A 115,343-nucleotide genomic window follows, 5' to 3' on the forward strand; every position below is an offset into this window, starting at 1 on the left:
GGTGCTTTAAATTTTGCGAACGAAATTGGCTACCCGCTAATCGTGCGACCTGCGTTTACAATGGGTGGTACTGGTGGCGGAATTTGTCACGATGAAAAAGAACTAATAGAAGTTGTTCAAAATGGCTTGAAATACAGCCCAGTAACACAATGTTTATTAGAAAAATCCATCGCAGGTTACAAAGAAATAGAATACGAAGTGATGAGAGATAAAAATGATAATGCCATCGTAGTATGTAACATGGAGAACATCGATCCAGTAGGTATTCATACAGGTGACTCAATCGTAGTTGCACCAAGTCAAACATTATCAGACGTAGAATATCAAATGTTAAGAGATGTATCACTTAAAATTATTCGTGCATTAAAAATTGAAGGCGGATGTAACGTACAATTAGCACTTGATCCAAAATCACTAGATTACTACATAATAGAAGTTAATCCACGTGTATCAAGATCGTCAGCTTTAGCTTCCAAAGCAACGGGTTATCCAATTGCGAAGTTAGCTGCCAAAATAGCAATCGGTATGACTTTAGATGAAATGTTAAACCCTGTAACGGGCACATCTTATGCAGCATTTGAACCAGCACTAGACTATGTTGTTTCTAAAATACCGAGATTTCCTTTTGATAAATTCGAAAAAGGCGAACGTCACCTAGGAACACAAATGAAAGCAACTGGGGAAGTCATGGCAATTGGTAGAACATATGAAGAATCATTATTAAAAGCGATTCGTTCGTTAGAATATGGTGTGCATCATTTAGGATTACCAAATGGCGATGAATTTGAATTAGATTTCATTGAAGAGAGAATTAAAGCACAAGATGATGAAAGATTATTCTTTATTGGTGAAGCTATTAGACGTGGTACATCACTTGAGAGAATACATGAATTAACACAAATTGATTACTTCTTCTTAAATAAATTCAAACACATCATCGACATTGAGCACGATTTAAAAGAGAAAAAAGGCGATTTAGACGCATTATTATGGGCGAAACAATACGGCTTTAGTGATAAAGTCATTGCACATAGATGGGAACAATCAGAGCGAGACATATATGATTTAAGACAAGAGCATGGTATTAACCCAGTGTACAAAACAGTAGATACATGTGCTGCAGAATTCGAATCAGAAACACCATATTTCTACGGTACTTATGAAGAAGAAAATGAATCTATAGTCACTGAAAAAGAAAAAATCATCGTACTCGGATCAGGTCCAATTAGAATTGGACAAGGTGTGGAATTTGATTATGCTACTGTACATGCTGTATGGGCTATACAAGAAGCGGGTTATGAAGCAATTATTATTAACAACAACCCTGAAACAGTTTCAACAGACTTCTCAATATCTGACAAGTTATACTTTGAGCCACTGACTGAAGAAGATGTAATGAGTATCATTAATCACGAACAACCTAAAGGCGTAGTCGTTCAATTTGGTGGACAAACAGCCATCAATTTAGCAGATAAAATTTCACAAAAAGGCATTCAAATATTAGGTACGACGCTTGAAGATCTTAACAGAGCTGAAGATAGAAAAGAATTTGAAGCTTTATTACAAAAAATTGATGTACCACAACCATTAGGTAAAACAGCCACTTCAGTACAAGAAGCGATAGATAACGCAAATGAAATTGGTTATCCAGTAGTTGTGAGACCTTCATACGTACTTGGTGGTAGAGCGATGGAAATTGTATACGCTGAACCTGAATTGAGAAATTATATGGAACAAGCAGTTAAAGCAAGCCCAGAGCATCCAGTACTAATTGACCGTTATTTAACAGGTAAAGAAATTGAAGTAGACGCAATTTCAGATGGTGAAACGGTTGTCATTCCAGGTATTATGGAACACATTGAAAGAGCGGGTGTCCATTCAGGTGATTCAATTGCGGTTTATCCACCTCAAACTTTAACGGATGAAGAAATTAATTTATTAGTCGATTATACAACGAAATTGGCAAAAGGCTTAAACATAGTAGGACTTATCAATATTCAGTTTGTACTTTCTAAAGGAGAAGTATTTGTACTTGAAGTTAACCCAAGAGCAAGTCGTACTGTACCATTCTTAAGTAAAATTACTGAAATTCCAATGGCGAAGATTGCTACTAAAGCAATTGCAGGCATCACTTTGAAAGAACAAGGATATGAAAGTGGTTTAGCGCCATATAAAGAAGGTGTATATGTTAAAGCACCAGTATTCAGTTTTAATAAACTTAAAAATGTTGATATCACATTAGGACCTGAAATGAAATCGACAGGTGAAGTAATGGGTAAAGACAGTACGTTAGAAAAAGCATTATATAAAGGTTTAACAGCAAGTGGTTTAAAAGTACAAGATCAAGGTACAGCATTATTTACTGTAAGTGATAAAGATAAAGCTGAAGCACTAACAATCGCTAAGAGATTTCATGAGATTGGTTATAGAATTTTTGCAACAGAAGGTACTGCACAATACTTTAACGAACATGACATCCCAGTGTATACGGTTGGTAAAATAGGCGGCGAACATGACCTTCTATCTGTAATACAAAAAGGTGAAGTACAACTTGTGGTCAACACAATGACAAAAGGTAAAGTATATGAAAGAGATGGATTCCAAATTAGACGTGAATCTGTAGAAAATGGTATACCATGTTTAACATCACTTGATACGGCAAATGCTTTAGCAGATGTAGTGGAAAGTATGACATTTAGAACTGAACAAATGTAGTGGGGGGATTATAATGTCCGAGATAATGACAGTTGTATCAAATAATCAAATAGCAGACGCTATTTTTGAATTAAAAGTACGTGGAAATCTTACGAAAAATATGAAAAAACCTGGACAGTTTGTTCATATTAAAGCTGGTACAGGAACTGAACATATGTTGAGAAGACCAATTTCAATTTGTGAAGTAAACCGTGAAGAAGAAACATTTACAATGCTTTTTAGAAGAGAAGGTCACGGTACAGAATTGATTTCACAACTAAAACAAGGTGATCCAATAGATGTGATTGCACCTTTAGGGAACGGATTCCCAGTTGATGAAGCGCAAAATACTGCCTTACTAGTCGGAGGTGGTATTGGCGTGCCACCTATGTACGAATTGTCTAAGCAACTCAATGCTAGAGGCATCAAGACGATTCACGTATTAGGTTTTCAAAGTGCTAAAGATGCATTTTATATAGACGAATTTAGTGCGCTAGGTGATACGTATGTTGCAACTGCAGATGGAACACTTGGTACTAAAGGATTTGTTACAACTGTTATTGAAAATTTAGACACACCCTTCGATATTTTTTACAGCTGTGGACCAAAAGCAATGTTGAAAGCTTTAACACTTCAATTAAGTGATGTGAAAGGTTATATTTCACTTGAAGAACGTATGGGGTGTGGCATCGGTGCTTGCTATGCATGTGTATGCCATACGGATAATGAAGCGGGTTATGTCAAAGTTTGTACAGACGGTCCCGTATTTGAAAAAGGAGCTGTCATCATATGAGTCGATTAAATATTTCGCTACCAGGGTTAAATTTGAAAAATCCAATCATGCCAGCAAGTGGATGCTTTGCTTTCGGAAAAGAATTCAGTCAGTTTTATGATTTATCAGAACTAGGTGCAATCATGATTAAAGCAGCAACTCAATTTGCAAGATACGGTAATGAAGCGCCACGTGTCGCTGAAACGGCAAGCGGTATGATTAATGCGATTGGCCTTCAAAATCCAGGTGTTCACCATATTATGGAACATGAATTGAAATACCTAGAACAATATGATGTACCTATTATTGCTAATGTAGCAGGTTCTACTGAAGAAGAATATGTTTACGTCGCAAAACATATTTCACAAGCATCAAATGTTCATGCACTAGAATTGAATATTTCTTGTCCAAATGTTAAAGAAGGTGGGATTCAATTCGGTACTGTACCTGAAGTGGCTAAAGAACTGACGAGAAAAGTAAAAGCTGTTTCAGAAGTGCCAGTGTATGTAAAGTTATCACCTAATGTGACGAACATTGTAGAAATGGCGAAAGCTATTGCAGAATACGCAGACGGTATTACGATGATTAACACTTTAGTAGGATTAAGAATTGATGCGAAGACTGGAAAACCAATCATAAGCAATGTTATAGGTGGACTGAGCGGACCAGCAATCAAGCCAGTTGCATTAAGAATGGTATATGAAGTCAGTCAACATGTTGATATTCCAATTATCGCAATGGGTGGCGTGAGAACGGCTCAAGATGTCATTGATTTCATTTCAGTTGGTGCTGATGCAGTAGCAGTTGGAACAGCAAACTTTGAAAATCCAACAGTTTGTAAAGATATTATTGATGAATTACCTACATTACTCGATAAATTAGGTGTTGAACATATTACAGAACTTAAAGGTAGAACTTATAACCAACAAGGAGTTGTCAAATAACATGAAGAATACACCAATAATTGCATTAGACTTTGCAACTCTAGAGGAAGTTGATCAATTTTTAGATTTATTTAATGAACCCCTATTTGTAAAAGTAGGTATGGAACTTTATTTGCAAAATGGTCCTGAAACGATCAACCGAATTAAAGAAAGAGGTCATGATATCTTTTTAGATTTAAAGTTACATGACATTCCAAACACTGTTGAAGGTGCATTAAAAGGATTAGGTAAACTCAATATCGATTTAATCAATGTACATGCAGCCGGTGGTAAAAACATGATGGCTGCTGGACTTGAAGGCTTACGTGAGACAAATCCTAATGCTAAGTTAATAGCTGTAACTCAGTTAACTTCTACTACAGAACAACAAATGAAAGATGAACAAAATATTCAATCATCCATCAATGAATCAGTCGTGCACTATGCAAAAATGGCACATGAAGCAGGACTTGATGGTGTCGTTTGTTCACCATTAGAATCTAATTTAATTCAAGAACATATCGGCGAAACTTTCTTGAAAGTGACACCAGGTATACGTTTAGAATCTGATATGACACATGATCAACAACGTGTGACAACACCAGAAGACGCTAAAAAATTAGGCTCAACACATATAGTAGTGGGTCGTTCAATTACGCAACATGAAGATCCAGTAGCAAGATATCACGAAATATTACAAAGATGGGAAGGATAATTCATATGACTCAAAATATCGCACAATCATTATTAGAAATTAAAGCTGTAACACTTTCACCTGACGATCCATATACATGGAGTTCAGGCATTAAATCACCGATTTATTGTGATAATAGAGTGACATTAGCATATCCTGAAATTAGAGAAAATATTTATCAAGGTTTAATTGAATTGATCAAAGAACACGCTCAAGACGCTGAAATTATTTCTGGTACGGCAACAGCAGGTATTCCGCATGCAGCATTTGTTGCGGATCAACTAAAATTACCGATGAGCTATGTAAGATCTAAAAGCAAAGGTCATGGTAAAGGGAATCAAATCGAAGGTGCTTTAAGCAAAGGGAAAAAAGTAGTTGTAATTGAAGATTTAATATCAACAGGTGGTTCATCAATTAACGCTGTTGAAGCTTTAATTGAAGATGGCGCGGAAGTATTAGGGGTATTTGCAATCTTTACATATGGTATTAACAAAGCAGAAGAAGCTTTCAAAGCAATCGATGTTCCATTCTATACTTTATCTAACTATGATGAGCTAATTTCAGTAGCTGAAAAAGAAGGTTATATCGAAAATAAAGATATAAAAACTTTAAAAGCTTGGAAAGATACTTTATAATAAAGTCAAGATAAGGGGGGTCTTTATGGAAAGCCAACATAAATTATCTGCTGCAGAAGAACAAGAGCAGATAAAAAAATGGGGACATATTAATGATTTTCTTAAAAAAGATTCTAATGCGAAACCTGACTTTAATCACTATGAAGTAAGAGACGAAAATATGTACGAACGTACAGGTTATTCGAATAACACAAACGTGAATAGACAGAGAAGATATGATTTAGGCGACAAAAACATATTTAAAAGTATCAAAAAAGAATTAGAAGCAAAAGGATTCTTTGATGATTAATAAGACATTAAGAAAAAAACTACTAAAAAATTGGTATCAATTTTTTTAGTAGTTTTTATTTTTTTAAGCATGAATATTCAGAAAATTGTATGAATTAAGAATGACGTTTGTTAAAATGTAAACGTATACACTTTTAAAGGGGGCGAAATGTATGAATAAACGTGATAATAAGTTTACGAATCAACTTTGGAAAGAAAGTGGACGTACGAAAGAAATGTTAAAGTTCTTTTCAACGGATGCATTAAAAAATCAAAATAAACCAGATCCTGAATTGAAAGCTTACAATACCGCACAACTTATCGGATTAATATTAGGTCCATTACTATTTTTAGTTGTGTTATTATTTTTCAAAGCAGATGGACTGAGTCAAAATGGTGTCTACGTTATGGCTGCTACTTTATGGATTGCCGTATGGTGGATTACTGAAGCTATACCAATTCCAGCAACAAGTTTAATGCCTTTATTCCTTTTCCCGTTAGGCGGAATTATGGATAGCGCGACAGTTTCAAGTGCATATGGAGATGATATTGTATTCCTATTCTTAGGTGGTTTCATTATTGCAGTTGCAATGGAAAGATGGAATTTACATACAAGAATTGCACTCGTCATTATTAAAAGTATTGGTACGAGTACAGGTAGAATTTTATTAGGATTTATGATTGCAACGGGTGCTTTATCGATGTTTGTTTCAAACACAGCAGCCGTAATGATCATGATTCCAATCGGTATGGCAATTATTAAAGAAGCGAATGAATTAACAGCAGAAGGTGATGGGAACCACAATTTATCACAATTTGAAAAATCACTCGTACTTGGTATCGGTTATGCAGGTACAATTGGAGGATTGGGAACTTTAATAGGGACACCGCCTCTTATTATTTTGAAAGGTCAATACGAAAAGATTTTTGGAGAAGAAATTGGATTCGGTCAATGGATGGTTATGGGTGTGCCAACGGTCATTATCTTACTCGCAATAACTTGGGCATATTTAAATTTCGTAATATTTAAACATGACATGAAAGAATTACCAGGTGGAAAAGCAATCATTACGAGAGAATTAGATGCTTTAGGTAAGACGACTTATGAAGAAAAAGTTGTATTCACATTATTCTGTTTAGCTGCATTTTTATGGGTATCTAGAGAATTCTTATTAGCACAATTACCTTTTACAGAATTAGTTAAAGATGGCACAATTTCAATGTTCGTAGCAGTTATTCTATTCTTAATTCCAGCAAGACGCAAATTTGCTAGAATTCTTGATTGGTCAATTGCTAAAGATTTACCATGGGGCATTTTATTACTATTTGGTGGTGGTTTAGCAGTAGCTTCTGCCATTACAGAAAGTGGATTAGATAAATGGATGGGTAAACAAATTTCAGGATTAGATGGCGTCAATATCATCTTAATTATAGGAATTGTTACGCTGTTTGTATTATTCTTAACTGAAATTACATCTAATACTGCAACAGCTACAATGATCTTACCAATTTTAGCTACAATAGCAGTTGGTATTCATGTACATCCACTAGCATTAATGATTCCAGCAGCAATGGCTGCAAACTGTGCATTTATGTTACCAGTCGGAACACCACCAAATGCGATTGTATTTGGTACAGACAAAGTAACGATCCGAGAAATGGCGACAGCCGGATTTTGGTTAAACTTAATCAGCTGTGTAATTATCGTCGGATTTGTATGGTTCATGGTTCCATGGTTATTTGGTATAGATTTAGTAGCAAGTAAATAATTGAAATAAAATTAAAAAAGCAATGCTTGGATGTTGATCCAAGCATTGCTTTATGTTGTATTTTAATCCATAAATAGTTTAATAAATATATATCCGACAATGATAATGGCTAACATAATGACGATCGGTAACAATAATGAAAGTGACATAAAATCTCTCCTTTGTCTTTAACGCTTAATAAGATTATACTAAATTATATACGATTTAAAAAATGATTAAAATCTGTTGATGGAGTGTTTATTCAATGATACCAAAAATTACGACATTTTTAATGTTTAACGGTGAAGCTGAAGAAGCGATTAATTTTTATACGTCTATTTTTAAAGATAGTGAAATTTTAACAATGGTTAAGTATGGTGAAGAGGGACCTGGTGAACCTAGGACTGTTCAACATTCTATATTTAAAATAAATGGACAAATATTTATGGGAATCGATCAAACGAATGGTGTTGAAATTGAGATGAATCCTGCAATGTCATTATATGTAACGTGTGAATCAGCAATGGAAATGGAACATTTATATTCAAAACTTAAATCGGGTGGCGCGATTCTTATGCCGAAAACAGAATTACCACCAACATTTAGAGAGTTTGCATGGGTTCAAGATAAATTTGGCGTGAACTTCCAACTTGCTTTACCTGAACAACAGTCATAAATGCAATATATAAAAGAAAAACTTTCATAACTGAAAAGCCTTTGAAAATGATTTCTGGCCAATCGAGTTATGAAAGTTTTTGTTATTTTTTAAGTAATTTTTTAATATCGTCATAATCAGTTGTGACATAAAGTGTTGTTTGACTGTCGTAAGTGACAAATCCTGGTTTAGCACCACTCGGTTTGTGGACATTCTTTATAGCAGTGTAGTCAACTGGGATTTGACCTGATTGACTTGCTTTAGAATAATACCCAGCAATCATTGCCGCTTCTTCGATTGTTTTTTGCGTTGGTTCGTCTTCTTGTATGACAACATGTGAACCTGGAATATCTTTCGTATGGAACCATAATTGATTTTTTCTTGCGACACGATGTGTTAAGTAATCGTTTTGTTTATTATTTTTACCTAATAAAATCGTTTGACCATCTGTAGAAATAAATGTCGTTAACGTAATTTTGTTAGAATTTTTCTTTTTCTTATTTTTACGTTTCTTAACAAAACCTTGATCTTCTAATTCTTCTCTAATGTCATCAATATCATCAACAGAAATATGGGCAAGTTGTTGTTCTAATGATTCGAAATATAAGATATTAGATTGTGTCAATTTGATTTGTTTATCTAACTCTATTTCACGTGTCTTAAGTCTGTTATATTGTTTGTAATAATATTGAGCATTCATTGAAGGTGATTTTGTTGGATTTAAAGGTATTGTAACAGGCTCATTGTTATAATAATTAATAGTTTCTAACGATTTGTCACCTTGTTTAATTTGATACATATTCGCCGTTATTAATTCTCCAAATAATTGTTGCTCATCTTTGTTACGAGCCGCTTCTCGCTCATTAATTAATTTCTCTAGTTTATGGCGATTTTTTTGAAGATGTTGGTCAACAATTTTAACTAAATCTAATGCACGTTGCTTAACGCGTTCTCTTTCACCACGTGATTCATAAAATCTATCTAAACATTCATGTAAATTATCAAAGGACATATAGTCATTTCCGTAAGAATGTAACGGCATAAAATAGAAAATTTCTTTGCCAGTCGAATCATCACTATAAATAACAGGATTAGGTGATTGTTGAACTTCATCCATTACTTCATTAAAAGCTTCCACTAATGTTTCTTGATTCATAAATGGACGTCTAGATGTAATCTCTTTCGTTATAAGTGGACTAAAACCTTCAAATTGTTGAAGGAGCTGTCGGTCAATTTTACCCGAATTAAAATCAATATATTTATTAATATCATCCACTTCGAAAGGATTTAATTTCTTAACAGTAGGTGGATATTCATATTTGAAACCTGGCATAATTGTACGAGCAGTATTAGTATTAGGTGTATGATGTTTAAAGCCGTCGATAATTTTACGGTCGCCATCTATTAAAATGATATTACTATGTCTACCCATAATTTCTAATACGATTGTTCGTTTTCTTAAATCACCAATTTCATCTCTAGAATGAACATCGATCTCTACTAGTCGGTCATTACCAATTTGAGTAATACTTTGAATAATGCCGCCATCTAAATGTTTACGTAGCACTCTAAGAAACATTGGTGGGTCGAAAGGATTATCAAATTTTTCAGCAGTTAAGTGAAAACGACTGAAATTTGCATGTGTTGATAATAGTAATTGTTTATTTTTTCGTTCACTTCGAATTGTTAATATAATTGTGTCATTACTAGGTTCAGCAATTTTATGAATTCGCCCAGTTACGAGCGATTGTATATCTTCAACGATCTTTCTAGTAAATAAGCCATCAAAAGCCATTTGCATTCACACCTTTATCAAAAGTCAATTTATTGTAACATGTAAGGGATTAAATGAGTATAATTCTGTTTAATCTTTAAACGTCTCTAGCCATATAGAATTGAAATATGGTAAGATATAAAAAAACAAAATGATAATAAATCGTTAGTATTCATTAGGAAAGGTCGTTTGACATGAACATAGAAAAAGGGTTACTGATAGTGCTCTCTGGCCCATCTGGAGTTGGTAAAGGAACAGTACGTAAATCAATATTTGATGATCCGAGTACGGATTTTAAATATTCTATCTCTATGACTACTCGAAACATGCGTGAAGGAGAAACGGATGGCGTAGATTATTTCTTTAAATCAAGAGAAGAATTTGAAGCTTTAATTGCTGATGACCAATTTATAGAGTATGCTGAGTATGTTGGTAATTACTATGGTACGCCAGTACAATACGTAAGAGATACGATGGATAACGGTTATGATGTATTTTTAGAAATAGAAGTAGAAGGTGCTAAACAGGTTAGAAAGAAATTCCCTGAAGCATTATTTATTTTCTTAGCACCACCAAGTCTCGAACATTTGAAAGAAAGACTTGTCGGTCGCGGAACTGAATCAGATGAAATCATCCAGAACCGAATTCTTGAAGCACGTAAAGAAGTTGAAATGATGAACCTTTACGATTATGTTGTAGTAAACGATGAAGTTGAATTAGCGAAAGAGCGTATTCAAGCCATCGTAGAAGCTGAACACTTAAAAAGAGAACGTGTTGAAGCACGTTACAGAAAAATGATATTGGAGGCAAAAAAATAATGTTATACCCACCACAAAACGAATTAAAAGACAGCATCAATTCTAAATATTTAGTTGTTACAACTGCAGCTAAGAGAGCACGTGAATTACAAGAACACCCTGACAGTTTATTATTAGATGAATATCGTTCACTAAAAAATGTAGGTCAAGCACTAGAAGAAATAGCAGCTCATAAAGTATATGCTAAATTAGAAGACTAATCATTTGAATTAACGAAAGACCTTTTATGTTTGGACGACCAATCCATACATGAAAGGTCTTTTTATTGAATATGGATATTGTAATTTAGATTCATGACAGTCTTTTTTAAAGAATGTATAATAAATATAAAGTTTAAGAATCGAATTAATCGGAGGAGTACACAAATGAAGAATATACTTCTAGCTGTAACTGGGGGAATAGCTGCCTATAAAGCTATAGATTTAACGAGCAAATTAACACAAAGCGGCTATCAAGTGCGCGTCATGTTAACTGAACATGCGAAACAGTTTGTGACACCATTGGCATTTCAAGCTATAAGTCGCAATCACGTTTATACAGATACTTTTGACGAAAAAGATGTCAGTGAAATTCAACATATTACGTTAGCTGACTGGGCTGATGCAGTCATTGTTGCGCCTGCAACAGCTAATACAATTAGTAAATTAGCGAATGGCTTAGCAGATAACATGGTGACTTCAACATTACTCGCTACGACTGCTCCTGTTTTTATCGCACCAGCAATGAATGTTCATATGCTTGAACATCCTTCTACCGTTGAAAATATGTCTCGTTTAAGAAATTATGGTTATAAATTCATTGCGCCTGGTGAAGGTTATTTAGCTTGTGGTTATGTTGCAAGAGGTAGAATGGAAGAACCGATTACCATTTTGACAATTATTGATGATTATTTTAAAGAACAAGCTCAACCACAAACTTTTGCTTTAAAAGGTAAAAACGTACTTGTAACTGCTGGACCAACAGTTGAAAAAGTAGATGCTGTACGCTATTTTACAAATCGTTCAAGTGGAAAGATGGGTTATGCATTAGCTGAAGCTGCAAGAGATTTAGGGGCGAACGTTACATTAGTAAGTGGAGAGACAAATTTAACGCAACCTGTTGGCGTAGAATTTGTTCAAGTAACAAGTGCTGAAGATATGTTCCAAGCTGTTAAATCACGTATGAATGATATGGACATGATTATTAAAGCAGCAGCAGTCGCTGATTATACACCAGTTGAAACTTCTGAACATAAAATGAAAAAGAAAGATGGCGACTTACAGCTTACATTTAAAAGAACGACAGACATCCTTAAATATTTAGGGGAACATAAAGATAAGCAATATTTAGTTGGATTTGCTGCTGAAACAGATAATGTCGAAGAATATGCAATGGGTAAATTGAAAAAGAAAAATGCAGACGTCATTGTTGCCAATCACGTTGCGAATGAGACAATTGGTTTTAGATCTTCAGATAATGAAGTAGATATGTATTTTGCAAATGGTGATAAAGTACCAATTGCTAAAGCTTCTAAACAACAAGTGGCCATCAAAATTTTAAATGAAATTACTAGTAGGTGGGAAGATTGATTGCAAATGTAGTCGTAGATATTCCAGCTAAAAATGTCGACAAAATATTTGATTATTTAATTCCGCAAGATATTGAAGATATCGTCAAAGTCGGTGTTAGAGTTGAAGTGCCTTTTGGTCCACGTAAAATTCAAGGATTTGTCATTGGCATAAGTGAAGAATTAACGAGTGAAATTGATCAGTCAAAATTAAAATCAATCATTCGTGTTAAAGATTTTAAACCAGAGTTAACAGCGGAACTCATTGAACTGAGTGAATGGATGTCTAACTTTCATTTAGTTAAGCGTATTTCAGCTTTAGAAATTATGTTACCGAGTGCTGTCAAAGCTAAATATCAAAAAGTATATTGTGTTGCTGATCCAGAAGGGATTCCTGCACAATATTTAAATCATTTTAATAAAGAAGGTATTTTAACATTTGAACAAGCGCAACAACTTCAAATTGTTTCTATTTTAGAAGACTTTGTAGAAAATGAGGCAATTATAAAAGACACAATTGTAGGTCAACAACTCACAAGAAAATATGTAACTTGCGTAAGAATCGTCCCTACAGATCGATTAGATGAGATTTTAATGTCATTGAGTAAAAAAGAAAAACAACTCGATGTCATGAACTATTTAATTGAACATAGACGAGAAGATGTCATGCTCAGAACATTAAAAGAAGAAGGGTTCTCAGAATCGAGTATCAATACGCTTGTTAAAAATCAAATATTAGAAAAATACGATGGCATTATGAATAGAGATCCGTATGAGCATCGCATTTTTGAAAAAGAACATAATAAAGCATTGACTGAGGCGCAACATGAAGCTTTTACAAAGATTGATGAAGCGGTTCGTAATAATGAATCGAAGACATTTCTTTTACACGGTGTGACGGGTTCGGGAAAAACAGAAGTATATTTACAAACTATTGAGAATGTACTCAAAAAAGGCGAACAGGCGATTATGCTTGTGCCTGAAATTGCATTAACACCGCAAATGGTTAACCGATTTAAAGCGCGCTTTGGTGATGAAGTAGCTGTATTACATTCCGGTTTATCTAAAGGTGAAAAATACGATGAATGGCAAAAAATAAGAGATGGTAAAGCAAGTGTTTCAGTCGGTGCGAGATCAAGTGTGTTTGCACCATTTGAAAAATTAGGTCTTATTATCATTGACGAAGAGCATGAAGCAACTTATAAGCAAGAAGATTATCCGAGATATCATGCAAGAGAAATCGCGATATGGAGAAGTGAATATCACAAATGCCCAGTCGTATTAGGATCTGCTACACCAAGTCTAGAAACTTTTGCACGTGCAGAGAAAAATGTTTATCAATATTTAGGATTACCAGATCGTGTAAATCAACAGAAAATGCCTGAAATTGAACTTATTGATATGAGGGAAGAACTTCAAGAAGGTAATCGTTCGATGTTCTCTAATGACCTTACAAAAGCCATTCAAGATCGCATTGATAAAGGTGAACAAATTGTCTTATTCTTAAATAGAAGAGGACATTCATCATTTGTATTATGTAGAGATTGCGGGCATGTGCCACAATGTCCAAATTGTGATATTTCGCTTACATATCACAAAACACATGATGATTTAAAATGTCATTATTGTGGATATAGTGAACCTATGCCTCAAAGATGTCCAAGTTGTGAAAGTGAACATATACGACAAATGGGTGTTGGTACGCAGAAAGTCGAAGAAATTATATACGACACATTCGACCGCGCTAAAGTTATTAGAATGGATGTCGATACCACTTCGAAAAAAGGTGCCCACGAAAAATTATTAACAGCTTTCGGGAACCAAGAAGCTAATATTTTGTTAGGGACACAGATGATTGCTAAAGGACTGGACTTTGAAAATATCACATTAGTAGGCGTACTTAATGCAGATACGATGTTAAACTTGCCAGATTTCAGATCAAGTGAAAAGACATTCCAATTATTAACTCAAGTTGCAGGTAGAGCAGGTCGACATGAGAAACAAGGCGAAGTCATGATTCAAACATATAACCCGGATCATTACGCAATCTTAGATGTTACAAGCAATGACTATATGTCCTTTTATCAAAAAGAAATGAAATTTAGACAGATTGGTAAGTACCCACCTTATTATTATCTTGTGAATTTGACTATTAGTCATACCGATATTAAAAAAGTATTAAAAGCATCCAAGCATATACATGGTATATTGTTGCAACACGTTACAACACAATCCTTTGTATTAGGACCATCACCAAGCCCGTTGTCACGTATTAATAATAGACATCGATTCCAAATATTAATTAAATTTAAGAACGAACCAGATTTATTAACAGCCTTACAATATTTAGATGATTATTATCACGAGCAATACTTAAAAGATAAACTATCACTAGAAATAGATATTAACCCACAGATGATGATGTAAATAGAAGAAACCCGTGAAATTTGATGATTTCACGGGTTTTTCATATGATGAGGGCAAAATCTAGTTCTCTTTTCTAATTTTACTGATATGAATATCTCTTGAAATTGCAATCAACGGACGAATAAGCATTTGGAAACTCCCAATTACAAATAGAACAGTTCCTGCAAAAGTAGTCGACTCATTAAAAAATAGAAAACTACCCGTTATAAATATCATCGCAAGAATGATATCGTTAATTTGATATAGAAATTTATAAAAAGTAACAACCTTAATATCAATATTGAATATGGTGAATTCCAATTCATTTTTATTTTTAGTGTGCATAATCCTCACCACAAGTTGATAATATCAATAAATAGATTAAATTCAAGAGATTGATGTATGTGTGGGGAGAAGTACTGACCCCGTTATTAGCAGTTTTGGTCAAAGGTGCAAATACTGATGCCGTTATTAGCAGTTCTGGCCAAAGGTGCAAATACTGACCTCGTTATTAGCAGTTTTGGCCAAAGGTGCAAATACTGACCCCGTTATTAGCAGTTTTGGCCAAAGGTGCAAATACTGACCCCGTTATTAGCAGTTCTTGCTAAAGGTGCAAATACTGACCCCGTTATTAGCAGTTCTGGCCAAAGATGCAAATACTGACCCTGTTATTAGCAGTTTTGGCTAAAAGTGCAAATACTGACCCTGTTATTAGCAGTTCTGGCTAAAAGTGCAAATAACAAACGCCACACTAGTTTATTTAGGGAAAAATTTTCTATTTCTTTTCTTCTCTGATTTGAAATACTTGTTACAAACACGGCCAATTGTATATTGCTTCACCGGATAACACCACTGGATGGCTTCATCAAATGTGAAGCCGTCTCTTTTTAAATAATAGAGTTCTTTCAAATTGTACAGGACGATTTCTTCGGATTTGATCTTAGAGTAACAGTATGTGCAGTTATAGTAGATTTTACTTTCTACTATATTGATAGTGTGCATTTTTCTACAGCTCGGGCATTTTATACCTGCTAAACTGATGTCGAAGTAAGGTGTGATTTCTTTTTGATAATAAGTGGAGTGAATTTTCTTGTGTTGTAATAAAAAGTTTAAAAGTGCGGGGTTAAACTTTGATGTATGAGATTGTAAAATTTCTTTGATTTGATTTAACTGATTGAAGTAGATGATATTCTGATCATGTGGCCAGTTTCCAACTGGTATAAAATGAGGGTTCGTAAAAATGATATAAGGCTGAATATCTATATGTATACCATTTTGATACAGTAATTTTTCTAATTCAGATTTCATAAATTGAGTTTGTTTAATGGGGGATTTCGTAGTGATTCCGTAACTATTTTTTAAGTAATCTTGTTCGAAGTACCACTCGTCTCTATAATGTTTAATTTCAAATAAGAAAAGTGTATTGTCTGTTGCGACTAAAAAATCAATTTGGACATGATGTTGATGACCGAATTCGAAGTCATAAATATAGCTGATGTTTGGTACCGTATTTAAAAATGATTTGAAATAGCGTTCTCCTTCTTTACCGTTGTAATAAGTGAGAAGATTATTCCTCTCATCTTTCGATAAAATCTTCCGTGATTCAAGTGCGAGTAAATATTGATAGTAATCGGATGCGTTCATATAGGACTCCTTTCTGTTATTTATTGGTAATTCAATTTTACTTCGTTTACTCAAAAATTTCTATCAAATCAATATAAGCGATTGTAGATGAATTTTCTCTGTCGCTTTTTATATTGATTTACGTTATAATTATACGATGAGTTTTTAAAAAGGAGCGATAGATATGGCTGTAAAAGCACTTGTTACGGTACCAAATCCAATATTAAATAGAGAAGTTAAAGATGTTGTGACTTTTGATGAGTCTTTAAAAACATTAATTGCTGATTTAGAGGATACAATGTTTGAAAATGATGGGGTGGGTATAGCTGCACCTCAAATTGGCGTTGATCTTAAAGTTGCGATTGTTGATATGGAGCAAGAAGGTATTTTGCAGCTGATCAATCCAACGATTGTTTCTCAATCTGAAGAAACTGAAGCTGATGTAGAAGGTTGTCTCAGCGTACCTGGTGTCTTTGGGGAAGTGAACAGAAGTAAAATGATTGTTGTGAAAAGTAATGATTTAAATGGTAATGAAGTTGAACTAACTGCGTATGATGATATTGCGCGTATTATTTTACATGAAGTAGATCATTTATATGGTGAGTTATTCACGGATAAGATGACAAGAGAAATTAGCGAAGAAGAACTAGAGGAGATGTATAAGGATGAGTAAAATTGTATTTATGGGTACACCAGATTTTTCTACAGGCATTCTTGAAATGTTAATCGAAGAACATGAAGTGATTGCAGTTGTTACTCAACCGGATCGTCCAGTAGGTAGAAAAAAAGTACTGACACCACCTCCTGTTAAAAAAGTAGCAGTTGAACACAATATTCCAGTATATCAACCTGAAAAATTAAATCATTCACCAGAATTAGAAGAGATTATTAATTTACAACCTGATTTGATCGTAACTGCAGCATTTGGACAGCTATTACCAAAATCATTATTAGATGCGCCAAAATACAAAGCAGTCAATGTGCATGCTTCATTGCTGCCTAAATATCGCGGTGGTGCACCGATTCATTATGCAGTTATGAATGGTGAGAAGAAGACTGGCGTAACAATTATGTATATGGCAGAAAAATTAGATGCAGGTAATATTATTAGCCAAGATGAAATCGACATTAAAGAGAACGACACAGTAGGAGATGTTCATGATCAACTAGCAGTACTCGGTACAGCATTATTGAAACGAACTTTACCTACTATTTTTAATGGAACAAATGATAGCATTCCTCAAGATGAATCTCTAGTATGTTTCGCTTCTAATATTTCAAGAGAAGATGAAAGAATTGACTGGACACAAGATGCTGAATCAATTCATAACCATATTAGAGGGTTATCACCTTGGCCAGTTGCATATACAACGATGAATGATAAAAATATGAAATTGTGGCGCAGTGAAATAGTAAGAAATGTTAAAGGTAATCCAGGAGAAATTGTTGAAACAACTAAATCAGCTATTATAGTAGCAACAGGCAGTGAAGATGGTGTTGCTTTAACTGAAATACAATTAGCAGGTAAAAAACGTGTGCAAGCACGAGATTATTTAAGCGGATTACAATCAAAAATTGATGGGACTAAATTAATATGATGAAAAACAATGTAAGAAACGTTGCATTAACGATTCTAGATGATGTACTAACAGGTGAAGCATATAGTAATCTACAACTTAATGAAGCGATAAAAAACGAAGCCGTATCTAAAAAAGATGTTGGATTATTAACGGAACTTGTATATGGTACTTTACAAAGAAAAATCACTTTAGAATATTTAATTGAGCCTTTTATTAAGACGAAGTTAAAAGGTTGGATGAAACGTCTATTAATTATGAGTGCATATCAATATGTATATTTAGATAAAGTCCCAAATCATGCGATTATCAATGAAGCTGTCAATATTGCTAAAGTACGCGGTGATTTACACAATAGTAAAGCAATTAATGCAATTCTTAGAAATTTCATGTCTACACCATTAAGAAGATTAGATGAAATCAAACATGATGATAAGAAATTATCAATAGAAGGTAGTGTACCTTTATGGTTAACGAAACATTGGATTACGCATTTCGGATATGAAAAGACAAGAGAAATGTGTTTACTAAGTTTAACACCGCCAGATACAACAGTGAGAGTAAATACAACACGTATATCTGTTGAAGATGCAGTTGAAAGATTACAAAGTAATGGTTATACTGTCGAAATAGATAAAGACATAGAAAGATGTTTACATGTTAAAGGTGAAGCTATTGTAAATGATAGACTGTTTAAAGATGGTTTATTATCTGTACAAGATAAGAGTTCAATGTTTGTAGCAGAAATTTTGAATCCGAAACCGAATAGTACAGTATTAGATACATGTAGTGCACCAGGTGGTAAGACTTGTCATATCGCTGAAATCATGAATCAAACAGGTCATGTTGATGCGTTTGACATTCACCCACATAAAATAGATTTAATTGATTTTAATATCAAAAAATTAAGACTTAAAAATGTAACAGCAGCTGTACACGATGCAACTCAGCCTTTTGATCAAACATATGATTACATCCTTGTAGATGCACCGTGTAGTGGATTTGGTGTCATGAGAAGAAAGCCTGAAATTAAATATGATAAGACGTCAAAAGATGTTGAATCATTATGGCACTTGCAATTAGAAATCCTTGAAAATGCGAGTAAATCTCTCGCACCTAATGGAGAATTAGTGTACTCAACTTGTACAATTGAACAAATGGAAAATGAAAATGTTGTTTATTCATTCTTAAAAGCAAATCCAGAATTTGAATTCGCACCATTTATAGATCCGAGAACAAATCAAGAAACTAAAACATTACAGCTACTACCTCAAGATTATAATTCAGATGGTTTCTTTATTACTAAAATTAAGAGAAAGGAAAGTTAATATGCCAGCGATACAGAAAAAACGTAATAAATTTATGCCAAACTTCGAAAGACCTTCAATATATTCATTACAATTAGGAGAATTAGAAGATTGGTTGATCGATCAATCAGAACCAAAGTTTAGAGCTAAACAAATTTTTGATTGGTTATATGTTAAAAGAGTAGATGCTTTTAGCGAAATGACAAATCTTTCAAAAGAATTGAGAGAAAAGCTTGTACAATCATTTGAAATTACAACGTTAGAAGTAGCTGTTAAACAAGAAAGTAAAGATGGAACAATCAAGTTTCTTTTTGAATTACAAGATGGATACACGATTGAAACAGTATTAATGAGACATGAATATGGGAATTCAGTTTGTGTGACAACTCAAGTAGGTTGTCGTATAGGTTGTACGTTCTGTGCCTCATCAATCGGTGGTTTGAAACGTAACCTTGAAGCGGGTGAAATTGTTGCGCAAGTATTAACAGTTCAAAAAGCTTTAGATGCTACGGATGAGCGTGTCAGTCAAGTCGTTATTATGGGTATTGGTGAACCATTTGAGAACTATGATGAAATGATGGGATTCTTAAAAATCATTAATCATGATAAAGGATTAAACATCGGAGCACGTCATATTACAGTGTCTACATCAGGAATTGTCCCTAAAATTTATGATTTTGCTGATGAGTCACTACAAATAAACTTCGCATTAAGTTTACATGCTGCTGATAATGAAACACGTTCTAGATTGATGCCTATAAACAGAGCTTATGATTTAGATAAATTAATGGAAGCTATTGAATATTATGTCAATAAAACGAATAGAAGAATCACTTTTGAATATGGTTTATTCGGAGGCGTGAATGACCAAGTTCATCATGCAAAAGCATTGGCAAAATTAATTAAACATTTAAACTGTCACGTGAACTTAATTCCAGTTAACCACGTACCAGAACGTGATTATGTAAAAACATCAAAAGAAGATATCTTTAAATTCGAAAAAGAATTAAAAAGAAACGGGATAAATGCTACAATAAGACGTAATCAAGGTGCAGATATTGATGCTGCATGTGGACAACTAAGAGCAAAAGAGCGAAAAGAAGAAACGAGGTAACAAATCATGGAAGCACGGTTTTTTACAGATGTCGGTCAATTTCGAGAACAAAATGAAGATGCAGGTGGTATCTATACAAATCAAACAGGTCAAGTTTTATTAGTGATTTGTGATGGTATGGGTGGACATGCTGCAGGTGAAGTTGCAAGTCAATTTGTGAATGATTCACTTAAAGCTAGATTCGAAGATGAAAATTATATTGAATATGATCATGCTGAAGATTGGTTGCAATCTAACTTAGCTGATATAAACAGACAATTATATAACGAGTCTATGAACAATGAGATGTATAGAGGCATGGGTACAACTTGTGTTTGTGCTTTAGTCTATGAAAAAGACATCGTTGTAGCTAATATAGGTGATTCACGTGCTTATTTGATGAACAGTCGTGAAATGATGCAATTAACAAATGATCATACATTTGTTAATCATCTTGTTACGATTGGGGAAATTACGAAAGAAGAAGCTTTCACACATCCTCAAAGAAATATTATTACAAAAGTTATGGGAACAGATAAACGTGTTAACCCAGATATTTTTTACTACAATACAAAATTTTATGATTATTTACTTTTAAATTCAGATGGTTTAACAGATTACTTACATGAAGATGACGTTCAACAAATTGTGATGTCTCATAAAGGTACGGTTGAGGATATTGGTGAAACGCTTATCGAAGAAACAATCGAAGTCGAAGGTAAAGATAATATTTCGTTAATATTATATCCATTTGAAGGTGGAAAAATATGATAGGTCGCATAATCGCCGGTCGCTATGAATTTGTGAAGTATCTTGGTGGCGGTGGTATGAGTAACGTCTATTTAGCGAAAGATAAGATCTTGAACCGTGATGTAGCAGTGAAAGTAATCAACATACCGCCTTATGAAAAAGAAAAAGCAGTTGAACGTTTCGAACGAGAAGTTCAAAATACGACGATTTTAAGTCATAGTAACGTTGTGAATGTACTGGATGTAGAAGAAGATGATAATTGTTATTACCTTGTTATGGAATATATAGAAGGACCAACATTAAAGGAATATCTATGTAAAGAAGGTAAGTTATCTGCAGATGAAGCGGTTGAAATGACCCTTCAAATCTTAAAAGGTATCGCACATGCACACCATCATCGAATTATTCATCGAGATATTAAACCGCAAAACATTCTCATGACTAAAAATGGGACGTTAAAAATATTAGACTTTGGTATCGCAAGGGCATTAAGTGAAACAGCTCTAACTGAAACGAATCATGTTATGGGTTCTGTTCAATATTTATCGCCTGAACAAGCTAAAGGTCAATCAACAGATGAATCATCAGATATTTATTCTATTGGTATTGTATTGTATGAATTATTAACAGGACACCCGCCATTTAATGGGGAAACGCCTGTAAGTGTTGCCATTAAACATATTCAAGAAGAGTTGCCATCTATTAGAAAAGAACGACCATCTATACCTCAAAGTATAGAAAATGTCATTATGAAAGCAACGCGTAAAGAAAAGTCACTCAGGTACCGTGACACAAATGAAATGTATTATGACCTTTTAACAGCATTGGATGATGAACGTAAAGATGAATTACCTAGGTATGATTCTAATTCAGATACTAAAACAATGCCCGTTATAAAAGCAGATGAAGAAGAAAGTGATACAAAGACTGTTCCAATTGCAACGACTCAACAAGATGCTAATGCACAACAACAAAATACGGAAACAAATAAGCCTAAACGTAAACGAAATAAATGGTTAATCGTTTTTGTGCCTATTTTACTATTATGTATGTTAGTAGGTGCAATCGGTTTTGCCTTAACGGCTCCTAAATATGTAGATGTGCCTAATTTATTAGGAAAATCACGTGGTGAAGCCTTAGCTTTAATAGACGAAAAAGGTTTAAGTAAAGGCAAAATAACAGAAGCCTATAGTAATAGCTTTAAAGAAGGCGAAGTTATGAAAGTAACACCTAAAGTTGGTAGCAAAGTTAAAGAAATGACTAAAGTTGATTTAGTGATATCTCAAGGTGTTAAGACGTTTACCGTAGAAGATTATGTTGGGAAATCAGCAGACAAAACGAAAAAGCAATTAGAAAAACAAGGCTTTGAATCTGTCCGTATAAAAGAACAGTATGATAAAGCGGCGAATGGCACAGTGATTAATCAAAATATCGAACCAGGTTCTAAAGTCGTACCTAAAGATACGATGATTATTTTGACTAAATCAATCGGCGTGAAACAAGAATACGTTAAAGATTATACGGGTGAAGAAATCAGTAAAGCGACATCTGAACTTGAAGCGCTTGGATTTAAAGTAGAACAATCTGAAGTTGAAAGTGATGAACCAGCAGATACAATCGTCAAACAATCATTTAAAGATGGACAATTACCAGTCGAATCAACGATTTACTTTGATGTATCTAAAGGTGAAGATAAAGACTCTGACTCAGATAAATCAGATGACAAAGATAAAAAAGATGACAACAATGATAATGCAAGAGATAAAACATATACACAATCCGTTTATATACCATTTACAGGTTCTGATAGTAAAAAAGGTCAAAAAGTAGAAATCTTTGTTAAAGATAAATCAAATAATATTAAAAAAGTTGCAGATTCCTTTACGATTAAAAAAGATACAACAAGAAGCATTAATTTCACGATTCCAAAAGGCGAATCAGCTGAATATCGCGTTGAAGTAGATGGTAAAGAAATTGAAAGTAACACAATTGATTACGATGATTTCTAAATATATGAAAAGTATATAGCTATTTGTGAGACTGAAACATTAACCAGTGTTTCAGTCTCTATTTTTATACACTATTGATTTAATGCTTAGTTCTTAGTAAAATTTAGAAAATGAGTCTGGGGTGAAAAATATGCTTCCTTATGTGTCTTTATATGAATATGTATATCGTCAAACAGAACATGCTATTGTAGATGCTGATCAAAAGCACGCTATTTATGAAGAGTATAAAAATATTGTGACCTCATCTCATCTGTCTGATCAAGTCTTTATAGAAGTTATGAATAATTTCTTCTATGATATAGGTTTGTTGAGTACGTCTATTAAGGCATTGAAAGTTCCTGACAAGCAAGTGGGAATTAAGGTAAGAGCTACTAAAGATGCTTTAGTTGTTACGGAAGTGCTGGATGATATACGCTTTGTTGTTGGTGATGAAATTACACAGTTATCAGGAGATTCTATTGAATATTGTAGAATGAGATATCATCGTTTATTAAAAGATGAACCATACCATAGGGAAGAATGGGAACATATTTTAACTTTCCAAAATGAAGTAGAAGTAAAAAGAGCGAATCAAACTTATCGCTTTGAATTAAGACATTATCCGGTGAGTACAGAACATACGATTGATGTGACGGTTAAGGATGATGTGCCAATATTAGAGTTTAACGGTGATATTCGTTTTGAACAAGCTGTTGAAGCGTTATATAAATTATCCAAAATTCAAGAATCATCTAAAAAAGTCGTGTTTGATTTTAGGAACGCACAATTTAAAAATTTAAGTATCGCAGAGTTTCTTATACCTTATTTTTATGAGATTGGAAATCAAGAAACGATATTAACGAGAGACACACACGTAAAGGTTGAGCGAGAGCGTCATAAGACGTTATTTAAGCAAAAATTAGAACGTTTGTATAAAGCGTGCAGTGAAATGAATGAACAAGCTTTTTATCAAAATATTTTAGATCAACCTGTTGGTGATTGGAAACTCTTTGATGATGATAAAATTGATTTTATCGGATTAAGTCGATTTGAAGAAATTGTGGTATTAATTGATAAAGATACATCTTATGCAGCTGAATGGCTCGTTTATAAAATAGCAAAATCGGGAATAGTCAATCTTGTCGGAAGACCAACGAGTGGAAATCTAGCATTTTTTAATATTGTTGAGGAAATTATTGATCAACGATTTATACTCAGTTTTCCAGTTGAAAATCTAAGTCAATCGATTCAACATGATGTCGTTTATCCAGATACGCTAATTGAGTGGTCAAAAAGGCATGCATTAGTTGACAAAGATATAAAATTTTCAATTGATAATAGTAGTTGATTGATTATTTTCACAGAAAATGAAATAATATGTAAGTATATGAAATTTACAAAAATTCTAGGGGGCATTAACTTTATGGGTAAGCAAATACCAAAAGATAGAGGGCTAGACAGTACATTAAAAGTCTTAAAAGAAGGCTATAAATATGTACCAAATAGACTTGAGAAATTTGATACAAATATTTTTGAATTAAGAGCATTAGGTGGAAGAAGAACAGTTGTATTTAGCGGTAAAGAAGCTGCAGAGATTTTTTATAACAATGAATTAATCGAAAGACAAGGTACATTACCTAAACGTGTTGTTAATACTTTATTCGGTAAAGGCGCTATACATACTACTGGTGGTAAAAAACACATAGACCGTAAAGCTCTATTTATGTCATTAATGACTGAAGAAAACTTAGAATATTTGAGAGAACTTACACGTAGTACTTGGTTTATGAATACTGAACGTATGGAAAGAATGGACGAAGTTAACGTTTATAAAGAATCTATTATCCTATTAACTAAAGTTGGATTTAGATGGGCAGGCATTATCGCTTCTCCTGAAGAAATCGAAAGCTGTGCTAAAGATATGGATACTATGATCGATTCATTCAAAAATATCGGTACTGCATTCAAAGGATATAGAGAAGCTAAAAAAGCAAGAGATAGAGTAGAAACATTCCTAGAAAATCAAATTATTGCAGTACGTGAAGGTAAATTAACACCTCCACAAGGTACAGCATTACATGAATTTAGTCATTGGGAAGATTTTGAAGGTAATTTAATGGATTCTAGATTGTGTGCGATCGATTTAATGAACGTTGTGCGTCCTCTAGTCGCAATTAACCGTTTTGTTAGTTTCGGTGTGAAAGCATTACATGATTATCCAGGAGAAGCAGAAAAAGTCTTCAATAATGAAAATGACTATGCTTATAAATTTGTACAAGAAGTTAGAAGATTCTATCCTTTCGTACCATTTTTACCTGGTAAAGCAGCAGTAGATATCGAATTTGATGGCTATACTATTGAGAAAGATACTTTCTTAGTATTAGATATTTACGGAACATTGCATAGAGAAGGCTTATGGGAGAATCCAGAAAGATTCTATCCAAACCGCTTCAGCGATTGGGACGGAAGTCCATTTGATTTAATCCCTCAAGGTGGCGGCGATTATTATACAAACCACCGTTGTGCGGGTGAATGGATGACAATTATCATCATGGAAGAATCAATGAAATACTTCGCTAGAAACATTTCATATGATATGAAAAAAGACCAAGACCTATCTGTTAATTTAAATAAATTACCAGGTCGTGTCGTAAGTGGTACAATCATTGAAAATGTTAATGCATTAGTAAACCGTAACGTAGAATCAGTTTAATTATTAATTGATTTATTATAATAATATTATTCAGGCTGGGACATAATCTAATGTCTCAGTCTCTTTTAGTATCTTGGCAGTAGATGACTGAATTGAAATGCGCTTGTACCAAGCTTTTTCAACTCTAGTCATCCTTGCTGGGGCGGGACTACGAAATCTTTTTTACAAATTAGATTTCTGTCCCGCTCCCCCTTAAATAATGTATATATGAAAATTTTCAAAGATATTTGGTATCATAGGTAAAGAGGTGATGACATGGTAACTTGTTTAGTTGTAGATGATGATAAATTTATCTTAAATGATTTGAAGCGAGAAATTGAACGTGAACATATAAATGTTATAACAAGTCTCAGTGGTGAGGAAGCTTTAGAAGTTGTAGAGCATAAATATATTGATATTGCTGTTGTAGATATTATGATGCCAGGTATGGACGGCTTTGAATTGTGTCAAATACTTAAAGATAGTTTTGATATTCCAGTTATCATGTTAACGGCAAGAGATGAGTTGAGTGATAAAGAAAATGCATTTCTTGCTGGAACAGATGATTATGTAACGAAACCATTTGAAATTAAAGAGTTAATTTTTAGAATAAAAGCTGTACTACGCAGATTTAAAATTAATTCATCTAATGAACTTCAAATAGGTAACACACATATTAATAGTGTTGATATGGAAATAACGATTAATCAGAAAACAATGCTTTTACCTAAGAAAGAATTTGCATTATTAGATTATTTAATGCGTAACAAAGATAAAGTACTACAACGAGACAAAATCATTGAAGTTGTATGGGGCATTGATTTCGAAGGAGACGAGCGAACACTTGATGTACATATTAAACGTATTAGAAAGCGATTAGAAAAGTTAGAGAGCGATGTCTTGATTAAAACCGTGAGAGGCGTTGGTTACAAGGCGGTGCTTGCTCATGAGGTTTAAGTCTTTAGCGCAACGTATAACAATCTATACAATAGTTGTGATGCTCGTAAGTGCTATTTTAGGATTCATTCTGACAAACATTTATTATCATATAGATTTAAAAGAAAAAAATGACCACAAAGTATTTAATACTTTAAAAGATGTTCAAGATTATATTGATCATGACAATGAAATGTCGTTGGATAATTATTTAAATCACTTAAGCGAACTTCATTATCAGGCTGTATTATATAACGATAAGTTGAAACCGACTTATTATGGTGATAACTTCAGAAAATATAATTTAGATAATCAAGCAGTTGAAGATGTATTAGACGGTAAGACGTATCATGGTATTAAAAATAGACCGTTTAATATTTTTATTACAGGATTCTTTGATAATGAAACAAGAAACACTGTCGGTATCAAGATTCAACACCAAGGTAGTGAATATGCGTTATTCTTAAGACCTAGTGTCGGTTCTATGTTAGGCGAATTTAGAATATTTTTAGCGATATTACTTGTGTTGCTTGTCGTTATTTCATTAGTACTCGTACTATTTTCAAGTTATTCATTGGCAAACCCAATTAGACGACTTATGAAGACAACAGAATCATTACGTAAAGGTGATTTTGATGTCGATATCAAAGTCACACGTGACGATGAAATAGGTATATTACAACATCGATTTATTAAGATGAGAGATGAACTTAAACAACTAGAAATGATGAGACAATCCTTTGTTCAAAATGTCTCTCATGAAATTAAATCTCCGCTTCAATCTATTTTAAGTTTATTAAGAGAACTTGAACATGAACAAGATGAAAATAACAGAATACAAATTATAGAAGATATATATGCAAGAGCATACCGTTTGAGTAATTTAACGAAACAATTATTGTTGTTATCGGAATTAGATAATAGTGAACATTTGTCATTTAATGAAACAGTACATGTTCAAAAAGTCGTTAAAGAAGTCGTGCAAAACCTGAATTTCTTATTAGAAGACAATGAAATCTCAGTTCTATTTGATATGGACGATTTAACTATTAAAGGTAATCATAAGTTACTTTATCAAGCACTCTATAATATATTAAATAATGCTATTAAATATTCACCTAAGTATAGTATGATACAAATTGATCTTAAAGAACAAAATGAATTTGTAAAAGTTTCTATTATTGATGAAGGTTATGGCATGACTGAGAAACAATTGAAACATATTAAAGATCGATTTTATAAAGGTGATCAATCTCATAATATTCATGTTGATAGTAACGGTCTTGGTTTATCAATTGTTGATTCAATTATTGAACATCATGATGCTCAAATCTTCTTCGAAAGTGAAGTCGATAAAGGGACAGAAGTAACGATTTTGTTTAAGCAACATAAATAATTGATTATTTAAGCAGTATGATTTGGTATAATAAAAATAAAATGAGGTAGGTGTTATATTGAAAACGGGTCGTATTATTAAATCAATAAGTGGAGATTATTCAGTACAAGCTGACGATGGTATATATATTACGAGAGCTCGAGGGTTATTCAGAAAGAAGAAGACATCTCCTGTTGTCGGAGATATCGTTGATTTTCAAGTTGAAAATGAAACGGGTGGGTATATTCAACATATTCATGAACGTGAGAATATATTATTAAGACCACCAGTTTCAAATATTCATAAAGTTATCGTCGTGATGAGCGCATCAGAACCAGCGTTTAGTCAACAATTATTAGATAGATTTCTCGTAGTCGTTCATTCATACAATATTACACCGATAATATGTGTAACTAAAAAAGATCTCGCCACTGATGACGAAATTCAACAAATTCAAGATAAATTAGCGCAATATCAATCAATTGGATATGAAACGTTATTTATAGGCGAAGAAGATGATGTATCAAATGCGATTAAACCCTTAATTGACGGTATCATCGTGTTAAGTGGCCAATCAGGTGTTGGTAAATCCACGATTATGAATAGATTATTCGAGGATTTGAATTTAGAAACAAACAAAATCTCAAAAGCGCTTAATCGTGGTAAACATACGACAAGACATGTTGAGTTGTATGAGCTAGATGGTGGTTATTTAGCGGACACACCTGGATTTAGTGCATTAGACTTTTCTCACATTGAAAAGGAAGAACTTGCAGATTTATTCCCAGAATTTGAAGCGATTAAATCACAGTGTAAATTTAGAAATTGTACGCACATTAATGAACCTAAATGTGCAGTAAAAGAACGCATACGAGACAATCATTTTTATCAGTTAAGATATAAGCACTATTTGACATTATTCGAAGAAATTCAAAATAGAAAGGTAAGATATTAATGGTAAAAATAGCACCTTCACTTTTAGCTTGTGATTTTGCAGAATTAAAACAAGAAGTAACACGCGTTAAGGAATCTGGCGCAGACATTTTACATTTTGATGTAATGGATGGTCAGTTTGTACCGAATATATCAATTGGATTACCTATTTTAGAATCATTAAGAAAAGTAACAGATATGATGATTGATACACATTTAATGATCGAGAACCCAGAACAAATGATTGATGCATTTTGTGAAGCGGGTAGTGACATGGTTTCTGTTCACTTTGAGGCGACACCACACATTCATAGAGCGATACAACAAATCAAAGCGCATCATAAATTAGCAGGTGTTGTGATCAATCCTGGAACGCCTGTAGAATCATTGTCGCAAATTTTAGGTGACGTGGACTTTGTTTTAATTATGACTGTGAATCCTGGATTTGGTGGTCAAAGCTTTATAGAATCTACGTTAAGTAAAATTACTTGGTTAGACGAATATAGAAATGAACATGACTTAAACTTTGAAATTGAAGTTGATGGTGGTGTTAATGAAGAAACTGGTGCGTTATGTAAAGCACAAGGAGCAGACATATTAGTTGCAGGATCTTATTACTTCAAACATGAAGACTACAAAGAACCTGTACACAAATTAAAGGGTGATTAATCATGAAAGTAAATCTATTATGTAGTATGCGTCATATCAATGAACATATACTTCAAGCTGAAAAGCACATTGATTGGATAGGTGTAGATAGAGGCACAATTGAATTAATTAAACATGACATTAAGCCTGTTGCTGCTATAGGAGATTTTGATTCGGTATCAGATGAAGAGTATCAACAAATTATTAAACATATCGATATTGATCCAGTAAAAAAAGAAAAGGATGATACTGATCTTGCATTAGCAGTTAACTTAGCAGTTGAACTCGGATACGAAGAAATAAGAATATATGGTGCGACAGGTGGCAGATTAGATCATTTTATGGGTGCTGTTCAAATATTAACGAAACCAGAATTTCTGGAAGATAATATTCAAATTACGCTTGTAGATGAGCAAAATGAAATTACAGTATTAAAAGCAGGAAATCATCGAATTTCACAAGTAGAAGGCATGAAATATGTATCGTTTATTCCGCTAAGTACGAATATTAGAATAAAATTAGAAGAATTTAAATATGATTTGCCATTTACAACTTTGGCTCAAGGCTCAACGTTAACAATTAGTAATGAGTTTAAAGCGGGTCATGAACACCCATTAGTAACAGTTGAACTTGGTAATATATTGATGGTACAAAGTAAAGATAAATAAAAAAAGAGAACCTTCCACACAAAGGTTCTCTTTATTATATGTGACTTATATTCATTAAACGCGTGTAACTTTACCTGATTTAAGCGCACGAGCTGAAACCCATACACGTTTAGGTTTACCGTCAACTAAGATTCTAACTTTTTGTAAATTAGCGTTCCAACGACGTTTGTTAGCATTTAATGCGTGAGAACGGTGGTTACCAGTTCTAGCTTTACGACCTGTTACGAAACATTCTTTAGCCATAAATATCCTCCTTTAATGAAATATAAATACACATTTATTTACGTTTACACACCTTAATAATATAACACGCACTTGTCATTTATTCAACGCCTTTTTTGTAAATTAGCGAAAAAATAATAACAAATTTCGCAAAAAGTATTTTAAAGTTCAATTTATTTGTTATAATAATATCTTGTGAAAACGTTGTATAAAAAACGTGATTAAAATGATGAATTCTTGCGATGTGAATGTGATATTAAGTATAATTAAACAGAACATATATAAAGTAGTTTATAAAACGAAAAAATTTAAATGTGTAGGAGGGACGTAATCATGACTTTAGAAATTACAAATGAGTATGGAAGTATCGATATTTCAAATGACGTTATTGCAACGCTTGCTGGCGGTGCTGCCGTAGAATGTTATGGTATCGTTGGTATGGCAAGTAAACATCAAGTTAGAGATGGCATTGCAGAAATTCTTGGGCGTGATAATTATGCCAAAGGTGTTATTGTATCTCAAAACGAAGGTGTTCTTGATGTAGATATGTATATAATTGTGAGTTATGGTACGAAAATCTCAGAAATAGCAAACAATGTCCAATCTGCTGTTAAATATACTTTAGAACAATCATTAAATTTAAAAGTCAACGCAGTCAACATATATATCCAAGGTGTTAGAGTTATTAATGATGATGAGGAAGCATAGGGAGGCAAATACAGTATGAATAAGATTGACGGCAAATTGTTTGCTGATATGATCGTTCAAGGATCAGATAGTTTATCAAACAATGCAGATTTTGTAGATTCTTTAAATGTGTTTCCTGTACCAGATGGAGATACAGGAACAAATATGAATTTATCAATGTCATCAGGTGCAGCAGAGGTTAAAGCTCATAGTAATGTACATATCGGTGAGGTTGGTAAAATATTTTCTAAAGGATTGTTAATGGGCGCAAGAGGTAACTCAGGTGTTATCTTATCTCAATTATTTAGAGGATTCTCAAAATCGATTGAGAATGAACAAGAAATTGATGCTCAACAATTCGCTAAAGCATTCCAATCAGGTGTGAATACAGCATATAAAGCTGTAATGAAACCAGTTGAAGGAACGATTTTAACAGTTGCGAGAGTAGCTGGAGAAGCAGCTGTTACAGCAGCTGAATCAACAGAAGATGTTATAACAGTTATGGAAGCTGTCATTAAAGAAGGTCAAACAGCATTAGAAAACACACCAAACCAACTACCTGTACTTAAAGAAGTAGGTGTTGTGGATAGTGGTGGACAAGGTTTAATGTTTGTTTATGAAGGATTCTTAGCAACATTAAAAGGCGAAAAAATTCAACCAGCTAAAGAAAAAGTAGATACAGACGAATTTATTAATGATGACCATGATTTCGGTGGTGTCATGAATACTGAAGATATCGTCTACGGCTACTGTACTGAAATAATGGTTCGCTTTGGAAAAGATAAAAAAGCTTTCGATGAAGAACAATTCAGAGAAGATATGAGTCAATTCGGTGATTCATTACTTGTAATCTCTGATGATGAAATCGTAAAAGTACATGTTCATTCTGAAACACCAGGTGAAGTATTATCTTACGGTAGCCAATACGGTGAACTGATTAAAATTAAAATCGAAAATATGCGTGAACAACATAGAGAAGTACTTCGTAAAAGCGCAGATAAAAAGATCAAACAAGAACAACAACAAGAGCAAGAAGAGATTGAAACAGCAGTTATTACAATTTCAATGGGTGAAGGAATCACAACATTATTTAAATCACTTGGTGCAACACATGTCATCAGCGGTGGCCAAACTATGAATCCTTCAACAGAAGATATTGTAAAAGTTGTAAAACAATCAGGTTGTAAAAATGCTATCATCTTACCAAATAATAAAAATATTATTATGGCAGCTGAGCAAGTTGAACATTTAGTTGATATACCTGTAGCTGTTGTAGCATCAAAAACAGTATCTCAAGGTCTTTCAGCAATGTTAAATCTTAACTTAGAGCAATCAATCGAAGAGAATAAAGCGCATATGGAAGATGCAATGCGTTTTGTAAAATCAGGTTCTGTAACATATGCCGTTAGAGACACAAATATAGATGGTATTACAATTAAAAAAGGTGAGTTCATGGGTATCCATGAAAGCAGTATTAAAGTAAGTGATGCTGACCACCTAACAGCTAGTAAAAAGCTTATCGATGAAATGATTGATGAAGACAGTGAAATTTTAACAATTATTAAAGGTGAAGACGCTACTGATGAAGAAGTCGATCAATTAGTATCATATGTTGAAGAAAACTATGAAGAAGTTGAAGTAGAAGTACATCAAGGTGACCAACCAATTTACTCATTCTTATTCTCAGTAGAATAATCTCAAGATAAAAGACAACAATGTTAAACAAAAGCGTTGTTGTCTTTTGTGTTGTAAAACGCTTACAAAACGAGCGAAAGTTGTTATAATGGTATGGTGAAATTAAAAGAGAAACGAGTGATTATTGATGAAATATAGAAGTGTCTTTGACATTATTGGTCCAGTAATGGTTGGACCATCTTCATCACATACTGCTGGTGCAGTAAGAATTGGATTAATAGCTAGAGGGTTATTTGATGGTAAACCTGAACATATTGATATATATTTATATGGGTCTTTCATGGAAACTTATAAAGGACATGGTACTGACGTTGCGTTAGTCGGCGGTATTCTAGGCTATGATACAGACGATGACCGAATCAAAACAAGTCTTCAAGATGCTGAGCAACAACAGATTGATGTCAACTTTATCGAAATGTATGAAGAACGATCACATCCGAATACAGCAATTATCAACATGAGAAATAAAGAAATGGAAATCTCAGTAGAAGGTATTTCAATTGGTGGTGGTAAAGTTGAAATCGTTGCGATAAACGGATTCCAAATTGCCATTAGTGGGAATTATCCTGCTTTACTTGTTTTTCATAAGGATACATTTGGCACAATCGGGAAAGTGACCAATGTCTTTGGTGATTATCGTATTAATGTTGGTAGTATGCAAGTGGCCCGTAAAGAGAAAGGTGAACTTGCATTAATGACGTGTGAATTAGATGATGATATTCCACAAGAAGTCTTAAATAAAATTAAAGAAATTGATGGTGTACAGACAGTCACATTAATGGGGGAATCATAAAAGGAGGGTTATCATGTTTCAAAGTGTAAAAGAACTTATTGAAATTTGTGAAAGAGAAAATAAAAAAATTTATGAAGTCATGATTGAACAAGAAATGCGTGTGTCTAAACTCTCTAAAGAAGAAGTTTATCAAAATATGGAACGCAATTTAGATACAATGGAAAAAGCCATTGAACGTGGTATAAATGGTGTAACGTCAACAACAGGTTTAACTGGAATGGATGCTGTACTTTTACAAGATTATTTAGAAAGTGGACAATCACTTTCAGGTGATTTAATGATTGATGCAGTAAGTAAAGCTGTTGCGACGAACGAAGTAAATGCAGCAATGGGTAAAATATGTGCAACACCAACTGCCGGTTCTGCAGGGGTTGCGCCTGGTGTATTATTTGCACTGAAAAAAAGACTAAACCCTTCTAGAGAAGATATGTTACATTTCTTATTTACAACAGGTGCATTTGGATTTGTTGTTGCGAATAACGCATCTATATCAGGTGCGGCTGGTGGTTGCCAAGCTGAAGTTGGTTCAGCAGCTGCGATGAGTGCTGCTGCAACAGTAGAAATGGCTGGCGGTACACCTCAACAATCTGCAGAAGCATTTGCGATTAGCTTAAAAAATATGTTAGGACTTGTTTGTGATCCAGTTGCAGGATTAGTAGAAGTACCTTGTGTTAAGAGAAACGCTGCAGGTGCTTCAAATGCAATTATTTCAGCTGATATGGCTTTAGCAGGCGTGAAATCAAGAATTCCTACTGATGAAGTTATAGAAGCTATGTATAAGATTGGCCAAACAATGCCTTCAGCACTACGTGAAACAGGTCGTGGTGGTTTAGCAGGTACGCCAACAGGAGAAAGGTTAAAACAAGAGATATTTGGAAATTAACCAAAACATTAATTTATAAGGCTAGGACATGATTCATTGTCCTGGTCTTTATTTGTTTGTATAAAGCTCATTTTGGTGAAATCGATTGGTTTATATCATGTATTTGTTCTATAATTAGAGTATTAATAAATATAGGTGATAAAAATGAATAAGCAACATCTAATATATACAGAGCGAACTTTGCAAGAACTTAAAGGTGTTGGACCAAAAAGTTTACAGTTATTAAATGAATTAAATATCTATACATTAGAAGATTTAGTGTTGTATTTACCAACACGTTATGAAGATGAATCTGTCGTTAATTTAAATGAAGCAACTGATGGTGATGTTGTCACTGTTACTGGAGAAGTGTACTCTAGTCCGACTGTCGCATTTTTTGGTAGAAATAAATCTAAATTAACGTGCCATATGCTGATTGATCAAATTGCCGTTAAAGTCACATTCTTTAATCAACCTTATTTGAAAAAAAGACTCATTATGGGTGAAACAGTTACGATCAAAGGTAAATGGGATCAAAAGAAACAAATTATTGCTGGTCAAAAAGTAATGGCTGAAAAAGAAGACGGTGGAAATGCGTTAACACCTATTTATCGATTAAAAGAAGGTTTAAAACAAAAGCAGCTTAATAAATACATTGAACAAGCATTACAACTTGTTGAAATTGATGAATGGTTATCTCCAAATTTAATGGATAAGTACAAATTAATGCCATTAAAAGATGTCATTCCAATTTTACATAAACCACTTCAATTTAATCACCTCAAATTAGCGCGACGCACATTTTCATTTAATGAATTATTCTTATTTCAGTTAAAGATGAAATGGTTAAGCAAATTAGAAAAAGAATCTAATAAAATAGAAGGTTTAAATTATGATGTTAATGCGGTGAAATCTTTTATCGAAACATTACCTTTTGAATTAACAGATGCTCAGAAAAATAGTGTGAATGAAATTTTTAGAGATTTAAAAGCACCTATTAAAATGCATCGATTATTACAAGGTGATGTAGGTTCGGGTAAAACGGTTGTTGCAGCTATTGCGATTTATGCAATGTTTAATGCTGGTAAGCAAAGTGCGCTTATGGTCCCAACAGCTATATTAGCTGAACAACATGCAATCAGTTTAGATGAGTTGTTTGGTGGGCAATTGAATGTCGCTTTATTAACAAGTTCAGTTAAAGGTAAAAAAAGAAAATTATTACTTGAACAGTTGGAAGTAGGAGAAGTTGACGTCATTGTAGGTACGCATGCACTTATACAAGATGATGTGGCATTCAATGATATTGGATTAGTTATTATTGATGAACAACACCGATTTGGTGTAAATCAACGTAAGAAGCTGCGTGAAAAAGGTGCAGATACAAATGTCTTATTTATGACAGCAACACCAATTCCGAGAACATTGTCTATCTCTGCGTTCGGGGAAATGGATGTAACCTCGATTAAACAAATGCCTAAAGGGAGAAAAGAAATTTTGACATCGTGGGCTAAACATGAAGAAATTGATCATGTACTGAATCAACTAAACAGTGAAATATCAAAAGGTCGACAAGCGTATGTCATTTGTCCATTAATAGAAGAAAGTGAAGCGTTGGATGTTCAAAATGTGGTTGCAATTTATGAGCAATTACAGTTGCGTTTCGGTGCGGAAAAAGTCGGTCTTGTACATGGTAAAATGCATGCAGATGAAAAAGATGAAATCATGAATAAATTTAGTAATAATGAAATCGCGATATTAGTTTCTACGACTGTTGTTGAAGTTGGTGTAAACGTCCCTAATGCAACATTTATGATTATCTATGATGCTGACCGATTTGGTTTATCTACGTTACACCAATTAAGAGGACGTGTCGGTAGAAGTCATCACCAAAGTTACTGTACGTTAGTAGCATCACCTAAAACTGAGAGTGGTGTAGAACGTATGCACATTATGACTGAATCTACAGACGGCTTTTATTTATCAGAACGAGATTTGGAAATGAGAGGACCTGGTGACTTCTTTGGCGTTAAACAAAGTGGTTTACCTGATTTCAGAGTTGCAAATATTGTAGAAGATTATAGAATGTTAGAAGTCGCAAGAGACGAAGCAAGTGAATTAGTGCAATCAGGTGAATTTTTCAAACCTGAATATGATAAATTAAGATTACTAGTACAAGAATCTATGTCAGAACAAAATTTTGATTGACATTGGAACACGTATTGTATAAATTTGAATTACCATATTTTGAGAGTAGGTTAGAAACATGAGATGGTTATATAAAATTATAGGTATCTTATTAATCATGACGGCAATATCTATTTTCTTCTGGAATGATATTAGAACGTATTTTACAGACCGTGTTAATGATAAAGTCATTGAGTCGTATGAAAATCATGATGACAGCGTTAAAATAAATCCAATAGAATCATGGATTACAAAAACAGAAACAGATAACTTAAAAGTAAATGAACACATGGTTGGTTATTTAAAAGTACCAGCAGCAGATATATCAGAGCCTATATTTAAAGGACCAGCAACAGAACAAAATTTAAAAAACGGATTGTCATTAGTAGATGAGAATGAAAAGTTAAGTGAGCAGAATGTCGCAATCGCAGGACATCGTGTAGAAGGTGCGGGAATAAGATTTAACTATCTCGATCGCGCAAAAGTTGGCGATAAAGTAGAACTCATCACATTAAAAGGTAAAAAGACATATATAATTAAAAACATTAAAAATGTGAAGCCAAATCAAGTAGAAGTATTAGATGAACATAAAGGTAAACCGAATCAATTAACATTAATAACATGTGATAATTATAATCCAGATACTTTATTGTTCGAAGAGCGCATGATATTTACAGCAGTAGAAGAAAATGCAGCATAACTATGATAGAGGAGAGCAAAATTTCAAATTTTGCTCTTTTTTTGTTGGGAGAAAGAATATGGAGTGCCTGGATTCGAGATATAGTTGTATGGGTTTATGGAGTAGGTAGGAAGAATGTGAGATATTCGAGAACATGTGAGTTAAAGAGGTGGTAAACTCACGAGATTGAAGAAGATGTGAGTTAAAGAGGAAATAAACTCACGAGATAGATGAACATGTGAGTTAATGAGATATTAAACTCACGAGATTGCTGAACATGTGAGTTAAAGTTGTAGTAAACTCACATCTTTTCAAAAATTAAATGATTATTTAGAAATGAACATTTTTGATTACATAAAAAATCGCCCAAGTCGTAGCTTAACTTCATAATAAAGCCAAGATATCGCTCAAGTCATGGCTTAAGTCCCAAATAAAGCCAAGAGATAGCTCAAGTCGTAGCTTAAGTCCTACATTAAGCCAAGAGATTGCTTAAGTCTTAGCTTAACTACTACATTAAGCGAAGAGATCGCTCAAGTCTTAGCTTAATGCCTACATTAAGCCAAGAGATTGCTCAAGTCGTAGCTTAAGTCCTGAATAAAGCCAAGAGATTGCTCAAGTCGTAGCTTAAGTCCTGAATTAAGCCAAGAGATCGCTCAAGTCATGGCTTAAGTCCCAAATAAAGCCAAGAGATTGCTCAAGTCGTAGCTTAAGTCCTAAATTAAGCCAAGATATTGCTTAAGCCTCAACTCCCAACATCAATTCCCACCCCCAACACCTAACCTCGCACCTAAAATAAGTCCAACCTCCTACCCAAATTCATATCACAAAATAAGTCCACCCCCAAAAAAATCACTTATTCCACCTTGTCTTCACATCTTATTATTTAAGTCTTATGACCAAATTTTTAAATTTCGCTCTTTTTTATTGTATAATTTGTTGAGTATATTGTTATACCCATGTTAGTATAAGTAAGGTAGGTCATGATAGCAGGTGCTAATTTTAGCTATAAGTACATAATAGAATGGATTTGGATGAAATGAAATTATCAAAAGCAGATCGCCAGAGGGAATTAACAAATCGTTTGAAAGCTGAACCTTTCATAACTGACGAAACTTTAAGTGAATATTTTAAAGTAAGCATCCAAACTATTAGACTAGATAGAATGGAGCTAGGTATTCCAGAATTAAGACGCCGCATCAAAGATGTAGCAACACAAAATCATGATGAAATTAAATCATTACCCATTGAAGATGTCATTGGGGAAATTATAGATATTGAATTAGATAAATCAGCAATTTCTATTATAGATATCAAGGAAGAACATGTTTTTACACGTAACGGTATTGCTAGAGGACACTATTTATTTGCCCAAGCTAACTCATTATGTGTAGCATTGATTAATGATGAATTAGCATTAACAACTAAGAGTAATGTTCAATTCAAAAAATCAGTAAAACTAAATGAAAGAGTCATTGCTAAAGCTACTGTGATTCATAAATCGAAACATATAGCTAAAGTAGATGTCACAAGCACTGTTCATGGAAAAACTGTTTTCCAAGGACAATTTGAAATGTATTATTCGAGCGAGGGTGAAAATAATGGTTAAGATTGCGATAGATATGATGGGCGGAGATGACGCGCCGGGTATCGTAATAGAAGCGGTTAAACAAGCAGTTAATGATTTTCCAGATTTAGAGATTTTGTTATATGGTGACGAAAAACAATTTGATTACAAACATGATCGTATCACTTTTTATCATACTGATGAAAAGATAACAATGGATGACGAACCTGTTAGATCAATTAAGAAAAAGAAAAATGCTTCAATGGTTTTAATGGCGAATGCTGTTAAAGAAGGTAAAGCAGAAGCATGTGTATCAGCTGGTAATACAGGTGCACTTATGAGTAGTGGATTATTTATTGTCGGCAGAATAAAAGGTATTGAAAGACCTGCATTAGTTGCGACTTTCCCAACAGTTACAGGTAAAGGATTTGTATTTTTAGATATTGGTGCAAACTCAGATGCTAAACCTGAACATCTTGTGCAATATGCTAAAATGGGTGAAATTTATGCCAAACAAATTAGAAGTATTGAAAAACCTTCATTGGCACTTTTAAATATTGGTACTGAAGAAACAAAAGGTAATGCTTTAATGAAAAAGACTTATCAATTACTTAAAGAAGAACAATTTGATAACTTTATTGGAAATGTTGAAGCAAAATCTTTATTGTTAGATGCATGTGATGTCGTTGTATCAGATGGTTATAACGGTAACATGGTGTTAAAAACAATCGAAGGTACAGCAACAGGTATATTTAAAATGTTGAAAGAAGCGATGACTGCTTCAACTAAAAATAAACTTGCTGCACTTACATTGAAAAAAGATATTAAAAAAATTAGCAATAAAATGGACTATGCAGAATACGGTGGTTCAGTTCTATTAGGATTAAACGGTGTTGTTGTTAAAGCACACGGATCATCAGATCAACGTGCATTCTATAATGCAATTAAACAAGCTAAGCTAGCTGCAGATACTAAAATAGTAGATAAAATGAAGAAAGCAGTAGGTGAAATAAATGGGTAAAGTTGCAATCATGTTCCCTGGTCAAGGGTCACAAAAAGTAGGAATGGCAGAAGATTTATATCAAGAAGAAATTAATGCAACATCAATTTTAGAAAGAGCAAATGAATCTTTATCATTTGATTTACTTGAAATTATGTTTAAAGATCCAGAAGAAATTCTTGGATTAACTGAATATACACAACCAGCATTGTTAACGCATAGTTCAGCTTTAATGAATGCTTTAAAAGATTTGAATTATGACTATGCATTAGGGCATAGTTTAGGTGAATATTCAGCATTAGTATCAGAAGGTGTATTAAAGTTTGAAGATGCCGTTCAAATCGTACATAAACGTGGTACATTAATGTCTGAAGCTTTTCCACAAGGTGTAGGTTCTATGGCAGCGGTACTAGGTTTAGACATTGAAAAAGTGAGAGAAATCTGTGAACAATTATCAACAGAGGACAAACTTATTGAACCAGCAAACATTAATTGCCCAGGTCAAATCGTTGTATCTGGTCATGCAGAACTCATTGATAAACTTGCAGCAGAAGGTAAATCACTAGGTGCTAAACGTGTTATGCCATTAAAAGTTTCAGGCCCTTTTCATTCTTCAATGATGAAAACTATAGCAGATGATTTTGAAAACTACATCAATCAATTTGAGTGGAATGATGCAGAACACCCAATTGTACAGAATGTATATGCTAAACCTGAAACAGATCATGAAGTAATTAAAGCGAACATGGTTAAACAATTATTCTCACCAGTTGAATTCAGTCAATCTGTTGAGTATTTAATTGATCAAGGTGTAGATCACTTTATCGAAGTCGGTCCTAACAAAGTATTATCTGGGTTAGTTAAGAAAATTAGTCGTGATGTTAAAATAACATCAATTCAAACAATTGATGATATTAAAGGATGGAATGAATAATGACAAAAACAGCTATCGTTACAGGTGCTTCTAGAGGTATTGGTCGTAAAATTGCATTAGAACTTGGTAAAGAAGGTTACAATGTAGTTGTGAACTATGCAGGAAATAAAGAAAAAGCAGAAGAAGTCGTTTCTGAAATTAAATCATTTGGTGTAGAATCATTTGCATTTCAAGCAAATGTAAGTGAACAAGATGAAGTGAAAGCTATGATTAAAGAAACAACATCTCAATTTGGTACTATCGACGTATTAGTTAATAATGCAGGTATTACTAGAGATAATTTATTGATGCGTATGAAACAAGACGAATGGGATGACGTGATCAATACAAACTTAAAAGGTGTATTTAACTGTGTTCAAGCAGTAACTAGACCAATGTTAAAACAAAAATCTGGTCGTATCATTAACTTATCAAGTGTTGTAGGTTCACTAGGAAATGCAGGCCAAGTGAACTATGTAGCAACTAAATCAGGTGTTGAAGGTATGACAAGAACATTTGCTAGAGAATTAGCATCTAGAGGCATTACTTGTAATGCAGTTGCACCAGGATTTATCGTATCAGATATGACAGATCAATTATCTGATGAATTAAAAGAACAAATGAAATCACAAATTCCACTTGCACGATTTGGTGAAGATAGTGACATTGCACATACAGTAGCATTTCTTGCAAGTGATAAAGCAAGCTATATTACTGGCCAAACAATTCACGTTAATGGCGGAATGTATATGCAATAATAACTACTTTTATAGTAGAATAGGATAGTAAGAGAAATTGAATTTCTTATTATATAAGATTTAAATCATTTAAAGGAGGTGAATGGAATGGCAAGTTTCGACAAAGTTAAAGACATTATTGTAGATCGTCTAGGTGTAGACGCTGAAAAAGTAACGCCTGAAGCTTCATTTAAAGATGATTTAGGTGCTGATTCTTTAGATATCGCAGAATTAGTAATGGAATTAGAAGATGAATTTGATATGGAAATTCCTGATGAGGAAGCAGAAAAAATCAACACAGTTGGTGACGCTGTAAAATATATTGAATCATTAGAAAAATAATTCAAACTATAAAAGCCCGTATACCAATGGTTACGGGCTTTTTATTATGCTTTTTTATAGAAGATGTAAAATCTATATTTTTAGTGTTTTAATAGTTTTGGAAAATTTAACAATAATTCAAATAAGTAAATGGATAATTAATTCAGTTTAAGATTTTTGTTTATTAATATTGCCAAATAGTATTAAGGAGCTATAATAATATAATGTAAAATTAATATTTAAAACTCAATATTAGCCATTCTCCTAATAATACATTGATTTATTCTTTAGATATTGAAATAAATGCCTTAGGTAGTACTTTTATTTGAGTACTAAAAAAGAATGACTAAAGTCGTCATAAAAAAATTGAGTACGCATTATATTTTTATATTAATTATATTAAAAAACTTTAAGGAGAAATATCATGAATGAATTAACAATTATCATTACTTATTATAATAAAGAAGATTATATACTTGATTGTATTGGTAGTATTAAAAACCAAAGAAATCAAAACTTTGATTTAATCATAGTTAATGATGGATCAACAGACTCTTCTAATAGATTAGTTAATGAAGCGATAAATAATTATGATAAAAATGTAAATCACATTAATTTAGATAGAAATTATGGGCACGCCTATGCTAGAAATATTGCTTTAGAAAATGTTGAAACAAAATATTTTATGTTTTTAGATGCTGATGACCAACTTGCAAGCTATTCAGTTGAGTATTACTTATCTAAAATCAATGGATTAGACGGCTTAATTGGGCCAATAAATAAATTCTCATTAAAAAAACCTCAATATGTAAATAAAGATAAAATTAGAATTGATTACTTAACTAAAGATAATAACCCTAATTCCTTTTTAAGAAAAAATACGGTTTGTAATATTTTGTTTAAAACTTCTATTGTCAAAGCGCATAACATTAGGTTTAATGAAGATTTAAAAATATATATCGATACTTCGTTTGCGCTTGAATATATTAAATACGTAGAGAGATTTGTAAGGTTACGTAATTTTCCTTTTTATTTTAGAGGTGAAATTTATGATCCATTTGAAGGTAATACTTTAAGTGATCAAGATTTCATTTTTACATTCGAAGATTATGTTAATAGTTATCTTGATTCAATTAAAAGAACGAATAATAAAGAAATTCTAAACTTTTTATCTCAAAAAATGAAACTTGAAATTAAAAAAGGGTTCGATCCATCTTTGAGAGATATAAATATAAGATATAGTGTTCTTGAGAAACCTTTAATTAATATTGTTAAAACACTAAAGTGGAACATTATAAAAGATGGAAAAATACTCTACAAATTAGAATTATTGTTTTTATCTATGGACGACATTGAAAATGCTAAATATATAAATAATATTAGAAGTGTAAGTAGACATGTAAAAAATATAGTTCAGAATAATAAAATGAAGAATAGATCAAAATATCAACTATTAGATAAAGAAGAAGCTGTTAATAATGAAACTATCGTTTTTGAGTCTTTCGGTGGTAAAAATTATAGTGATAGTCCTAAATATATTTATGAATATATGCAAAAACATTATCCTAAATTAAACTATATATGGGTGTTTAAAAATCCTAATCAAAATGTCATAACTGGTAATGCAGTAAAGGTTAAAAAAGGATCTAAAGAATATTATGATGCATACTCAAAAGCTAAATTCTGGGTTACGAATGCAAGGTTACCACTGTATTTAAATAAAAAAGATAACCAAATTTACATTCAAACATGGCACGGAACACCATTAAAACGTTTGGCTAATGATATGAAGATAGTAAGAATGCCTGGAACAACTACACCTAAATATAAAAAGAATTTCTACGCTGAAACATCACGATGGGATTATTTAATTTCTCCTAATAGGTACTCAACGAACATTTTTAAAACGGCATTTTGGATGGATGAGAATAGAACTTTAGAAATAGGATATCCTCGGAATGATATATTAGTTAATAGAAGTAATGATCAGAAATATATAGAAAAACTGAAAAAAGAATTAAACATACCTAAAGGTAAGAAAATTATTATGTACGCTCCGACATGGAGAGATGATGAATTTGTTAAAAAAGGTAAATATTTATTCGATTTAAAAATAAATTTAGAAAACCTACAAAAAGAATTAGGTGATGAATTTGTCATTTTACTAAGAATGCATTATTTAATTTCAAATGCATTAGATTTAAGTGGATATGAAGATTTTGCAATCGACGTATCTAATTATAATGATATATCCGAATTATATTTAATATCTGATGCACTCATTACAGATTATTCTTCAGTCATGTTTGACTTTGGTATTCTAAAAAGACCACAATATTTCTTTGCTTATGATATTGAGAAATATGATAAAGGTTTGAGAGGATTTTATATGGATTATATGAATGATTTACCTGGAGAAATTATTACAGATGAGTTTAAATTAGCTGAGGAATTAAAAGATATTGATAAACATAAAGAAAAATATAAAGATAAAATAGAAAGGTTTTACGATAAATTCTGTTCTATAGAAAAAGGTCAATCTTCTAAAATTATTGGAGATTTTATATATGATAAGACAAAGTAAAAATATCCCCGCCATAATTGGTGGGGCATTTTTATGTCGCAACAAGTGTTATCATGAATTTTAATAAAATAGAGCGGGAGATTAGTGGTCTTTTTGTAATCAATACTTAATCTTTATAACCTATCCAGTATACTTTATATATGATAAAATGTTTTAATATATTATTTAAGAATATATATAATACATATTTTTTAGGGGGATGTATGAAGATTAAAAGCAAATTATTGTTAGCTATTGCATTTACGAGCTTGACTGCATTGAATTTGAATTTGCATGCTGACGCTAAGGATGGCGGCGGTAGTGATACATCTAAAGATAAGACACCTAAGATACAGAACGTAGAGGTTGAACATAGAGATTATGATAAAAAATCAAGCAAGGTCCAAAAAGAAGTTGCGAAATCTTCAACGGCTGCCATGAATTATGTTTATTCATTGGAAGGTAAGGGTTGGGATTTTGATGGCTACTACGGTTGGCAATGTTTTGATTTAGTGAATTATTATTGGAATTATTTATATGGTCACGGTTTACATGGTGACTATGCAAAAGATATTCCAACTGCTAATAATTTTAGTGGTGAAGCAACAGTGTACAAAAACACACCGTCATTTGTAGCACAGCCTGGAGATGTCGTTGTATTTAATGAAGATTTCGGATCAGGTGCTGGACATACAGCAATTGTGTTAAACGGTAATGCAGATGGTAACGTCATGCAATTTACAAGTTTAGATCAAAACTGGTATGGTGGCGGCGCTGACAAGACAGAAGTTGCACAACGTATCACGCATGATTATGAAACTGAAATGTGGTTTATAAGACCAAATTAAGCAATCCATGATGATTACATAAGATAATATAAACGTCTGAACAAAGCAATTTGTTCAGGCGTTTTATATATTGTGTCAATGGATATTGTCGTTTATGATAATATTCTTTTTTTTTTATGAAATATAACGTAAAATAGATAGGAAACATAATATTAGGGAGGACAGGCATGGTTAAAAATAAAGCACAAATCATAGCACAATTTAAAGCTCAATTCGATGTGTTTATGAAAGACATAAATATCGAATTTGAACAATATGATATTTATGTTCAAGCATTCTCGCATTCAAGCTTTATCAATGACTTTAAATTAGATAAATTAAGTCACAATGAACGTTTAGAGTTCTTAGGAGACGCGGTGTTAGAATTGACGGTGTCACAGTTTTTATTTAAGAAATTTCCATTACTTCCAGAAGGTAAGCTCACTAAACTGCGCGCATCAATTGTATGTGAACCATCACTTGTAACATTTGCAATGAGTTTAAATATGAACGAATTACTTTTACTTGGTAAAGGTGAAGAAAAAACAGGCGGTCGTGAACGTCCATCATTAATCGCCGATGCATTCGAATCATTTATTGGTGCATTGTATTTAGATAAAGGACTTGAAATTGTAGAGCAATTTTTAGAAAAAGTCGTATTTCCACATGTCGTTGATGAAAATTATACAGCGAATCGTGATTATAAAACAGAATTGCAGGAATTTATGCATCGTCATAATAAAGGCAATATTACGTATCATTTATTAGATGAAAGTGGTCCAGCACATCACAAGATGTTTACTTCTGAAGTACTATTAAATGGCAAACCTTTAGAAACAGGAAAAGGTAGAACGAAAAAAGAATCAGAACAAAATGCTGCTAAAAAAGCGTTAAATAATGGTCAATAAGGGGTAGTTTATGGTTTATTTAAAATCAATAGATGCATATGGATTTAAATCTTTTGCTGAACATACACATGTAGACTTTGATAATGGCGTAACAGCTATTGTAGGCCCAAATGGTAGTGGTAAAAGTAATATTACGGATGCTATAAAATGGGTGCTCGGTGAGCAATCAGCAAAAAGTTTACGTGGATCTAAGATGGAAGATGTTATCTTTAACGGGTCGAAAGAACGTAAAAAGTGCCAATATGCAGAAGTAAAATTAACATTGGATAATCATTCAAGAAAATTAAATATAGATGAAGATACAATAACAGTTGAACGCCGCTTATATAGAAATGGTGACAGTGAATATTATTTAAATAAAGAACGAACACGCTTAAAATCAGTTCTTGATCTATTTTTAGATTCAGGTCTTGGTAAAGAAGCTTTTAGTATTATATCTCAAGGTAAAGTTGATGAAGTCTTAAATGCTAAACCTAGTGATAGAAGATATCTCATAGAAGAAGCAGCTGGCGTATTAAAATATAAAAAACGTAAAAAAGAAGCGACGCAAAAATTAGACGAAACAGAACAAAATTTAAATCGTGTTGAAGACATTGTATTCGATTTAGAAGCTAGAGTTGAGCCTCTAAGAGAAGAAGCTGCCATTGCTGAAGAGTATATTGCTTTAAAAGAAGAAATGAAAAAGAGTGATATTACTGTAACGGTATATGATATTGAAAGTTTAAATAAAGATTTTAAAAAGCTTGAACAAGAGATTGAGCATTTTCAATATCAAAAAGAACAAAAAACAAATGAATTAGACGCTATGACTTTTGAATTAAATGAAAAGAAAAAATCGAGAGATCAGATTTCTAATCAAATTCAAAATGATAACAAGGCATTAGTTGAAGCGACTGAATCTTTAGAAAGATTTACTGGTCAATTAGAAGTCTTAAAAGAACGTCAAAAAAATAGTGATGCGACAAATGAAAGATTAGAAGAAGAAAAGCAAGCTTCTCAAACGAGAATTAACAAAATTACTGAACAAATTAAAGAAATAGATGCAGAACTAAAAGAATTTAAAGATAGATATCAAGTATTAGTGCAAGAAATTAATGGACTTGAAGGTCAATTATCGAATCAAGAAGGTACATTTGAAGAGAAAATTGAACAACTGAAAGATCGTTATTATCAACTAATGACAGAGCAATCAGACATTAATAATGATATTAGATTTTTAGAAGACAAATTAGCAACACATCAAGAAAAACAATCAAGATTAGATGGCAGACAAAAAGAAGTATACGAAGAACTTCAACGCGTTTGGGAAGATAAATCAACTTACACAGAAAAGCTACAATCTGTTGAAAAAGAACTTCAAGAAACAACTGAAAAATATAAAGCTGACCATAAGTTGTTAAAAAGTAAAGAGCAAGCATATAAAGATACGGAGTCAAAACTGTATCAAGCGTACCGTTATACAGAACAAATGAAGACGCGTATTAATACGTTAAAGAGTATGCAAGATGAATACTCTGGATTTTATTCTGGTGTTAAACATGTGCTGAAAGAAAAGTCACTCAATGGTATAGAAGGTGCAGTTGCTGAAATTATCGATACACCTTCGAAATTGACAACAGCTATTGAAATAGCGCTAGGTGCTTCTTTGCAACACATTATTGTACGAGAAGAGAAAGATGCACGATTAGCAATTAAATATTTAAAAGATAAAAAGCTAGGCCGTGCTACATTCTTACCAATGAATGTGGTTAAAAAAAGATTTATACCACAATCTGTTATCGAGCAAATTAATGATCAACATGGCTTCATTACAGTAGCTTCTGAAGGTGTTAAATATGACGAGAAATATCGAAATATTGTAGAGCATTTGTTAGGTAGTACAATTATTGCTAAAGATTTAGAAACTGCCAATCAACTTGCGAGGTTAATTCAGTTCAAGCATAGAATCGTGACACTTGAAGGCGATGTGATTACGCCAGGCGGTGCTATGACTGGTGGTGGCAAAGAGAAGAAAGCAAGTTTGTTATCACAAAAAGATGAACTGAAAACGACTGAAGATAAGTATCAGAACTTTATGCAACAAACAACTCAAATTGAGGAGAATGTTAAAGCGTTAAAACAAGAAGTTCAAAATATCGAACAGTCCTTAACTGAAACGCAAGAAAAAGGTACTGAATTAAGAGCTAAAGAGCATGAAGTAACATTACAATTAGATGCAGTATTAGCTAAAGAAAAACGATTAAAAGACGAAAATGAAACGTTTGAATTTGAAAAAAATGATGGCTATAACTTTGTGAAAGGTCAAGAAACATTACAAGAAAAGCAAAATAAACTTGTAACGATTAAACAAGATATAGAGAAAATTGATAACGAAATCAATCAATTAAATGCATCACTTTCACATAGTAAAGATAGTGAAAAAACGATTCAAAATACATTAAATGAAAAACGTTCAAATCTTGCAGTTGAAAAAGAACGAAATCGTTTGAAAGAACAAGATAAGAAACGACTTAAAGAAGATTTAAACGAATATGAACATACGTTAACTAAGATTAATGATCAAATTGAATTAATCAATTCTGATGATTATATGGGTAGCGGTCAATTTGAAAAAGTCGAAAGTCAAATTCAACTATTTACAGCTAAAAAGCAAGAAATAGAAACGAAAATGATGGATGATCAAGATAAATATAAATCTATTCAAGAAGAAATCGAGCAAATAGAGCGCGATACGCAATCTATGCATCAAAGTATTTCTGGATTAGAAACAGGATTACAAGATATGGTGAGTAAGCACTCGAAAATAGATATTATGATTGAGCATCAATTGACACACTTAAATGAAACGTATCAATTAACTTTTGAAAAAGCGCAATCATTGTATGAAATGCCTGAAGATATTTCAGAAGCAAGAAAAACTGTTAAATTAACGAAAATGTCTATAGATGAACTTGGACATGTAAATTTAAATGCGATAGAACAATTTAAAGAAGTTAATGAAAGATATACTTTCTTAAGTGATCAAAGAACAGATTTATTAGAAGCAAAAGAAACATTAGAACAAGTCATATTAGAAATGGATGGCGAAGTATCAACTAGATTTAAAGAAACATTTGATGAAGTGAATCATCATTTTGGAAATGTGTTTAAATCACTCTTCAATGGTGGACGTGCTGAGTTACAACTTACAGACAAAGATATTTTAGATGCGGGTGTTGAAATTGTCGTACAACCTCCAGGCAAGAACCGACAATACTTATCACTACTTAGTGGTGGGGAACGTGCGTTATCTGCCATTAGTTTACTCTTTGCGATATTAAAAGCACGTACAGCGCCTTTTGTAATTCTAGATGAAGTAGAAGCTGCATTAGATGAACAAAATGTCATAAGATATGCAGAATATTTAGATCAACTTAAATCGGAAACTCAATTTATCGTTATTACACATAGAAAAGGTACAATGTCATACGCGGATAGCTTATATGGTGTTACAATGCAAGAAGCGGGCATTTCTAAACTTGTGAGTGTTAACTTAAAATCAATTAAAGAAGAAGAATTGGAGGCATTACAATCATGAGTTTTTTTAAACGATTAAAGGATAGATTCTCTCCTAGTGAAGAAAAAAACAAAGAGATTGAAAACCAAGAAGAACAACCAGTCCAAGACTTAGAACCTGAGTCTAATGAAAAGGAAAATCCTGAAGCGGTTCAGTTTGATGATGGATTAATGTCATTAGATGAGTTCGAAGAATGGGAATCTGAACAACTTGGTGCTAAGTTCAAACAAGGATTAGAAAAATCTAGAGAGAACTTCCAAAATAAATTAAATGATTTATTAGCAGTGTATCGTAAAGTTGACGAAGATTTCTTTGAAGCATTAGAAGAAATGTTAATTCAAGCAGATGTTGGATTTAACACAGTAATGGAACTTGTTGATGAATTGCGTATGGAAGCTAAACGCCAAAATATTAGTGAAACATCTGAATTAAGAGAAGTCATCGTTGAAAAAATCGTCGAAATATATGTACAAGATGATGAAGATATTGATCGAATGAATATTGAAAATGACCGATTAAATGTTATATTAATGGTTGGTGTTAATGGTGTTGGTAAAACGACGACAATCGGTAAATTAGCACACCGTTATAAACAAGAAGGTAAAAAAGTTATGTTAGCAGCTGGAGATACTTTCCGTGCAGGTGCTATTGAGCAATTGAAAGTTTGGGGAGAACGTGTTGGCGTAGAAGTTATTAGTCAAAAAGAAGGTTCTGACCCAGCAGCAGTTATGTATGATGCAGTAAATGCTGCTAAAAATAGAGGTGCTGATATTTTAATTTGTGATACTGCAGGACGATTACAAAATAAAGCCAACTTAATGAATGAATTACAAAAAGTTAGAAAAGTTATTGATCGTAACGTACCTGGCGCACCTCACGAAGTGTTATTAGCATTAGATGCGACAACTGGACAAAATGCATTATCACAAGCTAAGTCATTTAAAGAAGTGACACAAGTTACAGGTATCGTATTAACGAAACTTGACGGAACAGCAAAAGGTGGTATCGTGTTAGCGATACGTAATGAATTACAAATTCCAGTTAAATTTGTAGGACTCGGTGAAAAACTTGATGACTTACAACCATTTGATGCAGAAAGCTATGTTTATGGATTATTTGCAGATATGATAGATGCAAATGAGTCTGTTGAAAATACTACTGAAGAAGCTGATCAAAATGACGGAAAATAATGAACTTATAAAAACAATGAGAATGAATTACTTATTTGATTTTTATCAAGGTTTATTAACTGAAAAACAACGCAATTATTTAGAGTTATATTATTTACAAGATTATGCACTAAGTGAAATTGCAGAGACATTTCATGTGAGTCGACAAGCAGTATATGATAATATAAAACGAACAGATGAATTATTAGAAGAGTATGAAACGAAATTACAACTCTTTAAAAAATTTAAAGAAAGACAATCTATTATTGATGAATTAAAAAGATTGTCAGGAGATAATCAAGAACTTAATCAAGCGATAGAACGCTTAGAAATTCTTGAATAGGAGGAGAAATTTATGGCATTTGAAGGGTTATCCGAAAGACTTCAAGCCACGATGCAACGCATCAAAGGTAAGGGTAAAGTTACAGAATCAGATATTAAAGCAATGATGCGTGAAGTACGATTAGCATTATTAGAAGCAGACGTTAACTTTAAAGTTGTTAAATCTTTTGTAAACACAGTATCTGAACGCGCATTAGGTGCAGATGTTATGCAATCTTTAACACCTGGACAACAAGTCATCAAGATTGTTCAAGATGAATTAACAACTTTAATGGGTGGAGAAAATAGTAAAATTAACATGAGCAGTAAACCGCCTACTGTTGTGATGATGGTCGGTTTACAAGGTGCAGGTAAAACAACAACTGCAGGTAAATTAGCATTATTAATGAGAAAAAAATACAACAAAAAGCCATTACTTGTTGCATGTGATATTTATAGACCAGCTGCGATTCAACAATTACAAACAGTTGGTAAACAAATTGATATTCCGGTCTACACTGAAGGCGATCAAGTAAGTCCGAAACAAATTACTGAGAACGCATTGAAATATGCACGTGAAGAACATTTAGACTTTGTTATTATCGATACAGCAGGTCGTCTGCATATTGATGAAGCATTAATGAATGAACTTGTAGACGTTAAAGAAGTATCTAAACCAGATGAAATCATGCTTGTTGTAGACTCTATGACAGGTCAAGATGCTGTAAATGTTGCAGAATCATTTGATAATACATTAGATGTAACAGGTGTAACATTAACTAAATTAGATGGTGATACACGTGGTGGTGCAGCACTTTCAATCCGTTCTGTTACTGAAAAGCCAATTAAATTTATTGGTATGAGTGAAAAGCTAGATGGACTTGAATTGTTCCATCCAGAACGTATGGCATCTAGAATTTTAGGTATGGGTGACGTATTAAGTTTAATTGAAAAAGCCCAACAAGGTGTCGATGAAGAAAAAGCTAAAGAATTAGAAAAGAAAATGAGAACATCTTCATTTACGTTTGATGATTTCTTAGAACAATTAGAACAAGTTAAAGGTTTAGGTTCGTTAGATGATCTGATGAATATGATTCCAGGTGCAAACAAAATGAAAGGCATGAAAAATGCTAACATGGATCCTAAACAAATCGATAATGTTCAAGCGATTATCCGTTCTATGACTTTAGAAGAAAGAAATAATCCTGACATTTTAAATGTTTCTAGAAAACGTCGTATTGCTAAAGGTTCAGGTCGTTCTTTACAAGAAGTAAATAGATTGATCAAACAATTTGGCGACATGAAGAAAATGATGAAACAATTTACAGGAAGCAATAAAAAAGGTAAAAAAGGTAAACGTGGCGGAAATCCATTCCAAGGCATGAACTTACCATTCTAATAGTAGCGTGACGCATCTATAATATAGAGCAAAGTTATGGCAGCTATCTTTAAGTGATAATGCCAGCTTTGCTCTCTTATTTTGCATGAAATTTAAATTGGTAAAGAGAAAACACTTTACAAACAATTTATATCCTGTTATAGTATTTACTTGTAGAAAAGAAATTATAAATGAGTAAGGAGTTTTTTAAACATGGCAGTTAAAATTCGTTTAACACGTAAAGGGTCAAAAAGAAACCCATTCTATCGTATAGTAGTAGCAGATGCACGTTCTCCACGTGATGGTCGTATTATCGAACCAATCGGTACTTACAATCCAGTTGCTAAACCAGAAGCAGAAATCAAAGTTGACGAAGAGTTAGCTTTAAAATGGTTAGCTGATGGTGCAAAACCTACTGATACAGTTCGTGATATCTTATCAACTCAAGGTATCATGGAGAAATTCCATAATTCTAAACTTTCTAAGTAAAGCGTAGATTATATTGGAAAAATTAATACAAACAATTATAGTACCGCTCGTAGATTATCCGGAGAACATCAATATATCTAAAGATGAACAAGATTCTAGCATTACGTTCAATATAGACGTTCATGAAGAAGACATTGGCAGAATTATTGGTAAGAAGGGCAGAATGATTAAAGCAATTCGTACAATTGTGTCTGGTTCAATGAACGAGCAAGGCAAGAAAGTGTTTGTAGAAGTTAATTAAGAGTACCTAATTGGTGCTCTTTTTTATGTTAATAATGAAAGAAACAGTTGAGGAGGCACAGCTCAATGAATGTTGAAATAGGCAAAATTGTTAATACACATGGTATTAAAGGTGAAGTGAAAGTATTATCAGATTCTGACTTTACCGATGAACGATTTCAAAAAGGTCAACTTATTACAGTTAAGAAAAATAATGAATCATTTTCATTTACTATAGCATCACATAGAATTCATAAGAATTTTCATCTATTAACGTTTGAAGGTATTCATAACATCAATGATATCGAACATTTAAAAGGTTCTAAAATTTATCAAGAACAATCAAATGAAGCGATTGAACTTGAAGAGAATGAATACTATTATTCAGATATTATTGGTTGTACAGTATTTGTTGAAGAAGAAGCGTTAGGTAGAGTAATTGAAATTATGGAAACAGGTGCGAACGATGTATGGGTCGTTAAGGGAGATAAAGAATATTTAATTCCTTATATTGAAGATGTTGTTAAACATGTTGATGTTGATCTGAAGACTATTAAAATTGAACCATTAGAAGGTTTATTAGACTGATGAAGATTGATTATTTAACACTGTTTCCAGAAATGTATGAAGGTGTACTCAATCATTCCATAATGAAACGAGCACAAGATAAAGAAATTGTTCAATTTAATACAGTGAATTTTAGAGATTTTGCGAATAATAAACATTCACAAGTTGATGATTATCCTTATGGTGGCGGACAAGGTATGGTTCTTAAACCAGAACCTGTATTCAATGCGCTTCAATCATTAGATAAAGATGAAAATACGCGCGTTATTTTAATGTGTCCACAAGGTGAGCCATTCACACAAGCAAAAGCGGAGTCTTTATCAGAAAGTGATCATATTATTTTTATATGTGGTCATTATGAAGGCTATGATGAGCGTATTAGAGAACATTGTGTAACGGATGAAATTTCAATTGGAGACTTTGTATTAACAGGTGGAGAACTTGCGAGCATGACAATGACAGATGCAATCGTAAGACTATTACCAGGTGTTCTAGGCAATCAAGTATCACATGAAGATGATTCATTTTCATCTGGATTATTAGAACATCCTCAATACACAAGACCAGCAGATTATGAAGGCTTAAAAGTACCAGATGTATTATTATCTGGGAATCATGCAAACATTGAAAAGTGGAGACATGAACAATCATTGTTAAGAACACAACAGAGAAGACCAGATTTGTTAGAAAGTTATCCATTAACAGAAGCGGATAAACGTTTCTTAAATGATAACAAAAAATAGATTGAATCAACTTGTGCAATGTGATATATTAATATAAGTGTGTGAGCACAAATTCACTATGATCCGCTGCTAGCATTTATATGAAACAATTACATTGGGCAAGAACATAGTCAGAAGGAGAGAATATAATGAGTAATAATAAGTTAATCGAAGCAGTAACAAAAGACCAATTACGTACGGATATTCCTACATTCCGTGCTGGTGACACTTTAACTGTACACGTACGTATCGTTGAAGGTAGCCGCGAACGTATCCAAGTGTTCGAAGGTGTAGTTATTAAACGTCGTGGTGGCGGAATTTCTGAAACGTTTACAGTTCGTAAAATTTCTTACGGTGTTGGTGTTGAGCGTACATTCCCTGTACACACTCCAAAAATCGAGAAAATCGAAGTTAAACGTCGCGGTAAAGTACGTCGTGCGAAACTTTACTACTTACGTAGCCTACGTGGTAAAGCTGCTCGTATTAAAGAAATTAGATAATATAAACCTTGGCATTGCTTGCTAAGCGTTTAAGTGTTTGGGACATATATCCCGACACAAAATAAATAAGCATATCACTGAACTGATTACTCAGTTGCTAGTGATATGCTTATTTTTTATTTACAAAAATGAGTCGAGTATATTTAAGTTTGCTGCTTCGAATTCACTTTTCTTGTGAAGACAATACTTAAAATAATTGAAACAATTGAAACCAAGATCATCGTTTTAAAATAGGGTGGTTGATATGTGATTTCTATATCTTTGTCTTGTTGATCTACATCTATACCTGTCATAATGTGATTGACTTTATGAATGGCTTTGTCTTTACCGTCTACTTTAGCTTTTAAGCCTTCTCTATACGGTATATTGATGACTGCAGTTCCTTTATTATGTTCTTTTAAAGATATATTAATTTTCCCATTTGTTTCATGGTAAGTATAACGTTTCTCTTTATGAGCTTGCTTTAATGTTTGATAATTTTCACCATATAAACCTTGTAACTCTAATTTATATTTTCCATTCGTTAATGAGATGAATATTTTACCATCTTTAGGTACTGGAACACGATAAAGTAAATCATCTTGATTCATGCGATATTTCGAATCTTGGAAGAGACGATTATTTGGATAATCATTTACTTGAATTGTAAAGTTTGATTGCGGTAATTCACGTTCTAAATGTAACATCAAATATAAATCTTGATATTGATTCGTTAACTTTTTAGGTAGTCGAATCGTTAAACCATCTCCATTTCGAGGCACGGTCAACATGTCATCTTTATAATCGGCATCACGCGTTGTAATGGTCGTTTGATTTAATAGATTCGGTGCTTTGTTTATTTCTGTATTAACTTTATCTTTATCTGTTGTAACAACACCTTTAATCATGGCATGTTCAAGATCTAATGGATTATCAATATCATGGGCATCATAATATTGATCGGTTACTTTAACTGCAGGTAACGGTTGCTCATTTTCTAATATTTGATATTTGCCATCGTCTTGAATCAATTTAAAGTTTGCTGGCGATGATTTTTGGTATGATTTCTTCATTATATACTTTGTTGACCAAAGGCTGTATAAGTTTGACCGATCTTGCATATCGCTATAACGACTTAACGATTCATTCTGTAGATTAACTTTTGCATCTTCAAACAGATATTGATTTAAACCGCCATCAAAAATACTCGAGTATAAACTAAGACCTTTAAAATGTTGATACATAGGTGTGTTGTCTTGTGTTAATACACGCCATCCTAATCTTTCATCAGGATTCAATTGTTGATCTAAATGTGATACATGACTTCGTTGTAAGCCACTATCAAACGTACTTGCTTGAATAAAGAATTTATTCGCACGTCTTTCATGATCATCGTGATAGATTTGGTTCTTACTATGTTCCTTTGAAACTAAGAAAGAAGTTAACAATATCAAAGTCGCAAATACAAGCATCAATAAACGTGTAAAACGTTTTATAGTTAATACGAGTAATCCTATTATAAATAGAATAGGTACCATCCATATCCAACTGACATAATCTTTAGTTATATAATAACTTGTAAAAATAACAACAAAACCAGGTATGGCCGTGATGATATATTGCTTGATACTGATCGATTTAAAGTAATATACGTAACTTGCAATTAAACCACTAGAAAAGAACGTTAATAAATAATGCCATCTTTTTTGTGGTGCAGAAAAGCCGTTAAAAATACTATCTACATAAGGTAAGAAACTCGCAATCATTAAAATAATCGTGAAAATACTAAATAATCTATAATAATAATGTTTGTAAAGCTTTATTGTTAAAAGCGCCTGAATGGCTATAAAAAGTACAACAATTAAATAATTGTCATAGAATATATTGTCATGTTTATTGAAGTTAGACAGTAATGGAATCGTTCCATTATAAATTGCACGATTATTCCCAATGAAACTATGAGCAGAGTGGAAGAAAATAAATAAACTACTTCCAAGTCCAAGTATACTTGCTACTACAAGTAATTTAAGTTGTTGCATTCTTGGTACAATATCAGCCTTATGTTGAAAAATAAATCGATAGAAAAAGTAAATGAGTCCTGTTAAAAATTGATAGTATGCAAAATAAAAGTTATTGATAAACGTTAAGGCAACGATTAGGATAAACAGGCCAATCTTTTTATCTTTTAAAAATCTTTCAATACTGAATAATAATAATGGCAATAGCATAAAGACATCGCTAAAGAATGGCCAATATACAGTAAATCTAAAGTATATAGGTGAAACTGCAAATAGAAAAGCAGCGACTATTGAAGTAGTTCGATTTAAGCCAATCTTCTTAACATATAAATAGGTAAAACTCATAATTAAAAATGATTTTACGATTGATATGACAATGGCATTCTGAGTCCAAAATAACATATGGTCCGTATTAAAATGGAAGATAAATGAGCCTATCCAAACAAAAATGACATTGATAATGAACAAAATATTCGTAGAGAAGTAATAGGACAAATCCATAAACATATCTCCACCAAGACCTAAATCAGTTGAATAGAAAAATGTTCCGTGTGTCCAATGTTCATATAAATACATTTGAATTGGCAACATTTGTTCGATACCATCATTTGGACCAGTGAAAATAATACCATCTTTAAAATAGCGATATAGTATATAACTATGCCCTAAAATGGCTAAGACACCGAAAAGTAAAATGTATTTGAAAATAGCGTTGTTATTCAAAAATGTTTTTATTTTATTTATCATTTGATTCACCTATATGTGTTATTCATGAGATTTAAGGTTTGTTTGTTGAATAATATATTTTGGTCTATCTTTTGTTTCATAATAAATACGACCAATGTATTCACCTATAACACCTAAACTAAATAATTGAAGACCACCTAAGAATAAAATGGCAGAAATAATTGTGAAATAACCGGGTTCTTCGATGCCATGTATCATAATATTTATAAATGTAATTAAAATATATAGAAGACAGATAAACATTGTAATACCACCAAAATAAAAGCATAGTCGAAGCGGTTTATTATTAAAACTAACGATACCATCAATTGCGTAATCGATTAATTTAAAGTTGGAATATTTAGAACGTCCTTGATTTCTATCTAGATGATCATATGTAATAGTTGTCTTATTAAAACCAACCCATTCAAATATACCTTTAGAGAAGCGATTGTACTCAGTCATTTTAATGATAGACTCAACAACTTCTTTAGATATTAAGCGAAAGTCACCTTCACCGCTTTTTAATTTAACATCAATCATATTTCTAGATAATTTATAAAAAATTTTAGCAGGAATTCTTTTTAAAAATGACTCTTTGTCGCGGTTGCGTAATGCGACGACTTGTTGATAGCCTTCAAGGTGTAATTCGATCATTTGTGGGATTATCTCAGGTGGGTGTTGAAGGTCTGAATCCATGATGATAACAGCATCTCCTATACTGTGCTCAAGTCCACAATACATAGCAGATTCTTTGCCGAAATTTTTAGAGAAAGATATGTATTTAACATGTTCGTCTTTTTTTGATAGTGATTGAATTAAATTCAAAGAAGCATCTGTAGAACCATCATCAACAAAAATGATTTCAAATTGATGTGGCAAATTTAAAAAGACGTTTGATACTTTTTCATGTAAAATAGAGATGTTAGTTTCCTCATTATAAAGAGGAACTATAATTGAAATAAACATAACAAACCTCCTATATAGATATGGTTAATATATCATATTTCGATAGTTTAAGATAAGAAAGGATAAATATAAATGACAATTCAATGGTTTCCAGGTCATATGGCCAAAGCGAGACGCGAAGTAACAGAACAATTAAAAATGGTAGATGTGGTATTCGAATTAGTCGATGCACGTATTCCGCTATCTTCAAGAAATCCAATGATTGATGACATTGTTAAACAAAAACCTCGTGTTGTAATACTTAATAAAAAAGACATGTCAAAACAAAGTGAGACAGATAAATGGACGCAATACTTTAAAAATCAAGGCTTTTTCCCAGTTCAAATTGATTCGAAACATGGTAAGCATTTAGGTGAGCTTATGAAAGCTGCACAAGCTGCCACTAAAGAAAAATTTGATAGAGAAAAACGTAAAGGTCTTCGTCCGAGAGCAATCAGAGCTATGATAGTTGGTATTCCGAATGTAGGTAAATCCACACTTATCAATAAATTAGCCAAAAAATCAATTGCTAAAACAGGTAATACACCGGGGGTGACGAAAAAACAACAATGGATTAAAGTAGGAAAAGAATTAGAATTGTTAGATACACCAGGGATTTTATGGCCGAAATTTGAAGACCAAACGATTGGTAAAAAGCTGAGTTTAACAGGTGCAATTAAAGACAGTATTGTACATTTAGATGAAGTTGCGATATATGGATTAAACTTTTTAATTGATCATGATCCGGAAAAATTAAAGCAATTCTATCAAATTGAATTACCTGAAGATGGTGACGTCATTGGTTTATTTGATCAAATTGGTAAAAGAAGAGGCATGTTAAAACGTGGTAATGAAGTGGATTATGAGTCTGTTACTGAGTTGATTATTAGAGATTTACGTAATGCTAAAATTGGTCATTACTGCTTCGATATATATGAAGAAATGAAGGATGGCATGCATGAAACAGAAGAGCATTAAAGAAATTGTTGAAGAGATTAATCAATATTTAACGATTCAAGAAGTTAAAGCATCACCTTATAACGAAGATGAACGTAAAGGTGTCCAAAGTGCTTTAAGTAAGCGAATCAAGCAGTTAGAAAAAATAGAACAACTTCATCTTAAATATATTCAAATGAATCAATATGAAAAACAAGTATTAGACTTAAACAAAGATGCTGTTATTTGTGGAATTGATGAAGTAGGGAGAGGTCCACTTGCAGGCCCAGTCGTAGCAAGTGCGGTCATTCTTGAACAAGACCATCAATATTTAGGCATTACAGATTCGAAAGCTTTATCGCAAGCTAAACGTTCTTATTTCGAACAAGAAATATATAATCGTGCACGTGCAGTAGGTATTGGCATTGCAACTGTTGAAGAAATTGATGAACTCAATATATATGAAGCAACAAAGGTAGCGATGCAACGAGCGATAGATCAATTGTCAGTTAAACCAGACCACTTATTAATAGATGCGATGAAGCTAGATAATGGCATTCCACAAACATCTATTATAAAGGGAGACTTAAATAGTGTTTCTATAGCAGCAGCAAGTGTAATTGCTAAAGAATATCGTGATAAGTTAATGTCTCAATATCATACAGAATATCCGGGATATGATTTTGATAAAAACAAAGGTTACGGCACAAAAACACATTTAGAAGGGCTCGAAAATTATGGTATTACACCTATACACCGTAAAACTTTCGAACCTATCAAATCAAAAGTGAAATATTAGTCTAACAATTCGTAAAATTGGACTCTCCTTGTTTACAATAACGCTTACATTTTCTATAATTGAGAAGTAAGCAAACATTATTGTATGTATTAGGAGGATGGAGAATGAATATCCATGAGTATCAAGGTAAAGAGATTTTTCGCTCTATGGGCGTAGCTGTACCTAATGGTTCAGTGGCTTTTTCACCTGCTGAAGCAGTAGAAAAAGCGAAAGAATTAGATTCAAATGTATATGTTGTTAAAGCGCAAATCCATGCTGGTGGACGTGGTAAAGCTGGTGGCGTTAAAATTGCTAAATCAATTGATGAAGTACGTGAATATGCTAAAGAATTATTAGGCAAAGTACTTGTTACACATCAAACTGGCCCTGAAGGTAAAGAAGTAAAACGTCTTCTTATCGAAGAAGGATGCGATATTCAAAAAGAATATTACATTGGGTTCGTTATCGATAGAGCTACAGACAGAATTACTTTAATGGCTTCAGAAGAAGGCGGAACTGAAATTGAAGAAGTTGCAGCAGCAACACCTGAAAAAATCTTCAAAGAAGTGATTGATCCTGTTACTGGATTAATGCCTTACCAAGCTAGAAGAATAGCATTTAATATTAACATCCCTAAAGAATCAGTTAACAAAGCTGTTAAATTAATGATGTCTTTATATAATGTGTTTGTAGAAAAAGACTGCTCAATTGTTGAAATTAACCCACTTGTTACAACAGGTAGTGGTGAAGTATTAGCACTTGATGCAAAAGTAAACTTCGATGATAATGCGTTATTTAGACATAAAGATATCGTTGAAATGCGTGATTTAGAAGAAGAAGATGAAAAAGAAATCGAAGCTTCTAAATACGACTTATCTTATATCGCACTAGATGGAAACATTGGTTGTATGGTAAACGGAGCTGGCTTAGCTATGGCTACGATGGATACAATTAATCACTTTGGCGGTAATCCGGCTAACTTCCTTGACGTTGGGGGCGGCGCAACAAAAGAAAAAGTTACTGAAGCATTCAAAATCATCTTAGGTGATTCACAAGTTGAAGGTATCTTTGTAAATATCTTTGGTGGAATCATGAAATGTGATGTCATTGCTGAAGGTATCGTAGCTGCTGCTAAAGAAGTTGAATTAGATATGCCTTTAGTTGTAAGACTTGAAGGTACTAATGTTGAACAAGGTAAACAAATCTTAAAAGAATCTGGTTTAGCAATCGAGCCAGCATCTATCATGGCTGATGGTGCTCAAAAAATTGTTAAATTAGTTCAAGAACGATAAGAAAGGCGGAGAGTTACGTGAGTGTATACATCGATAAAAATACAAAAGTATTAGTTCAAGGTATTACGGGTGCAACAGCACTTTTCCATACTAAACAAATGCTAGAATATGGTACTCAAATCGTTGCTGGGGTAACACCTGGTAAAGGTGGGCAAGTGGTTGAAGGTGTACCAGTATTTAACACTATAGAAGAAGCAGTCGCTGAAACTGGTGCAACTGTTTCAGTAATATATGTACCAGCTCCATTTGCGGCTGATGCAATTATTGAAAGTGCAGATGCTGAATTAGACTTAGCTATTTGTATCACAGAACATATTCCTGTTATTGATATGATTAAAGTTAAGAGATACTTAGAAGGTAAGAAGACACGCTTAGTAGGACCAAACTGTCCTGGTGTGATCACTGCAGATGAATGTAAAATTGGTATTATGCCTGGTTACATCCATAAAAAAGGTCACGTAGGTGTAGTTTCACGTTCAGGTACATTAACATATGAAGCGGTTCATCAATTAACTCAAGCTGGTATCGGTCAAACGACAGCTGTTGGTATTGGTGGAGACCCAGTTAATGGTACAGACTTCATTGATGTATTAAAAGCATTTAATGAAGATGACGAAACATATGCAGTTGTTATGATTGGTGAAATCGGTGGTACAGCTGAAGAAGAAGCAGCTGAATGGATTAAAGCTAATATGACAAAACCAGTAGTAGGATTCATTGGTGGTCAAACAGCACCTCCAGGAAAACGTATGGGTCACGCTGGTGCAATTATTTCAGGCGGTAAAGGTACTGCATCTGAAAAAATCAAAACTTTAAATGACTGTGGTATTGATACAGCAGATACACCATCTGTTATCGCTGAAACACTTATAAACCGTATTAAAAAAGAAGACGGTTTATACGAAAAATGTCTAACAGTTAAATAATAACCATATATATAAGTACAGTGTCTTTCTACAATAGAAAAGCACTGTGCTTATTTGGTGTTTTAATTTATATATCCCACTAATGAACTGAATTTTAGTTTGTTAGTGGTTTTTTTGTAGACAATATTAAATGCATAAACTATAATATATGTAAAATATTAACAAACAGGAGTGAGGCATGAATCACAACTATGAAACAGCATATGTAAATGCACTAACATCAAGATTAAATGAAGACAGTCATGATTTTGAAATCATGAATAAATTTAAAGGTTATGAAGGCGAACAACTAGTAGAAAATCTACTAAAGCAACAACATCAAATTGTGTTTAGTCATAATCTTGAATTTGTATCTTCAAATGCAGTACAAATAGATTTTTTAATCATACATAACAGTCAAATAAGTATATTAGAAGTTAAACACTACTATGGCGATTTCGAAATCTATGACAACTATATAAAGAATTCTTCTAATAAACGTTACACATCACCATTTGTACAATTATACAAAGCTAAAAATACCCTCCAATCAATACTTCAAGAAATAAATCTAAACCTACCAATAAATCACTTTTTAGTATTTTCAAATCCCACATTTACACTAAGAAACCACATACCAAACCGCTCGCAAGTACTATTGCGCTCTGAATTTTATAAATTTCCAAAACTATTTCAATCTCAACAAATTGAAAAAGATAGACAAATACTTCAGCGAATTATAGCTAAGCAGCAAATATTTTCTCATAGATTTAAACCAGTCGAAAGAGTCGCTTTTAATAAGATAACTAAAGGTATAAAATGTCCAGAATGTAAAAAGTTACATACTATTATAATTGAAGAAAAGAAGAAGATTATACCTTGTAAAAATTGTTTGAAAAATTTTAGAAGAGTGGAAATTTACTATATCAACATAATGGAACTAGGCATAATAAAAGGAAAAGAAGGATTTACAATACCAGAAGCAGTTGAATGGTGTGAGGCGAATAATGTTCAAACTGTAAAAAGAATATGCAATCAACATTTTAAGAGTAAAGGTCAAAGGTATAAGACGTATTATTTAGAAGAATTTAGTAGGTGATGCGGCGCTAACGATCAAGACTAAGAAACAAGATCGTTAGAAATTCTAACGCTCAAGAAACCAAAACAAGATCGTTAGCCGTTAAAAAATTTAAAAAAAGAGGGTTAACCCCTGCGCTAACGCTCAAGACTAAGAAACAAGATCGTTAGAAATTCTAACGCTCAAGAAACCAAAACAAGATCGTTAGCCGCCCGTCCAAATCAAAAAAATCTACATTATAAGAGGTGTACATTTATGAATGATTATCAAGAAACAATTTTGAAATTAACATACAGTGGTTTTACGACTAATCAAATTCACAAGATGATTCGTTATGATCCTGAGTTAAATTTTCTTTCATATAGAACTGCGTTTATTGATTTTGTATATAAAAGTGGTTTTAAAGAGAGAACAATATTAACGATGTATCACAAATATAATGATAGTCATATAGATAAAATACGTTCTTCATTAAAGAAAAGAAATATTCAAATGGTGTTTTCTGATGAGGAGTGTTATCCAACTTTATTGAAGGAAATTTATGATTATCCGCTTGTACTTTTTGGAATGGGTAATATGTCGTTATTGCAAAATAAACAAAAATTGGCTATAGTCGGTTCAAGGAAGGCTACTCAATATTCAGAACAAATTTGTGATGCTATCGTCCCAGAACTGGTTAAGGCGCATATTACAATTGTTTCTGGAATGGCTATGGGAGCAGATTATTTTGCACATTTAAAAGCGATAGAGTATAGTGGTCAAACTATAGGTGTTGCTGCATTTGGTTTAGATTACCATTATCCTAAAGCGACACAATATATAAGTGAACTGATGCGTAAAGATCATCTTGTTATATCTGAGTATTATCCAACAACGAAAGTTCAAAAATGGCGTTTCCCAGAAAGAAATCGTATTATTAGTGGATTGTCACAAGGTGTATTAGTAACTGAAGCAAATGAACGTAGTGGTTCTTTAATCACGATAGATTTGGCATTGGAACAAAATAGAAATGTATATTGTTGTCCAGGCACGATTTTTCAATCTTTAAGTAAAGGTGGCAATAATAGAATAAAAGAAGGTGCCAAGCTCGTACAAAATGCTCAAGATATCATTGAGGATTATTGTATATTTACTGAACAAAAATAAATTTTATAAAATGTTTTAATTGACAAAGCTGAATTTATCAGTTTATCATTTACATTTGTAATCAATAGAATAGCAAGGGGGACTTACTTTGGCAGAAAATCTTGTCATCGTTGAATCGCCCGCAAAAGCAAAAACCATTGAAAAATATTTAGGAAAAAAATATAAAGTCGTTGCATCTATGGGGCATGTTAGAGATTTACCTCGTAGTCAAATGGGCGTAGATGTTGAAAATAATTATGAACCTAGATATATTACGATTCGCGGCAAAGGGCCAGTTGTAAAAGATTTAAAACGCTATGCAAAAAAAGCAAAAAACGTTTATCTCGCAAGTGACCCCGATCGTGAAGGTGAAGCAATTGCGTGGCATTTAGCACATATATTAGATATAGATGAAAATAAAAAATCAAGAGTCGTATTTAACGAAATTACAAAAGATGCAGTAAAAGATAGTTTTAAGCATCCTAGAGAAATAGAACATGAATTAGTTGATGCACAACAAGCAAGACGTGTACTAGATAGACTTGTTGGGTATAACATTTCTCCAGTGTTATGGAAAAAAGTTAAAAAAGGTTTGTCAGCAGGTCGAGTACAATCTGTTGCATTAAGACTCGTTATAGATCGTGAAAACGAAATTAATAATTTTAATCCAGAAGAATACTGGACTATTGAAGGTTTATTTAAACATAAAACTAAAACATTTAGTGCGAAGTTTTTACATGAGAAAAGTAAACCCGTTAAATTAAAAAATGAAAAAGACGTACAAAAAATTACAACACAATTAGATGGGGATAAATTTGAAGTTACGCAAGTTACTAAGAAAGAAAAATTAAGATATCCTGCGAAATCATTTACAACTTCATCTTTACAACAAGAAGCATCCCGTAAGTTGAATTTTAAAGCTAGAAAAACAATGATGTTAGCACAACAATTATACGAAGGTATAGATTTGAAAAAACAAGGTACTGTTGGTTTGATTACGTATATGAGAACGGACTCAACACGTATAGCTGATAGTGCTCAAGCTGAAGCAGCATCATTTATTGAAAAAGAGTACGGTAAAGAGTATTTATCTAAAGCAAAAGCAGCAAAAGGTAAACAAGGCGCACAAGATGCCCATGAAGCAGTTAGACCGACAAGTGTGGAACGTACACCAGATCAGATGAAAACATTCTTATCTAGAGATCAATATCGATTATATAAATTGATTTGGGAACGTTTTATGGCAAGTCAAATGGCACCTGCTATTGCTGATACAGTTGCAGCAGATATTACACAAGGCGATTTGAAATTCAGAGCAAATGGTCAAACAATCAAATTTAAAGGTTTCATGAAAGTATATGTTGAAGCTAAAGATGATACTGATGAAGAAAAAGAAGGTAAATTACCACCGTTAGAAAAAGGTGATATCGTTACGGCTGAGAAAATCGATCCAAAACAACATTTCACTCAACCACCACCACGATACACTGAAGCACGATTGGTTAAAACTTTAGAAGAATTAAAAATCGGTAGACCTTCAACTTATGCACCTACAATCGATACGATTCAAAAAAGAAACTACGTAAAATTAGACCAGAAAAGATTTGTGCCTACAGAGTTAGGAGAAATCGTGCATGAGTCAGTTAAAGAATACTTCCCTGAAATTATCGATGTTGATTTTACAGTTAACATGGAAACATTGCTAGATAAAGTAGCAGATGGCGAAATTGAGTGGAAGAAAGTCATAGATATGTTCTATGAAAACTTTAAAATCGATGTAGCAAGAGCAGAAGAAGAAATGGAGAAAATTGAAATCAAAGATGAACCAGCTGGTGAGGATTGCGAATTATGTGGTTCACCAATGGTTTATAAAATGGGCCGATACGGTAAGTTTATGGCTTGTTCAAATTTCCCAGATTGTAGAAATACGAAAGCAATCATTAAAACGATTGGCGTTAAATGCCCTAAATGTAAAGAGGGCGAAGTTGTCGAACGTAAATCTAAAAAGAATAGAGTATTCTATGGTTGTTCAAGATACCCAGAATGTGATTATACATCATGGGATAAACCTTTAGATCGTTCATGTCCTAAATGTGAAACAGTACTTGTTGAACGTAAAAAAGGAAAAACAGCTCAAGTTATATGTCCAAATTGTGATTATAAAGAGCAAGAACAAAAATAGTTATAATACAGTGCAAAAAGTTATTTTAATGATAACTTTTTGCACTTGTTTTTTGATTTAATGTTTTAATAGTAAAACGTCACTAATTTTTAAAATTTATCATCACTTTATCATTTGATTAAATTCAGATTTGTTATACAATTCAATATGGAATAAAAAATTCGAAAATCAAGGAGGCATAAATAATGACTTCAATAAATGTTATCGGTGCTGGATTAGCAGGTTCAGAAGCGGCATATCAAATTGCCAAGAGAGGATTCAATGTTAATCTATATGAAATGAGACCGGTAAAACAAACACCAGCGCATCATACAGATAAATTTGCAGAACTTGTATGTTCTAATTCTTTAAGAGGTAATCAGTTAACAAATGCTGTCGGTGTCTTAAAAGAAGAAATGAGACAATTAGATTCATTAATTATAAAAGCAGCAGATAATGCGCGTGTACCAGCGGGAGGTGCACTTGCTGTCGATCGACATGATTTTGCGGGATACATTACAGATACGCTTAAGAATCATCCGAATATTACTGTAAAAAATGAAGAAATTACTGAGATTCCTGATGGACCAACAATTATTGCAACAGGTCCTTTAACGACAGAAAGTTTAACGAAACAAATTATGAATATTACAGGTGAAGAACAACTGTACTTCTATGATGCAGCTGCACCAATTATTGAAAAAGAATCTATTAACATGGATAAAGTATATTTGAAATCACGCTATGACAAAGGTGATGCAGCATACTTGAATTGTCCAATGACTGAAGAAGAATTCAATACTTTTTATGATGCACTTATAAATGCTGAAGTTGTACCTTTAAAAGAATTCGAAAAAGAAATTTATTTTGAAGGTTGTATGCCATTTGAAGTAATGGCTGAACGTGGTAAGAAAACTTTATTATTTGGTCCTATGAAGCCTGTAGGTTTAGAAGATCCTAAAACTGGTAAAAGACCATATGCAGTTGTTCAATTACGACAAGATGACGCAGCTGGAACGTTATATAATATTGTAGGTTTCCAAACACATCTAAAATGGGGCGCGCAAAAAGAAGTTATTTCGCTAATTCCTGGATTAGAAAATGTCGATATCGTACGTTACGGCGTGATGCATCGAAATACATTTATTAATTCACCAAACGCGCTTAAAGAAACGTATCAATTAAAATCAAGAGAAGATTTATTCTTTGCTGGTCAAATGACTGGTGTAGAAGGATATGTTGAAAGTGCAGCGAGTGGACTGATTGCAGGAATTAATGCGAGTAAACTCGTTTCAGGACTTGACCCAATTGTTTTCCCTAGAGAAACAGTAATCGGAAGTATGGCTTATTACATTACACATGCGAATAATAATAAGAACTTCCAACCAATGAATGCGAACTTTGGTTTGTTACCTACATTAGAAAAACGTATTAAAGATAAGAAAGAACGATATGAAACACTTGCAAATCGTGCATTAAAACATTTAGATTCATTTAAAGTAATGCTTTAGTAAATTATTTTAAGATTTTTTAGAATTGTGATACAATTCAGATAAAATGGGAGGAATGAGTTATGGTACATACAATTGAACAACAGTTTGTTGATATGTTAACTTATGAAAAACATTTTTCCACCCATACTTTAAATGCATATCAACTTGATTTGAATGAATTTAATGATTTTTTACAATCAGAACATTTATCTTTAGAATCATTTGAATATAAAGATGCAAGGAGATACCTTGCGTTTTTGTATGATAAAGGACATAAAAGGACGAGTGTTTCGCGTAAAATTTCTACATTAAGATCTTTATATCAATATTGGATGAGTGTTGATAGCGAAATTCAGAATCCATTTATTCAACTTGTACATCCAAAAAAAGAACATCATTTACCAAGCTTTTTCTATGAAGAAGAAATGGAAAAGCTATTTAAAACACTTGATGATGGTAAAAAAACGAATATAAGAGATCGCGTCATTCTTGAGTTGCTTTATGCGACAGGTATTCGAGTGTCAGAATTAGTTCATATTCAAATGAGTGATATTGATTTGAATTATGCATTTGTAAAAGTACTAGGTAAAGGGAATAAAGAACGTATCGTTCCTTTTGGAGAGTATTGTCAAAGTGCAATCGTTGACTATGTTGAACAGTTTAGAAGTCAGATGCATTTAGATCATGATTTCTTGATAGTAAACATGAGAGGTAAACCTATAACTGAACGTGGTGTAAGGTATGCGCTCAACGAAATTGTTAAGAGAACGCAAGGTGTGTATCATATTCACCCTCATAAATTAAGGCATACTTTTGCAACACATTTGCTAAATCAAGGAGCCGATATGAGAAGTGTTCAAAGTTTACTGGGACATGAAAGTTTATCAACGACAAGTCAATATACACATGTTACAAAAGATCAATTAAGAAAAGTATACTTATCAGCACATCCACGTGCGTAAAGGAGATTTGATAATGAGTTCTTCATTACATGCTACAACTATATTTGCAATAAGACATAATGGTCATTCTGCAATGGCAGGTGACGGTCAAGTTACATTAGGTGAGCAAGTCATCATGAAACAAACAGCAAGAAAAGTTAGAAGATTATATCATGATAAAGTTGTTGCTGGTTTCGCTGGCAGCGTTGCAGACGCATTTACTTTATTCGAAAAATTTGAAGTTAAATTACAAGAATATAGCGGTAATTTAACGCGAGCTGCAGTTGAGCTTGCTCAAGAATGGCGTGGAGATAAAATGTTACGTCAACTTGAAGCGATGCTCATTGTTATGAATGAGACGGATTTATTAGTCGTAAGTGGTACTGGAGAAGTGATTGAGCCAGATGATGGTATCATTGCTATTGGTTCTGGTGGTAATTACGCTTTAAGTGCTGGTAGAGCGCTTAAGTCATATGCACCTCATTTATCGGCTAAAGAAATTGCAGAAGCTTCACTTAATACGGCTGCAGATATTTGTGTGTTTACAAACCATGAAATAAAAGTTGAAGAAATATAATTGGAGGGGTTTAAGGTTGTCACAAAATCAATTAAAAATGACACCGCATGATATCGTTGATCGATTAAATGATCATATCATTGGTCAACAAGATGCTAAACGTAAAGTAGCAATTGCTCTAAGAAATCGCTATAGACGAAGTTTATTAGATGAACAACTTAGAAACGAAATCATACCTAAAAATATTCTCATGATAGGTCCTACAGGTGTAGGTAAGACTGAAATAGCTAGAAGAATGGCTAGATTAGTAGGTGCACCATTTGTAAAAGTAGAAGCTACTAAATTTACTGAAGTAGGTTATGTAGGTAGAGATGTTGAAAGTATGATACGTGACCTTGTTGAAGTGGGACGTCGACTTGTTAAAGAAGAAAAGAAAAAAGGCGTACTTGATGAGGCAACTCAAAAAGCTAACGAAAAATTAGTTAAATTGCTTGTGCCAAGCATGAAGAAAAAAGCACAAAGTAATAGTAATAATCCGTTAGAGTCATTGTTTGGTGGACAATTCCCGAACTTCAATCAACATGAAGAAGTTGAAGAAACACCAACTGAAGAGATCAAAACAAAACGTGAAGATATTAAAAAACAATTATTAAACGGTGAACTTGAAGAAGAAATCGTCAAAATAAAAGTAGAGCAAGAACAACAAACACTTGGCATGATGGGTATGGAAAATAACCCTCAAATGCAAGATATGCTTAGCCAAATGATGCCTAAGAAAAAAGTTGAAAGAAACTTGCCAGTTAAATCAGCACGAAAAATTTTAACAGATGAGATTGCGAATGAATTGATTGATCAAGAGTCAGTTAACGAAGAAGCAATTCAATTAACTGAACAAATGGGTATGGTATTCATCGATGAAATCGATAAAATTGCTGTGAGCAACAGTAATGGTGGACAAGATGTATCTCGACAAGGTGTACAAAGAGATATATTACCAATTGTTGAAGGTAGTGTCGTTCAAACGAAATATGGTTCAATTAATACTGAGCACATTTTATTTATTGGTGCAGGTGCATTCCATATGTCTAAACCAAGTGATTTAATACCTGAGTTACAAGGTAGATTTCCAATTCGTGTTGAATTAGATAGTTTAACTACTGAAGATTTCGTTAAAATATTAAAAGAACCGAAACAATCGCTTCTTGATCAATACAAAGCATTGTTGGAAACTGAGATGGTGACGATCAACTTTACAGATGAAGCCATTAATCGTTTAGCTGAAATTGCTTTTCAAGTTAACCAAGAGACAGATAATATCGGTGCAAGAAGACTGCATACTATACTTGAAAAAATGCTAGAAGATCTTTCTTTTGAAGCTTCAAATATGCCAAATGCAGTTGTAGATATAACACCTGAATATGTTAATCAAAAATTAGAATCTATTGCGACAAATAAAGATTTAAGCGCATTTATTCTATAAAAAAGGAGAAAAAATTAAATGAGTTTATTATCAAAGACAAGAGAATTAAATACGTTATTACAAAAGCATAAAGGTATTGCTGTAGACTTTAAAGATATGGCTAAAACTATCAGTGATGTAACGGTGACAAACGTATTCATCGTATCAAGAAGAGGTAAAATTTTAGGTTCAAGTTTAAATGAATTATTAAGCAATGAACGTATTATCAAAATGTTAGAAGACAGACATATTCCTAAAGAATATACTGATCAATTAATGCATGTAGAACAAACGAAATCAAATATCGGTATTGAAGAAGTATTAACTGTATTCCCACCAGAAAATAAAGAATTATTCGTTGATAGTCAAACAACAATTTTCCCAATCCTTGGTGGTGGTGAACGTTTAGGTACATTAGTAGTTGGACGTGTATCTCAAGATTTCAATGACAATGACTTAGTACTTGGTGAATATGCAGCTACTGTTATTGGTATGGAAATATTAAGAGAAAAACATAATGAAATTGAACAAGAAGCTAGAGATAAAGCAGCAATCAATATGGCAATTAATTCACTTTCATATTCAGAAAGAGAAGCGATTGAACATATCTTTGAAGAACTTGGTGCACCTGAAGGTTTATTAGTTGCTTCTAAAGTTGCTGATAGAGTAGGTATTACAAGATCAGTTATCGTCAATGCATTAAGAAAATTAGAAAGTGCTGGCGTAATTGAATCTCGTTCTTTAGGTATGAAGGGTACATTCATTAGAATTAAAAAAGAAAAATTCTTAGATGAGTTAGGATTATCTAAATAAAATACTTGATGAACAGTATAAGATATGATATATTTGAAAACGGCTATAAAAGCCAAATTCACACATAATCACAAAAATTATGGATTGGTGCAACTTAATTAAGTTGTTTCTATAATAAGTGTTTATGGCGGAATAAAACCAATTAGGAGGAATTATCATGGCAGTTATCTCAATGAAACAATTGCTTGAAGCAGGTGTTCACTTCGGTCACCAAACACGCCGTTGGAACCCAAAAATGAAAAAATACATTTTCACAGAAAGAAACGGTATCTACATTATCGATTTACAAAAAACAGTTAAAAAAGTTGACGAAGCATACAACTTTATTAAATCTGTTTCTGAAGAAGGCGGTAAAGTATTATTCGTAGGTACTAAAAAACAAGCACAAGAGTCAGTTAAAGAAGAAGCTGAACGTGCTGGACACTACTACATTAACCAAAGATGGTTAGGTGGTATCTTAACTAACTATAAAACAATCTCTAAACGTGTAAAACGTATTTCTGAAATTGAAAAAATGGAAGAAGACGGTACGTTTGATGTATTACCTAAAAAAGAAGTTGTAGAACTTAAAAAAGAATATAACCGTTTAATCAAATTCTTAGGCGGTATTCGTGATATGAAATCAATGCCTCAAGCATTATTCGTAGTAGACCCTCGTAAAGAGCGTAATGCGATTGCTGAAGCACGTAAATTAAACATTCCAATCGTTGGTATTGTTGATACAAACTGTGACCCAGATGAAATCGACTATGTTATCCCTGCGAACGATGATGCTATTCGTGCTGTTAAATTGTTAACTGGTAAAATGGCTGATGCTATTTTAGAAGGTCAACAAGGCGTTTCAAATGAAGATGTTGCTGAAGAGCAAAACATCGACTTAAACGAAACAGAACAAGCACCTGAAGAAGAATCAACTGAAACTACTGAAGCATAATTTCAAAAAGGTGATAAGGTTCTATAACTTATCACCTTTTTTTAGAAAGATTTAAGATAAACAATATATTATTTAAATAAATGGAGGAATTAGATTATGGCTATTTCAGCTAAACTTGTTAAAGAACTACGTGAAAAAACTGGCGCAGGTATGATGGACTGTAAAAAAGCTTTAACAGAAACTGATGGTGACATCGATAAAGCGGTAGATTACTTACGTGAAAAAGGTATCGCTAAAGCTGCTAAGAAAGCAGACCGTATTGCTGCAGAAGGTACTACTTTTGTTGCATCTAAAGGTAACGATGCAGTAATTCTTGAATTAAACTCAGAAACTGACTTCGTTGCTCGTAACGAAGGTTTCCAAAACTTAGTTAAAGAAATGGCTGATCATATTCTTGATGTTAAACCAGCTGACGTTGATGCATTAAACGCTTCAAAATTAGCTAGTGGTCAAACTGTTGAAGAAAAAATGAACGAAGCTATCTCTACTATTGGTGAAAAATTAACTTTACGTAGATTTACATTAAAAACAAAAACTGATAACGATTCATTCGGTGAGTACTTACACATGGGTGGACGTATTGGTGTATTAACTGTTGTTGAAGGTTCAACAAATGAAGAAGCAGCTAAAGACGTTGCTATGCACATCGCTGCATTAAACCCTAAATTTGTTTCTCGTGACCAAGTATCTGAAGAAGAATTAGCTCACGAAAAAGAAATTTTAAAACAACAAGCTTTAAATGAAGGTAAACCTGAAAATATCGTTGAAAAAATGGTTGAAGGTAGAATGCGTAAATATTTAGAAGAAATCTGTGCTGTTGACCAAGCATTCGTTAAAAATCCAGACCAAACTGTTGCTGAATTCTTAAAAACAGACGGTGGCGTGCTTGTAGATTTCGTTCGTTACGAAGTTGGGGAAGGTATCGAGAAACGTTCTGATAACTTTGCTGATGAAGTAAAAGGACAAATGAAAGGCAACTAAGATTGCTTTTTAGGAAGAAGACACGCTTTGTGTCTTCTTTCGTTATATATAAAGACCTAATTATAAGCATAGAGAGGGATCAAGATGACTAAGAATTCTAAATATAAACGCGTCGTATTAAAACTAAGTGGTGAAGCTTTAGCAGGAGATTCTGGCTTTGGCATTAACCCAGTCGTAATTAAAAGTATCGCTCAACAAGTGTCAGAAGTTGCTCAAATGGATTGCGAAGTTGCTGTAATCGTTGGTGGCGGAAACATTTGGAGAGGTAAAACTGGAAGCGATTTAGGTATGGATCGTGGAACAGCTGATTATATGGGCATGTTAGCCACTGTTATGAATGCTTTAGCATTACAAGATAGTTTAGAACAATTAGATTGTGATACTCGTGTATTAACTTCAATCGAAATGAAACAAGTTGCTGAACCATATATTAGAAGACGTGCGATTCGTCACTTAGAGAAAAAGAGAGTCGTTATATTTGCAGCGGGAATAGGGAATCCTTACTTCTCTACAGATACGACTGCAGCTTTAAGAGCAGCTGAAGTTGAGGCTGATGTTATCTTAATGGGTAAAAACAATGTTGATGGTGTTTATTCTGCTGACCCTAAAGTAGATCCTAAAGCAGAAAAATACGAAAGATTAACATATATTCAAATGTTACAAGAAGGATTACAAGTTATGGATTCAACTGCTTCATCATTCTGTATGGACAATGATATCCCACTTGTTGTATTCTCAATTATGGAAGAAGGAAATATTAAACGTGCTGTTCAAGGTGAAGAAATCGGTACGATTATTACAAAATAAACTTGAGGTGTAATTCCATGGCAGATGTTATTCAAGAAACGAAGTCAAAAATGAACAAAACTATTGAAAGTTTCAATAGAGATTTAGCTGGTATTAGAACTGGACATGCAAATGCGAATCTTTTAGAAAGAGTAAATGTTGAGTATTACGGTGTTCCAACACCTATTCAACAATTAGCAGGTATCTCAGTACCTGAAGCGCGTTTGTTAGTTGTTCAACCATATGACAAATCATCAGTTGATGATGTACTTAAAGCAATAAATGCTGCTAACTTAGGTGTTAATCCAACAAGTGATGGTACAGTTATTAGAATTTCAGTACCAGCATTAACTGAAGAACGCAGAAAAGAATTAGTAAAAGAAGCTAAAAAAGAAGCTGAAAATGCTAAAGTTGCAATTCGTAATGTTCGTCGTGATTCAAATGAAGATTTGAAGAAACAAGAAAAAAATGGCGAAATTACAGAAGATGATTTAAGAAATCAAACTGAAGAAGTTCAAAACATTACAAATGATTTCATCAAACAAATAGATGATTTAACGACTCAAAAAGAAAATGACATTTTGGAAGTTTAAAGATAAGAGCTGTACCAAATCAGACTTTGGTACGGTTTTTTCTTTATATATAACAGAATCACTCTTTTTGTGATAAAATGTATTACGATATGTTTAATTAATTTTACATATAAATTCGCGTTTGTTTGATGGAGGACGCTATGATAAAAAAGTTTATAAAGCAAAAACAACAAATAAATAATCAAGACAATGAATTATCGATACCTGAACATATAGCAATTATTATGGACGGAAATGGTAGATGGGCTAAAAATAGAAAAATGCCTCGTATAAAAGGACATTATGAAGGTATGCAAACGGTTAAGAAAATAACACGTAAAGCAAGTGATTTAGGTGTGAAATATTTGACTTTATATGCTTTTTCTACGGAAAATTGGTCGAGACCAGAAGATGAAGTGAAATATTTAATGAAATTACCGGTTGATTTTTTAAAGACTTTTCTACCTGAATTGATCGAAAAAAATGTTAAAGTCACAACGATTGGTTTTACCGAAGCTTTGCCTAAGCATACTAAAAATGCAATTGAAGAAGCTATCGAAAAAACGAAACATAATACAGGGCTAAATCTTGTGTTTGCGTTGAACTATGGTGGTAGAGCAGAAATTCTTAATGCTGTTAAAGAACTTTACCATGAAGTTGAAGAAGGCAATTTAACAATTGATGATCTATGTGAAGATAATATAAAGAAATATTTATTCACTTCAGATATTCCAGATCCAGAGTTGCTCATTCGTACATCAGGTGAAGAAAGATTAAGTAATTTTTTAATATGGCAATCATCTTATAGTGAATTTATATTTACTAAGACACTGTGGCCAGATTTTGATGAACAATCACTCATAGACTGTTTAAAAATTTATCAGTCGAGACAACGAAGATTTGGTGGGCTGTAAAGGAGATAAAAATGAAGACAAGAACAATATCGGCAATTGTTGCTATGGCTGTATTTCTTCCAGTCGTAATATATGGTGGATTACCCGTAATAGCGTTAGCGTATTTATTAGCGATTATTGCTTTAAAAGAAATTTTAAATATGAATAATTTATCAATTATTTCTATACCAGGTTTTTTGTCCACTGTTTCGCTATGTATAATATTATTGCCTCAAGAACTCATTAATAACGATATAAGTGTTCAACTTAGACTTCTAATCGTTATGAGTTTCTTAATGTTGAGTTATACAGTGATGTCTAAAAATAGATTTAATTTTATGGATGCCTCTTTCTGTGTCATGTCCGTTACATATATCGGAATAGGCTTTATGTATTTCTATGAGACAAGAGAACATGGCTTACAATTTATCTTATTCGCATTATTATTAGTGTGGTTAACTGATACAGGTGCATATATATTTGGTAGATTATTTGGTAAACATAAACTTTGGCCATTAATTAGTCCGAACAAAACGATTGAAGGATTTATTGGCGGCATTTTCTCAAGTTTAATCGTTGCAGTTATTTTTGGACAATATTTTGATATGGATGTATCATTATGGTTATTAATTCCATTAACGATGTTATTAAGTATGTTTGGACAATTAGGTGACTTAGTAGAATCAGGGCTTAAAAGACATTTCGGTGTGAAAGATTCAGGGAATATTATGCCAGGACATGGTGGTATATTAGATAGATTTGATAGCTTTATCTTTGTATTACCACTGTTAAATCTATTCCTATTTCAATTGTAAATTGGGGTGAAGTCTTTGAAAAATATAGCTATTTTAGGAGCTAGTGGTTCTGTTGGACAGCAAGCATTAGATGTTATAAGAGAACATGCATCACAATTTAATTTAGTTGCATTTTCAGTCGGTAAAAACATTGCTTATGCACAGAATATAATTGAAGAATTTCATCCAGAACTCATATCTGTTCAAAATGAAGAAGATATAGATAAACTTAAACATTTAAATATTGAAATTGTACATGGGGACGCAGGTTTATTAGCAGTTGCAACATACCATAATACCGATATTTTATTAAATTCAATTGTCGGTAGTATAGGTTTAAGACCTACTATTGCAGCTATAGAAGCTGGTATAGATATAGGACTAGCGAATAAAGAGACTTTAGTTGCAGCTGGTGAACTTGTGATGTCAAAAGCTAGAGAACATAATGTTAACATTCTACCTGTAGATTCAGAACACTCAGCAATATTTCAATGTTTAAATGGTGAGAAGAAAGAACAGGTTAATAAATTAATCATAACTGCGAGTGGCGGATCATTTCGTGATTTAACACGTACAGAACTCAAATCTGTAACACGTGATGAAGCGCTCAATCATCCTAACTGGTCTATGGGGCAAAAGATTACGATAGATTCTGCAACAATGATGAATAAAGGTTTAGAAGTCATTGAAGCAAAATGGTTATTTGATTTAGATATTGACCAAATTGAAACTGTCTTACATAAAGAAAGTATTATTCATTCTATGGTTGAATTTAAGGATACGAGCGTGATTGCACAATTGGGTACACCAGATATGAGAACACCCATTCAATATGCATTTACATATCCAGAAAGATATACAAGAGATGCAGAAAAATTAAATTTAGCTCAAATCGGACAGTTGAATTTTAAAGAAATGGATTTCGATCGCTTTAAATGTATACAGTATGCTTATGAAGCTATTAAAATAGGTGGTACAATGCCCGTTGTTTTAAATGCTGTGAATGAAGTAGCTGTAAATAAGTTCTTGAACAATGAAATAACATTTTTGGAAATTGAAGACATGATTGGGGAAGCAATGAAAAACCATGAAGTTATTGAGCATCCAGATTTAGAAACGATTCTAAAAATTGATGCTACATATAAATCTAAGGATTACGGGGTGTAGGCGTGATTTATACAATATTAGCATTTATTTTTGTATTTGGACTATTAGTGACAGTACATGAATATGGACATATGTTCTTTGCGAAACGTGCAGGTATCATGTGCCCAGAGTTTGCCATAGGTATGGGACCTAAAATATATTCATATAAGAAAAATGAAACACTTTATACAATTAGACTACTTCCAGTAGGTGGTTATGTCAGAATGGCTGGAGATGGATTAGAACAAAATCCATTAACACCAGGTATGCATATCGCAATTAAATTAAACGATCAAAACGAAATAACACATGTTATTATGGATGATCAACATAAATTCCAACAAATTGAACATATTGAAATTAAAGATAGTGATTTCGAAAATGATATTTTCATTGAAGGTATTACAGCAAGCGATGAAGAAAGACATCATTTTAAAATAGCGAGAGAAGCTTACTTTGTTCAAGGTGGAGATTTAATACAAATTGCACCTAAAGATAGACAATTAATGTCTAAAAAGCCTTATCAAAGATTCTTAACTTTATTTGCAGGTCCGTTATTTAATTTTATTCTTGCTTTTGTTATTTTTATTGGGCTTGCTTATTGGAATGGTGTGCCAACGAATGAACCAGTATTTGGAGATTTAGAAGACGGTGCTCCTGCACAAACTGCAGGTATTAAAAAAGGTGACGAAATTTTATCAGTAGATGGACAAAAAATTCAAAAGTTTACAGATTTACAACCTATTTTTAAAGAGAAGAAAACTGAACCTGTAGAAATCAAAGTTAATCGTGATGGTCAAGAAAAGACTTTCAAAGTAGCAGCTAAAAAAGATAAACTAGAAGTTAGTAAAGGTAAATATGAAACACGATACATTATTGGAGTTGCACAACCGACAGAACACACAGTGTTTGGTCCATTAATTGCAGGTATTGAAAAAACAATAGTGGCAGGTCAATTAATATTCCAAGCAGTTCTTGGCTTGATTACGAGCATATTCACGGGTGGATTCTCCTTTGATATGTTAAATGGACCTGTTGGTATATATAGCAATGTAGATTCTATTGTGAAGCAAGGATTTATTACATTAATGGGTTACACAGCGTTATTAAGTGTTAACTTAGGTATTATGAATTTATTACCTATTCCAGCTTTAGATGGCGGAAGATTATTATTTGTTATTTATGAGATGATTTTCAGAAGACCGATTAATAAAAAAGCAGAAATGGTTATGCTTTCAATTGGTGCTGTATTTTTAATATTTGTAATGATTATGGTTACATGGAATGATATTCAAAGGTACTTCATGTAGCTTATAGGAGGAAACTTATGAAACAGTCGAAAATATTTATACCAACATTAAGAGAAGTTCCTGCAGAAGCGGAAGCAATTAGTCATAAACTTTTATTAAAGTCAGGTATGATTAAACAAAATGCAAGAGGTATATATAGTTATTTACCAACTGCAAAACGTGTACTCAACAAAATTGAGCAAATTGTACGTGAAGAAATGGAAAAAATAGATGGTGTAGAAGTACTTATGCCTGTGCTACAACAAGCTGAACTTTGGAAAGAATCAGGTAGATGGGATGCATACGGTCCAGAGTTAATGAGATTGCACGATCGTAATAAACGTGAATTTAGTTTAGGACCTACACATGAAGAAGTTGTGACTTCTCTTGTAAGAGATGAATTGAAATCTTATAAACGTTTACCAATCACTTTATTCCAAATTCAAACAAAATTTAGAGACGAACAACGTCCAAGATTTGGATTATTACGTGGCCGTGAATTTATTATGAAAGATGCTTATTCTTTCCATGCTAATGAAGATTCATTAGATGATACATACCAAGATATGTATCATGCTTATCATAATATCTTTACAAGAGTAGGTTTAAACTTTAGACCAGTACTTGCTGACTCTGGTGCTATCGGTGGAGACCACACGCATGAGTTTATGGCTTTAGCTGATATTGGTGAAGATACAATTGTTTATAGTGAAACAAGTGACTATGCTGCAAATATTGAAAAAGCTGAAGTAGCTTATACACCTAATCATGAACATACACCATTAAAAGATATAGAAAAAGTTGAAACGCCAAATGTTACAACAGCACAAGCATTAGCAGACTTTTTAAATGTGACTTTAGATAAAATTATTAAATCAATGATTCTTAAAGTTGATGATGAATATGTCATGATATTAATTAGAGGTCATCATGAAGTAAATGATGTTAAGTTAAAATCATATTTCAAAACAGATAATATCGAAATGGCAACTGAGTCTGAAATCGTGAATATTTTAGGTGCTAAGCCAGGTAGTCTAGGACCAGTTAATGTAGACCAAATCAAAATTTATGCAGACAATTTCGTTCAAGATATTAATAATTTAGCTGTTGGTGCAAATGAAACAGGTTATCATTTTATTAATGCGAACGTAGATAGAGATTTTAAGATTGAAGCATATGGAGACTTTAGATTTATTCTTGAAGGAGAAGCATTACCGGGTGATTTAGGAGTTGCGAAATTCGCTGAAGGTATCGAAGTTGGTCAAGTCTTCAAACTTGGAACGAAGTACTCTGAAAGTATGAATGCGACATTCTTAGATGAACAAGGTAAAGCACAACCACTTATTATGGGTTGTTATGGTATTGGTATCTCTAGAACATTATCAGCAGCAATTGAACAACATCATGATGATAAAGGGATTATTTGGCCAAAAGCTATTGCACCTTATGAAGTACATTTAATTGCGATTAATCCTAAAAAAGAAGAGCAACAAGCATTAGCAGATCAACTTTATGGTCAATTACAAAATAAATATGATGTCTTATATGATGACCGTAAAGAAAGTGCTGGGGTTAAATTTAATGATGCAGATTTAATAGGTTTACCAGTACGTGTTATGGTTGGTAAGAAAGCTTCAGAAGGTATCGTAGAAGTAAAACGCCGTGATAATTCAGAAAGTAAAGAAGTCCATATTGATGAATTAGATGAAGTACTTGCTACTTTCTATGATGCAGTAAAATAGACTGATAAAAACAACTAAATCTGATATAATATAAGATATTTAAAGAGGCTATTTAATGATTAGCCTCTTTTTCATTTTGATGAAGGTGGTCGTATAAGTGTCAATGACAGGGCAAGAGAAATTCCAAACGCTTCTCACGCAAATGAACATAACAGATGAACTTGATAAAGATGTCGTAGAACAAGGTGAACTTACAAGAATTGATGTGTCCCAATCAAAAAGATTGTGGCATTTCTACATTAAGTTGCCATATTATTTATCAAGTGAAATGTATCTTGTTTTTACAAATCAACTGAAAAATACTTTTAGTAGTATTGCGCAAGTTGATTGGACAATTGAAGTGACAACTAAAGAACAAATAGATGAACATATATTGAAATACATTCCACATTGTATTGATGGTACTGAATTAAGTGATAAAGTGAAACATCAACTTAAACAAAAGCCTATTATCTTTGCTGATGATATCGTGAAAGTTCAAGTGAACAATGATATTGAACGCGATTATTTCGATAAACGTGTCAATGGTTCATTAGTAAAAGCGCTCCAGAAATGTGGCTTTCAAATAAGTCGTGTTATATTCGAAACGATGGATAATGAAGAACAAATGAGAAGAGAACTTGAATCATTTGAAGCGCACATCCAACAAGAAGATGAAGAAGCTGCACGAATTGCATCAGAAAAAATGGAACGTATGAAGAAAGAAAAAGCAGAATCTAGTGATAATGAAAATGCTGTATCACGATGTCAAATAGGTAAAGACATTCCAGTAGATTCTATTCGCAAAATAGAAGATATTATCGAAGAAGAATTCAAAGTAGCACTTGAAGGTGTTATTTTTGATATCGAAATGAAAGAACTTAAAAGTGGTAGACATATTGTCACATTAAAAATTACGGACTATACCGATTCACTTATACTTAAAATGTTTACGAGAAAAGGTAAAGATGACCTTGAACATTTTAAAGCTTTAAAAGTAGGTACATGGGTTAGAGCACAAGGTAGAATTGAACAAGATCAATTTATACGTGATTTAGTGATGATGATGACGGATATCCATGAAATTAAGAAGTCTCCTAAACTTGATAAAGCAGATGAAAAAAGAGTTGAATTTCACTTACATACATCTATGAGTCAAATGGATGGCATTACACATATCGGTAAGTATGTTGAACAAGCTGCTAAATGGGGACATAAAGCAATCGCGATAACAGACCATAATGGTGTTCAAGGATATCCAGATGCGCATGCAGCTGCCATGAAAAATGGTATTAAAATGATTTATGGTATGGAAGGTATGCTTGTAGATGATGGTGTGCCGATTGCGTACAAGTCACAAGATATTCCGCTTAAGACTGCAACGTATATTGTATTTGACGTCGAAACAACAGGACTTTCAAGTCAATATGATCAAATTATAGAATTAGCGGCTGTTAAGGTTAAAGATGGCGAAGTAATTGATACCTTTGAACGTTTTTCTGACCCAGGAGAACGTCTATCAGAAACAATTAAAAATTTAACTGGTATTACAGACGAAATGTTACGTGGACAACCTGATATTGAAACAGTTCTAAAAGATTTCCATGAATGGGTTGGAGACGCAATTTATATTGCGCATAACGCATCATTTGATATGGGCTTTATAGATACAGGATTTGAACGTATCGGACTTGGTGCTACGACAAATGGTGTTATCGATACGCTTGAATTATCACGTACAGTGAATACTGAATATGGTAAACATGGATTGAATTTCTTAGCTAAAAAATATGGTGTAGAACTTACACAACACCATAGAGCGATTTATGATGCGGAAACAACAGCACATATCTTTATTAAGATGTTGAAACAGTTAGAAGAACTCAATGTTCATAATCATAATCAAATAAACGAGAAGCTATCAAATGATGAAGCATATAAACGTGCAAGACCTTCTCATGTAACGCTAATCGTACAAAACCAAGTCGGACTGAAAAATTTATTCAAAATTGTCAGTGCCTCATTAGTAGATTACTTTTATCGTACACCACGTATACCACGCTCGTTATTAAACAAATATAGAGAAGGGATTCTAGTAGGTAGTGCATGTGATGAAGGAGAAGTATTTACAACGGTTATGCAAAAAGACCAAGATGAAGTTGAAAAAGTTGCGAAATATTATGACTATATAGAAGTTCAACCTAAAGGCTTATATCAAGATTTAATTGATAGAGAATTAATCAAAGATAATGAAACGATGGAAGAAATATATAGTCGTATATTAAGCGTTGGTGAGAAACTTGATATTCCAGTCATTGCAACAGGAAATGCCCATTATTTATACGAACATGATGCTGTTGCACGAAAAATATTAATCGCCTCTCAACCAGGTAATCCATTGAATAGACAAACATTACCTGAAGCTCATTTTAGAACAACAGATGAAATGTTAGATGAATTCCACTTCTTAGGTGAAGAAAAAGCATATGAAATCGTTGTGAAAAATACGAACGACTTAGCAGATAGACTCGAAACCGTGATACCTATTAGGGATGAATTATATACACCTAATATGGAAGGTGCGAATGAAGAAATTCGTGAAATGAGTTATGAGAATGCTAGAAAATTATATGGTGAAGACTTACCACAAATCGTAATTGATAGACTTGAAAAAGAATTAGAAAGTATTATCGGAAATGGTTTTGCGGTTATTTACTTAATCTCACAAAGGTTAGTTAAGAAATCATTGAATGATGGTTATTTAGTTGGTTCACGTGGTTCTGTCGGATCTAGTTTTGTTGCGACAATGACTGAAATAACTGAAGTGAATCCATTGCCGCCACATTATATTTGCCCATCTTGTAAAGAAAGTCATTTCTTTGATGATGGTTCAGTCGGATCAGGTTTCGACTTACCAGATAAACAATGTGAAAAATGTCATGTTGATATGATTAAAGAAGGACAAGATATACCGTTTGAAACATTCTTAGGTTTCAAAGGAGATAAAGTACCGGATATTGACTTGAACTTTAGTGGTGAATATCAACCAGTAGCCCATAATTATACGAAAGTACTGTTCGGTGAAGACAAAGTATTCAGAGCAGGTACAATCGGTACTGTTGCTGAAAAAACAGCTTTTGGTTATGTTAAAGGATATTTAAATGATCAAGGTATTCATAAACGTGCAGCTGAAGTTGATAGACTTGTTAAAGGATGTACCGGTGTTAAAAGAACAACCGGGCAACATCCAGGTGGTATCATTGTTGTACCAGATTATATGGATATTTATGATTTTACACCAATCCAATATCCTGCCGATGATCAAAAATCACCATGGAAAACAACGCATTTCGACTTCCATTCTATTCATGATAATATTTTGAAACTGGATATATTAGGACACGATGATCCAACAATGATAAGAATGTTACAAGATTTATCAGGCATTGATCCTAAGACAATTCCAGTAGATGATAAAGAAACAATGAAAATCTTTAGTACACCTGAATCTTTAGGTGTTACAGAAGAAGATATACTCTGTAAGACTGGAACATTTGGTGTGCCAGAATTCGGTACAGGTTTCGTTAGACAAATGCTTGAAGATACGAAACCAACTACTTTTTCAGAGCTCGTTCAAATATCTGGGTTATCACACGGTACAGACGTTTGGTTAGGAAACGCACAAGAGTTAATCAAATCCGGTACATGTGATTTATCAAGTGTTATCGGTTGTCGTGATGATATTATGGTTTACTTAATGTATAACGGCTTAGAACCATCACTTGCCTTTAAAATTATGGAAGCAGTTCGTAAAGGTAAAGGTTTAACAGATGAATTCGAAGAAGCTATGAAAGAAAATAATGTACCAGATTGGTATTTAGATTCATGTAAAAAAATTAAGTACATGTTCCCTAAAGCCCATGCTGCTGCATACGTTCTAATGGCATTAAGAATTGCATACTTCAAAGTTCATCATCCGTTGTTCTATTATGCTAGTTACTTTACAGTACGTGCGACAGACTTTGATTTAAAAACAATGACAAAAGATAAAGAGTCTATTAAAGCAACGGTGAAAGAATATTATAGCCGATTCCATGAATTAGCTAAAAAAGAAAAAGATGTATTAACAGTTTTAGAAATTACAAATGAAATGGCACATAGAGGTTACAAAATCCAGCCAGTAAGCTTAGAGAAAAGTGATTCGTTTGAATTCAAAATTGAAGGTGATTCACTTATTCCACCATTTATCGCAGTTCCTGGACTAGGTGAAAACGTTGCGAAACGTATCGTTGAAGCAAGAGAAGAAGGTCCATTCTTAGCTAAAGAAGACCTTAATAAAAAAGCAGGTGTATCTCAAAAAATCATCGAATATCTCGATGAACTTGGATCATTACCAAATATGCCTGATAAAGCTCAGCTTTCAATATTTGATTTATAATGCATGTTCTTGAGCATAGCGCCATTATGTGATATACTGTTATTGCTTAAAATAATACTCTGACGTTTAAAGAGTGGGACATTTCCCGCTCTTTTCTGTTTGTATTAAGAGGGAGGTCATTATGAGTAAAGTTGCAGCACACGTTGAGGAAATTATTCAACCAATACTTGAAGATTTAAATTATGAACTTGTAGATGTCGAATATGTCAAAGAGGGATCAGACTATTATCTACGTATTGCAATTGATAAAGACGGTGGCGTTGATTTGAACGACTGCACAATTGCCTCTGAAAAGATTAGTGAAGTTATGGACAAAGAAGATCCTATTAAAGAACCTTATTTCATGGATGTATCTTCACCTGGTGCAGAACGCCCATTGAAAAAAGAAAAAGACTATCAAAATGCAATTGAACAACCTGTATTTATCTCGTTATACGAACCTGTTGAAGGAGATAAAGAATGGTTAGGCGTTTTAAAAGAAGTTACTGAAACATCTATAACGCTAGAAGTGAAAATTAAAACAAGAACTAAAAATGTCACGTTGCCACGCAAGAAAATCGCTAAAGCACGTCGATCAGTAATGTTATAATATAAAGGAGGATACATTGTGAAAGGTAATGAATTATTACTTGCAATTGAATACCTTGAAAAGGAAAAAAGAATACCTCGTGAGGTACTTATTGATGCAATAGAAGCGGCTTTAATCACAGCTTACAAAAAGAACTATGACAGTGCCAAAAATGTTAGAATCGAATTGAATCTTGATGAAGGTACTTATAGAGTTATTTCAAGAAAAGACGTTGTAGAAGATGTTGAAGATTATAGAGATCAAGTAGCATTAGATACAGCGTTAGTTACAAATCCAGCATACGAAATTGGAGATGTCTTTGAAGAAGACGTTACACCTAAAGATTTCGGTCGTGTTGGTGCTCAAGCAGCTAAACAAGCAGTTATGCAACGTTTAAGAGATGCTGAAAGAGGCATTCTTTATGATGAGTTTATTGATAAAGAAGATGACATTGTAACAGGTGTTATCGACAGAGTCGATCATCGTTATGTATATGTTAATTTAGGCCGTACTGAAGCTGTACTTTCTGAAGCTGAGAGAAGTCCAAATGAACAATATTTACCAAATGAACGTATTAAAGTATATGTGAATAAAGTTGAACAAACGACTAAAGGTCCTCAAATCTTTGTATCACGTACACATCCTGGTTTATTAAAGCGTTTATTCGAGCAAGAAGTTCCTGAAATTTATGATGGTACTGTAATTGTTAAATCTGTAGCACGTGAAGCTGGAGACCGTTCTAAAATTAGTGTCACTTCAGAAAATGGCGATATCGATGCTGTAGGTGCATGTGTTGGTGCTAAAGGTGTTCGTGTTGAAGCAGTCGTTAATGAATTAGGTGGCGAAAAAATCGACATCGTTGAGTGGGACGAAGATCCAAAAGTATTCGTAAGAAATGCTTTAAGTCCTTCACAAGTTGTAGAAGTTATTGTAGACGAAGAAAATCAATCGACTACAGTTGTCGTACCAGATTACCAATTATCATTAGCAATCGGTAAACGTGGACAAAATGCACGACTTGCTGCAAAATTAACAGGTTGGAAGATTGATATTAAATCAGAAACTGATGCAAGAGAAGCAGGCATTATTTCAACTGAAGAATCATAAAGTGAGGTGCTTTTATCATGAAAAAGAAAAAGATACCAATGCGTAAATGTATACTTTCAAATGAAATGAAACCTAAAAATGATATGATTCGTGTCGTTAAAAATAAAGAGGGCGAAATAACAGCAGATGCGACAGGTAAAGCACCAGGTCGCGGTGCATATGTTTCTAAAGATCTAGAAGTTATCGAAAATGCACAGAAACAAGGAAAGTTAGAACGTTATTTTGACAGTAATAAAGAAACACTTGAACCTGTCTATAAAGAAATCATTCGTTTAATTTACCGTGAGCGTATACCTAAATGAGTATAGAAAAGAAAGATCAAATTTTAAATCTTCTTGGTCTGGCAACAAGAGCTAGAAAGATTAAGACTGGCGAAGAAATTGTCATAAGTGAGTTAAGAAAAGGCAATGTTAAACTTGTCATACTTTCAGAAGATGCTGCAGCAAATGTTACAAAAACAATAAAAAATAAATGTGCAACTTATCATGTAACACTTTTAACTTTTGCTACACGCTATGAATTAGGCTACGCAATTGGAAAAGAAAGCAGAGTGGTGTTGGGCATAACTGACATTGGATTTAGCAAAAAGCTAAAAACGATGATTCATGATTTTCATGAGGAGTGAGTATATGAGTAAAAAGAGAATATATGAGTATGCAAAAGAAATCGATGTAAAGAGTAAAGCAATCATAGATGAATTAAAAAAGAATAATATAGAAGTATCAAATCACATGCAAGCATTAGAGGAGAATGACATTAAAATTTTAGATAAAGCATTTAAAAAGCAGGATTCTGCTAAAAAAGACCAAACAACTACTCACGCAAATACAAATAAATCAAATAACAACAAACAGGATAACAAACAAAACAATAAACCTAATCATCAACAAAAGAATCAAAAAAATCAAAAGAATAAAAAGCAAAATAACAAAAAACAACATAATCAACAACAGCAACAACCTAAACCGGAAGTTAAAGAAACACCATCTTTAATTACGTATGAAGAAGGTATTACAGTTGGTGAATTAGCTGATAAAATCAACAAAGATGCTTCTGAAATTATTAAGAAGTTATTCTTACTTGGTGTCGTAGCTAATATTAACCAAGCATTAGATACTGAAACTGTTGAATTAATTTGTGCAGATTATGATATTGAAGCTGAGTTAGAAGTACATGTAGATGCTACTGACTTAGAAAATTACTTTGAAGTTGATGAAAATGATGCAGACTTAATTGAAAGACCTGCAGTTGTAACAATCATGGGACACGTTGACCATGGTAAAACAACACTTCTAGATTCAATCCGTAATACACGTGTTACAGCTGGTGAAGCGGGCGGTATTACACAACATATTGGTGCATACCAAATTGTTAATAATAACAAGAAAATTACATTCCTTGATACACCAGGACATGCTGCTTTCACAACAATGAGAGCGCGTGGTGCTCAAGTAACAGATATCACAATTTTAGTTGTTGCAGCTGATGATGGTGTAATGCCTCAAACAATTGAAGCAATCAACCATGCTAAAGCAGCAGAAGTACCAATTATTGTTGCGGTAAACAAAGTTGATAAACCAACAGCAAACCCTGATCGCGTTATGCAAGAATTAGGTGAATATGGTCTTTATCCTGAAGACTGGGGTGGAGATACAATCTTCGTTCAACTTTCAGCAATCCAAGGTGACGGAATCGATGATTTATTAGAAATGATTGGTTTAGTTTCTGAAGTTGAAGAATTAAAAGCTAACCCTGACCGTGCTGCAGTAGGTACTGTAATCGAAGCAGAGCTTGATAAATCACGTGGACCTGCAGCTTCTCTATTAGTACAAAACGGTACTTTAGAAGTAGGAGACTCATTAGTAGTGGGTAACACATACGGTAGAGTACGTGCGATGGTTAACGATTTAGGTAAAAGAATCAAAACAGCTGGACCATCAACACCTGTTGAAATTACTGGTTTACATGATGTACCACAAGCTGGTGATCGCTTTGTTGTATTCAAAAATGAAAAACAAGCTCGTCAAATCGGTGAAAAACGTCAACAAGAAAATATCTTAAAACAACGTCAAGATAGTAAGAGCGTTTCATTAGATAACTTGTTTGAACAAATGAAACAAGGTGAAATGAAAGATTTAAATATCATCATTAAAGGTGATGTTCAAGGTTCAGTAGAAGCTTTAGCAGCATCATTAATGAAAATAGATGTTGAAGGTGTTAATGTACGTATTATTCATACAGCAGTTGGTGCGATTAATGCATCAGACGTTACATTAGCAGCAGCATCAAACGGTATTATTATCGGATTTAACGTAAGACCAGATGCAGGTGCTAAACGTGCTGCAGAAGAAGAAAATGTTGATATGAGATTACACCGTATTATTTATAAAGTAATCGAAGAAATCGAATCAGCTATGAAAGGTCTATTAGACCCTGAATTTGAAGAGCAAGTTATTGGTCAAGCTGAAGTACGTCAAACATTTAAAGTATCTAAAGTCGGTACAATCGCTGGTAGTTACGTAACAGACGGTAAGATTACAAGAGATGCAAGTGTACGTATTATTCGTGACGGTATTGTAATCTTTGAAGGCGAACTAGATACACTTAAACGTTTCAAAGATGATGCTAAAGAAGTAGCAGCTGGATATGAATGTGGTATCACAATCGAAAAATTCAACGACATTAAAGAAGGCGACATCTTCGAAGCTTTCAAAATGGTTGAAATTGAAAGAAAATAAAGTGAATACTTTAATATAAATCTTAAGAGACTGGGACATTATTTATTGTCTCAGTCTTTTTTGATATAGCTTATAATTTGGGGATTTTCACGAAAGGAGGAAAACGTTGATGACCATACTTGCAATCATTATTTTTGTATTAACACTGACTTTCGTTATTTGGCAACCGAAAGGACTAGATATCGGTGTAACAGCTTTTATTGGTGCATTAATTGCCATAATAACTGGTGTTGTACAAATAGAAGATATATTTGAAGTGACCAGCATTGTTTGGAATGCAACATTGACATTTATAGCGATTATTATCATTTCACTTATTCTTGATGAAATAGGATTCTTTGAATGGTCTGCGATTCATATGGTTAAAGCCTCTCGTGGAAATGGTGTAAAGATGTTCATTTATATCATGATATTAGGTGCAATTGTTGCGGCATTTTTTGCGAATGATGGCGCAGCTTTGATACTTACGCCTATTGTATTGGCAATGGTACGTCATCTAGGATTTAATAAGAAAATTATTTTTCCTTTTGTTATAGCAAGTGGATTTATAGCAGATACAACTTCACTACCATTCACTGTGAGCAATTTAGTTAATATTGTTTCTGCAGACTATTTTAATATTGGCTTTGTTGAATATTTCTTACATATGCTCATACCGAATATATTCTCATTATTGGCTAGTATTGCCGTATTGTGGTTATTCTTTAAATCGTCAATACCACGTACATTTGATGATCGTCATTTAAAACAACCAAAAGAAGCAATTAAAGATTTGAAACTGTTTCGTATGTCATGGGCTATACTATCCATTTTACTCATCGGATATTTTATCAGTGAGTTTGTACACATACCCGTATCAATTATTGCAGGTATAGTAGCGATTATATTTGTATGGTTTGCTAGAAAATCTACTGCAGTTCATACTAAAAAAGTGCTCAAAGGTGCACCATGGAATATAGTCGTATTCTCAATTGGTATGTATCTAGTTGTCTTTGGGCTTAAAAATGTTGGTATCCTAACAATTTTAAGTCATATACTAACAGACGTTTCTCAACATGGATTATTTGCTAGTATTATGGGAATGGGATTTATAGCAGCATTTTTATCATCGATTATGAATAACTTACCAACCGTTCTTATAGATGCGCTCGCTATCCATCAATCAGATGTTATTGGTCCCCTTAAAGAAGGCATGATTTATGCAAATGTCATTGGTTCAGACCTCGGTCCGAAAATTACTCCTATCGGTTCATTAGCAACATTATTATGGCTACATGTATTGTCTCAAAAAGGTGTTAAAATACCTTGGGGCACATACTTTAAAACAGGTATTATCATAACGATACCCGTATTATTTATTACATTAGTAGGTTTGTATGTAACATTGTTAATCTTTTAAAAAACAGTTAAGATAGGAAGCTATCTTAGCTGTTTTTCTGTTTGCGATATTGTAAAGGTGTCATAAAATAGAATTGCTTAAATACTTTGATATAATGTGATGTTGTTTTATAACCAACTTTTCTACCAATGTCTTCAACTGTCATTATATTCTCATTAAGCAATGCGATACTTTTTTCAATTCTTATTTCATGTAAATATTGCATAATGGTTTGATGAGTAACTTGTTTGAATAATCTTGATAAATGAAATTTTGAACCGTGACATTGGTTACAAATTTCATCTAATGTAAGATTTAAATGATAATATCGATGAATGAAATTTTTTATTTGTAATGCCCATTCTTCATCTTCTAATAATTGACCTGTTGGATTACACTTTTTACAAGGACGATAACCATTTTCTATAGCTTCGTGATAGTCTCGATATATTGAAACATTTTCTTTATTAGGTAATTTAGCATTGCATGAAGGTTTACAGAATATCATTGTCGTCTTAACTGCATATACAAAATCATCATTTGCTAATTTATTGTTTGTTTGAATGTCTTGCCATCTTTTCTCAGTTAAATACATTGTCATATCTATCACCTCAAAAATATCATAACATATAAAAATATCCTTATATTGCTATCTAATTATGATAACGACTATTTATATTGAGTTTACAAATAAATTCATTTAAACTTTCATCAAAGGAGGTAGTCGATGAAAATAATTTATCATGGTATTCTTAAGCATCTTAATAAACATCTCGATATTTATGCAAGTGATGAGGGTCTCATATTTGTAGGCTCATTTGATAAAGAAAATGAAATACATCAGTTTATTTCAAATATAGAAATTAAAGAAAATCAAGACAAAGTAAAACCATATATCGACCAATTGAATGAATACTTTAATGGCACAAGAAACACTTTTGACTTAAAAATAGATATAAATTCCACACCTTTTAACGAAACTGTGTGGCAAGCATTGACCAAAATACCATATGGAGAAACAACAACTTATTCAGATTTAGCCAATAAAATTGATAAACCAAATGCAGTTAGAGCCGTTGCATCAGCAGTCGGTAAAAATCCATTAAACATTGTGATACCTTGCCATCGTGTTATAGGCAAAGACGGACAACTAAGAGGCTATAGAGGCGGACTTGAAATGAAGCAATCATTATTAGAATTAGAATCAAGACACACCCATTTATCATAAATAATGTGGTGTGTTTTCTATTATCATTTCATGTATGATAATAGAAAGAGATGATTGGGGGGTCAATATATGAGTAGTGATGATAATAGTAGGAAAGTCATTTTAGATTTAGCTGTTACTTTAGATGGGCTTATTGAAGGTGAAAATGGCGAGATTGACTGGTGTATTATGGATCCTGAAATGAATTTTGATGACTTTTTAAATCAAGTCGATACAATCTTTTATGGAAGAAAAAGTTACGAAGCATGGGGAGATTTTCAGCCTAGTTTAGAAGATTCAGAAGATGATAAATTAATGTGGAAAAACATTCATGCCAAAGAAAAATATGTCTTTTCAAAGAAATTTAAGTTTGAAGATAAACATGTCAATGTTATTAAAGATAATATCGTAGAACATGTCAATGAAATAAAAAGTAAGCCAGGTAAAGATATATGGTTATATGGTGGATCTAGCTTAATCACGACATTTGTAAATTATGGATTAGTAGATGAATATAGACTATCCATACATCCTATAGTTTTAGGAAAAGGAAAACCACTATTTATAGATATAGAAGATAGACAACAACTTAAACTAGTACATTCAAGAAAATTTAAATCAGGTGTTATACAATTAATTTATCATAATGAGTAGTAGGTGATGTTTATGTACACTTTTGAACGTGAATTTAAAAGCGAAAATATTGATAGTATAAAAGAAGTATATGAATCCGTTGGTTGGTTAGGTCATGATAACGAAAAAATAGAAAAAATATTTCTCAATAGTTCACATGTTGTAATAGTTAAAAATTACGATGAAGTTATTGCAGTAGCTAGGGCATTATCAGATGGAGTGTTTAATGCTGCTATATATGATGTAGTTGTAAAGAAAACATATCAACAAAAAGGTATTTCAAGAAAAATGATTGAAATTTTATTAGAAGATTTAAAACAAATATCATGTATTCATTTAATATCTACGACTGGTAATGAAGAGTTATATAGAAAGCTCGGATTTAAAAAATTAAAAACTGGAATGGCAATATATAAATCTATAAAATTAGATAATGAGTATACTGAATAGCAGGTGATATCATGAAAACAGAACGTGAGGTATTAGAAGAAATTTTTAATATTGCTTCGATTGAGGATGATATTAGAGCAGTTTGCATGAATGGGTCTAGGGTTAATAAATTTATTGAACCGGATGAATATCAAGATTTTGATATTGCATTTATCGTAAATAATTATGAGACATTTATTCAACATTTATCATTTATTGAAAATTTTGGAGAACCTATTATTTCACAGTGTAATAGAGAGCGTTCTGATAGTGGTATAAAGGATCAATTATTTTATATGGTGTTGTTTGAAAATTATATGCGAGTAGATTTCAGATTTATACCAATTGAATATATAGAAGCATATAGACATGAAGATTATTTACTGAAGGTATTAATTGATAAGGATCAGTATTTTAGTGAACAAATTGAACCAAATGATAAAAAATATCATATTAAGAAACCTAACCAGAAGCGGTTTGATTTTGCTTTTAATGAATTTTGGTGGTTATCAACGTATGTTGTTAAAGGCATTAAAAGAGAAGAAATTTTTTATGCTATTGATCATTTAAATATGATGCGTGATTTACTTTTGACTATGTATGACTGGAAAGTCAGTAACAAATTTGAATGGCAAATCTCAACTGGAAAAAACCATAAATTATTAAAAAAATACATTTCTAAGTCTGAATGGAATAAATTGTTAGAATCATATCCACACGGTGAAGTTGATGATATAACAAATTCATTATTAAATATTACAGAACAATTTTATATTTTATCAGTTGAAGTAGCCAAAGATTTAAATATGGGTATTAACACTTTAGAAGCAAATAAGGTTATTAATTATATCCATAATCAAATAACTGGATTTACTGACATGTAAATGGGAAGTATACCTTAGCTGGAGATATACTTCCCATTTTTGGAAGATAAGCACTTTTATTGTTGAGTCGAGAATACGGATTCTCTTCAAGTATATAAATATACTTGATATATATAGCATAACTGTTTATTTAGAAAAGTGAAATTTGTGTTATGGATGATGACTTGTTATGTGACAGTTGATGACATTCATTAAAGTATGAATCGTTATTTTTAATGTATATTTACACTACAATAAGGGAATAGGTAAGTAAATAGATTGGATGCAGTAAAGTTAATCATGAACTACAAATATGACGTATTGGAGTGGTTCTTATGCAAACAATGATCGTTTATTTTGTTGGCTGCTTTATTGGATTTATTGTACACCGTATATTTCAAACTGAAAGTATGTGGATGAATGTCGCTCAATTTTCAATATTTTTCGCATTTATGTATACATTTATTGGTAGATTTATGCCTTCTATTCGAAATTCACTTATTAAAATGGTTCCGAGTAGTATTCCAAATCCGAAAATGATTGTGTATGTAACGGGATGGTTAGAATTTGTCATAGCGATAAGTGTGTTTATTCCTAAAGTTAATTTTGTATTCAGTGTGATTGGTATTATTTTATGTTTTGTATTGTTCCCTGGTTATATGAAAGCACATGCTAAAAATATTACTATAGGTGGAAAAGTACCAATGAACATATATTTAAGAGCACTGTTGCAAATATTATTTATTATTTCATTTATTATCATCTTTAAGCATTCCTAAGATGGGATATGAAGTATTGATGGATAGTTTATGAATTCTTTTTTAACTTATTTTTCGATAATCTTTCATTTATTTTTCTAATGTAATTTAAACAAATAATTAATGGAATGATTATCTTTTTAAGCATTCAAGCATGTGCTATAATGTACTAATGTATATAGAGAGATGAGAATGTTAAGAGGTGAAAGATATGAGTATTCGTTCTGAACGAGTAGGCGAACAAATGAAAAAAGAATTAATGGATATCATCAATAATAAACTTAAAGATCCAAGAGTTGGATTTTTAACAATTACAGATGTAGAACTTCCAGGAGACTTATCACACGCTACAGTTTATTTAACTGTATTAGGTTCTGATAAAGAAAAAGAAGATACATTTAAAGGTTTAGAAAAAGCAAAAGGCTTTATTAAATCAGAATTAGGTAATCGTATGAAATTACGTATTTTACCAGAATTGCATTTTGAATATGATGAATCAATCGATTACGGTAATAAAATTGAACGCATGATTCAAGATTTAAATCGTAATGATTAATCCAAATTTGTAAAGACTGAGACACTATAAGATGTCTTAGTCTTTTTTTGATTAGAGAGGCTCTAACTACCATTTTTCTGAATTGTGGAAATAAGAACGCGCTAACTACCATTATTCTGAATTGTGGAAATAAGAATGCGCTAACTACCATTATTCCGAATTGTGGAAATAAGAATGCTGTAACTACCATAATTTCGAATTGTGGAAATAAGAATGCTGTAACTACCATTATTCCGAATTGTGGAAATAAGAATGTGCTAACTACCATAATTTCGAATTCTGGTAATTAGAGCGACGCCATCGTTAGGGACATTATTCAGAATTCTGTCCGTAAGCACCCTCGTTAGGGACATTTCTCGAAATTCTGTCCGTAAGCACCTTCGTTAGGGACATTATTCAGAATTCTGTCCGTAAGCACCCTCGTTAGGGACATTATTCAGAATTCTGTCCGTAAGCACCCTCGTTAGGGACATTACTCGGAATTCTGTCCGTAAGCGCCCACGTTAGGGACATTTCTCAGAATTCTGTCCCCAACACAATCGCTTTTTTTATGAAATTGAGTTATTTCTTCTTTTTATGAATATTTTCATGTAAAATTAAAAAGAATAGAAACATTATGGAGGTCGTAAATTTGGATGGCATTCTAGCAATTCATAAGGAAGTTGGTATGACAAGTCATGACGTCGTATTTAAACTTCGTAAAATTTTAAAAACAAAAAAAGTTGGCCATACTGGAACTTTGGATCCTGAGGTAAGTGGTGTACTACCGATTTGTGTTGGGAAAGCGACGCGTGTGAGTGATTATGTGATGGAAAGTGGCAAATCTTACAGAGCTGAAGTAACGATTGGTATGAGTACAACGACTGAAGACCAAACTGGTGAGATTGTAGATCAGAAGCGTGTTGGTCAAAATTTATGGGACAAAGATGAAATGATTGCGACTTTAAAACAATTAGAAGGTGACATTGAACAAATTCCACCTATGTATTCTGCTGTTAAAGTTAATGGTAAGAAATTATATGAATATGCTAGACAAAATATTGAAGTTGAACGTCCTGTAAGAAGGGTGCATATTAACAGTATTGATTTAATTTCTGATATTATTTATGAGAATGATACTTGTAAATTTGAAATTGAAGTTGAATGTGGCAAAGGGACATATATTAGAACGTTAGCAACTCAAATTGGTGCGTTACTAAATTATCCTGCACATATGTCTCATTTAATTAGGTTGAAAAGTGGCGGTTTTACTTTAAATCAGGCTATTAAATTAGATGACTTAAGAGAAATTGTTGAGCAAGATAAGTTACAAGATGTGATTCTTCCATTAGAATATGGATTGAATGGTTTAACGAAAATTACCGTATATGATAAAAATATCGTAACGCGTATTCAGAACGGACAAAAAATAGAAAAATCTTTAATAGATGAAAGTAAACATGATGGCGAATTTGTTGTTTGGTATGAAGACAAAGCGATTGCTATTATGGATACTTATGATAAAAATGAAACACTTTATAAACCGAAAAAAGTTTTTCTTTAAAGGAGTATATTGATGGAAGTTATAGAAATTACACACCCAATTAAATCTAAACAATTTGTAAATGAAAATATTGCTTTAGCAATCGGTTTTTTTGATGGCATACATTTAGGTCATCAACAAGTTCTTAAGAAAATGATTAAAGTAGCTAAAGATAAACATTTAAAAAAAGCTGTTATGACATTTGATCCACACCCTTCAGTTGTCTTAAATCCTGAAAAGAAAAGAACAACGTATTTAACACCTATTGCGGATAAAATTGAAGCAATTGAAAAGTTAGGCGTAGATTACTGTTTCGTCGTTAACTTTTCTTCGACATTTGCAGATGTGTCTGCAGATGATTTTATTGACCAATATTTTATTCAAAATCATGTAAAAGCTGTTATTGCTGGCTATGATTTTAGTTTTGGTAAATATGGAAAAGGAAATATGGCATCATTACAAGAGAATGATTATCCATTTGATGTATTTGTCGTTTCTAAGCAAACATTACATGAGGATGAAAAAATCTCAACTACGAATATTAGAACATCACTTGAATTAGGTGAAATAGAAGCTTGTAATTTAGCTTTAGGACGCCCATATGTTATTAAAGGTATGGTTGTTCAAGGTGAAAAAAGAGGACGTACGATTGGTTTTCCTACAGCTAATGTTGAACCTAGCGATGACTATGTGTTACCGAGAAAAGGTGTTTACGCCGTAACATTATTAATTAAATCAAGAGATAAGTCATATAAAGGTGTGTGTAACGTTGGTGTGAAACCAACATTCCATGATCCATCTGTTTCTCAAATAAGTATTGAAGTTAATATCTTTGATTTTGAAGAAAGTATATATGGTGAGCGTGTAGAAGTATATTGGCACCATTTTATTAGACCAGAACAAAAATTTGATGGCATAGATGCACTTGTTAATCAAATTAAGCAAGATAAAGAAGAAGCAAAAGCGTTATTATCACTTGAAAGAACATAAAGAGTTATGTATAATGATTTGAGTGCCTAATCCTTGGCTTATCGACACTCCGACGATCAGCTCAGGTTTACGGTGAATACAATTATAGGAGGGAAATTGACAATGGCAATTTCACAAGAAAGAAAAAACGAACTAATCGAACAATACCGCGTACATGAAACTGATACTGGTTCTCCAGAAGTACAAATCGCAGTTTTAACAGCAGAAATCACTGCTTTAAACGAACATTTACGTACTCACAAGAAAGACCATCATTCACGTCGTGGATTATTAAAAATGGTTGGTCGTCGTAAACATTTATTAACATATTTACGTGAAAATGATGTTCAACGTTACCGTGATTTAATTAAATCATTAGGATTACGTCGCTAATCGTAATTTCAATCGAAGGAAATCAACCAGATTTCTTTCGATTTTTTTATAAATAAATATAAAAAATATGTGTATAATGGTATGATATAAGAGATTAAGTGTATGAGAGGAGATTCATAAATGTCTCAAGAGAAGAAAGTCTTTAAGACAGAATGGGCAGGAAGTCCATTAATAATTGAAACAGGCCAATTAGCAAAACAAGCTAATGGTGCAGTATTAGTAAGATATGGGGATACAGTTGTATTATCAACAGCAACTGCATCAAAAGAACCTAGAAATGTAGACTTTTTCCCATTAATGGTTAACTATGAAGAAAAAATGTATGCTGCAGGAAAAATTCCTGGCGGCTTTAATAAACGCGAAGGTAGACCTGGTGAAGATGCTACTTTAACAAGTAGATTAATTGATAGACCAATTCGTCCATTATTCCCTAAAGGATACAGACATGATGTTCAAGTTATTTCTATCGTAATGAGTGTTGATCCAAACTGTTCACCAGAAATGGCAGCTATGATCGGTTCTTCAATGGCATTATCTGTATCAGATATTCCATTTGAAAGACCAATTGCAGGTGTAAACGTAGGATTAGTAGACGGCGAATTTGTTATCAATCCAGATGTTGAACAAAGAGAAGTCTCTTTATTGGATTTACAAGTAGCGGGTCATAAAGATGCGATTAACATGGTTGAAGCGGGTGCTAAAGAAGTAACTGAAGAAACAATGTTAAATGCTATTTTATTTGGTCATAAAGAAATTCAAAGATTAGTTGAATTCCAAGAAGCTATCATTGAAGATATTCAACCTGAAAAAGCTGAATTTATACCTGTTGAAATTGAAGCTTCATTTGAAGAAACTGTTCGTGCTAAAGCAGAAGCTTTAGATATTATTTCAGCAATCAGAACTGAAGAAAAACAACAAAGAGATATTAATATTTCTGCAGTTAAAGAAGAAGTTCTAAATGACTTTACTAACGAAGAAGATCCAGATAACGAAGAAGTTCTTAAAGATGTAAGTAAAGTATTAGATGCACTTGTAAAAGAAGAAGTGCGTCGTTTAATTACTGAAGATAAAGTGAGACCAGATGGACGTAATCCTGAAGAAATCAGACCATTGTCTTCTGAAGTTGGATTATTACCTAGAGCTCATGGTTCAGGTTTATTTACACGTGGACAAACTCAAGCATTTTCAGTTGCGACTTTAGGTGCATTAGGTGAACATCAAATCATTGATGGTCTAGGTACAGAAGAACAAAAACGTTACATGCATCACTATAATTTCCCTAACTTCTCAGTTGGTGAAACAGGACCAGTGAGAGCACCAGGACGTCGTGAAATTGGTCACGGTGCATTAGGTGAACGTGCATTACTACAAGTTATTCCTGATGAAAAAGAATTCCCTTATACAATAAGAGTTGTTTCAGAAGTACTTGAATCAAATGGTTCATCATCACAAGCTTCAATTTGTGGTTCAACTTTAGCTTTAATGGATGCAGGTGTGCCAATTAAAGCACCAGTTGCAGGTATCGCAATGGGCTTGATTACTAAAGATGATAACTACACAATTTTATCTGATATTCAAGGTATGGAAGATGCACTAGGTGATATGGACTTTAAAGTTGCAGGTACAGAAAAAGGTATCACTGCTATTCAAATGGACATCAAAATCGATGGTTTAAGTGAACAAATCTTAAAAGAAGCTCTTGAGCAAGCAAGGATTGGTAGATTATATATCTTAAATCATATGCTTGAAACATTAAGAGAACCTAGAGAAGAACTTAGCCAATATGCACCTAAAATTGAAATTATGCATATTAAACCAGATAAAATTAGAGATGTTATTGGACCTGGTGGTAAGAAAATCAATGAAATCATTGATGAAACAGGTGTTAAATTAGATATCGAACAAGACGGTACAGTATTTATCGGATCTAAAGATAAAGAAATGATCGACCGTGCTAGACAAATTATTGAAGATATTACAAGAGAAGCTGAAGTCGGTGCAATTTATATGGCAACAGTTAAACGTATCGAAAAATTCGGTGCATTTGTTGAAATCTTCCCAGGTAAAGATGCCCTTGTTCATATTTCTCAATTCTCTAACGAAAGAGTTAACAAAGTTGAAGATGTAGCTAAAATTGGCGACCAATTCTTAGTAAAAGTAACTGAAATTGACCGTCAAGGACGCGTAAACGCATCACGCAAAGTGTTGTTAAACGAAGAAAAAGAACAAAAATAATAAAAGAAAAGATTCAGATAGGGACATTGACAATCATTAAAATCTGAAATTTAAAGTGTCAACAAAGTCATAGATTTTGTTGGCATTTTTTATGAGTAAGTAGAACAAGAAGTTACATGACATATGTTAGTAGTGGTATGAATAAGGGTGTCGTTATTAGCAGTTCTGGCAAAAGGTGCAAATACTGATACCGTTATTAGCAGTTTTGGCTAAAAATGCAAATACTGCGATTATACATGTACATAATACTTCTCAATACTTATAACACAAAAGGTTTTAAATTAATGATTGCTTCATATAAAATACTTTTATAACCGATACGCCTGAGGGAATCGTACAAGTCGAAGACTACAGGCTGAGACTGTACCCTAGGCAAGAGAGGTTATGAAAGTATGTATGTCTACTAATAGAGGGACATTGACGTGTCCCTATTTATTTTGAGGTGAATAAATATGGCTGATTTACAACGACTGAATAATGGAACGACTGTGATTTTTGAAGAAGTTCCTAACAGTGAAACAATTAGTGTAGGTGTTTATGTCAATACTGGAACGGGTGATGAAGGTGATTATCCAGAAGGTATTGCTCATTTTATGGAACATATGTTGTTTAAAGGTAGTGAACACTATACGAGACAGCAATTATCAAATGAATTTGATAAAATTGGTGGCTATAACAATGCATATACGACAAAAATGTACACTTGTTATTTCTGTAAAACATTAAAAAGATTTGAACATAAAGCAATTGATTTACTTATAGATATGGTTAAAAATCCACTGTTTCTTGAAGAAGAAATTGTTCGTGAGAAAAAAGTCATTTTAGAAGAAATTAAAATGATTGAAGATACACCAGAAGAATGGTTAATGGATAAATTAGAACATGAAATTTATAAAGACCAACCATTAGGACGAATGATCCTTGGTACGCCTGATAGTGTCAATCGAATAGATAGAGATACATTAGTTGATTTCCATAAAAAATATTATCAAAGTAATCGATTAATTGTTTCAGTTGCAGGTGCCTATAGCAAGTCTATGAAAGAAACGTTGCTTAAGCAATTATCTGATGGCATAGAAATACCGCTTGATCAACAAGAACAAAACATGACTTTTATTGAGAAGAAAGAAACTTACTATAAAAATGAGCTAGAGCAAACGCATTTTATGAGAAGTTATGATGCACCAAGTTATAATGATGAACACTACTATGCAACGAATATATTGAACACGATTTTAGGCGAAACAATGAGCTCTAAATTGTTCCAAGTTCTAAGAGAAGAACATGGATTATGTTATAATGTTTACTCAGATTTCCAAAGTTTTCACAATGATGGCTTGCTGACAATTTATGTAGCAACTGATAAAGAAAATGTTGATGCATCAAGTGAACTTATTACTGAAGTGCTTGAGTCATTATTAAGTGATGGTATTACACAGAATGAATTAGATGATGCTAAAAGTCATATCATCACAAGCTTTTTAATGGCATCTGAATCTAACCAAAATAAAATGACGAGAAATGCACGTTCAATCATGTTTCATAATGAATTAGTTACGAATGAGCAGTTCGAGCACGAGATTAATCAAATACAGTTAGCAGATATTAAATTAGCTACGAAAAGATTATTGGATGCACCTTATTCTGAGTTTATTTTGACAGAGAAATCATAAAGTTATGACCTGATATAACAATTATTGTCTTCCTTAATTTAAAATATGTATAAGACTGTTGTATGTGCTTGTATAATCGATTATATAAATGGTATGATTAAATAAATATATTATGGACGGGACTACATTTAGGAGGAACAATTTTGAGTTTAATAAAAAAGAAAAATGATAAAATTCGTATCATACCACTCGGTGGTGTAGGAGAAATTGCAAAAAACATGTATATCGTTGAAGTGGACGAAGAAATGTTCATGTTAGACGCTGGTTTAATGTTTCCAGAAGATGAAATGTTAGGTGTAGACGTTGTTATACCAGACATACAATATGTTATTGAGAATAAAGATAAACTTAAGGGTATCTTTTTATCACACGGACATGAAGATTCTATCGGTGCTGTAAGTTATATACTTGAAAAGCTTGATGCGCCAGTATACGGATCAAGATTGACGATCGCATTAGTTAAAGATCATATGAAAGCAAGAAAAATCAATAAAAAAGTACGTTATTATACAGTAAATAAAGATTCTGTCATGAGATTTAAAAATGTTAACGTGACATTCTTTAATACAACGCATTCTATCCCAGATAGTTTAGGTGTATGTATCCATACATCTTATGGTGCAATCGTTTATACTGGAGAATTTAAATTCGACCAAAGTTTACAAGGTGCCTATGCACCTGATATTGCTAAGATGACTGAAATTGGTCAAAATGGCGTATTTGCGTTGATTAGTGATTCAACAGAAGCGGAAAAGCCAGGCTATAACGTTCCTGAAAATGTAATCGAAAGTCATATGGTTGATGAATTTGCAAAAGCAAGCGGACGCATTATCGTGTCTTGTTATGCATCTAACTTTATTCGTATTCAACAAGTACTGAATGCGGCTAGTAAATTAAACCGTAAAGTTTCATTCTTAGGACGTTCTTTAGAAAGTTCTTTCAATGTTGCACGTAAATTAGGTTACTTCAATATTCCAGAAAATCTTTTAGTACCAGTGCATGACATTAGTAAATATCCTAAAAATGAATTAATTATTATTGCTACAGGTATGCAAGGTGAACCAATTGAAGCATTAGGCCAAATGGCTCAACAAAGACATCCTATTTTAAACATTTTAGAAGGCGATAATGTTTATATTTCTACAACAGCTTCTGCTAATATGGAAGTGATTATTGGTCAGACTTTAAATGAATTAGTTAAAGCTGGCGCACATATTATGCCTAATAACAAAAAAACACATGCATCTAGTCATGGTTGTATGGAAGAACTTAAAATGATGCTTAATTTAATGAAACCTGAATATTTTATTCCAGTACAAGGTGAATTTAAAATGCAAATCGCACACGCGAAATTAGCAGCTGAAACAGGCGTAGATCCTGAGAAAATTTTCTTACTAGAAAAAGGTGACGTTGTTAACTTTGATGGCGAAAAAATGATTGCTAATGAAAAAGTTACAGCTGGTAACGTATTAATTGATGGTATCGGTGTTGGAGACGTTGGTAATATTGTTTTGAGAGACAGACACTTATTAGCTGAAGATGGTATATTTATTGCTGTTGTAACTTTAGATCCTAAAAATAGAAAAATCGTTGGTGGACCTGAAATTCAATCACGTGGATTCGTTTATGTTAGAGAAAGTGAAGAATTATTAAACGACGCTTCAGAAAAAGTCCGTGAAATTGTTGAAGAAGGTTTACTTCAAAAGAAAATTGAATGGTCTGAAATGAAACAAAATATGCGTGATAAACTCGGTAAGTATCTATATGAACAAACGAAACGTCGCCCGATGATTATTCCAATTATTTCAGAAATCTAATGAATTGTTTTATGGATGATTTTTAACAGTCAAGAGATGAGACTAAATTCTATATCAATATAATGGATTTTTCCATCTCGGCAAAGGTGAACAAATAATGTGTCATACACGCTATTTGTTCATTAACTGCCTACATACTATATGAGGCTGAGACATCTATTTATGTCCCAGCCTCTTTTTGCATTATAGATAAGGAGGCTATTTCAAAAATGGTACAAAAGAAGAAGCCAGCAACACGTAAAAGAAAAACAACACGTGGCAAGAAAAAGCAAAAAGATAATACACTAAAATACGTCATACAGATGATTGTGTTGTTTTTACTCGTGTTAGGTATTTTTCAATTAGGATTTATAGGTTTAATGATTGATAGCTTCTTTCATTTCTTATTTGGATTCTCGAAATATTTCACCTATATACTGATAGCGATTATTTCACTATTAATAACAGTGAATGGTAAATTAAAATTCACAAGAAGAGTAAACGGATTGCTCGTCTTTCAAGTAGCATTGCTATTCATTATGCAGTTAGTATTATATTTCAAAGATCCATCGTTTAATACCTTTAAGACAACTTTGAGTGAAACATATTCAAGTTTAGAACGTAATGCATTTTACTTTAACGGTGGTGGTTATATTGGTTATTATGCATTTAATGTCATAAGCAAACTTATTTCCGTATTTGGATATAGTTTATTAACCATTCTCGTTTTACTATCTAGTGTCATTTTAATCATGAAGAAAAGACATCGTGATATTACGAAATCAGCTTTTGATATGGCACAAAGTAAAACTAAATCAAAAATGACAAACCTTGAACAAAAAAGAGAAGAAAAAGCGAAAGCTAAACAACTAGAAAAAGAAAAGCGTCAAAAAGAGCAACCTAAAGACGTTTCACATTTAGAAGAAGTCGAACCAGTTCAAGAAATTTCTAAAAATGACCAACTACAAACTAATGAAGAAATTCCAATCTTTGAATCACAAGAAAAGTTAGCTGCTAAAAGAGCACAACAACCTAAACAAACGGTTCAAAAAGATCATGATAATCATGAACCTGAAATGAATGAATCAACAATAGATGAGACAGAGAATTTAAACTATAAATTACCACCGATTACGATTTTAAATGATCCGCCTAAATCACAATCAGTGTCTAAAAAGACCGTTCAAGAAAAAGGGAAACTACTCGAAGCTACGTTAAGAAACTTTAATGTTGATGCGAAAGTGACTCAAATTAGGATTGGACCAGCTGTTACGCAATATGAAGTACAGCCAGCTCAAGGTGTGAAAGTAAACAAAATCGTTAATTTAAGTAACGATATTGCACTGAATTTAGCAGCAAAAGATATTAGAATTGAAGCGCCTATTCCAGGTAAGTCTGCAGTTGGGATTGAAGTACCTAATGAACATATTTCAATGGTAACGTTGAAAGAAGTACTGAATGAGGCAAAACCAACGTCTAATAAGCTTGAAGTTGCTTTAGGTAGAGATATTTCAGGTGAACCGATTACTGCAGAATTAAACAAATTACCTCACTTACTCGTAGCAGGTGCTACAGGGAGTGGTAAATCTGTTTGTATTAATGGTATTATCACAAGTATTTTAATGAATGCTAAACCACATGAAGTAAAATTAATGCTTATTGATCCTAAGATGGTTGAATTAAATGTGTATAACGGGATACCACATTTATTAACACCTGTTGTTACGAATCCTCAAAAGGCAAATCAAGCATTACAAAAAATTGTATCCGAAATGGAAAAAAGATATGACTTGTTCCAACACGTTGGTGCAAGAAATATTGAAGGATATAATCAATTTATTGAACGTACGAATCAAGAAATGGAAGAAAAACAAGCGCAATTACCTTATATTGTCGTCATTGTTGATGAACTTGCTGACTTAATGATGGTTGCTGGTAAAGATGTTGAATCATCCATTATGAGAATCGCACAACTTGCGCGTGCAGCAGGTATACACTTAATTATTGCGACACAAAGACCATCTGTTGATGTTATCACAGGTAGTATTAAAGCTAATATTCCTTCTAGAATTGCATTTGCAGTAAGTTCTGCAACAGATTCTAGAACAATTTTAGATAGTGGTGGTGCTGAAAAATTGCTAGGTAGAGGTGATATGCTATTCTTATCTAGAGATTCTTCGAAACCAACAAGAATACAAGGTGCATTTCTTTCTGATGGTGAAGTTGAATCAGTAGTTCAACATGTTGTTGGAGAACAAACAGCGAACTATGTTAAAGAGATGGAACCTGATGAACCAACTGAAACAAATGAAATGGAAAGTGAAGATGCTTTATACAAAGAAGCATATTTATTTGTTGTAGAAGAACAAAAAGCAAGTGCGAGTTTATTACAAAGAAGATTTAGAATAGGTTATAATAGGGCATCTAGGTTAATGGATGATTTGGAAAATAATGGTGTTATTGGTCCTCAATCAGGTAGTAAACCTAGACAAGTATTGGTTGATATTTATCAAGACGAATAGGGGGATATTATGTCTACAAATGCAAGTACAAATTTCGTTAAAAATTGGATATTAGAAAAAATTCAAACAGCTGAACTCAAACCGGGAGATGCTATTCCGAATGAGTTTGAAATTAAAAAGTTGTTAAATATAAATTATGATGAAATTGAAAAAGCCATACATGAACTTGTCACGGAACAAATTTTATCTCAAAAAACAGGCGACGTAACAGTGGTGAAACCTACACAACCATATTATTATCCGTTAGACGAATTAGTCAGTATTACAAAAATGATAGAAAAAAATGGTGAAGTTGCTGGAACTGAATTTATTAGTTTAGATGAAGAAGTCGCGACTTTAAAAGATATAGAAGTATTAAATTTAGAAAAAGATGCGTATATTTCAGTTATTGAAAGAGTACGCACAGCTAATGGTGAGCCAGTCGTTTATTGTTTAGATAAAATTGCTACTGATTTATTTGCATGCAGTGACTACCGATCCAACTCATCTATTTTATCTGCAATTGAAAGTAAAGTAGAATTTAAAATAACACATGCTAATACATCTATAGAATCTATTAGTTATGAACCATATATTAGTGAAATACTGAATTCTGAACCAGATGATGCAATGATGTTATTAACACAAATTCATTATAACGAACATGGTACACCTGTTCTTTATTCACTAAATTATTTTAAAAGCAGTCTTGTAAAGTTTCGAATTACAAGAAATAGGATATAATAAATATATTGAGAGAAACAAAGTAACAATTGTTGCTTTGTTTCTCTATATACATACATATAAGAGAGGTATCTATTATGATAACAACAGAACATATACAATTATCTTCAAATGACGTTTATGTGATACCAACTGAAAAATTTAAAACAACGACTATCGTTTTTAAATTTGTAGCACCATTAAACAGTGAGACGATTACATCTAGGTCAATTTTAAGTAAATTAATTACACGTGTTACAAAACAATACCAAACTGATAAAGAAATGAATAATTTGCTTGCGGACTTATATGGTGCGCATTTATTTAGCTATGTCAATAAACAAGCTAATAATCATATCATGACAATTGGTATTGAAATCGTAAATGAAAAATATTTAAATAGTGAAATTCCACTGTTTGAGCAAGCCGTTAAATTATTGCACGAAGTGATTTTCAACCCACTTATTGAAAATGGGAAATTTAACGAAAAATATACGAAGCAAGAAAAATCTTTATTACATAAAAAATTAACTGCAATTGAAGACAATAAATCTCAACGCGCATTTATTCAATTTATGAATCATATGTTTGAAGATGAGCCATATAAATATTTAGCTTCAGGTCGACTAGAAGACATTGATAATGTAACGCCTGAATCTTTAGTGAATACATATCATGATTTGTTACATGAGAATGCAATATCTACATATATTATTGGAAATGTTGAATTAGATGAAGTTAAATCATTGTGTCATGAATATTTTAATTTCGATCATAATAGTCAATTAGAAATCGAAACGACATTATTAAAAGATATTAAAGAAGTAAAAGAAATAGTAGATTATACAAAGATTGATCAAGCAAAATTAAATATGGGATATAGGTTCCCAATAACATTCCATTCTAAAGAATATTATTCGTTCTTAGTATTAAATATGTTACTTGGTGGAGATGCTTCTTCAATTTTATTTAGTGAAGTACGTGAAAAACAAAGTTTAGCATATTCAATACATTCTCAAATCGATGCAAGAAATGGGTTCTTATATATAGTTGGTGGCATCTCTAAAGATAAAGTACATGTCGCTAAAGAAACAATTTTAAATATTTTTAAAGATATTCAAAAAGGTGAAATTGAAACAGAGAGACTGACGTTAGCGAAGAAAGTCCTAATCTCACATGCACGAGAAATGTTTGATAAGCAACGACAAATGATCGACTTATTGCATACACATGCGAGATATCAATCCGTTTATAACTATGATGAGTGGATTAAAGAAATTGAATCTATCACTATTGAAGATATTAAAAAAATCGCACAACTTGGACAATTAGATACAATATATATACTGACTGAAGGTGATAACAATGCGTAATCAATATTATAAACAGATTGATGAAACTGTATTTGAAGAGACTTTAGAGAATGGTTTAAAAGTAGTTGTCATTCCAAAAGCAGGTTTTTCAAAGACTTTTGTGACATATACAACACATTTCGGTTCACTTGATCATACATTTAAGCCACATGGCAAAGATGATTTTGTAACAGTTCCGGACGGGGTAGCACATTTCTTAGAACATAAATTGTTCGAAAAAGAAGACGGCGATGTCTTTACAAGTTTCGCTGAAAATGATGCACAAGTTAATGCATTTACAACATTTGATAGAACAAGTTATTTATTTAGTGCGACAGGAAATGTACACGATAATATTATTCGTTTATTAAAGATGATTGAAAGTCCATATTTCACTGAGAAAACAGTAGAAAAAGAAAAAGGTATAATCGCTGAAGAAATTAAAATGTACCAAGAACAGCCGAATTATAAATTAATGTTCCAAACTTTAGGTGCACTTTATCATAATCATCCAGTACAAGTGGATATAGCAGGATCTGTTGAAAGTATTTATGACATTACGGCAGAAGATTTATATTTATCATATGAAACATTTTATCATCCAGCAAATATGGTGTTAATCATTGTTGGAGACGTCGATCCTGAAGAGACTATACAATTAGTACGTGAACATGAAGATAAAAGAAATATGCATGAAATGCCACCTATTACGAGAAAAGCCATAGACGAACCGACATTTGTACATACACCATATGTCGAAACGAAAATGGATATCGTCCAAGAAAAATCAATGTTGGCATATAAATTCAAGCCAAATATAATTTCTGATAAAGTACGCGTAAAAAATGATATGGAAATGATGATTGCTTTAGATTTAATGTTTGGTGAACAAACTGAATTTTATCAATCAAATTTAGAAAAAGAAGTGATTGATGATACGTTTGGTTATCAATTTGCTAACGAAATGACATATAGTTATTTAATTCTAGCTGTGACAACTGATTATCATCATGAATTTAAAGAAGCGGTTAAAGCAGAACTTAAGAAATATATAGAAAATGGATTTGTTCCAGAAGAGTTAGAAAGAGTGAGAAAACAAACTTTAGGGGAAATTGTATCAAGCTTAAATTCTCCAGAATATATTGCGAATCAATATACTAAATTCTATTTCGAAGGTGTAGAACTATTTGAACTTGTAAACATTTTAGAATCTATAACAGTAGAAAGTGTACAAGAAACATTGGCTTCATTAATAGACTTTGATCATGTTGTAGAAAGTCGTTTGGTGAAACAAAATGGCTAGAACATTTATTGTTGGTGGTAGTGGTGACATTGGCTTATCGATTGTTGATGAATGTTTATCGCTAGGGCATGAAGTGATACTGCATTATAATCGATCTAATATTAATGAACTCAAACAAAGGTATGCCGGACAACCTGTTACTTTTCTACAATTCGATTTAACAAACAAAGATAATCTACAGTCTTTAACTTCAATTGGACATATTGATCAATTAATATATGCAGCTGGGCAATCGTCATTTGGTGCGATTCAAGATTTTACAGATGTTGATATTGATGTTCAATATAATTTGAATGTATATGCGCTCATAAAAATTGTTCAATTATTTGTTGATGATATTAGAAAAAGTGAAAATGGCAGAATAATCGTTATATCATCTATTTGGGGTGAGACTGGTGCAAGTTACGAAACAATCTATTCAACAATGAAAGCAGCTCAACTTGGCTTTGTTAAATCTTTAGCAAAAGAACTTGCTTTAACATCTATTACAGCAAATGCTATATGTCCAGGGGTCGTTCATGGTAAAATGACAGATGAACTTGATGAAATTACACAAACACAATTAAAAGATGAAATACCACAAGGTCGGTTTGTTCAAACTAAAGAAGTTGCGGCAACGGTGGGATATTTATTAAATCCGTTATCTCAAAGTGTGACCGGTCAAGTACTTCGTGTAAACGGAGGATGGTATATTTAATATTGGGGTGGATATTATGGAAGAAGTCATTAAAAAAGAATGGTACTTAGAATACGATATACAAGTAAATAGAGCAGGTTTATTAGGGGATATCTCTAGTTTGCTTGGTATTTTAGGTATTAATATCATTACGATAAATGGTGTCGATCAAGGTCGAAGAGGGCTACTCATTAAGACAGATGATATGAATAAGGTTAAACGTTTTGAAAATATTGTTAAAGAAATTGATGATATCACAATTAAAAAATTACGTACACCAGGCTTAAGAGATCGATTAGCGGTAAGACACGGTAGATATATTAAAAGAGATGTTGATGACAAAAAGACTTTTAGATTCGAAAGAAAAGATTTAGGTTTGTTAGTCGATTTTATGGCAGAACTGTTTAAAGAGAACCGTCATAAACTTATTGGTGTAAGAGGTATGCCAAGAGTAGGTAAAACAGAATCTGTTGTTGCTGCAAGTGTGTGTGCCCATAAAAAATGGTTATTTATTAGTTCAACGCTTATTAAACAAACTGTAAGAAGCTCTTTATTAAAAGGTGAATATAGTGATGAAAATGTTTATATTATTGATGGGGCTGTAACGTCTAAACAAACCGACGAAAAGCATAAACAACTCGTTAGAGAAGTTATGAGTTTACCAACAATTAAAGTAGTAGAACATCCTGATTTATTTGTACAGCGCTCTGAATATAGCCTTGAAGATTTTGATTATATTATTGAACTAAGAGAAACAGAAGACCAAGAAATTACATATGAGCAATTAAATAAAAATGATTTATTTACAAATGACAATATGGCATTTGGAGATGGATTTGGATTTTTTGAATAAATTGTTTGAGGTGAATATATTTGAAATATATTGGAGAAACGTTAAGAAGTAAAAGAGAACAATTAGGGATGACTTTAGTTGAACTTGAAGAAAAAACAAAGATACAAAGACCATTTTTAATGATGATTGAAAAGAATGAATTTGAAAATCTACCAAATCCTGATTATACAAGAGGTTTCATAACGAAATATGCTTCGGCAATCAATATGAGTGCACCAGAATTAATTGATAAACATCAAAGTGAGTTGCCTAAAACAGCACCTTCTGCTAAAGAAGCTTTTAGACAGCTTACGCAAGAAAAAAGAAGTCAAACTGAAATATCAGAGAATAAAATGGTAGCTAAACTCATAACACAAATGGTTACGTTCTTTGGTATATGTTTAATCGGTTGGATATTATTAATAATTATCATTTAATTATATATAGTATTGATTTATAATAGTATTATTATGCAGTTGTAAGAAAAGAAGGAGAACGAATATGAATATTCCTAATCAATTAACAGTATTACGTGTTATTTTAATACCTGTATTTGTTTTATTTTTACTTGTAGATTTTAATATGGGTGACATGCATTTCTTATTTGGACAAGAAATGAGAATAGAACAATTTATAGCTGGTATTATATTTATTTTAGCTTCTGTTACAGATTGGTTTGATGGCTATTTAGCGAGAAAATGGGAACTTGTTACAAACATGGGGAAATTTTTAGACCCTCTAGCTGATAAATTATTAGTTGCGAGTGCATTAATTGCATTAGTAGAACTTGATAAAGTATCATCAGTTATTGCTATTATCATCATTGCTAGAGAATTTGCTGTAACAGGTCTAAGATTACTTCAAATTGAACAAGGCTTTGTAAGTGCGGCTGGTCAATTAGGTAAAATTAAAACGGCTGTAACGATGGTTGCAATTGTATTTATCCTATTACAAGAACCATTATCTACTTTATGGCAAATTAATCTTGGGCAATGGCTCATGTATATTGCTACTTTCTTTACAATTCTATCTGGTATAGAGTATTTTTATCATGGTAGAGATGTATTTAAAGGATCAAAATAATAACAACATTTAACCTACAACATTTCGTTTGTAGGTTTTTCTGTAGGAGGCAAAAGTATGAAAGTTAGTATTTTAAGCGTAGGTACTGAAATTTTATTAGGACAAATTGCAAATACAAATGCACAGTTTATATCAAAAGTACTCAATGAACTTGGTGCAAGTGTGATGAGACACGTTGCTGTAGGTGATAATCCTGGAAGGTTAGAACGTACTTTTAAAGAAGAATTAGCGCATCATGACGTTGTGATTTTAACAGGTGGTTTAGGACCAACGAAAGATGATTTAACAAAACAAACTGTTGGTAAAGTATTAGGTAAATCGCTAGAAACAAATAAACAAGCTATGGATCAGATTGAACAATATTTCAAAAATGAAAACCGTACGATGACACCTAATAACAGACAACAAGCACTTGTTATTGAAGGTAGTGAAGTACTGAAGAATGACTTTGGTATGGCACCAGGCATGTATTTAGAAGTGGATGACAAAAAAGTCGTATTATTACCAGGTCCGCCGAAAGAACTTCAAACAATGGTCAATCAATATCTTGTACCTTTCTTCTTAAATGAAGAACGTGTGATCTTTTCAGAGTCGTTGAAATTCATGGGTATTGGTGAATCTAGTTTGGAAACAGAGTTGATTGACTTAATAGATAATCAATCCAATCCTACAATAGCACCACTTGCTGGTCAACATGAAGTATCACTACGTATTACGGCTAATGCGAATACTAAACAACAAGCGATAGATTTAATCCATCCTGTTAAAACAGAAATATTAAATAGAATCGGCGAATTTTATTATGGTAGTGATGATTTAACAGTTGAAGATGCTGTATTTAATGAATTAGACCAACCACTTGTTATCTATGATGGCATTACAGACGGTGTATTAAATGCTCGACTTAAACTATCTAAAGACAGCAAGCAATATTTAAAATCATATCTCTTACAAAATTCATGGACTGATGAAATGTTGAATATTAGTCAAGATGATTCAATTGAACAAATTGCAAATAAATTAAAATCAACATTTAACGTAGAAAGTGTTATCGTGTTAAAACAAGATCATAAAGAATCAACAGTATATATTTCACATATGCAAAAAACGGAAAAATTTATTTCGTCATTAAGTCAATCATATGCTGGAAGACGTGATAGAATAAGCAATATAGCACTTATAAAGTTTTTGAACCAATTAAGGTAACTTGCAATAATTCATAAAATCGGTACTTATGTTCGCTTAATTTTAAAAAATGCGTACAAAAACACGAACAAATATTCGCTTTATGCTTGCAATTTAGAACAAAAGCATTTATAGTAATAATAGCTAATTAAACAAGTAAATTCATTTTATATATATAGGAGGTTATCGCGTGAACGAACGTCAAAAAGCACTCGATACAGTAATTAAGAATATGGAAAAATCCTTTGGTAAAGGGGCAGTAATGAAGCTAGGGGATAATACAAGCAGAGAAGTATCAGCAGTTTCTAGTGGCTCAATCACACTTGATAAAGCATTAGGTGTGGGTGGTTACCCTAAAGGACGTATCATTGAAATATATGGTCCAGAAAGTTCTGGTAAAACAACAGTAGCTTTACACGCTATCGCTGAAGCACAAAGACAAGGTGGCGTAGCTGCTTTTATTGATGCTGAGCACGCACTAGATCCTGTTTATGCTAAAAACTTAGGCGTAGATATTGATAACCTATATTTATCACAACCTGACCACGGTGAACAAGGTTTAGAGATTGCAGAAGCATTTGTTCGTAGTGGTGCAGTTGATATTGTTATTGTTGACTCAGTAGCTGCATTAACACCTAAAGCTGAAATTGAAGGTGAAATGGGAGATACACACGTTGGTTTACAAGCAAGATTAATGAGTCAAGCTTTACGTAAATTATCAGGTGCTATTTCTAAATCAAAT

At 32.8% G+C, this 115,343-nt stretch carries 105 protein-coding genes (2 of these 105 cut by a window edge); 98 read left to right on the forward strand and 7 right to left on the reverse strand.

The window, feature by feature from the left end; all coding sequences use genetic code 11:
• From carB to LQ673_RS02700, 8 genes are all read left to right on the forward strand, one after another.
• Nucleotides 1–2,715, forward strand: the 3' portion of a protein-coding gene (carB, locus tag LQ673_RS02665) for a carbamoyl-phosphate synthase large subunit (protein ID WP_191836227.1). It extends 459 nt beyond the left edge of the window; 2,715 of the gene's 3,174 nt are visible here — the last part of the coding sequence; the start codon falls outside the window, past its left edge; it ends in the stop codon at nt 2,713–2,715.
• Nucleotides 2,716–2,728: 13 nt separating this feature from the next.
• Nucleotides 2,729–3,487: a dihydroorotate dehydrogenase electron transfer subunit gene (locus LQ673_RS02670; protein WP_049319175.1), complete on the forward strand. Its 759-nt coding sequence runs from the start codon at nt 2,729–2,731 to the stop codon at nt 3,485–3,487.
• On the forward strand, nt 3,484–4,410 hold the full coding sequence (locus LQ673_RS02675; RefSeq protein WP_025904580.1) for a dihydroorotate dehydrogenase: 927 nt from the start codon (nt 3,484–3,486) through the stop codon (nt 4,408–4,410). The genes LQ673_RS02670 and LQ673_RS02675 overlap by 4 nt, the downstream gene beginning before the upstream one ends.
• A gap of 1 nt (nt 4,411) precedes the next feature.
• Entirely contained in the window at nt 4,412–5,104 is a 693-nt protein-coding gene (gene pyrF / locus LQ673_RS02680) for an orotidine-5'-phosphate decarboxylase (protein WP_191836228.1), read from the forward strand.
• 5 nt (nt 5,105–5,109) lie between these two features.
• Entirely contained in the window at nt 5,110–5,718 is a 609-nt protein-coding gene (pyrE, locus tag LQ673_RS02685) for an orotate phosphoribosyltransferase (protein ID WP_107596664.1), read from the forward strand.
• A gap of 25 nt (nt 5,719–5,743) precedes the next feature.
• On the forward strand, nt 5,744–6,007 hold the full coding sequence (locus LQ673_RS02690) for a hypothetical protein (RefSeq protein WP_025904577.1): 264 nt from the start codon (nt 5,744–5,746) through the stop codon (nt 6,005–6,007).
• Between the two features lie 214 nt (nt 6,008–6,221).
• Nucleotides 6,222–7,754 (forward strand): SLC13 family permease, encoded by a 1,533-nt coding sequence (locus LQ673_RS02695; protein WP_239704795.1) that lies wholly within the window; start codon nt 6,222–6,224, stop codon nt 7,752–7,754.
• Between the two features lie 244 nt (nt 7,755–7,998).
• Entirely contained in the window at nt 7,999–8,409 is a 411-nt protein-coding gene (locus LQ673_RS02700) for a VOC family protein (RefSeq protein WP_126476904.1), read from the forward strand.
• 82 nt (nt 8,410–8,491) lie between these two features.
• Here LQ673_RS02700 and LQ673_RS02705 read toward each other — a convergent pair whose 3' ends face one another.
• Entirely contained in the window at nt 8,492–10,183 is a 1,692-nt protein-coding gene (locus LQ673_RS02705; RefSeq protein ID WP_191836230.1) for an Rqc2 family fibronectin-binding protein, read from the reverse strand.
• A gap of 173 nt (nt 10,184–10,356) precedes the next feature.
• On the opposite strand from LQ673_RS02705, the gene gmk reads away from it, so the two are divergent.
• The 4 genes from gmk (at nt 10,357) to priA (ending at nt 14,953) form a co-directional block, all read left to right on the forward strand.
• A complete protein-coding gene (gene gmk, locus LQ673_RS02710) occupies nt 10,357–10,980 on the forward strand; it encodes a guanylate kinase (RefSeq protein WP_025904573.1) in 624 nt (207 codons plus the stop codon).
• A complete protein-coding gene (gene rpoZ / locus LQ673_RS02715; protein ID WP_016911048.1) occupies nt 10,980–11,180 on the forward strand; it encodes a DNA-directed RNA polymerase subunit omega in 201 nt (66 codons plus the stop codon). The genes gmk and rpoZ overlap by 1 nt, the downstream gene beginning before the upstream one ends.
• 165 nt (nt 11,181–11,345) lie before the next feature.
• Entirely contained in the window at nt 11,346–12,548 is a 1,203-nt protein-coding gene (gene coaBC, locus LQ673_RS02720; RefSeq protein WP_191836231.1) for a bifunctional phosphopantothenoylcysteine decarboxylase/phosphopantothenate--cysteine ligase CoaBC, read from the forward strand.
• Nucleotides 12,545–14,953 carry a primosomal protein N' gene (priA, locus tag LQ673_RS02725; protein WP_191836232.1) on the forward strand — a complete coding sequence of 803 codons (2,409 nt, stop codon included), beginning with the start codon at nt 12,545–12,547 and terminating at the stop codon, nt 14,951–14,953. Before coaBC ends, priA begins: the two co-directional genes overlap by 4 nt.
• A 60-nt stretch (nt 14,954–15,013) precedes the next feature.
• On the opposite strand, the gene LQ673_RS02730 is transcribed toward priA, so the two are convergent.
• Nucleotides 15,014–15,277 (reverse strand): YrhK family protein, encoded by a 264-nt coding sequence (locus LQ673_RS02730; protein ID WP_191836233.1) that lies wholly within the window; start codon nt 15,275–15,277, stop codon nt 15,014–15,016.
• Between the two features lie 411 nt (nt 15,278–15,688).
• Complete coding sequence (locus tag LQ673_RS02735; RefSeq protein ID WP_191836234.1) at nt 15,689–16,576, reverse strand: nuclease-related domain-containing protein; 888 nt, start codon at nt 16,574–16,576, stop codon at nt 15,689–15,691.
• A 163-nt stretch (nt 16,577–16,739) separates the two neighbouring features.
• Here LQ673_RS02735 and def point away from each other — a divergent pair, with 163 nt between their 5' ends.
• From def to LQ673_RS02800, 13 genes are all read left to right on the forward strand, one after another.
• Complete coding sequence (gene def, locus LQ673_RS02740; protein WP_239704644.1) at nt 16,740–17,228, forward strand: peptide deformylase; 489 nt, start codon at nt 16,740–16,742, stop codon at nt 17,226–17,228.
• On the forward strand, nt 17,221–18,153 hold the full coding sequence (gene fmt / locus LQ673_RS02745; RefSeq protein WP_191836235.1) for a methionyl-tRNA formyltransferase: 933 nt from the start codon (nt 17,221–17,223) through the stop codon (nt 18,151–18,153). Before def ends, fmt begins: the two co-directional genes overlap by 8 nt.
• Nucleotides 18,150–19,460: a 16S rRNA (cytosine(967)-C(5))-methyltransferase RsmB gene (rsmB, locus tag LQ673_RS02750; RefSeq protein ID WP_239704642.1), complete on the forward strand. Its 1,311-nt coding sequence runs from the start codon at nt 18,150–18,152 to the stop codon at nt 19,458–19,460. The genes fmt and rsmB overlap by 4 nt, the downstream gene beginning before the upstream one ends.
• Nucleotide 19,461: 1 nt before the next feature.
• Nucleotides 19,462–20,553, forward strand: coding sequence for a dual-specificity RNA methyltransferase RlmN (gene rlmN, locus LQ673_RS02755; RefSeq protein ID WP_025904564.1), 1,092 nt, complete (start codon nt 19,462–19,464; stop codon nt 20,551–20,553).
• Nucleotides 20,554–20,556: 3 nt separating this feature from the next.
• Nucleotides 20,557–21,303: a Stp1/IreP family PP2C-type Ser/Thr phosphatase gene (locus LQ673_RS02760; protein ID WP_037587595.1), complete on the forward strand. Its 747-nt coding sequence runs from the start codon at nt 20,557–20,559 to the stop codon at nt 21,301–21,303.
• The gene (gene pknB / locus LQ673_RS02765; protein ID WP_204171175.1) at nt 21,300–23,291 is read left to right on the forward strand and encodes a Stk1 family PASTA domain-containing Ser/Thr kinase; all 1,992 of its coding nucleotides are present in this window, start codon (nt 21,300–21,302) and stop codon (nt 23,289–23,291) included. Before LQ673_RS02760 ends, pknB begins: the two co-directional genes overlap by 4 nt.
• Before the next feature lie 130 nt (nt 23,292–23,421).
• A complete protein-coding gene (locus tag LQ673_RS02770; protein ID WP_191836237.1) occupies nt 23,422–24,618 on the forward strand; it encodes a hypothetical protein in 1,197 nt (398 codons plus the stop codon).
• Between the two features lie 75 nt (nt 24,619–24,693).
• A complete protein-coding gene (locus LQ673_RS02775) occupies nt 24,694–25,983 on the forward strand; it encodes a cytochrome P450 (protein ID WP_025904560.1) in 1,290 nt (429 codons plus the stop codon).
• A gap of 255 nt (nt 25,984–26,238) precedes the next feature.
• A complete protein-coding gene (locus tag LQ673_RS02780) occupies nt 26,239–26,919 on the forward strand; it encodes a response regulator transcription factor (protein WP_025904559.1) in 681 nt (226 codons plus the stop codon).
• On the forward strand, nt 26,909–28,294 hold the full coding sequence (locus tag LQ673_RS02785) for a sensor histidine kinase (RefSeq protein ID WP_191836238.1): 1,386 nt from the start codon (nt 26,909–26,911) through the stop codon (nt 28,292–28,294). Before LQ673_RS02780 ends, LQ673_RS02785 begins: the two co-directional genes overlap by 11 nt.
• Nucleotides 28,295–28,352: 58 nt before the next feature.
• Nucleotides 28,353–29,228: a ribosome small subunit-dependent GTPase A gene (rsgA, locus tag LQ673_RS02790; RefSeq protein WP_191836239.1), complete on the forward strand. Its 876-nt coding sequence runs from the start codon at nt 28,353–28,355 to the stop codon at nt 29,226–29,228.
• Nucleotides 29,228–29,875: a ribulose-phosphate 3-epimerase gene (gene rpe, locus LQ673_RS02795; RefSeq protein WP_191836240.1), complete on the forward strand. Its 648-nt coding sequence runs from the start codon at nt 29,228–29,230 to the stop codon at nt 29,873–29,875. The genes rsgA and rpe overlap by 1 nt, the downstream gene beginning before the upstream one ends.
• A gap of 2 nt (nt 29,876–29,877) precedes the next feature.
• Complete coding sequence (locus LQ673_RS02800; protein WP_191836241.1) at nt 29,878–30,522, forward strand: thiamine diphosphokinase; 645 nt, start codon at nt 29,878–29,880, stop codon at nt 30,520–30,522.
• Between the two features lie 54 nt (nt 30,523–30,576).
• Here the strand turns inward: LQ673_RS02800 and rpmB are convergent, their stop codons facing one another.
• Nucleotides 30,577–30,765 carry a 50S ribosomal protein L28 gene (rpmB, locus tag LQ673_RS02805; RefSeq protein ID WP_017000124.1) on the reverse strand — a complete coding sequence of 63 codons (189 nt, stop codon included), beginning with the start codon at nt 30,763–30,765 and terminating at the stop codon, nt 30,577–30,579.
• 312 nt (nt 30,766–31,077) lie between these two features.
• Here rpmB and LQ673_RS02810 point away from each other — a divergent pair, with 312 nt between their 5' ends.
• The 23 genes from LQ673_RS02810 (at nt 31,078) to rplS (ending at nt 55,398) form a co-directional block, all read left to right on the forward strand.
• Complete coding sequence (locus LQ673_RS02810) at nt 31,078–31,452, forward strand: Asp23/Gls24 family envelope stress response protein (protein ID WP_016911554.1); 375 nt, start codon at nt 31,078–31,080, stop codon at nt 31,450–31,452.
• A gap of 15 nt (nt 31,453–31,467) precedes the next feature.
• Entirely contained in the window at nt 31,468–33,126 is a 1,659-nt protein-coding gene (gene fakA, locus LQ673_RS02815; protein WP_191836242.1) for a fatty acid kinase catalytic subunit FakA, read from the forward strand.
• Nucleotides 33,127–33,253: 127 nt separating this feature from the next.
• Nucleotides 33,254–33,919, forward strand: coding sequence for an L-serine ammonia-lyase, iron-sulfur-dependent subunit beta (gene sdaAB / locus LQ673_RS02820; RefSeq protein WP_037587617.1), 666 nt, complete (start codon nt 33,254–33,256; stop codon nt 33,917–33,919).
• A 13-nt stretch (nt 33,920–33,932) separates the two neighbouring features.
• The gene (gene sdaAA, locus LQ673_RS02825) at nt 33,933–34,802 is read left to right on the forward strand and encodes an L-serine ammonia-lyase, iron-sulfur-dependent, subunit alpha (protein ID WP_037587619.1); all 870 of its coding nucleotides are present in this window, start codon (nt 33,933–33,935) and stop codon (nt 34,800–34,802) included.
• Nucleotides 34,803–34,946: 144 nt separating this feature from the next.
• The gene (gene recG / locus LQ673_RS02830) at nt 34,947–36,986 is read left to right on the forward strand and encodes an ATP-dependent DNA helicase RecG (protein ID WP_191836244.1); all 2,040 of its coding nucleotides are present in this window, start codon (nt 34,947–34,949) and stop codon (nt 36,984–36,986) included.
• A 58-nt stretch (nt 36,987–37,044) separates the two neighbouring features.
• On the forward strand, nt 37,045–37,665 hold the full coding sequence (locus LQ673_RS02835; protein WP_126476882.1) for a class A sortase: 621 nt from the start codon (nt 37,045–37,047) through the stop codon (nt 37,663–37,665).
• 1,015 nt (nt 37,666–38,680) lie between these two features.
• Nucleotides 38,681–39,250 (forward strand): transcription factor FapR, encoded by a 570-nt coding sequence (fapR, locus tag LQ673_RS02840; RefSeq protein WP_191836752.1) that lies wholly within the window; start codon nt 38,681–38,683, stop codon nt 39,248–39,250.
• Nucleotides 39,243–40,229: a phosphate acyltransferase PlsX gene (gene plsX / locus LQ673_RS02845; RefSeq protein WP_107565446.1), complete on the forward strand. Its 987-nt coding sequence runs from the start codon at nt 39,243–39,245 to the stop codon at nt 40,227–40,229. The genes fapR and plsX overlap by 8 nt, the downstream gene beginning before the upstream one ends.
• Nucleotides 40,222–41,142, forward strand: a complete 921-nt coding sequence (gene fabD, locus LQ673_RS02850) for an ACP S-malonyltransferase (RefSeq protein ID WP_191836751.1) — start codon at nt 40,222–40,224, stop codon at nt 41,140–41,142. Before plsX ends, fabD begins: the two co-directional genes overlap by 8 nt.
• Nucleotides 41,142–41,879, forward strand: coding sequence for a 3-oxoacyl-[acyl-carrier-protein] reductase (fabG, locus tag LQ673_RS02855; RefSeq protein WP_048542526.1), 738 nt, complete (start codon nt 41,142–41,144; stop codon nt 41,877–41,879). Before fabD ends, fabG begins: the two co-directional genes overlap by 1 nt.
• 87 nt (nt 41,880–41,966) lie before the next feature.
• Nucleotides 41,967–42,200 (forward strand): acyl carrier protein, encoded by a 234-nt coding sequence (locus LQ673_RS02860; protein ID WP_017000113.1) that lies wholly within the window; start codon nt 41,967–41,969, stop codon nt 42,198–42,200.
• 403 nt (nt 42,201–42,603) lie between these two features.
• Nucleotides 42,604–44,763 carry a bifunctional glycosyltransferase/CDP-glycerol:glycerophosphate glycerophosphotransferase gene (locus LQ673_RS02865; protein WP_191835949.1) on the forward strand — a complete coding sequence of 720 codons (2,160 nt, stop codon included), beginning with the start codon at nt 42,604–42,606 and terminating at the stop codon, nt 44,761–44,763.
• A gap of 203 nt (nt 44,764–44,966) precedes the next feature.
• The gene (locus tag LQ673_RS02870; protein ID WP_025905299.1) at nt 44,967–45,590 is read left to right on the forward strand and encodes a CHAP domain-containing protein; all 624 of its coding nucleotides are present in this window, start codon (nt 44,967–44,969) and stop codon (nt 45,588–45,590) included.
• A gap of 167 nt (nt 45,591–45,757) precedes the next feature.
• Complete coding sequence (gene rnc, locus LQ673_RS02875; protein ID WP_037587752.1) at nt 45,758–46,477, forward strand: ribonuclease III; 720 nt, start codon at nt 45,758–45,760, stop codon at nt 46,475–46,477.
• Nucleotides 46,478–46,487: 10 nt separating this feature from the next.
• Nucleotides 46,488–50,054, forward strand: coding sequence for a chromosome segregation protein SMC (gene smc / locus LQ673_RS02880; protein ID WP_239704640.1), 3,567 nt, complete (start codon nt 46,488–46,490; stop codon nt 50,052–50,054).
• On the forward strand, nt 50,051–51,223 hold the full coding sequence (gene ftsY, locus LQ673_RS02885; RefSeq protein WP_025905302.1) for a signal recognition particle-docking protein FtsY: 1,173 nt from the start codon (nt 50,051–50,053) through the stop codon (nt 51,221–51,223). The genes smc and ftsY overlap by 4 nt, the downstream gene beginning before the upstream one ends.
• Complete coding sequence (locus LQ673_RS02890) at nt 51,210–51,545, forward strand: putative DNA-binding protein (RefSeq protein WP_025905303.1); 336 nt, start codon at nt 51,210–51,212, stop codon at nt 51,543–51,545. The genes ftsY and LQ673_RS02890 overlap by 14 nt, the downstream gene beginning before the upstream one ends.
• Nucleotides 51,546–51,557: 12 nt before the next feature.
• A complete protein-coding gene (gene ffh / locus LQ673_RS02895) occupies nt 51,558–52,922 on the forward strand; it encodes a signal recognition particle protein (protein ID WP_037587757.1) in 1,365 nt (454 codons plus the stop codon).
• Nucleotides 52,923–53,114: 192 nt separating this feature from the next.
• The gene (rpsP, locus tag LQ673_RS02900) at nt 53,115–53,390 is read left to right on the forward strand and encodes a 30S ribosomal protein S16 (protein ID WP_016910739.1); all 276 of its coding nucleotides are present in this window, start codon (nt 53,115–53,117) and stop codon (nt 53,388–53,390) included.
• A 13-nt stretch (nt 53,391–53,403) separates the two neighbouring features.
• Nucleotides 53,404–53,631: a KH domain-containing protein gene (locus LQ673_RS02905; protein WP_025905305.1), complete on the forward strand. Its 228-nt coding sequence runs from the start codon at nt 53,404–53,406 to the stop codon at nt 53,629–53,631.
• A 65-nt stretch (nt 53,632–53,696) separates the two neighbouring features.
• Nucleotides 53,697–54,197 carry a ribosome maturation factor RimM gene (rimM, locus tag LQ673_RS02910; protein WP_126476473.1) on the forward strand — a complete coding sequence of 167 codons (501 nt, stop codon included), beginning with the start codon at nt 53,697–53,699 and terminating at the stop codon, nt 54,195–54,197.
• Complete coding sequence (gene trmD / locus LQ673_RS02915) at nt 54,197–54,919, forward strand: tRNA (guanosine(37)-N1)-methyltransferase TrmD (RefSeq protein WP_126476474.1); 723 nt, start codon at nt 54,197–54,199, stop codon at nt 54,917–54,919. Before rimM ends, trmD begins: the two co-directional genes overlap by 1 nt.
• A gap of 128 nt (nt 54,920–55,047) precedes the next feature.
• Nucleotides 55,048–55,398 carry a 50S ribosomal protein L19 gene (gene rplS, locus LQ673_RS02920; protein WP_025905308.1) on the forward strand — a complete coding sequence of 117 codons (351 nt, stop codon included), beginning with the start codon at nt 55,048–55,050 and terminating at the stop codon, nt 55,396–55,398.
• Between the two features lie 143 nt (nt 55,399–55,541).
• On the opposite strand, the gene LQ673_RS02925 is transcribed toward rplS, so the two are convergent.
• On the reverse strand, nt 55,542–58,142 hold the full coding sequence (locus tag LQ673_RS02925; protein ID WP_191835951.1) for a YfhO family protein: 2,601 nt from the start codon (nt 58,140–58,142) through the stop codon (nt 55,542–55,544).
• Between the two features lie 18 nt (nt 58,143–58,160).
• Entirely contained in the window at nt 58,161–59,090 is a 930-nt protein-coding gene (locus LQ673_RS02930; protein WP_037587764.1) for a glycosyltransferase family 2 protein, read from the reverse strand.
• A gap of 72 nt (nt 59,091–59,162) precedes the next feature.
• Here LQ673_RS02930 and ylqF point away from each other — a divergent pair, with 72 nt between their 5' ends.
• From ylqF to arsB, 28 genes are all read left to right on the forward strand, one after another.
• Nucleotides 59,163–60,047, forward strand: a complete 885-nt coding sequence (gene ylqF, locus LQ673_RS02935) for a ribosome biogenesis GTPase YlqF (protein ID WP_025905311.1) — start codon at nt 59,163–59,165, stop codon at nt 60,045–60,047.
• The gene (locus LQ673_RS02940; protein WP_191835952.1) at nt 60,028–60,804 is read left to right on the forward strand and encodes a ribonuclease HII; all 777 of its coding nucleotides are present in this window, start codon (nt 60,028–60,030) and stop codon (nt 60,802–60,804) included. The genes ylqF and LQ673_RS02940 overlap by 20 nt, the downstream gene beginning before the upstream one ends.
• Nucleotides 60,805–60,908: 104 nt before the next feature.
• Nucleotides 60,909–62,075: an ADP-forming succinate--CoA ligase subunit beta gene (gene sucC, locus LQ673_RS02945; RefSeq protein ID WP_025905313.1), complete on the forward strand. Its 1,167-nt coding sequence runs from the start codon at nt 60,909–60,911 to the stop codon at nt 62,073–62,075.
• Between the two features lie 17 nt (nt 62,076–62,092).
• Nucleotides 62,093–63,001: a succinate--CoA ligase subunit alpha gene (gene sucD / locus LQ673_RS02950; protein ID WP_025905314.1), complete on the forward strand. Its 909-nt coding sequence runs from the start codon at nt 62,093–62,095 to the stop codon at nt 62,999–63,001.
• Nucleotides 63,002–63,179: 178 nt separating this feature from the next.
• The gene (locus tag LQ673_RS02955) at nt 63,180–64,079 is read left to right on the forward strand and encodes a nuclease-related domain-containing protein (RefSeq protein ID WP_191835953.1); all 900 of its coding nucleotides are present in this window, start codon (nt 63,180–63,182) and stop codon (nt 64,077–64,079) included.
• Nucleotides 64,080–64,313: 234 nt separating this feature from the next.
• Nucleotides 64,314–65,204, forward strand: coding sequence for a DNA-processing protein DprA (dprA, locus tag LQ673_RS02960; RefSeq protein WP_191835954.1), 891 nt, complete (start codon nt 64,314–64,316; stop codon nt 65,202–65,204).
• A gap of 88 nt (nt 65,205–65,292) precedes the next feature.
• On the forward strand, nt 65,293–67,365 hold the full coding sequence (gene topA, locus LQ673_RS02965) for a type I DNA topoisomerase (RefSeq protein ID WP_191835955.1): 2,073 nt from the start codon (nt 65,293–65,295) through the stop codon (nt 67,363–67,365).
• A gap of 185 nt (nt 67,366–67,550) precedes the next feature.
• A complete protein-coding gene (trmFO, locus tag LQ673_RS02970; protein WP_025905318.1) occupies nt 67,551–68,855 on the forward strand; it encodes an FADH(2)-oxidizing methylenetetrahydrofolate--tRNA-(uracil(54)-C(5))-methyltransferase TrmFO in 1,305 nt (434 codons plus the stop codon).
• A gap of 62 nt (nt 68,856–68,917) precedes the next feature.
• Nucleotides 68,918–69,799 carry a tyrosine recombinase XerC gene (xerC, locus tag LQ673_RS02975; protein WP_191835956.1) on the forward strand — a complete coding sequence of 294 codons (882 nt, stop codon included), beginning with the start codon at nt 68,918–68,920 and terminating at the stop codon, nt 69,797–69,799.
• Between the two features lie 13 nt (nt 69,800–69,812).
• The gene (gene hslV, locus LQ673_RS02980; RefSeq protein WP_037560086.1) at nt 69,813–70,355 is read left to right on the forward strand and encodes an ATP-dependent protease subunit HslV; all 543 of its coding nucleotides are present in this window, start codon (nt 69,813–69,815) and stop codon (nt 70,353–70,355) included.
• Nucleotides 70,356–70,392: 37 nt separating this feature from the next.
• Nucleotides 70,393–71,775 carry an ATP-dependent protease ATPase subunit HslU gene (gene hslU / locus LQ673_RS02985; RefSeq protein ID WP_191835974.1) on the forward strand — a complete coding sequence of 461 codons (1,383 nt, stop codon included), beginning with the start codon at nt 70,393–70,395 and terminating at the stop codon, nt 71,773–71,775.
• Between the two features lie 18 nt (nt 71,776–71,793).
• Nucleotides 71,794–72,567, forward strand: coding sequence for a GTP-sensing pleiotropic transcriptional regulator CodY (gene codY / locus LQ673_RS02990; protein WP_025905322.1), 774 nt, complete (start codon nt 71,794–71,796; stop codon nt 72,565–72,567).
• 157 nt (nt 72,568–72,724) lie between these two features.
• On the forward strand, nt 72,725–73,501 hold the full coding sequence (gene rpsB / locus LQ673_RS02995; protein WP_025905323.1) for a 30S ribosomal protein S2: 777 nt from the start codon (nt 72,725–72,727) through the stop codon (nt 73,499–73,501).
• Nucleotides 73,502–73,594: 93 nt separating this feature from the next.
• Nucleotides 73,595–74,482, forward strand: a complete 888-nt coding sequence (gene tsf / locus LQ673_RS03000; protein ID WP_185805765.1) for a translation elongation factor Ts — start codon at nt 73,595–73,597, stop codon at nt 74,480–74,482.
• A gap of 84 nt (nt 74,483–74,566) precedes the next feature.
• Nucleotides 74,567–75,289 carry a UMP kinase gene (gene pyrH, locus LQ673_RS03005; RefSeq protein ID WP_025905325.1) on the forward strand — a complete coding sequence of 241 codons (723 nt, stop codon included), beginning with the start codon at nt 74,567–74,569 and terminating at the stop codon, nt 75,287–75,289.
• A gap of 17 nt (nt 75,290–75,306) precedes the next feature.
• A complete protein-coding gene (frr, locus tag LQ673_RS03010) occupies nt 75,307–75,861 on the forward strand; it encodes a ribosome recycling factor (protein WP_037587780.1) in 555 nt (184 codons plus the stop codon).
• Between the two features lie 140 nt (nt 75,862–76,001).
• Entirely contained in the window at nt 76,002–76,754 is a 753-nt protein-coding gene (locus LQ673_RS03015) for an isoprenyl transferase (RefSeq protein ID WP_025905327.1), read from the forward strand.
• A gap of 11 nt (nt 76,755–76,765) precedes the next feature.
• Nucleotides 76,766–77,548 (forward strand): phosphatidate cytidylyltransferase, encoded by a 783-nt coding sequence (locus tag LQ673_RS03020; protein ID WP_037587782.1) that lies wholly within the window; start codon nt 76,766–76,768, stop codon nt 77,546–77,548.
• A 15-nt stretch (nt 77,549–77,563) separates the two neighbouring features.
• Nucleotides 77,564–78,694, forward strand: coding sequence for a 1-deoxy-D-xylulose-5-phosphate reductoisomerase (dxr, locus tag LQ673_RS03025; protein WP_037587783.1), 1,131 nt, complete (start codon nt 77,564–77,566; stop codon nt 78,692–78,694).
• A gap of 2 nt (nt 78,695–78,696) precedes the next feature.
• The gene (gene rseP / locus LQ673_RS03030; protein ID WP_037587784.1) at nt 78,697–79,983 is read left to right on the forward strand and encodes an RIP metalloprotease RseP; all 1,287 of its coding nucleotides are present in this window, start codon (nt 78,697–78,699) and stop codon (nt 79,981–79,983) included.
• A 17-nt stretch (nt 79,984–80,000) separates the two neighbouring features.
• Nucleotides 80,001–81,704, forward strand: coding sequence for a proline--tRNA ligase (locus LQ673_RS03035; protein WP_159315109.1), 1,704 nt, complete (start codon nt 80,001–80,003; stop codon nt 81,702–81,704).
• Between the two features lie 97 nt (nt 81,705–81,801).
• The gene (locus LQ673_RS03040) at nt 81,802–86,121 is read left to right on the forward strand and encodes a PolC-type DNA polymerase III (RefSeq protein WP_410250509.1); all 4,320 of its coding nucleotides are present in this window, start codon (nt 81,802–81,804) and stop codon (nt 86,119–86,121) included.
• A gap of 121 nt (nt 86,122–86,242) precedes the next feature.
• Nucleotides 86,243–86,710 carry a ribosome maturation factor RimP gene (rimP, locus tag LQ673_RS03045; RefSeq protein WP_037587791.1) on the forward strand — a complete coding sequence of 156 codons (468 nt, stop codon included), beginning with the start codon at nt 86,243–86,245 and terminating at the stop codon, nt 86,708–86,710.
• Nucleotides 86,711–86,728: 18 nt separating this feature from the next.
• The gene (gene nusA, locus LQ673_RS03050) at nt 86,729–87,796 is read left to right on the forward strand and encodes a transcription termination factor NusA (protein ID WP_037587793.1); all 1,068 of its coding nucleotides are present in this window, start codon (nt 86,729–86,731) and stop codon (nt 87,794–87,796) included.
• A gap of 17 nt (nt 87,797–87,813) precedes the next feature.
• Complete coding sequence (gene rnpM, locus LQ673_RS03055; RefSeq protein ID WP_025905335.1) at nt 87,814–88,098, forward strand: RNase P modulator RnpM; 285 nt, start codon at nt 87,814–87,816, stop codon at nt 88,096–88,098.
• Nucleotides 88,095–88,421, forward strand: a complete 327-nt coding sequence (locus LQ673_RS03060) for a ribosomal L7Ae/L30e/S12e/Gadd45 family protein (RefSeq protein ID WP_025905336.1) — start codon at nt 88,095–88,097, stop codon at nt 88,419–88,421. The genes rnpM and LQ673_RS03060 overlap by 4 nt, the downstream gene beginning before the upstream one ends.
• Nucleotides 88,422–88,425: 4 nt before the next feature.
• Nucleotides 88,426–90,534, forward strand: a complete 2,109-nt coding sequence (gene infB / locus LQ673_RS03065; protein WP_191835957.1) for a translation initiation factor IF-2 — start codon at nt 88,426–88,428, stop codon at nt 90,532–90,534.
• Between the two features lie 109 nt (nt 90,535–90,643).
• Nucleotides 90,644–91,933 carry an arsenite efflux transporter membrane subunit ArsB gene (gene arsB / locus LQ673_RS03070; RefSeq protein ID WP_191835976.1) on the forward strand — a complete coding sequence of 430 codons (1,290 nt, stop codon included), beginning with the start codon at nt 90,644–90,646 and terminating at the stop codon, nt 91,931–91,933.
• Between the two features lie 25 nt (nt 91,934–91,958).
• Here the strand turns inward: arsB and LQ673_RS03075 are convergent, their stop codons facing one another.
• A complete protein-coding gene (locus LQ673_RS03075; RefSeq protein WP_191835958.1) occupies nt 91,959–92,513 on the reverse strand; it encodes an Ada metal-binding domain-containing protein in 555 nt (184 codons plus the stop codon).
• A 126-nt stretch (nt 92,514–92,639) separates the two neighbouring features.
• Between LQ673_RS03075 and LQ673_RS03080 the strand changes: the two genes are divergently transcribed.
• The 22 genes from LQ673_RS03080 to recA all read left to right on the forward strand — a co-directional run.
• Nucleotides 92,640–93,140 carry a methylated-DNA--[protein]-cysteine S-methyltransferase gene (locus LQ673_RS03080; protein WP_191835959.1) on the forward strand — a complete coding sequence of 167 codons (501 nt, stop codon included), beginning with the start codon at nt 92,640–92,642 and terminating at the stop codon, nt 93,138–93,140.
• A 69-nt stretch (nt 93,141–93,209) separates the two neighbouring features.
• Nucleotides 93,210–93,773, forward strand: a complete 564-nt coding sequence (locus LQ673_RS03085) for a dihydrofolate reductase family protein (RefSeq protein ID WP_048542593.1) — start codon at nt 93,210–93,212, stop codon at nt 93,771–93,773.
• Nucleotides 93,774–93,785: 12 nt separating this feature from the next.
• Nucleotides 93,786–94,202 (forward strand): GNAT family N-acetyltransferase, encoded by a 417-nt coding sequence (locus LQ673_RS03090; protein WP_191835960.1) that lies wholly within the window; start codon nt 93,786–93,788, stop codon nt 94,200–94,202.
• Between the two features lie 11 nt (nt 94,203–94,213).
• Entirely contained in the window at nt 94,214–95,065 is an 852-nt protein-coding gene (locus LQ673_RS03095) for an aminoglycoside 6-adenylyltransferase (protein WP_204171111.1), read from the forward strand.
• A 314-nt stretch (nt 95,066–95,379) separates the two neighbouring features.
• Nucleotides 95,380–95,823, forward strand: coding sequence for a hypothetical protein (locus tag LQ673_RS03100; protein WP_191835962.1), 444 nt, complete (start codon nt 95,380–95,382; stop codon nt 95,821–95,823).
• A gap of 190 nt (nt 95,824–96,013) precedes the next feature.
• On the forward strand, nt 96,014–96,358 hold the full coding sequence (rbfA, locus tag LQ673_RS03105) for a 30S ribosome-binding factor RbfA (protein ID WP_048542606.1): 345 nt from the start codon (nt 96,014–96,016) through the stop codon (nt 96,356–96,358).
• Nucleotides 96,359–96,974: 616 nt separating this feature from the next.
• Complete coding sequence (truB, locus tag LQ673_RS03110; protein WP_191835963.1) at nt 96,975–97,901, forward strand: tRNA pseudouridine(55) synthase TruB; 927 nt, start codon at nt 96,975–96,977, stop codon at nt 97,899–97,901.
• A 12-nt stretch (nt 97,902–97,913) separates the two neighbouring features.
• Nucleotides 97,914–98,870, forward strand: a complete 957-nt coding sequence (gene ribF, locus LQ673_RS03115; protein WP_025905353.1) for a riboflavin biosynthesis protein RibF — start codon at nt 97,914–97,916, stop codon at nt 98,868–98,870.
• A gap of 102 nt (nt 98,871–98,972) precedes the next feature.
• Nucleotides 98,973–99,242, forward strand: coding sequence for a 30S ribosomal protein S15 (gene rpsO / locus LQ673_RS03120; RefSeq protein ID WP_025905354.1), 270 nt, complete (start codon nt 98,973–98,975; stop codon nt 99,240–99,242).
• A gap of 120 nt (nt 99,243–99,362) precedes the next feature.
• Nucleotides 99,363–101,477 carry a polyribonucleotide nucleotidyltransferase gene (pnp, locus tag LQ673_RS03125; RefSeq protein WP_025905355.1) on the forward strand — a complete coding sequence of 705 codons (2,115 nt, stop codon included), beginning with the start codon at nt 99,363–99,365 and terminating at the stop codon, nt 101,475–101,477.
• Nucleotides 101,478–101,929: 452 nt separating this feature from the next.
• On the forward strand, nt 101,930–103,150 hold the full coding sequence (locus tag LQ673_RS03130) for a M16 family metallopeptidase (protein WP_191835964.1): 1,221 nt from the start codon (nt 101,930–101,932) through the stop codon (nt 103,148–103,150).
• 143 nt (nt 103,151–103,293) lie between these two features.
• On the forward strand, nt 103,294–104,967 hold the full coding sequence (gene rnjB, locus LQ673_RS03135) for a ribonuclease J2 (protein ID WP_025905357.1): 1,674 nt from the start codon (nt 103,294–103,296) through the stop codon (nt 104,965–104,967).
• Between the two features lie 209 nt (nt 104,968–105,176).
• A complete protein-coding gene (locus LQ673_RS03140; RefSeq protein ID WP_191835965.1) occupies nt 105,177–107,468 on the forward strand; it encodes a DNA translocase FtsK in 2,292 nt (763 codons plus the stop codon).
• Between the two features lie 9 nt (nt 107,469–107,477).
• Nucleotides 107,478–108,191, forward strand: coding sequence for a GntR family transcriptional regulator (locus LQ673_RS03145; protein ID WP_037587813.1), 714 nt, complete (start codon nt 107,478–107,480; stop codon nt 108,189–108,191).
• A gap of 77 nt (nt 108,192–108,268) precedes the next feature.
• Nucleotides 108,269–109,543: an EF-P 5-aminopentanol modification-associated protein YfmF gene (yfmF, locus tag LQ673_RS03150; RefSeq protein WP_191835966.1), complete on the forward strand. Its 1,275-nt coding sequence runs from the start codon at nt 108,269–108,271 to the stop codon at nt 109,541–109,543.
• Nucleotides 109,536–110,825, forward strand: a complete 1,290-nt coding sequence (gene yfmH, locus LQ673_RS03155; RefSeq protein ID WP_191835967.1) for an EF-P 5-aminopentanol modification-associated protein YfmH — start codon at nt 109,536–109,538, stop codon at nt 110,823–110,825. Before yfmF ends, yfmH begins: the two co-directional genes overlap by 8 nt.
• Nucleotides 110,818–111,522 (forward strand): elongation factor P 5-aminopentanone reductase, encoded by a 705-nt coding sequence (gene ymfI / locus LQ673_RS03160; RefSeq protein WP_191835968.1) that lies wholly within the window; start codon nt 110,818–110,820, stop codon nt 111,520–111,522. Before yfmH ends, ymfI begins: the two co-directional genes overlap by 8 nt.
• 16 nt (nt 111,523–111,538) lie before the next feature.
• On the forward strand, nt 111,539–112,354 hold the full coding sequence (locus LQ673_RS03165; RefSeq protein ID WP_025905363.1) for a YmfK family protein: 816 nt from the start codon (nt 111,539–111,541) through the stop codon (nt 112,352–112,354).
• 20 nt (nt 112,355–112,374) lie between these two features.
• Nucleotides 112,375–112,770, forward strand: coding sequence for a helix-turn-helix domain-containing protein (locus LQ673_RS03170; protein ID WP_037587819.1), 396 nt, complete (start codon nt 112,375–112,377; stop codon nt 112,768–112,770).
• 64 nt (nt 112,771–112,834) lie between these two features.
• Nucleotides 112,835–113,416 (forward strand): CDP-diacylglycerol--glycerol-3-phosphate 3-phosphatidyltransferase, encoded by a 582-nt coding sequence (gene pgsA, locus LQ673_RS03175; RefSeq protein ID WP_191835969.1) that lies wholly within the window; start codon nt 112,835–112,837, stop codon nt 113,414–113,416.
• Nucleotides 113,417–113,473: 57 nt separating this feature from the next.
• On the forward strand, nt 113,474–114,622 hold the full coding sequence (locus LQ673_RS03180; RefSeq protein ID WP_191835970.1) for a CinA family nicotinamide mononucleotide deamidase-related protein: 1,149 nt from the start codon (nt 113,474–113,476) through the stop codon (nt 114,620–114,622).
• Between the two features lie 211 nt (nt 114,623–114,833).
• Nucleotides 114,834–115,343 carry the 5' portion of a recombinase RecA gene (gene recA, locus LQ673_RS03185; protein ID WP_049319417.1) on the forward strand. Its footprint extends 504 nt past the window's final position, so the window shows 510 of its 1,014 coding nt (coding positions 1–510); the start codon lies at nt 114,834–114,836; its stop codon lies beyond the right edge, outside the window.

The organism is Mammaliicoccus sp. O-M54 (genome assembly GCF_022386035.1).
Taxonomy (GTDB): Bacteria; Bacillota; Bacilli; order Staphylococcales; family Staphylococcaceae; genus Mammaliicoccus; species Mammaliicoccus sciuri_A.

Excerpts from the sequence above, each read along its gene's own strand:
- recG (WP_191836244.1), top strand. The coding sequence starts at position 34,947 with ATGAATAAGCAACATCTAATATATACAGAGCGAACTTTGCAAGAACTT.
- LQ673_RS02800 (WP_191836241.1), top strand. The coding sequence starts at position 29,878 with ATGAAAGTAAATCTATTATGTAGTATGCGTCATATCAATGAACATATA.
- LQ673_RS03020 (WP_037587782.1), top strand. The coding sequence starts at position 76,766 with ATGAAGACAAGAACAATATCGGCAATTGTTGCTATGGCTGTATTTCTT.
- ffh (WP_037587757.1), top strand. The coding sequence starts at position 51,558 with ATGGCATTTGAAGGGTTATCCGAAAGACTTCAAGCCACGATGCAACGC.
- LQ673_RS02860 (WP_017000113.1), top strand. The coding sequence starts at position 41,967 with ATGGCAAGTTTCGACAAAGTTAAAGACATTATTGTAGATCGTCTAGGT.
- fapR (WP_191836752.1), top strand. The coding sequence starts at position 38,681 with ATGAAATTATCAAAAGCAGATCGCCAGAGGGAATTAACAAATCGTTTG.
- LQ673_RS02925 (WP_191835951.1), bottom strand. The coding sequence starts at position 58,142 with ATGATAAATAAAATAAAAACATTTTTGAATAACAACGCTATTTTCAAA.
- codY (WP_025905322.1), top strand. The coding sequence starts at position 71,794 with ATGAGTTTATTATCAAAGACAAGAGAATTAAATACGTTATTACAAAAG.
- sdaAB (WP_037587617.1), top strand. The coding sequence starts at position 33,254 with ATGAAATATAGAAGTGTCTTTGACATTATTGGTCCAGTAATGGTTGGA.
- rpsO (WP_025905354.1), top strand. The coding sequence starts at position 98,973 with ATGGCAATTTCACAAGAAAGAAAAAACGAACTAATCGAACAATACCGC.
- pknB (WP_204171175.1), top strand. The coding sequence starts at position 21,300 with ATGATAGGTCGCATAATCGCCGGTCGCTATGAATTTGTGAAGTATCTT.
- rnpM (WP_025905335.1), top strand. The coding sequence starts at position 87,814 with ATGAAAAAGAAAAAGATACCAATGCGTAAATGTATACTTTCAAATGAA.
- LQ673_RS03140 (WP_191835965.1), top strand. The coding sequence starts at position 105,177 with ATGGTACAAAAGAAGAAGCCAGCAACACGTAAAAGAAAAACAACACGT.
- pnp (WP_025905355.1), top strand. The coding sequence starts at position 99,363 with ATGTCTCAAGAGAAGAAAGTCTTTAAGACAGAATGGGCAGGAAGTCCA.
- LQ673_RS03085 (WP_048542593.1), top strand. The coding sequence starts at position 93,210 with ATGAGTAGTGATGATAATAGTAGGAAAGTCATTTTAGATTTAGCTGTT.
- rpe (WP_191836240.1), top strand. The coding sequence starts at position 29,228 with ATGGTAAAAATAGCACCTTCACTTTTAGCTTGTGATTTTGCAGAATTA.
- LQ673_RS02785 (WP_191836238.1), top strand. The coding sequence starts at position 26,909 with ATGAGGTTTAAGTCTTTAGCGCAACGTATAACAATCTATACAATAGTT.
- rimM (WP_126476473.1), top strand. The coding sequence starts at position 53,697 with ATGAATGTTGAAATAGGCAAAATTGTTAATACACATGGTATTAAAGGT.
- LQ673_RS02775 (WP_025904560.1), top strand. The coding sequence starts at position 24,694 with ATGGGTAAGCAAATACCAAAAGATAGAGGGCTAGACAGTACATTAAAA.
- LQ673_RS02930 (WP_037587764.1), bottom strand. The coding sequence starts at position 59,090 with ATGTTTATTTCAATTATAGTTCCTCTTTATAATGAGGAAACTAACATC.
- plsX (WP_107565446.1), top strand. The coding sequence starts at position 39,243 with ATGGTTAAGATTGCGATAGATATGATGGGCGGAGATGACGCGCCGGGT.
- LQ673_RS02690 (WP_025904577.1), top strand. The coding sequence starts at position 5,744 with ATGGAAAGCCAACATAAATTATCTGCTGCAGAAGAACAAGAGCAGATA.
- infB (WP_191835957.1), top strand. The coding sequence starts at position 88,426 with ATGAGTAAAAAGAGAATATATGAGTATGCAAAAGAAATCGATGTAAAG.
- LQ673_RS02735 (WP_191836234.1), bottom strand. The coding sequence starts at position 16,576 with ATGAACGCATCCGATTACTATCAATATTTACTCGCACTTGAATCACGG.
- fakA (WP_191836242.1), top strand. The coding sequence starts at position 31,468 with ATGAATAAGATTGACGGCAAATTGTTTGCTGATATGATCGTTCAAGGA.
- LQ673_RS02700 (WP_126476904.1), top strand. The coding sequence starts at position 7,999 with ATGATACCAAAAATTACGACATTTTTAATGTTTAACGGTGAAGCTGAA.
- LQ673_RS03060 (WP_025905336.1), top strand. The coding sequence starts at position 88,095 with ATGAGTATAGAAAAGAAAGATCAAATTTTAAATCTTCTTGGTCTGGCA.
- LQ673_RS03015 (WP_025905327.1), top strand. The coding sequence starts at position 76,002 with ATGATAAAAAAGTTTATAAAGCAAAAACAACAAATAAATAATCAAGAC.
- fabG (WP_048542526.1), top strand. The coding sequence starts at position 41,142 with ATGACAAAAACAGCTATCGTTACAGGTGCTTCTAGAGGTATTGGTCGT.
- rnc (WP_037587752.1), top strand. The coding sequence starts at position 45,758 with ATGGTTAAAAATAAAGCACAAATCATAGCACAATTTAAAGCTCAATTC.
- xerC (WP_191835956.1), top strand. The coding sequence starts at position 68,918 with ATGGTACATACAATTGAACAACAGTTTGTTGATATGTTAACTTATGAA.
- truB (WP_191835963.1), top strand. The coding sequence starts at position 96,975 with ATGGAGGTCGTAAATTTGGATGGCATTCTAGCAATTCATAAGGAAGTT.
- LQ673_RS03090 (WP_191835960.1), top strand. The coding sequence starts at position 93,786 with ATGTACACTTTTGAACGTGAATTTAAAAGCGAAAATATTGATAGTATA.
- LQ673_RS02675 (WP_025904580.1), top strand. The coding sequence starts at position 3,484 with ATGAGTCGATTAAATATTTCGCTACCAGGGTTAAATTTGAAAAATCCA.
- hslV (WP_037560086.1), top strand. The coding sequence starts at position 69,813 with ATGAGTTCTTCATTACATGCTACAACTATATTTGCAATAAGACATAAT.
- pyrE (WP_107596664.1), top strand. The coding sequence starts at position 5,110 with ATGACTCAAAATATCGCACAATCATTATTAGAAATTAAAGCTGTAACA.
- yfmF (WP_191835966.1), top strand. The coding sequence starts at position 108,269 with ATGATAACAACAGAACATATACAATTATCTTCAAATGACGTTTATGTG.
- LQ673_RS03035 (WP_159315109.1), top strand. The coding sequence starts at position 80,001 with ATGAAACAGTCGAAAATATTTATACCAACATTAAGAGAAGTTCCTGCA.
- LQ673_RS02770 (WP_191836237.1), top strand. The coding sequence starts at position 23,422 with ATGCTTCCTTATGTGTCTTTATATGAATATGTATATCGTCAAACAGAA.
- rplS (WP_025905308.1), top strand. The coding sequence starts at position 55,048 with ATGAGTAATAATAAGTTAATCGAAGCAGTAACAAAAGACCAATTACGT.
- ribF (WP_025905353.1), top strand. The coding sequence starts at position 97,914 with ATGGAAGTTATAGAAATTACACACCCAATTAAATCTAAACAATTTGTA.
- trmD (WP_126476474.1), top strand. The coding sequence starts at position 54,197 with ATGAAGATTGATTATTTAACACTGTTTCCAGAAATGTATGAAGGTGTA.
- LQ673_RS02955 (WP_191835953.1), top strand. The coding sequence starts at position 63,180 with ATGAATCACAACTATGAAACAGCATATGTAAATGCACTAACATCAAGA.
- LQ673_RS02695 (WP_239704795.1), top strand. The coding sequence starts at position 6,222 with ATGTTAAAGTTCTTTTCAACGGATGCATTAAAAAATCAAAATAAACCA.
- LQ673_RS02810 (WP_016911554.1), top strand. The coding sequence starts at position 31,078 with ATGACTTTAGAAATTACAAATGAGTATGGAAGTATCGATATTTCAAAT.
- LQ673_RS03145 (WP_037587813.1), top strand. The coding sequence starts at position 107,478 with ATGTCTACAAATGCAAGTACAAATTTCGTTAAAAATTGGATATTAGAA.
- LQ673_RS02870 (WP_025905299.1), top strand. The coding sequence starts at position 44,967 with ATGAAGATTAAAAGCAAATTATTGTTAGCTATTGCATTTACGAGCTTG.
- trmFO (WP_025905318.1), top strand. The coding sequence starts at position 67,551 with ATGACTTCAATAAATGTTATCGGTGCTGGATTAGCAGGTTCAGAAGCG.
- def (WP_239704644.1), top strand. The coding sequence starts at position 16,740 with ATGGCTGTAAAAGCACTTGTTACGGTACCAAATCCAATATTAAATAGA.
- frr (WP_037587780.1), top strand. The coding sequence starts at position 75,307 with ATGGCAGATGTTATTCAAGAAACGAAGTCAAAAATGAACAAAACTATT.
- rimP (WP_037587791.1), top strand. The coding sequence starts at position 86,243 with ATGAGTAAAGTTGCAGCACACGTTGAGGAAATTATTCAACCAATACTT.
- LQ673_RS03180 (WP_191835970.1), top strand. The coding sequence starts at position 113,474 with ATGAAAGTTAGTATTTTAAGCGTAGGTACTGAAATTTTATTAGGACAA.
- rpsB (WP_025905323.1), top strand. The coding sequence starts at position 72,725 with ATGGCAGTTATCTCAATGAAACAATTGCTTGAAGCAGGTGTTCACTTC.
- dprA (WP_191835954.1), top strand. The coding sequence starts at position 64,314 with ATGAATGATTATCAAGAAACAATTTTGAAATTAACATACAGTGGTTTT.
- fmt (WP_191836235.1), top strand. The coding sequence starts at position 17,221 with ATGAGTAAAATTGTATTTATGGGTACACCAGATTTTTCTACAGGCATT.
- pyrH (WP_025905325.1), top strand. The coding sequence starts at position 74,567 with ATGACTAAGAATTCTAAATATAAACGCGTCGTATTAAAACTAAGTGGT.
- rpsP (WP_016910739.1), top strand. The coding sequence starts at position 53,115 with ATGGCAGTTAAAATTCGTTTAACACGTAAAGGGTCAAAAAGAAACCCA.
- yfmH (WP_191835967.1), top strand. The coding sequence starts at position 109,536 with ATGCGTAATCAATATTATAAACAGATTGATGAAACTGTATTTGAAGAG.
- ylqF (WP_025905311.1), top strand. The coding sequence starts at position 59,163 with ATGACAATTCAATGGTTTCCAGGTCATATGGCCAAAGCGAGACGCGAA.
- LQ673_RS02670 (WP_049319175.1), top strand. The coding sequence starts at position 2,729 with ATGTCCGAGATAATGACAGTTGTATCAAATAATCAAATAGCAGACGCT.
- rbfA (WP_048542606.1), top strand. The coding sequence starts at position 96,014 with ATGAGTATTCGTTCTGAACGAGTAGGCGAACAAATGAAAAAAGAATTA.
- pgsA (WP_191835969.1), top strand. The coding sequence starts at position 112,835 with ATGAATATTCCTAATCAATTAACAGTATTACGTGTTATTTTAATACCT.
- LQ673_RS02780 (WP_025904559.1), top strand. The coding sequence starts at position 26,239 with ATGGTAACTTGTTTAGTTGTAGATGATGATAAATTTATCTTAAATGAT.
- sucC (WP_025905313.1), top strand. The coding sequence starts at position 60,909 with ATGAATATCCATGAGTATCAAGGTAAAGAGATTTTTCGCTCTATGGGC.
- ymfI (WP_191835968.1), top strand. The coding sequence starts at position 110,818 with ATGGCTAGAACATTTATTGTTGGTGGTAGTGGTGACATTGGCTTATCG.
- coaBC (WP_191836231.1), top strand. The coding sequence starts at position 11,346 with ATGAAGAATATACTTCTAGCTGTAACTGGGGGAATAGCTGCCTATAAA.
- hslU (WP_191835974.1), top strand. The coding sequence starts at position 70,393 with ATGACACCGCATGATATCGTTGATCGATTAAATGATCATATCATTGGT.
- sdaAA (WP_037587619.1), top strand. The coding sequence starts at position 33,933 with ATGTTTCAAAGTGTAAAAGAACTTATTGAAATTTGTGAAAGAGAAAAT.
- LQ673_RS02705 (WP_191836230.1), bottom strand. The coding sequence starts at position 10,183 with ATGGCTTTTGATGGCTTATTTACTAGAAAGATCGTTGAAGATATACAA.
- rlmN (WP_025904564.1), top strand. The coding sequence starts at position 19,462 with ATGCCAGCGATACAGAAAAAACGTAATAAATTTATGCCAAACTTCGAA.
- pyrF (WP_191836228.1), top strand. The coding sequence starts at position 4,412 with ATGAAGAATACACCAATAATTGCATTAGACTTTGCAACTCTAGAGGAA.
- rpoZ (WP_016911048.1), top strand. The coding sequence starts at position 10,980 with ATGTTATACCCACCACAAAACGAATTAAAAGACAGCATCAATTCTAAA.
- LQ673_RS02730 (WP_191836233.1), bottom strand. The coding sequence starts at position 15,277 with ATGCACACTAAAAATAAAAATGAATTGGAATTCACCATATTCAATATT.
- LQ673_RS02835 (WP_126476882.1), top strand. The coding sequence starts at position 37,045 with ATGAGATGGTTATATAAAATTATAGGTATCTTATTAATCATGACGGCA.
- LQ673_RS03080 (WP_191835959.1), top strand. The coding sequence starts at position 92,640 with ATGAAAATAATTTATCATGGTATTCTTAAGCATCTTAATAAACATCTC.
- rsmB (WP_239704642.1), top strand. The coding sequence starts at position 18,150 with ATGATGAAAAACAATGTAAGAAACGTTGCATTAACGATTCTAGATGAT.
- gmk (WP_025904573.1), top strand. The coding sequence starts at position 10,357 with ATGAACATAGAAAAAGGGTTACTGATAGTGCTCTCTGGCCCATCTGGA.
- LQ673_RS02940 (WP_191835952.1), top strand. The coding sequence starts at position 60,028 with ATGAAACAGAAGAGCATTAAAGAAATTGTTGAAGAGATTAATCAATAT.
- LQ673_RS03165 (WP_025905363.1), top strand. The coding sequence starts at position 111,539 with ATGGAAGAAGTCATTAAAAAAGAATGGTACTTAGAATACGATATACAA.
- rpmB (WP_017000124.1), bottom strand. The coding sequence starts at position 30,765 with ATGGCTAAAGAATGTTTCGTAACAGGTCGTAAAGCTAGAACTGGTAAC.
- LQ673_RS03075 (WP_191835958.1), bottom strand. The coding sequence starts at position 92,513 with ATGACAATGTATTTAACTGAGAAAAGATGGCAAGACATTCAAACAAAC.
- ftsY (WP_025905302.1), top strand. The coding sequence starts at position 50,051 with ATGAGTTTTTTTAAACGATTAAAGGATAGATTCTCTCCTAGTGAAGAA.
- smc (WP_239704640.1), top strand. The coding sequence starts at position 46,488 with ATGGTTTATTTAAAATCAATAGATGCATATGGATTTAAATCTTTTGCT.
- fabD (WP_191836751.1), top strand. The coding sequence starts at position 40,222 with ATGGGTAAAGTTGCAATCATGTTCCCTGGTCAAGGGTCACAAAAAGTA.
- LQ673_RS03130 (WP_191835964.1), top strand. The coding sequence starts at position 101,930 with ATGGCTGATTTACAACGACTGAATAATGGAACGACTGTGATTTTTGAA.
- arsB (WP_191835976.1), top strand. The coding sequence starts at position 90,644 with ATGACCATACTTGCAATCATTATTTTTGTATTAACACTGACTTTCGTT.
- LQ673_RS03100 (WP_191835962.1), top strand. The coding sequence starts at position 95,380 with ATGCAAACAATGATCGTTTATTTTGTTGGCTGCTTTATTGGATTTATT.
- LQ673_RS02890 (WP_025905303.1), top strand. The coding sequence starts at position 51,210 with ATGACGGAAAATAATGAACTTATAAAAACAATGAGAATGAATTACTTA.
- LQ673_RS03095 (WP_204171111.1), top strand. The coding sequence starts at position 94,214 with ATGAAAACAGAACGTGAGGTATTAGAAGAAATTTTTAATATTGCTTCG.
- LQ673_RS02865 (WP_191835949.1), top strand. The coding sequence starts at position 42,604 with ATGAATGAATTAACAATTATCATTACTTATTATAATAAAGAAGATTAT.